General features: G+C 75.7%; 94 protein-coding genes, 5 tRNA genes and 2 pseudogenes. 38 read left to right on the plus strand and 63 right to left on the minus strand.

The window, feature by feature from the left end; all coding sequences use genetic code 11:
- Window positions 1–50: 50 nt before the first annotated feature.
- The gene (locus IPO09_11865; protein MBK9518031.1) at window positions 51–257 is read right to left on the minus strand and encodes a hypothetical protein; all 207 of its coding nucleotides are present in this window, start codon (window positions 255–257) and stop codon (window positions 51–53) included.
- Between the two features lie 142 nt (window positions 258–399).
- On the opposite strand from IPO09_11865, the gene IPO09_11870 reads away from it, so the two are divergent.
- From IPO09_11870 to IPO09_11885, 4 genes are read left to right on the plus strand one after another with little or no spacing between them, the layout of a single operon-like run.
- Window positions 400–3,186, plus strand: coding sequence for a PBP1A family penicillin-binding protein (locus IPO09_11870; GenBank protein MBK9518032.1), 2,787 nt, complete (start codon window positions 400–402; stop codon window positions 3,184–3,186).
- Window positions 3,187–3,188: 2 nt separating this feature from the next.
- Window positions 3,189–4,583 (plus strand): VCBS repeat-containing protein, encoded by a 1,395-nt coding sequence (locus IPO09_11875; GenBank protein MBK9518033.1) that lies wholly within the window; start codon window positions 3,189–3,191, stop codon window positions 4,581–4,583.
- A complete protein-coding gene (locus IPO09_11880; protein MBK9518034.1) occupies window positions 4,580–6,112 on the plus strand; it encodes an ABC transporter substrate-binding protein in 1,533 nt (510 codons plus the stop codon). The genes IPO09_11875 and IPO09_11880 overlap by 4 nt, the downstream gene beginning before the upstream one ends.
- On the plus strand, window positions 6,109–7,821 hold the full coding sequence (locus tag IPO09_11885) for a HAMP domain-containing protein (protein ID MBK9518035.1): 1,713 nt from the start codon (window positions 6,109–6,111) through the stop codon (window positions 7,819–7,821). Before IPO09_11880 ends, IPO09_11885 begins: the two co-directional genes overlap by 4 nt.
- Before the next feature lie 19 nt (window positions 7,822–7,840).
- Here the strand turns inward: IPO09_11885 and IPO09_11890 are convergent, their stop codons facing one another.
- Window positions 7,841–9,610 (minus strand): hypothetical protein, encoded by a 1,770-nt coding sequence (locus tag IPO09_11890; GenBank protein ID MBK9518036.1) that lies wholly within the window; start codon window positions 9,608–9,610, stop codon window positions 7,841–7,843.
- Window positions 9,611–9,766: 156 nt separating this feature from the next.
- Between IPO09_11890 and IPO09_11895 the strand changes: the two genes are divergently transcribed.
- On the plus strand, window positions 9,767–11,914 hold the full coding sequence (locus IPO09_11895) for a S46 family peptidase (protein ID MBK9518037.1): 2,148 nt from the start codon (window positions 9,767–9,769) through the stop codon (window positions 11,912–11,914).
- A 20-nt stretch (window positions 11,915–11,934) separates the two neighbouring features.
- Here IPO09_11895 and nadA read toward each other — a convergent pair whose 3' ends face one another.
- Window positions 11,935–12,939: a quinolinate synthase NadA gene (nadA, locus tag IPO09_11900; GenBank protein ID MBK9518038.1), complete on the minus strand. Its 1,005-nt coding sequence runs from the start codon at window positions 12,937–12,939 to the stop codon at window positions 11,935–11,937.
- Between the two features lie 147 nt (window positions 12,940–13,086).
- On the opposite strand from nadA, the gene IPO09_11905 reads away from it, so the two are divergent.
- Window positions 13,087–13,878, plus strand: a complete 792-nt coding sequence (locus tag IPO09_11905; protein ID MBK9518039.1) for a class I SAM-dependent methyltransferase — start codon at window positions 13,087–13,089, stop codon at window positions 13,876–13,878.
- Between the two features lie 15 nt (window positions 13,879–13,893).
- Here the strand turns inward: IPO09_11905 and lon are convergent, their stop codons facing one another.
- Window positions 13,894–16,485, minus strand: coding sequence for an endopeptidase La (lon, locus tag IPO09_11910; GenBank protein ID MBK9518040.1), 2,592 nt, complete (start codon window positions 16,483–16,485; stop codon window positions 13,894–13,896).
- A 1-nt stretch (window position 16,486) separates the two neighbouring features.
- Between lon and IPO09_11915 the strand changes: the two genes are divergently transcribed.
- Window positions 16,487–18,187, plus strand: a complete 1,701-nt coding sequence (locus tag IPO09_11915) for an aminotransferase class V-fold PLP-dependent enzyme (protein ID MBK9518041.1) — start codon at window positions 16,487–16,489, stop codon at window positions 18,185–18,187.
- Window positions 18,188–18,250: 63 nt separating this feature from the next.
- Here IPO09_11915 and clpX read toward each other — a convergent pair whose 3' ends face one another.
- From clpX to IPO09_11935, 4 genes are all read right to left on the minus strand, one after another.
- A complete protein-coding gene (clpX, locus tag IPO09_11920; GenBank protein ID MBK9518042.1) occupies window positions 18,251–19,489 on the minus strand; it encodes an ATP-dependent Clp protease ATP-binding subunit ClpX in 1,239 nt (412 codons plus the stop codon).
- A gap of 45 nt (window positions 19,490–19,534) precedes the next feature.
- On the minus strand, window positions 19,535–20,146 hold the full coding sequence (gene clpP, locus IPO09_11925) for an ATP-dependent Clp endopeptidase proteolytic subunit ClpP (protein ID MBK9518043.1): 612 nt from the start codon (window positions 20,144–20,146) through the stop codon (window positions 19,535–19,537).
- A 55-nt stretch (window positions 20,147–20,201) separates the two neighbouring features.
- The gene (gene tig / locus IPO09_11930) at window positions 20,202–21,491 is read right to left on the minus strand and encodes a trigger factor (protein ID MBK9518044.1); all 1,290 of its coding nucleotides are present in this window, start codon (window positions 21,489–21,491) and stop codon (window positions 20,202–20,204) included.
- Between the two features lie 66 nt (window positions 21,492–21,557).
- Window positions 21,558–21,639 (minus strand) — tRNA-Leu (locus IPO09_11935).
- Window positions 21,640–21,708: 69 nt separating this feature from the next.
- On the opposite strand from IPO09_11935, the pseudogene IPO09_11940 reads away from it, so the two are divergent.
- A pseudogene (locus IPO09_11940) lies at window positions 21,709–22,101 on the plus strand (hypothetical protein).
- 354 nt (window positions 22,102–22,455) lie between these two features.
- Here the strand turns inward: IPO09_11940 and IPO09_11945 are convergent.
- Entirely contained in the window at window positions 22,456–25,443 is a 2,988-nt protein-coding gene (locus tag IPO09_11945) for a CHASE domain-containing protein (GenBank protein ID MBK9518045.1), read from the minus strand.
- Window positions 25,444–25,736: 293 nt separating this feature from the next.
- Between IPO09_11945 and IPO09_11950 the strand changes: the two genes are divergently transcribed.
- On the plus strand, window positions 25,737–26,669 hold the full coding sequence (locus IPO09_11950; protein MBK9518046.1) for a phosphatase PAP2 family protein: 933 nt from the start codon (window positions 25,737–25,739) through the stop codon (window positions 26,667–26,669).
- 51 nt (window positions 26,670–26,720) lie between these two features.
- Here IPO09_11950 and IPO09_11955 read toward each other — a convergent pair.
- The 6 genes from IPO09_11955 to rph form a co-directional block, all read right to left on the minus strand.
- Window positions 26,721–26,793: transfer RNA gene (locus IPO09_11955), tRNA-Lys, on the minus strand.
- A gap of 111 nt (window positions 26,794–26,904) precedes the next feature.
- A tRNA-Arg gene (locus IPO09_11960) sits at window positions 26,905–26,981 on the minus strand.
- 18 nt (window positions 26,982–26,999) lie between these two features.
- Window positions 27,000–27,075 (minus strand) — tRNA-His (locus IPO09_11965).
- 74 nt (window positions 27,076–27,149) lie between these two features.
- Window positions 27,150–27,223 (minus strand) — tRNA-Pro (locus IPO09_11970).
- 171 nt (window positions 27,224–27,394) lie between these two features.
- Window positions 27,395–28,024 (minus strand): RdgB/HAM1 family non-canonical purine NTP pyrophosphatase, encoded by a 630-nt coding sequence (rdgB, locus tag IPO09_11975; GenBank protein MBK9518047.1) that lies wholly within the window; start codon window positions 28,022–28,024, stop codon window positions 27,395–27,397.
- Between the two features lie 70 nt (window positions 28,025–28,094).
- Window positions 28,095–28,808: a ribonuclease PH gene (gene rph, locus IPO09_11980; GenBank protein MBK9518048.1), complete on the minus strand. Its 714-nt coding sequence runs from the start codon at window positions 28,806–28,808 to the stop codon at window positions 28,095–28,097.
- Between the two features lie 209 nt (window positions 28,809–29,017).
- On the opposite strand from rph, the gene IPO09_11985 reads away from it, so the two are divergent.
- From IPO09_11985 to IPO09_11995, 3 genes are all read left to right on the plus strand, one after another.
- On the plus strand, window positions 29,018–29,785 hold the full coding sequence (locus tag IPO09_11985) for a phosphatase PAP2 family protein (protein MBK9518049.1): 768 nt from the start codon (window positions 29,018–29,020) through the stop codon (window positions 29,783–29,785).
- A 208-nt stretch (window positions 29,786–29,993) separates the two neighbouring features.
- A complete protein-coding gene (locus IPO09_11990; protein ID MBK9518050.1) occupies window positions 29,994–31,709 on the plus strand; it encodes a hypothetical protein in 1,716 nt (571 codons plus the stop codon).
- A 69-nt stretch (window positions 31,710–31,778) separates the two neighbouring features.
- Window positions 31,779–33,152, plus strand: coding sequence for a hypothetical protein (locus tag IPO09_11995; GenBank protein MBK9518051.1), 1,374 nt, complete (start codon window positions 31,779–31,781; stop codon window positions 33,150–33,152).
- Between the two features lie 36 nt (window positions 33,153–33,188).
- Here the strand turns inward: IPO09_11995 and IPO09_12000 are convergent, their stop codons facing one another.
- The 10 genes from IPO09_12000 to rplM all read right to left on the minus strand — a co-directional run bounded on the left by IPO09_12000 (window position 33,189) and on the right by rplM (window position 42,627).
- Window positions 33,189–33,938: an N-acetylmuramoyl-L-alanine amidase gene (locus tag IPO09_12000; protein ID MBK9518052.1), complete on the minus strand. Its 750-nt coding sequence runs from the start codon at window positions 33,936–33,938 to the stop codon at window positions 33,189–33,191.
- A gap of 11 nt (window positions 33,939–33,949) precedes the next feature.
- Window positions 33,950–34,999, minus strand: a complete 1,050-nt coding sequence (gene selD, locus IPO09_12005) for a selenide, water dikinase SelD (GenBank protein MBK9518053.1) — start codon at window positions 34,997–34,999, stop codon at window positions 33,950–33,952.
- A 6-nt stretch (window positions 35,000–35,005) separates the two neighbouring features.
- The gene (locus IPO09_12010) at window positions 35,006–35,710 is read right to left on the minus strand and encodes a tetratricopeptide repeat protein (protein MBK9518054.1); all 705 of its coding nucleotides are present in this window, start codon (window positions 35,708–35,710) and stop codon (window positions 35,006–35,008) included.
- A gap of 120 nt (window positions 35,711–35,830) precedes the next feature.
- Window positions 35,831–36,610 carry a nuclear transport factor 2 family protein gene (locus IPO09_12015; GenBank protein MBK9518055.1) on the minus strand — a complete coding sequence of 260 codons (780 nt, stop codon included), beginning with the start codon at window positions 36,608–36,610 and terminating at the stop codon, window positions 35,831–35,833.
- On the minus strand, window positions 36,591–37,370 hold the full coding sequence (gene bamD, locus IPO09_12020) for an outer membrane protein assembly factor BamD (protein MBK9518056.1): 780 nt from the start codon (window positions 37,368–37,370) through the stop codon (window positions 36,591–36,593). Before bamD ends, IPO09_12015 begins: the two co-directional genes overlap by 20 nt.
- 81 nt (window positions 37,371–37,451) lie before the next feature.
- Window positions 37,452–39,704: an IPT/TIG domain-containing protein gene (locus tag IPO09_12025; GenBank protein ID MBK9518057.1), complete on the minus strand. Its 2,253-nt coding sequence runs from the start codon at window positions 39,702–39,704 to the stop codon at window positions 37,452–37,454.
- Window positions 39,705–39,801: 97 nt separating this feature from the next.
- On the minus strand, window positions 39,802–40,353 hold the full coding sequence (locus IPO09_12030) for a RecX family transcriptional regulator (GenBank protein MBK9518058.1): 552 nt from the start codon (window positions 40,351–40,353) through the stop codon (window positions 39,802–39,804).
- Complete coding sequence (locus tag IPO09_12035; GenBank protein ID MBK9518059.1) at window positions 40,325–41,629, minus strand: type IV pilus twitching motility protein PilT; 1,305 nt, start codon at window positions 41,627–41,629, stop codon at window positions 40,325–40,327. The genes IPO09_12030 and IPO09_12035 overlap by 29 nt, the downstream gene beginning before the upstream one ends.
- A 151-nt stretch (window positions 41,630–41,780) precedes the next feature.
- The gene (gene rpsI, locus IPO09_12040) at window positions 41,781–42,173 is read right to left on the minus strand and encodes a 30S ribosomal protein S9 (GenBank protein ID MBK9518060.1); all 393 of its coding nucleotides are present in this window, start codon (window positions 42,171–42,173) and stop codon (window positions 41,781–41,783) included.
- Window positions 42,174–42,180: 7 nt separating this feature from the next.
- Window positions 42,181–42,627 (minus strand): 50S ribosomal protein L13, encoded by a 447-nt coding sequence (gene rplM / locus IPO09_12045; protein ID MBK9518061.1) that lies wholly within the window; start codon window positions 42,625–42,627, stop codon window positions 42,181–42,183.
- A 222-nt stretch (window positions 42,628–42,849) separates the two neighbouring features.
- Between rplM and IPO09_12050 the strand changes: the two genes are divergently transcribed.
- A complete protein-coding gene (locus IPO09_12050; GenBank protein MBK9518062.1) occupies window positions 42,850–43,431 on the plus strand; it encodes a 4Fe-4S binding protein in 582 nt (193 codons plus the stop codon).
- A gap of 207 nt (window positions 43,432–43,638) precedes the next feature.
- Here IPO09_12050 and IPO09_12055 read toward each other — a convergent pair whose 3' ends face one another.
- A complete protein-coding gene (locus IPO09_12055; GenBank protein ID MBK9518063.1) occupies window positions 43,639–45,657 on the minus strand; it encodes a UvrD-helicase domain-containing protein in 2,019 nt (672 codons plus the stop codon).
- Between the two features lie 296 nt (window positions 45,658–45,953).
- Here IPO09_12055 and IPO09_12060 point away from each other — a divergent pair, with 296 nt between their 5' ends.
- Together IPO09_12060 and IPO09_12065 are read left to right on the plus strand one after the other, a co-directional pair.
- On the plus strand, window positions 45,954–46,157 hold the full coding sequence (locus IPO09_12060) for a hypothetical protein (protein ID MBK9518064.1): 204 nt from the start codon (window positions 45,954–45,956) through the stop codon (window positions 46,155–46,157).
- Between the two features lie 36 nt (window positions 46,158–46,193).
- A complete protein-coding gene (locus IPO09_12065) occupies window positions 46,194–46,634 on the plus strand; it encodes a PAS domain-containing protein (GenBank protein ID MBK9518065.1) in 441 nt (146 codons plus the stop codon).
- Between the two features lie 38 nt (window positions 46,635–46,672).
- Here the strand turns inward: IPO09_12065 and IPO09_12070 are convergent, their stop codons facing one another.
- Together IPO09_12070 and IPO09_12075 are read right to left on the minus strand one after the other, a co-directional pair.
- Window positions 46,673–47,551 (minus strand): RluA family pseudouridine synthase, encoded by an 879-nt coding sequence (locus IPO09_12070; GenBank protein MBK9518066.1) that lies wholly within the window; start codon window positions 47,549–47,551, stop codon window positions 46,673–46,675.
- A gap of 49 nt (window positions 47,552–47,600) precedes the next feature.
- A complete protein-coding gene (locus IPO09_12075) occupies window positions 47,601–47,924 on the minus strand; it encodes a hypothetical protein (GenBank protein ID MBK9518067.1) in 324 nt (107 codons plus the stop codon).
- A gap of 268 nt (window positions 47,925–48,192) precedes the next feature.
- On the opposite strand from IPO09_12075, the gene IPO09_12080 reads away from it, so the two are divergent.
- Genes IPO09_12080 through IPO09_12095 form a run of 4 tightly spaced genes read left to right on the plus strand, consistent with a single transcriptional unit; the run spans window position 48,193 to window position 51,648 of the window.
- A complete protein-coding gene (locus IPO09_12080; GenBank protein ID MBK9518068.1) occupies window positions 48,193–48,990 on the plus strand; it encodes an ABC transporter permease in 798 nt (265 codons plus the stop codon).
- Complete coding sequence (locus IPO09_12085) at window positions 48,987–49,742, plus strand: ATP-binding cassette domain-containing protein (GenBank protein ID MBK9518069.1); 756 nt, start codon at window positions 48,987–48,989, stop codon at window positions 49,740–49,742. Before IPO09_12080 ends, IPO09_12085 begins: the two co-directional genes overlap by 4 nt.
- The gene (locus IPO09_12090; protein ID MBK9518070.1) at window positions 49,739–50,800 is read left to right on the plus strand and encodes a hypothetical protein; all 1,062 of its coding nucleotides are present in this window, start codon (window positions 49,739–49,741) and stop codon (window positions 50,798–50,800) included. The genes IPO09_12085 and IPO09_12090 overlap by 4 nt, the downstream gene beginning before the upstream one ends.
- The gene (locus tag IPO09_12095; GenBank protein ID MBK9518071.1) at window positions 50,797–51,648 is read left to right on the plus strand and encodes a hypothetical protein; all 852 of its coding nucleotides are present in this window, start codon (window positions 50,797–50,799) and stop codon (window positions 51,646–51,648) included. Before IPO09_12090 ends, IPO09_12095 begins: the two co-directional genes overlap by 4 nt.
- 2 nt (window positions 51,649–51,650) lie before the next feature.
- Here the strand turns inward: IPO09_12095 and IPO09_12100 are convergent, their stop codons facing one another.
- On the minus strand, window positions 51,651–54,386 hold the full coding sequence (locus IPO09_12100) for an insulinase family protein (protein ID MBK9518072.1): 2,736 nt from the start codon (window positions 54,384–54,386) through the stop codon (window positions 51,651–51,653).
- Window positions 54,387–54,558: 172 nt separating this feature from the next.
- On the opposite strand from IPO09_12100, the gene IPO09_12105 reads away from it, so the two are divergent.
- The gene (locus IPO09_12105; protein ID MBK9518073.1) at window positions 54,559–55,086 is read left to right on the plus strand and encodes a hypothetical protein; all 528 of its coding nucleotides are present in this window, start codon (window positions 54,559–54,561) and stop codon (window positions 55,084–55,086) included.
- A gap of 164 nt (window positions 55,087–55,250) precedes the next feature.
- Window positions 55,251–55,466: a hypothetical protein gene (locus tag IPO09_12110; protein MBK9518074.1), complete on the plus strand. Its 216-nt coding sequence runs from the start codon at window positions 55,251–55,253 to the stop codon at window positions 55,464–55,466.
- An 81-nt stretch (window positions 55,467–55,547) separates the two neighbouring features.
- Here the strand turns inward: IPO09_12110 and IPO09_12115 are convergent, their stop codons facing one another.
- Window positions 55,548–56,636, minus strand: coding sequence for a response regulator (locus tag IPO09_12115; GenBank protein MBK9518075.1), 1,089 nt, complete (start codon window positions 56,634–56,636; stop codon window positions 55,548–55,550).
- Between the two features lie 126 nt (window positions 56,637–56,762).
- Between IPO09_12115 and IPO09_12120 the strand changes: the two genes are divergently transcribed.
- Complete coding sequence (locus tag IPO09_12120; GenBank protein ID MBK9518076.1) at window positions 56,763–57,926, plus strand: hypothetical protein; 1,164 nt, start codon at window positions 56,763–56,765, stop codon at window positions 57,924–57,926.
- A gap of 9 nt (window positions 57,927–57,935) precedes the next feature.
- Window positions 57,936–59,702: an ATP-binding cassette domain-containing protein gene (locus IPO09_12125; GenBank protein ID MBK9518077.1), complete on the plus strand. Its 1,767-nt coding sequence runs from the start codon at window positions 57,936–57,938 to the stop codon at window positions 59,700–59,702.
- Between the two features lie 130 nt (window positions 59,703–59,832).
- Here the strand turns inward: IPO09_12125 and IPO09_12130 are convergent, their stop codons facing one another.
- From IPO09_12130 to IPO09_12145, 4 genes are all read right to left on the minus strand, one after another.
- A complete protein-coding gene (locus IPO09_12130; protein ID MBK9518078.1) occupies window positions 59,833–60,474 on the minus strand; it encodes a hypothetical protein in 642 nt (213 codons plus the stop codon).
- Between the two features lie 8 nt (window positions 60,475–60,482).
- Window positions 60,483–61,256, minus strand: a complete 774-nt coding sequence (locus IPO09_12135) for a TPM domain-containing protein (protein MBK9518079.1) — start codon at window positions 61,254–61,256, stop codon at window positions 60,483–60,485.
- Window positions 61,257–61,263: 7 nt separating this feature from the next.
- Window positions 61,264–61,845 carry a LemA family protein gene (locus IPO09_12140; GenBank protein ID MBK9518080.1) on the minus strand — a complete coding sequence of 194 codons (582 nt, stop codon included), beginning with the start codon at window positions 61,843–61,845 and terminating at the stop codon, window positions 61,264–61,266.
- Window positions 61,846–61,945: 100 nt separating this feature from the next.
- On the minus strand, window positions 61,946–62,566 hold the full coding sequence (locus IPO09_12145) for a hypothetical protein (protein MBK9518081.1): 621 nt from the start codon (window positions 62,564–62,566) through the stop codon (window positions 61,946–61,948).
- Between the two features lie 71 nt (window positions 62,567–62,637).
- Here IPO09_12145 and IPO09_12150 point away from each other — a divergent pair, with 71 nt between their 5' ends.
- Window positions 62,638–63,030, plus strand: a complete 393-nt coding sequence (locus tag IPO09_12150) for an MGMT family protein (GenBank protein ID MBK9518082.1) — start codon at window positions 62,638–62,640, stop codon at window positions 63,028–63,030.
- 63 nt (window positions 63,031–63,093) lie between these two features.
- Here IPO09_12150 and IPO09_12155 read toward each other — a convergent pair whose 3' ends face one another.
- Both IPO09_12155 and IPO09_12160 read right to left on the minus strand, forming a co-directional pair.
- The gene (locus tag IPO09_12155; protein ID MBK9518083.1) at window positions 63,094–65,616 is read right to left on the minus strand and encodes a glycogen/starch/alpha-glucan phosphorylase; all 2,523 of its coding nucleotides are present in this window, start codon (window positions 65,614–65,616) and stop codon (window positions 63,094–63,096) included.
- Between the two features lie 202 nt (window positions 65,617–65,818).
- Window positions 65,819–66,454 (minus strand): HNH endonuclease, encoded by a 636-nt coding sequence (locus IPO09_12160; GenBank protein MBK9518084.1) that lies wholly within the window; start codon window positions 66,452–66,454, stop codon window positions 65,819–65,821.
- A gap of 1,116 nt (window positions 66,455–67,570) precedes the next feature.
- Here IPO09_12160 and IPO09_12165 point away from each other — a divergent pair.
- Entirely contained in the window at window positions 67,571–67,972 is a 402-nt protein-coding gene (locus tag IPO09_12165) for a hypothetical protein (protein ID MBK9518085.1), read from the plus strand.
- A 26-nt stretch (window positions 67,973–67,998) separates the two neighbouring features.
- Here the strand turns inward: IPO09_12165 and IPO09_12170 are convergent, their stop codons facing one another.
- Window positions 67,999–68,469, minus strand: a complete 471-nt coding sequence (locus IPO09_12170; protein ID MBK9518086.1) for a cupin domain-containing protein — start codon at window positions 68,467–68,469, stop codon at window positions 67,999–68,001.
- 43 nt (window positions 68,470–68,512) lie between these two features.
- Window positions 68,513–69,913 (minus strand): M20/M25/M40 family metallo-hydrolase, encoded by a 1,401-nt coding sequence (locus IPO09_12175; protein MBK9518087.1) that lies wholly within the window; start codon window positions 69,911–69,913, stop codon window positions 68,513–68,515.
- A 22-nt stretch (window positions 69,914–69,935) separates the two neighbouring features.
- Between IPO09_12175 and IPO09_12180 the strand changes: the two genes are divergently transcribed.
- Together IPO09_12180 and IPO09_12185 are read left to right on the plus strand one after the other, a co-directional pair.
- Window positions 69,936–71,060, plus strand: coding sequence for a YcaO-like family protein (locus IPO09_12180; protein ID MBK9518088.1), 1,125 nt, complete (start codon window positions 69,936–69,938; stop codon window positions 71,058–71,060).
- Window positions 71,057–72,292: a hypothetical protein gene (locus IPO09_12185; protein MBK9518089.1), complete on the plus strand. Its 1,236-nt coding sequence runs from the start codon at window positions 71,057–71,059 to the stop codon at window positions 72,290–72,292. Before IPO09_12180 ends, IPO09_12185 begins: the two co-directional genes overlap by 4 nt.
- 51 nt (window positions 72,293–72,343) lie before the next feature.
- Here the strand turns inward: IPO09_12185 and IPO09_12190 are convergent, their stop codons facing one another.
- Window positions 72,344–73,411: an aldo/keto reductase gene (locus IPO09_12190; protein ID MBK9518090.1), complete on the minus strand. Its 1,068-nt coding sequence runs from the start codon at window positions 73,409–73,411 to the stop codon at window positions 72,344–72,346.
- Between the two features lie 50 nt (window positions 73,412–73,461).
- On the minus strand, window positions 73,462–74,106 hold the full coding sequence (locus IPO09_12195) for a TRIC cation channel family protein (protein MBK9518091.1): 645 nt from the start codon (window positions 74,104–74,106) through the stop codon (window positions 73,462–73,464).
- 161 nt (window positions 74,107–74,267) lie between these two features.
- On the opposite strand from IPO09_12195, the gene IPO09_12200 reads away from it, so the two are divergent.
- Window positions 74,268–74,579 (plus strand): FHA domain-containing protein, encoded by a 312-nt coding sequence (locus IPO09_12200; protein MBK9518092.1) that lies wholly within the window; start codon window positions 74,268–74,270, stop codon window positions 74,577–74,579.
- Between the two features lies 1 nt (window position 74,580).
- On the opposite strand, the gene sufT is transcribed toward IPO09_12200, so the two are convergent.
- From sufT to IPO09_12235, 7 genes are all read right to left on the minus strand, one after another.
- Entirely contained in the window at window positions 74,581–75,138 is a 558-nt protein-coding gene (sufT, locus tag IPO09_12205; protein MBK9518093.1) for a putative Fe-S cluster assembly protein SufT, read from the minus strand.
- Between the two features lie 10 nt (window positions 75,139–75,148).
- The gene (locus IPO09_12210; GenBank protein ID MBK9518094.1) at window positions 75,149–75,598 is read right to left on the minus strand and encodes an SUF system NifU family Fe-S cluster assembly protein; all 450 of its coding nucleotides are present in this window, start codon (window positions 75,596–75,598) and stop codon (window positions 75,149–75,151) included.
- Window positions 75,595–77,115, minus strand: coding sequence for a SufS family cysteine desulfurase (gene sufS, locus IPO09_12215; GenBank protein ID MBK9518095.1), 1,521 nt, complete (start codon window positions 77,113–77,115; stop codon window positions 75,595–75,597). Before sufS ends, IPO09_12210 begins: the two co-directional genes overlap by 4 nt.
- A gap of 1,114 nt (window positions 77,116–78,229) precedes the next feature.
- On the minus strand, window positions 78,230–79,042 hold the full coding sequence (gene sufC, locus IPO09_12220; GenBank protein MBK9518096.1) for a Fe-S cluster assembly ATPase SufC: 813 nt from the start codon (window positions 79,040–79,042) through the stop codon (window positions 78,230–78,232).
- On the minus strand, window positions 79,039–80,478 hold the full coding sequence (sufB, locus tag IPO09_12225) for a Fe-S cluster assembly protein SufB (GenBank protein MBK9518097.1): 1,440 nt from the start codon (window positions 80,476–80,478) through the stop codon (window positions 79,039–79,041). The genes sufC and sufB overlap by 4 nt, the downstream gene beginning before the upstream one ends.
- Window position 80,479: 1 nt before the next feature.
- Complete coding sequence (locus IPO09_12230) at window positions 80,480–80,947, minus strand: SUF system Fe-S cluster assembly regulator (protein MBK9518098.1); 468 nt, start codon at window positions 80,945–80,947, stop codon at window positions 80,480–80,482.
- A 192-nt stretch (window positions 80,948–81,139) separates the two neighbouring features.
- Window positions 81,140–81,691, minus strand: a complete 552-nt coding sequence (locus tag IPO09_12235; protein MBK9518099.1) for a YaeQ family protein — start codon at window positions 81,689–81,691, stop codon at window positions 81,140–81,142.
- A gap of 131 nt (window positions 81,692–81,822) precedes the next feature.
- On the opposite strand from IPO09_12235, the gene IPO09_12240 reads away from it, so the two are divergent.
- Both IPO09_12240 and IPO09_12245 read left to right on the plus strand, forming a co-directional pair.
- A complete protein-coding gene (locus IPO09_12240) occupies window positions 81,823–82,587 on the plus strand; it encodes a hypothetical protein (GenBank protein ID MBK9518100.1) in 765 nt (254 codons plus the stop codon).
- Between the two features lie 11 nt (window positions 82,588–82,598).
- Window positions 82,599–83,192, plus strand: a complete 594-nt coding sequence (locus IPO09_12245) for a hypothetical protein (GenBank protein MBK9518101.1) — start codon at window positions 82,599–82,601, stop codon at window positions 83,190–83,192.
- Between the two features lie 57 nt (window positions 83,193–83,249).
- On the opposite strand, the gene IPO09_12250 is transcribed toward IPO09_12245, so the two are convergent.
- The 9 genes from IPO09_12250 to IPO09_12290 form a co-directional block, all read right to left on the minus strand.
- On the minus strand, window positions 83,250–85,061 hold the full coding sequence (locus IPO09_12250) for an ATP-dependent DNA helicase RecQ (GenBank protein MBK9518102.1): 1,812 nt from the start codon (window positions 85,059–85,061) through the stop codon (window positions 83,250–83,252).
- A 250-nt stretch (window positions 85,062–85,311) separates the two neighbouring features.
- A complete protein-coding gene (locus IPO09_12255) occupies window positions 85,312–86,103 on the minus strand; it encodes a nucleotide-binding protein (protein ID MBK9518103.1) in 792 nt (263 codons plus the stop codon).
- A gap of 141 nt (window positions 86,104–86,244) precedes the next feature.
- On the minus strand, window positions 86,245–87,006 hold the full coding sequence (locus tag IPO09_12260; GenBank protein ID MBK9518104.1) for an ABC transporter permease: 762 nt from the start codon (window positions 87,004–87,006) through the stop codon (window positions 86,245–86,247).
- A complete protein-coding gene (locus tag IPO09_12265; GenBank protein MBK9518105.1) occupies window positions 87,003–87,746 on the minus strand; it encodes an ABC transporter ATP-binding protein in 744 nt (247 codons plus the stop codon). The genes IPO09_12260 and IPO09_12265 overlap by 4 nt, the downstream gene beginning before the upstream one ends.
- Window positions 87,747–87,790: 44 nt before the next feature.
- Complete coding sequence (locus IPO09_12270) at window positions 87,791–88,924, minus strand: ABC transporter permease (protein ID MBK9518106.1); 1,134 nt, start codon at window positions 88,922–88,924, stop codon at window positions 87,791–87,793.
- A gap of 2 nt (window positions 88,925–88,926) precedes the next feature.
- Window positions 88,927–90,018: an ABC transporter permease gene (locus tag IPO09_12275; protein MBK9518107.1), complete on the minus strand. Its 1,092-nt coding sequence runs from the start codon at window positions 90,016–90,018 to the stop codon at window positions 88,927–88,929.
- 41 nt (window positions 90,019–90,059) lie between these two features.
- Entirely contained in the window at window positions 90,060–91,046 is a 987-nt protein-coding gene (locus IPO09_12280) for an ABC transporter ATP-binding protein (GenBank protein ID MBK9518108.1), read from the minus strand.
- A complete protein-coding gene (locus tag IPO09_12285; protein MBK9518109.1) occupies window positions 91,043–91,855 on the minus strand; it encodes an ABC transporter ATP-binding protein in 813 nt (270 codons plus the stop codon). The genes IPO09_12280 and IPO09_12285 overlap by 4 nt, the downstream gene beginning before the upstream one ends.
- A gap of 1 nt (window position 91,856) precedes the next feature.
- Complete coding sequence (locus IPO09_12290; protein ID MBK9518110.1) at window positions 91,857–92,897, minus strand: HlyD family efflux transporter periplasmic adaptor subunit; 1,041 nt, start codon at window positions 92,895–92,897, stop codon at window positions 91,857–91,859.
- A gap of 255 nt (window positions 92,898–93,152) precedes the next feature.
- Here IPO09_12290 and IPO09_12295 point away from each other — a divergent pair.
- The 3 genes and pseudogenes from IPO09_12295 (at window position 93,153) to IPO09_12305 (ending at window position 97,477) form a co-directional block, all read left to right on the plus strand.
- Window positions 93,153–94,651: pseudogene (locus IPO09_12295) on the plus strand (TolC family protein).
- Window positions 94,652–94,721: 70 nt separating this feature from the next.
- Complete coding sequence (locus IPO09_12300; GenBank protein MBK9518111.1) at window positions 94,722–96,116, plus strand: HAMP domain-containing histidine kinase; 1,395 nt, start codon at window positions 94,722–94,724, stop codon at window positions 96,114–96,116.
- On the plus strand, window positions 96,113–97,477 hold the full coding sequence (locus tag IPO09_12305) for a sigma-54-dependent Fis family transcriptional regulator (GenBank protein ID MBK9518112.1): 1,365 nt from the start codon (window positions 96,113–96,115) through the stop codon (window positions 97,475–97,477). Before IPO09_12300 ends, IPO09_12305 begins: the two co-directional genes overlap by 4 nt.
- A gap of 37 nt (window positions 97,478–97,514) precedes the next feature.
- Here the strand turns inward: IPO09_12305 and IPO09_12310 are convergent, their stop codons facing one another.
- On the minus strand, window positions 97,515–97,961 hold the full coding sequence (locus IPO09_12310) for a hypothetical protein (protein ID MBK9518113.1): 447 nt from the start codon (window positions 97,959–97,961) through the stop codon (window positions 97,515–97,517).
- A 138-nt stretch (window positions 97,962–98,099) separates the two neighbouring features.
- Between IPO09_12310 and pruA the strand changes: the two genes are divergently transcribed.
- Window positions 98,100–99,725, plus strand: coding sequence for an L-glutamate gamma-semialdehyde dehydrogenase (gene pruA / locus IPO09_12315; GenBank protein MBK9518114.1), 1,626 nt, complete (start codon window positions 98,100–98,102; stop codon window positions 99,723–99,725).
- A gap of 54 nt (window positions 99,726–99,779) precedes the next feature.
- Here the strand turns inward: pruA and IPO09_12320 are convergent, their stop codons facing one another.
- The 3 genes from IPO09_12320 to IPO09_12330 all read right to left on the minus strand — a co-directional run bounded on the left by IPO09_12320 (window position 99,780) and on the right by IPO09_12330 (window position 102,519).
- Window positions 99,780–101,117: a HAMP domain-containing histidine kinase gene (locus tag IPO09_12320; GenBank protein MBK9518115.1), complete on the minus strand. Its 1,338-nt coding sequence runs from the start codon at window positions 101,115–101,117 to the stop codon at window positions 99,780–99,782.
- On the minus strand, window positions 101,114–101,827 hold the full coding sequence (locus IPO09_12325) for a response regulator transcription factor (protein MBK9518116.1): 714 nt from the start codon (window positions 101,825–101,827) through the stop codon (window positions 101,114–101,116). Before IPO09_12325 ends, IPO09_12320 begins: the two co-directional genes overlap by 4 nt.
- A gap of 242 nt (window positions 101,828–102,069) precedes the next feature.
- Entirely contained in the window at window positions 102,070–102,519 is a 450-nt protein-coding gene (locus IPO09_12330) for a Spy/CpxP family protein refolding chaperone (protein MBK9518117.1), read from the minus strand.
- Window positions 102,520–102,634: 115 nt separating this feature from the next.
- Here IPO09_12330 and IPO09_12335 point away from each other — a divergent pair, with 115 nt between their 5' ends.
- Complete coding sequence (locus IPO09_12335; protein ID MBK9518118.1) at window positions 102,635–104,635, plus strand: ABC-F family ATP-binding cassette domain-containing protein; 2,001 nt, start codon at window positions 102,635–102,637, stop codon at window positions 104,633–104,635.
- On the opposite strand, the gene IPO09_12340 is transcribed toward IPO09_12335, so the two are convergent.
- From IPO09_12340 to IPO09_12350, 3 genes are all read right to left on the minus strand, one after another.
- Complete coding sequence (locus IPO09_12340) at window positions 104,632–105,705, minus strand: HDOD domain-containing protein (protein MBK9518119.1); 1,074 nt, start codon at window positions 105,703–105,705, stop codon at window positions 104,632–104,634. The genes IPO09_12335 and IPO09_12340 overlap by 4 nt on opposite strands.
- Before the next feature lie 222 nt (window positions 105,706–105,927).
- On the minus strand, window positions 105,928–106,425 hold the full coding sequence (tpx, locus tag IPO09_12345) for a thiol peroxidase (GenBank protein MBK9518120.1): 498 nt from the start codon (window positions 106,423–106,425) through the stop codon (window positions 105,928–105,930).
- A 107-nt stretch (window positions 106,426–106,532) separates the two neighbouring features.
- Window positions 106,533–108,644, minus strand: a complete 2,112-nt coding sequence (locus IPO09_12350; GenBank protein MBK9518121.1) for an ATP-binding domain-containing protein — start codon at window positions 108,642–108,644, stop codon at window positions 106,533–106,535.
- Between the two features lie 227 nt (window positions 108,645–108,871).
- On the opposite strand from IPO09_12350, the gene IPO09_12355 reads away from it, so the two are divergent.
- From IPO09_12355 to nifA, 3 genes are all read left to right on the plus strand, one after another.
- A complete protein-coding gene (locus IPO09_12355) occupies window positions 108,872–110,287 on the plus strand; it encodes an OFA family MFS transporter (protein MBK9518122.1) in 1,416 nt (471 codons plus the stop codon).
- 48 nt (window positions 110,288–110,335) lie between these two features.
- Window positions 110,336–110,725, plus strand: coding sequence for a hypothetical protein (locus IPO09_12360; GenBank protein ID MBK9518123.1), 390 nt, complete (start codon window positions 110,336–110,338; stop codon window positions 110,723–110,725).
- Window positions 110,726–110,905: 180 nt separating this feature from the next.
- Complete coding sequence (gene nifA, locus IPO09_12365; protein MBK9518124.1) at window positions 110,906–112,540, plus strand: nif-specific transcriptional activator NifA; 1,635 nt, start codon at window positions 110,906–110,908, stop codon at window positions 112,538–112,540.
- Window positions 112,541–112,547 lie beyond the last annotated feature (7 nt).

Below are 112,547 nucleotides of genomic sequence, written 5' to 3' on the forward strand. Positions count from 1 at the left end.
CCGCTCCAGCCGCTCGACCACCGTCGAGGTCGAGGTCGTCGCGGTGCCCCTCACCCCGGCCCTCTCCCCGGAGGGGAGAGGGAGAGCGCAACTTCGAGGTCGAGGTCGAGGTCGAGGTCGAGGTCGAGGTCGAGGTCGAGGTCGAGGTCGGGGTCGGGGTCGGGGTCGAGGTCGGGGTCGGGGTCGGGGTCGAGGTCGAGGTCGTCGCGGTGCCCCTCACCCCGGCCCTCTCCCCGGAGGGGAGAGGGAGAGCGCAACCTCGAGGTCGAGGTCGAGGTCGGGGGCGGGCGTGTCCCGGCGGCCCTCCAGGCCCCGTGTCCCTGGCGACGCAGGGCGCGCCGGGTGGGCCTCCGCAGGGCCCGGACCACCTCGGCACGCGGCGTGAAGCAGCGGCAGGACATGCTCCGCTCGGCCGGTTTGCCCGACCCGGGCGCCGGGGGTATCTTTCCGCCGCCGCCCACCGATGGAACCCCACCCGACATCACGCCGTCCCGGCCGGGCGGCCTCGCCGCTGGCGTGGCCGGAGGTCCGCCCGTGAAGCGCTCCACCCGCCGCCGCCTCGTCGGCTGGGTGCTCGGCCTGGTGGCGCTGGGCGCCGCCGCCGCCGCGATCACCTTCTGGTCCTGGACCCGCGCGCTGCCGGCCTTCGACACCCTGCGCGACTACCGGCCGCTGGTCTCCACCCGGGTGCTGGGCGTCGACGGCGAGGAGGTCTTCTCCTTCGCCCGCGAGCGGCGCACCGTGGTGCCGCTGGCCGAGGTCCCCGCCGTGCTGAAGCAGGCGGTGCTGGCCGCCGAGGACGCCCGCTTCTACCAGCACGAGGGGGTCAACTACCTGGCCATCCTGCGCTGCGCCGTGAAGGGGCTGCTGCGGGGCGGCGTCTCGTGCGGCGGCTCCACCATCACCCAGCAGGTGGTGAAGACCTTCCTGCTGGCCGACGAGTGGCGCCCCAAGCGCAAGGTCCAGGAACTGGTGCTGGCGCCTCGCCTGGAGCAGAACCTGGGCAAGGACGAGATCCTCTACCTCTACCTGAACCAGATCTACCTGGGCCACCGGCGCTACGGCGTGGAGGAGGCCAGCCGCTACTACTTCGGCAAGGGCGTCCGGGCGCTCACCCTGGGCGAGGCGGCCTGCCTGGCCGGCCTGGTGCAGTCGCCGGAGCGGCTCTCGCCGGTGAAGCACCCCTCGGCCGCCAAGGCGCGGCAGGCCTACGTGCTGCGGCGCATGGTCGAGGAGCGCTTCATCACCCAGGCCCAGGCCGACGCCGAGCGCGAGCGCCCCATCGCCACCGCGCCGCCCGAGGCCACGCCGCCGGGCGCCTCCTACGCCGACGCGGTCCGGAAGCTGCTCGACGCGCGCTACGGGGCCGACCAGGTGGAGACCGGCGGGCTCACCGTGCAGGTGGCCATGGACCCCGCGCTGCAGCGCGCCGCCGAGGCGGCGCTGGAGGCCGACCTGCGGGCCGTCGATCGCCGGCAGGGCTACCGCGGGCCGCTCTCCCGCCTGTCGGCCGACCAGCTGGCCGCCGCCCTGCCCGCCTGGCGCAAGCGGCTGGTCGACGCCGACGCCGCCGCGCCCGCCGGCCCGGTGCTGGTCTGGGACCTGGCCGGCGTGGATCCCGACGAGATCGACCCGCAGGAGCCGGCCCCGGCCGACGTGCGGCGGCTCATCCGGGTGCGCCCGCTGGCCGCCGGCGAGACCTACGCCGCGCTGGTCACGGCGGTGACCGACAAGGCGGCCACGGTGGACCTGGGCGGCGCCACCGGCCTCCTGCCGCTGGCCGACGTGACCTGGGCCCGCAAGTGGAACCCGGCCTCGGCCACCGCCACGCCGCGCAGCCTCAAGGTGGTGGCGGCCACCGGCGACGTGGTGCTGGTGCGGGTGCTGCCCGGGGCCAGGTCGCCCGAGGCGCTGGCGCGCGCCGGCCAGCCGCTGGGGCTGTCGCTGGAGCAGAAGCCGCTGGTGCAGGGAGCCATGGTGGCGCTCGACCCGGCCACCCGCCAGGTGCGGGCGCTGGTGGGCGGCACCGGCTTCGTGGCCTCCACCTTCAACCGGGCCACCCAGGCGCGCCGGCAGCCCGGCAGCGCCTTCAAGCCCTTCGTGTGGGGCGCGGCCATCGAGTCGCGCCGCTTCACCCCGGCCACCCTGGTCTACGACACGCCCGATCTCTACCGGGACCCGTGGACGGGCAAGGAGTGGAAGCCGCGCAACTTCGAGAAGGACGAGTTCGACGGGCCGCTGCTGCTCAAGGCGGCGCTGGCCCACTCCAAGAACACGGTGGCGGTGAAGCTGGTCGACGCGCTGGGGGTGGACGCGGTCATCGGCTTCGCCCGCCGCATGGGGATCGAGAGCGAGCTGCCGCGCAACCTGACGGTGGCGCTCGGCACCGGCGAGGTGACGCCGCTCGAGCTCACCAACGGCTACGCCACCATCGCGGCCCGCGGGCGGCGCCTCGACCCGGTGCTCATCCTCTCGGTGGAGGACCGCGACGGGAACGTGCTGGAGGGGTGGAAGCAGGGGGACGGGGCGGCTGCGGCGTCGGTCCCGACCCCGACCCCGACCTCGACCCCGACCTCGACCCCGACCCCGACGCCGACCCCGACGCCGACCCCGACGCCGACTGCGGCCGCGGCCCCGTCCGACCCGGCCGACGCCACCTGGGGCGCCGCGCCGCCGCCGCTGCCCGACTTCCCGCTGCCCGCCTCCGGCACCCGGGCCGACGTGGCCTACGTGCTCGCCTCCATGATGCGCGACGTCGTCGAGTACGGCACCGGCGTGGGGGCCAAGGCGCTGGCCCGGCCGGTGGCGGCCAAGACCGGCACGGCGCAGGAGCACCGCGACGCCTGGTTCGTGGGGTTCACCCCGGACCTGGTGGCGGGGGTCTGGGTGGGCTTCGACGACCACGCGCCGCTGGGGGCGCGAGAGACCGGGGCGGTGGCGGCGCTGCCGGCCTGGCTGGCATTCATGCAGGCGGCCATGGGCACCCGGGCGCCCGAGGAGTTCCAGTCGCCCGAGGGCGTGGAGTTCGCGCGCATCGACCCGATCACCGGCTTCCTGGGCGGGCCGACCGCGCCCGGCCAGGCCGAGCCGCCCTTCGTCCCGTTCCTGGCGGGCACCGCGCCCACCGAGGCCTCCGGGGCCCAGCAGGGCGACGGGCCGCAGGACTTCTTCCGCGACGACCGGTGACCATGGCCTGGCTCGCCCTCCTCCTGGCGCTCGCCCCGGCCGCCCTCCCCGGCGCGCCGGGCGGCGAGGCCGGCGCCCTCTCGGCGCTGGCCGCCGAGGTGGCCGACCAGGTCGGCGCCCCGGAGGCCGGCCGGCGCGGCCTGGCCCTCTCGCTCCAGGCCCAGGGCGCCCTCGGGCCGCCGCTCGCGGCGGCGCTCACCGCGGCGCTGGGGCGGGCCGGGTGGGCGGTGAGCCCGGGCGGCGCGGCGTCAGCGGGCGCCGCGCCGGACGGGCGCGAGGGGACGGTGGACGGGCCTTCCGCCGGGGCGGTCGCGGCGCCCGAGGCCGACTGGCGGCTCACCCTCACCGCCGGCGGTGGGGAGGACGGCCAGGCGCTGGTGGCGGTGGGCCAGGCCGTGGCGCGCTGGCCCTCCTTCTTCCTGCAGGCGCGGCCGGGCGTCCCGGCCGCGCCGCCGCGGCCGGTCTCGGCCAGGGTCCTCGCCGACGACGCGACGCGCCTCCTCCTCGGCCCCCCTCGCCGCCCCGAGCTGGGCCGCGCCACGCTGCGCCGCCTGGCGCGGCTCCCCTACCCGGTGCTGGCGCTGGCGGCCGGTGAGGCCGGCGAGGCCGGCCTGTCCCTGCTGGTGGTCTCGCCCGGCGCGGTCCACCTCCTCGACGCCGCCGGGGCCGAGCTGGCGTCGCGCCCCCTCGACCCGGCCTCCCGCCGGCCGGTGCGGCTCGCGGCCGCCACCGCCGTGGTGGGTCCCCTCGGCGGCGGTCGCCTCGGCCTCGGGCTGGCCGGCGCCCCCGGCGGCGAGGTGCTGGTGCGCCGCGGCGGCAGGCTCGACGTGGCCGCCTCGCTCCCGCTGGCGCCGCTGGCGGCCGGCCAGGCCGGGCTGCTCTTCGGCGCCTTCGCCCCGGGCAAGGGCGCGCTCTCCGACCTGCTGGCCACCTGGGCCGATCCGGCGGCGCTGCCGCGCACGCCCCGCGACCTGGTGGCGGTGGCGGCCGCGCCGGGCCCCAGCCCGGTGGCCTTCGCGGCGCTCGGCCCGGACGCCCAGCTCCAGCTCCTCGACGCGGACCTGGCGGCCCTGGGCGCGGTGCCCGGCGTGGGCGCCGGGTTCGCCCTGGCCGACCTCGACGGCGACGGCGCCGCCGAGCTGGTGGCGTCGCGCGCCACCGCCGGCCCGGGCGATGCGCTGCGGGTGCTGCGCCTCGAGGCCCACCCTCCCGCCGGGCTGCCGGCGCCGGCCTTCGAGTCGGCCGAGGTGGAGGGGGCCTTCACCGCCGGGACGGCCGCCGACCTGACCGGCGATGGCCTCGACGACGCCCTGCTGGCCGCCGAGGTGCGCGGGCCGGACGGCGCCCCGGCCACCGACCTGTGGCTCCTCTCGCTCGACGCCCGGGAGTCGCCCTGACACCCGCCCGCCCCCTCACCCGGACCAGGGCCGCCCTGGCCCTGCTGGCCCTGCTGGCCCTGCTGGCCGGGGGGCACCCGTCCCCGACCGCCGCCGCGCCGCGGCCGGCCTACGGCGGCGAGCTGCACCTGGCCCTGCCCCTCCCGCCGCGCACCGGCGACCCGGCCCTGGCCGCCCAGCTCCAGGACACGGTGCTGGCCCGCGCGCTGCACGCCACGCCGCTCACGCTGGACGCGGCCGGCCGCCTCGCCCCGGGCCTGCTCCTGGAGGTGCCCGCGCCGCAGTCCGGCGGCCGCTCCTTCCGGCTCACCCTGCGCGAGGGGCTGCGCTTCGCCGACGGCACGCCGCTGGGCGCGCTCGACCTGGCCGCCAGCCTGGCCCGGCTGCTCCGGCCCGAGGTCCGGTCGCCGCACGCCTGGGTGGCGCTGCCCATCGCCGGCGCGGAGGCCGTGCTGGCCGGCCGGGCCGCGTCGCTGGCCGGCCTGGTGGTCCTGTCGGATCGCGAGCTGCTGGTCTCGCTCGACTTCCCCTTCCCGGAGTTCCCCGCCGCCCTCGCCACCCTGCCGGCCGCGGTGGTCTCCCCCGGCGGCGCCGGGGCCGGCCCGTTCCGGCCGGTGGGCCCCGACCGCGCCGTGGCCAGCGAGCACCACTGGCGTGGCCGGCCCTTCGCCGACGCGCTCACCCTCGCGGCCGCGGACCCGCGCGCCGCGGAGCGCGGCCTCACCTCCGGCGCGCTCGACCTGTCGCTGCGCCCCGAGCCCTCGCCGGGGGCCTCGCCGCTGCCGCTGCTGGGCGCCGCCTATGCGCTGGTGAACGGGCGCCGCCTCGGACCGGGCGCCGCGGCGGTGCGGCGGGTGCTCACGCAGCTGGACCGGGCCGAGCTGGCCCGGCGCTTCGTGCGAGCGCCGGCCGAGCCGCTCGAGGTGCTGCTGCCACCCGCGGCCTGGGCCGGCGCCTGGCCCGGCCCGGGCGGCCAGCCCCCCTCCGACGGCGCGCCGGGGACGGCCGGGGGCGCCCCCGGCCCTGCCCAGCGCGCCGCGGGCGCCGCGCCGGCGCCGTCCGCCGCGGGCGCGCCACCGCTCTCGCTGCTGGTGCCCGGCTGGCTGGCCGACCCGCGCAGCGCCGCCGAGCGGCTCCAGGTGAAGCTCTCCGACGCCGGCCTGCGGGTGGCGCTCGAGCCGCTCGACCAGGCCCGCTACGCCGCCCGGCTGGCGGCCGGCGACTACGACGTGGCGCTGCTGGTGGTGCCGCTCCTCACCACCCAGCCGGCGCTGGCGGCCGGACAGGTGGCGCTGGCGGTGGCCGGGCCGCGCGCCGCCCGCCGCGCCGAGCAGGCCCTGGCGGGCCTCGCGCCGCCGGCCGCGGCGCGCGCCGCGGAGGCGCTGCGCGCCGAGCTCGACCTGGTGCCGCTCTACGCCGCCGCCGCGGGGCGCGTCGCCGCCGCCCCTCGCCTGCAGGGGCTGGCCGTCCGGGCCGACGGGGGCTTCGACGCCGGCGACCTGTGGCGGGGCCCCGAGGTGGCGCGGTGACGCTGCGGGCCCGGCTGTCGCTCTGGTTCGCCCTCTTCGCGGCCCTGCCGCTGCTGGTGGTGTTCGCCCCGGTGGCGGCGGTGCTGCACCACACGCTGACGCAGGACCACGCGGCGAGGCTCGACGGCGCGGCGCGCGCCGTGGAGGGCGAGGTCCTGCGCCTGTCGGCGGCGGCGGCCGACGGCGTGCGGGACCTGGCCGGCCGCCCCGAGGCGGCGGCGCTGGCCGAGGAGCTGGCCGCCGGCCTGCTCGGGCCGCCAGACGCGGCGGCCAGGCTGGCCGCCTGGGGCGAGGCCCGCGGCCTCGACGTCCTCTCGCTCTGCGAGCCCGACGGCCGGGTGGTGGCCTCGGCCCACCTGCCGGGGCGCGCCGGCGACGTGGACCAGGCGCTGGCCCGCCTGCTGCGCGGCCCGACCCCAGGCCGGGCCCAGCCGCTGCTGGTGGAGCGGGCCGGCCCGTCGGAGCTGACCCGGGCGCTGGCGGTGGTGGCCGCGGCGCCGGTGGGCGCCGGCCCGCTGCGGGTGGTGGGCGGCATCACCCTGGGCGAGGCGGCGGCGACGCGGCTGGCCGCCATCACCGGCGGCGCGGTGATCCTGCGCGACGGCGCCGGGGCCACCGTGGCGCGCGCCGCGGCCCCGGCCCGCGCCGACGACGGCCCGTGGGCGCCACTGGGGCGCCTGGCCGGGCCGCTGGCCGGCACGGCGCGCCGCGTGGCGCTGGGGCCCGCGTCGGCGCCGGTGGCCACCGTGGAGGTGAGCGTCACCTCGGCCGGGCTGGTGCGGGCCTGGCTGGTGGTGCTGGGCGCCTTCGTCGGCCTGCTGCTGGTGGCGGTGGTGGCCGCCGCCGCGCTGGGGCGCCGGCTGGCGGGCCGCGAGACCCGCGCCCTCGAGGCCCTGCAGGTGGCGGCGGCGCGCCTGGCCGGCGGCGACCTGGCGGCGCGGGTGGGCCTGGCCGCGCCGGGCGAGGTCGGGCAGCTGGTGCGGGCCTTCGACGCCATGGCCGGGGAGCTGGAGCGGAGCCGCGCCCGCCTGGCCGCCTCGGAGCGGGTGGCGGCCTGGCGCGAGGTGGCGCGGGCGCTGGCGCACGAGCTCAAGAACCCGCTCACCCCCATCGCCATGAGCGTCGAGCTGCTGCGCGACGCGCGCGACCGGCCCGACTTCCCGGAGATCCTGGACGAGTCCACCCGCGCCATCGGCGAGGAGGTGCGGCGGCTGCGGCGCATCGTGGACGAGTTCTCCCGCTTCGCCCGCCTGCCCGCCCCGGCGCTCGAGCCGGTCCCCGCGGGCGAGCTGGCCCAGGCCCTGCTGGCCCTCTACCCGGCCGACCCGCCCGGCGTGGCGCTGGCCCGCCAGGTGGCGCCGGGGCTGCCGACCGTGCTGGCCGACCGGGACCAGGTGCTCCAGGTGCTGCACAACCTGGTCAAGAACGCCCTGGAGGCCATGCCGGATGGCGGGGTCCTGCGCTTCTCGGCGCGCCGCGAGGACCAGGAGGTCCACTTCGAGGTGGCCGACAGCGGCCCGGGCATCGACCCCGCGCTGCTGCCGCGCATCTTCGAGCCCTACGTCACCACCAAGGAGGGCGGCACCGGGCTGGGGCTGGCCATCGCCGAGCGGATCGTGCAGGAGCACGGCGGGCGGCTGGAGGTGGCCTCGCGGCCGGGCCAGGGGGCCACCTTCACCATCCGGCTGCCGGTGGCCGCGGCGGGCTGAGCGACGGCGGGCCGCGCGCCTACTTGACGGGGGTGGCCTTGAGGGCCGCCTTGCCGTCCTTCACGTAGACCTGGAAGCGGACGGTGCGGCAGCCGTACTTCTGCAGCAGCGCCTCCCGGTTCTTCTCCAGCTTGGGGCGGAAGCGATCGAACCCCAGGTTGTCGACGCTCTCGCCGCAGCGGACGCGCACCTCGATGAACTCGGCGTGCACGGCGCGCCAGTGGGTGTCCTCGTCCTCCTCGGGGCCGCCGGCCACCGCCGGCGCGGTCACGGCCGGCATACCCACCGCCGTGAGCCCGGGGGTGGTCACGGCGGGCATCCCCATGGCCGTCCCACCGGGCGCGGCGGGTGGCGCCGCCGGGCGGCCGATGGGCCGGGTGGTGAAGCTCTCGGGCGGGAAGGCGGAGTCGGGTGCCCCGCCCGGAGCGCGCGCCGCGGGGCGCGGCGGCGGCTGCGCCTTGGGGCCGTCGAGCCGCGCCGTGGTCTCCTCCAGCTCGGCCGCCAGGCCGGCGGGGGGCGCCGCGCCGAGGGAGCCCAGGGGCGCCGGCGGGGAGGCTGGCGCCGCCGGGAGGGGCCGGGAGAAGTCGAACTGGGGCTCGGGCGGCTCTACCGGCGGGGGCGCCGCGAACGGGTCGACGTGTGGCGCCGGCGCCTGGGCCACCTGGGCCGCCTCGGCCGCCTTGTTGAGGGCCCCGGCGATGGTGCCGAGGGCCCCGACGAAGGTGGGCGCCCGGGCCGCGAACTCGCCGCGCTCGATGCGGGCGGCCACCGCCACCAGCTCGGCCGGCACCTGGGGCAGCACCTCGGTCTTGACCAGCACCCCGAGCAGCAGGCCGATGAGCAGCAGGCCGGCCAGCACCTCCACCGCCACCCACTGGTAGTGGGCCAGCGCCGAGAAGGCCTTGGCGGTGGGCAGCGAGAGGACCACGTAGGCCTTGGGCAGGCCGGTCAGCTCGACGGCCTGGGCCCGCAGGGCGGGCGGCCTGGCGAAGAGGAGCGGCGCCTGGATGCGCAGCGGCGACTCGAGCTGGAGCTTGCCGAGCGTGCCCTGGCCCACCGGGCGGCCGGGCGTGGCGCGGGCCGCCACCAGCACCTGGCGCGCCTGCTCCGGCCTGGCGGTGGTGACCAGCTGGGGCGTGCCGGCGTCCAGGGTGACCTCGCAGCCGGCCTCGGCCCCCAGCGCGGCGGCCCAGGCGGCGTCCACCGGCAGGAAGAGGGCCAGCGCCGCGCCCTCGCCAGCCGGCATGGCCACGCCGTACCAGAGGGCGTCGTTGACGCGGGCGTAGCCGCGGCGGGGCGTGCCGCCGGCGGCGGCGCGCAGGAAGGCCGCCGCCTCCTTCTGCGGCCCCTCGTCGGCCGCCGGGTCGCGGGCCAGCCACTCCGGGGTGGCCACCGCCGAGAAGGCCGGCCCGGGCAGGTCCAGCGCCAGCGCCCTGGCCGCCCGCTCCACCGCGCCGCGGGCGGCCGCCTCGGCCTCCGCGGTGCGCGCCGCCACGTCCGGCGCCGGCTCCTCCTGCACGGCGTCGGCCTTGGCCTTCTTCCTGGGCGCCGGGGCCGGGCCAGCCAGCGCCTCCAGCAGCGCCGGGTCGCGCACCGCCACCCCGGCCACCGCCGCGGCCTGGCTCGCCATGAGCCGCTCGCGGGCGCGGTGGGCCGTGGCGGCGCTCTCCAGCGCGGCGTCGACCCCGGCCAGCCCCCGGGCTGCGCCCTCCAGGGTGATGAGGTAGATGTTGGCTGCCCCGGCGCCGAGGACCACGAGCATGTAGAGCCAGAGCTTGAGGCGGTTCATGGCTCCCTTTTAACCCAGGGACGGCGGACCGCGAAGCGCGCGTCCACCGGCCCGTCACGAACCGCCGCAGCAGGACTCATTCAGGGGTCGCGGCCACCAGCCGTCCGGACCCGCCGCGCCGCCAGCCAGGGCCGGAACCGAGAAGGAGCACACGCCATGAGCCGCCGCCTCGCCTCCACCGCCGCCGGGGTCACCACCCCGGTGGTCGCCCACCCTCCTGGGCGGCTCGCCGCCGCCCTGCGGTCCTGCGCCGCGGCCCTGGCCCTGCTGCTGGCGCTGGCGGCCAGCCCCGTCGGGGCCGACGAGGGGATGTGGACCTACGACGCCTTCCCGGCCGACCGCGTCGAGCAGGCCCTGGGCGTGCGCATCACCCCCGCCTGGCTCGACCACGTGCGGGGCTCCGCGCTCCGCCTGGCGGGGGGCTGCTCGGCCAGCTTCGTCTCGGCGCGCGGGCTGGTCCTGACCAACCACCACTGCGTCCGCGCCTGCGTCCAGCAGGTCTCCAGCGCCGGCAAGGACTACCTGGAGCACGGCTTCCTGGCCCGCGGCGACGTCGACGACCTGCGCTGCCCGGCCATGGAGGTGAACCAGCTCCTCTCCATCACCGACGTGAGCGCCGAGGTGGAGCGGGCCACCGCCGGGCTGGAGGGGAAGGCCTTCGCCGACGCCGAGCGGGCCGAGCTGGCGCGGCTGGAGGGCGGGTGCCAGGCCGACGCCTCGCTGCGCTGCGAGGTGGTGAGCCTGTTCCGCGGCGGCCGCCACGTCCTCCACGCCTACCGGCGCTTCCAGGACGTGCGGCTGGTCTGGGCCCCGGAGCAGCGGGCCGCCCACTTCGGCGGCGACCCGGACAACTTCGACTTCCCGCGCTGGTCGCTGGACGCCGCCTTCCTGCGCGTCTACCAGGACGGGAAGCCGGCCGCGCCGGCCGACTGGCTGCGCTGGTCGGCCGGCGGGGCGCCCGAGGGGGCCCCGGTCTTCGTGGCCGGCAACCCCGGCCGCACCTCCCGCCTGGTCACGGTGGCGCAGCTGGCCTACCTGCGCGACGTGGAGCTGCCGGAGCGGCTGGTGCAGCTGGCCGAGCTGCGCGGCCTGGCCACCGAGTACCAGCGGCGCGGGCCCGAGCAGGCCCGCCACGCCACCACCTGGCTCCGCTCGGTGGAGAACGGCTACAAGGCGCTGACCGGCCGGCGCGAGGCGCTGGTGGACCGGGCCTTCTTCCGCTCGGTGGAGGAGGCCGAGGCGCGCCTCCAGGCGGAGCTGGTCCACCACCCGGCCCTGGCGGCCCGCACCCTGGCCGCCTACCAGGCCATCGCCGCGGCGGTGGACCGGCAGCGGGCCCTGCGCTGGCGCGAGCAGTACGTGGCCGGCGCCGCCGGCTTCGGCACCACCCTCTTCGACCTGGCCCGCACCCTGGTGCGCGGCGCCGCCGAGCGGCCCCTGCCCAGCGGCGAGCGGCTGCGCGAGTTCCAGGACGCCGCCCTGCCGGCGCTGACGCAGAAGCTCTTCTCGCCGGCCCCCCTCCACCCCGAGTTCGAGGCCTTCCGCATGACCCACGCGCTGGTGAAGCTGCGCGAGCGGCTGGGCGCCGACGACCCGTTCGTGCGCGCGGTGCTGGGCCAGGCCTCGCCGGCCGAGCTGGCCGAGCGCCTGGTGGCGGGCACCCGCCTGGCGGACCTGGCGGAGCGCCGGGCGCTCTGGGAGGGCGGCGCGGCGGCGGTGGCGGCCTCGCGCGATCCGATGATCGCGCTGGCCCGGGCCGTGGACGCCGAGGCGCGCGCGGTGCGTCGGCAGGTGGAGGAGACCATCGAGCCCGACCTGAGGCGGGGCGGCGAGGCCATCGCCAAGGCCCGCTTCGCCCTGTCCGGCGCCGGCGCCCCCCCCGACGCCACCTTCTCGCCGCGGCTCAGCTTCGGGCGGGTGCGCGGCTGGGTGAAGGACGGCCGGCCGGTGGCCCCCTTCACCACCCTGGGCGGCGCCTTCGAGCGGGCCACCGGGCGCGACCCCTACGCCCTGCCGCGGCGCTGGGCGGCGGGGCGGGGCCGGCTCGACCTCGGCACCCCGCTCAACCTGGTCACCGACAACGACATCATCGGCGGCAACTCCGGCTCCCCCCTCATCGACGCCGCCGGCGAGGTGGTGGGGGTGATCTTCGACGGCAACCTGCCGTCGCTGGGCGGCGACTACGCCTACGACGGCCGGACCCACCGCGCCGTGGCCGTGCACAGCCGCGCCATCCTGGAGGTGCTGGGCAAGCTCTACTTCGGGTGGCGGCTGGTGGAGGAGCTGCGGCCGCCGGCGCGGTGAGCCGCCGCCCCGCCGGCGTCTCAGGCGTCGCGCGGCACCGCGATCATCCGCTCCAGGGCCCGGCGGGCGCCGGCGGCGACGTCGGCCGGCACGGTGATCTCGTGCTTGCCGCGCGCCAGGGCGTCGCGGATCATCATGAGGTCCACCATCTTCATGTACGGGCAGTGCATGCGGCAGCCGATGCAGCCGTCCGCGATGACGAACTCCTTGCCGGGCCAGCGCTGCTTCATCTGGTGGACGATGCCGTGCTCGGTGGCCACGATGAAGGTGGTGGCCTCGGGGTGGCGCGCCACCGCGGACAGCATGGCGGTGGTGGAGCAGACCTCGTCGGCGATGGCCAGCACGTCGGCGCGGCACTCGGGGTGGGCGATGACCACCGCCCGGGGGTTGGCGGCCTTCACCTTGGTGACGCTGGCGCTGCGCAGCACGTCGTGCACCGGGCAGCAGCCGTCGTAGACCACGATCTCCTTCTCCGGCACCTTGGCCTTCACCCAGGCCCCCAGGTTGCGGTCCGGGGTGAAGAGGATCTGCCGCTGCGGCAGCGAGCGGACCACGCTGGCGGCGTTGGCGCTGGTGCAGCAGATGTCGGAGAGCGCCTTCACCTCGGCGCTGGAGTTCACGTAGGTGACCACCGCGTGGCCGGGGTAGCGGGCCTTCCAGTCCTCCAGCGACTCGGCGGTGATGGAGTCGGCCAGCGAGCAGCCGGCCGAGAGGTTGGGCAGCAGCACCCGCTTCGAGGGCGCCAGCACCTTGGCCGACTCGGCCATGAAGTGGACGCCGCAGAAGAGGATGGTGGACTGCGGCACCTGCTGGCCGGTGATGGCCAGCTGCAGCGAGTCGCCCACGTGGTCGGCCACCTGCTGCACCTCGGGCAGCTGGTAGTTGTGGGCCAGGATGACGGCGTCCTGCTGGGTGGCCAGCCGCCGGATCTCGGCCACCAGGTCGGCCACCTCGGCGGGCGAGAGATCGCTCCCGGCGGCGGGGTTGGCCACGGGGTCGTGGATGTGGACGACGGGCAGGGTCATGGCGGGCCACCTCCGGCGGGAGGCGGAGTATCGGGCGCGCCCGGCGGTGGGTGCAAGCGCGGCGGGGCCCGGGGCCGGGCGCGGCAGGGCCGGCGCCGCCGGCCGCCACCTTGCGCCGCGGGTGCCCCTGCGGCACGGTCCCGGGCCGTGCGCCTCGCCCTCACCACCACCTCGCACCCCTCGCCGGCGGAGGTGGCCGGCGCACGCCAGGCCTCGGCGCGCCACGCCCTCCCCTACGCGCCGCGTGGCCGCGCCTCGCTGCCGGCCCTGCAGGCCGCCCTGGGCGTCGAGGCCCTGCTGGTCCTCTCCGACGACGCCGCCGTCCTCTGGTCGCCCACCGGCCAGCACCGATGGGCCGGCGGCATGGGCTTCCTGCGCATGCGGCGGGCGCTGCGGCGCGCCGCCGGCGGCCCCTGGCTGCCCTCCGAGCGCGACCCGCTGCTGGAGGCCGCCGAGATCCGGCCGGGCGACCTGGTGGTCGACGCCACGCTCGGGCTGGGCGCCGACGCCCTGGCGGTGGCCGCCGCCGCCGGCCCGACGGGGCGCGTGATCGGGCTGGAGGCCTCGCCGGCGCTGGCCGCCCTGGTGGACGAGGGGCTGCGCCGCCTCGCCGCCGAGCCGGCCCGGCGCATCGAGGTGCGGGTGGGCGACCACCTGGCGCTGCTCGAGGGCCTGCCCCCGCGCAGCCACGACGTGGTGCTCTTCGACCCCATGTTCCGCCACGCCCGCCTGGCCCCGGACGGCTTCGACCTGCTGCGCGCCCTGGCGGACCCCCGCCCGCTCACGCTGGCGGCGCTGGCGGCGGCGCGGCGGGTGGCCCGCCGCTGGGTGGTGGTGAAGGACGGCGCGCCGGGCTGGGACCTGGCGCGGCTCGGCCTGGCCCCCCTGGCGAGCGCCCGCGGGGCGCACCGCTACCACGCCCGCCTGCCGCCGGCCTGAGCGCGGCGGCGGGGGTCAGGCCAGCGGCGCGGCCCCCTCGGTGGCGCCCGGCGGGGCGGGCCGCACCGGCGCCGGCCCGCGCAGGAACTCCTCGGGGTTGGGCAGCCGCAGCGCGTGGCGCAGCACGTCGTCGGCGGTGTCCACCAGCACGATCTCCAGCTTCTCCCGCACCCGCCGCGGGATCTCCGGCAGGTCCTTCTCGTTCTCGCGCGGCACCAGGATCTTGGTGATGCCGCCGCGGCTGGCCGCCATCACCTTCTCCTTCAGGCCGCCGATGGGCAGCACCCGCCCGCGCAGCGTGATCTCGCCGGTCATGGCCACGTCGCGCCGCACCGGCAGCTTGCAGAGCGCCGACACCAGGGTGGTGGCCATGGTGATGCCGGCCGAGGGGCCGTCCTTGGGGATGGCCCCCTCGGGCACGTGCACGTGGATGTCCACGCTCTCCAGGAAGCGCCGCTCCAGCCCCAGCGCCTCGGCGCGGCTGCGCACGTAGCTCATGGCCGCCTGCGCCGACTCCTGCATGACGTCGCCCAGCTTGCCGGTGATGGTGAGCTTGCCCTTGCCCGGCATGACGGTGGCCTCCACCGTGAGCAGCTCGCCGCCCAGCTCGGTCCAGGCCAGGCCGGTGGTCAGGCCGATCTGGTCCTCCGCCTCGGCCTCGCCGTGGCGGTGGCGGGCCGGCCCGAGGAAGCGCTGCACCAGCTTCTCGGTGACCACGTACCCCTTCTCGCGCTGCTCCGGCCCCTTCTTGAGCAGGTCCTTGGCCAGCTTGCGGAAGACGCTGGCGATCTCGCGCTCCAGCGAGCGCACCCCGGACTCCTTGGTGTAGCGGTCGATGAGCAGCCGGAGGGCGCTGCGCCGGAAGTCCACCGTGACGCCGGCCAGCCCGTTCAGCTCCAGCTGCTTGGGGATGAGGTAGCGCTCGGCGATGGAGCGCTTCTCCAGGTCGGTGTAGCCGGCGATGCGGATGACCTCCATGCGATCCTGCAGCGGCAGCGGGATCCCGCCCATGGTGTTGGCGGTGCAGATGAACATCACCTTGGAGAGGTCGTAGTCGAGGTCCAGGTAGTGGTCCACGAAGCTGGCGTTCTGCTCCGGGTCGAGCACCTCCAGCAGCGCCGCCGACGGGTCGCCGCGGAAGTCGGTGGACATCTTGTCCACCTCGTCGAGCAGGAAGACCGGGTTGCCGGCGGCGGCCTTCTTGAGCGACTGCACGATCTTGCCGGGCAGCGCGCCGATGTAGGTGCGGCGGTGGCCGCGGATCTCGGCCTCGTCGCGCACCCCGCCCAGGCTGATGCGGACGAAGCGCCGGTTCATGGCGCGGGCGATGGAGCGGGCCAGCGAGGTCTTGCCCACGCCGGGCGGCCCCACGAAGCACAGGATGGGGCCGCGCACCTTGTCCACCAGCTTCTGCACCGCCAGGTACTCGAGGATGCGGTCCTTGGCCTTCTTCAGGCCGTAGTGGTCCTCGTCGAGGACCCGCTCGGCCTCCACGATCTCCAGCTTGTCCTCGGTGTACTCGCCCCAGGGCAGCGTGATGATCCAGTCGATGTAGTTGCGGACCACCGTGGCCTCGGCGCTCATGGGGCTCATCATCTTCAGCTTCTTGAGCTCCTTCTTCGCCTTGAGGGCCGCCTCCTTGGAGAGCTTCTTGGCCTTGATCTTCTCCTCGAGCTCCTGCAGCTCGTTCTTGAACTCGTCGCGCTCGCCCAGCTCCTTCTGGATCGCCTGCATCTGCTCGTTGAGGTAGTACTCCTTCTGCGTCTTCTCCATCTGCTTCTTGACGCGCGAGCGGATCTTCTTCTCCACCTGCAGGATCTCGATCTCGCCCTGCATCAGCTCGTGCAGCCGCTCCAGGCGCCTGGCCGGCGCCTCGGTCTCCAGGATGGCCTGCTTGTCGTTCAGCTTGAGCGAGAGGTGGGCCACGATGGTGTCGGCCAGCCGGCCCGGGTCGTCGATGGCCGCCACCGACTGCAGCATCTCGGGCGGGATGCGCTTGTTGAGCTTGACGTAGGCCTCGAAGGTGGACTGCACCGAGCGCATCAGCGCCTCGAGCTCCACCCGCAGCGCCTCGTCGACCACCTCCTCGATCTCCTCGGCCTCCACCAGCAGGTACGTCTCGGAGGGGAGGAAGCGCTTCACCCGGGCGCGCGCCTTGCCCTCCACCAGCACCTTGACGGTGCCGTCGGGCAGCCGCAGCAGCTGGATGATGGCGCCCACCGTGCCCACCGGGAAGATGTCCTCCTCGGCCGGGTCGTTGGTCTTGGCCTTCTTCTGGGCGCACAGGAGGATGGCCTTGTCGGCGGCCATGGCCTCCTCGAGCGCGGCGATGGACTTCTGCCGGCCCACGAAGAGCGGCACCACCATGTGCGGGAAGACGATGATGTCGCGCAGCGGCAGCAGCGGCACGGCGCGCGGCTTCTTCCCCTGCTTTCCGTCGTCACGTGAGAAGAGCGGCACGGTGCCTCCTTCGCCGCCGCGGGTGGGCGGCGAGACCGGTGATCTAACACCGAACCGGACACCGGGGGGCTCGCCGGCGGGTCCTGGCGACGCTCCCGGGGGGGTGGCGCTTGTGGGCCGCAGGCCCCCTCTGGTACGAGGCCCCATGCTGGCTTTCGAGGCGGTGGCGGCCCTGCTCCGGCGGGCCGAGGTGGGCCGGCGGGCGGTGGTGACCACCCCGTACGGCGAGCGGCTGGTGACCTACGCCGACTCCACCGCCACCGGGCGGGCCCTCTCCTTCGTCGAGGAGGCGGTGGCGGCCGTCCGCCCCCTCTACGCCAACACCCACACCTCGATATCGACCACCGGGCGGGTCATGACCCACCTGCGCGAGGAGGCCCGCCGCGCCGTGGGGCGGGCCGTCAACGCCTCGGCCGAGGACGTGGTGCTCTTCACCGGCAGCGGCGCCACCGCCGCCGTCAACAAGCTGGTCGGGCTGCTCGGGCTGCGCATCTCCGAGCCGCTGGAGCGGCGCCACCACCTGTCCGGCCACATCCCGCCGGCCGAGCGGCCGGTGGTGCTGGTGTCGCCCTACGAGCACCACTCGAACGAGCTGCCCTGGCTGGAGTCGGTGGCCGAGGTGGTCGAGGTGGCGCTGGGAGCCGACGGCCGCCTCGACCTCGACGACCTGGAGGCCAAGGCCCGCGCCTTCGCCGGGCGGCCGCTCAAGGTGGGCACCTTCTCGGCCGGGTCGAACGTGACCGGGGCCCTCACCGACGTGCCGGCGGTGGCGCGGCGGCTGCACGCCCACGGCTTCCTGGTGTGCGTGGACTACGCGGCCGCCGGCCCGTACGTGCCCATCGACATGCACCCGGCCGACCCGGCCGGGCGGCTCGACGCCATCTTCGTCTCCACCCACAAGTTCCTGGGCGGGTGCGAGGGCTCGGGCGTGCTGGTGGCCCACCGGGACCTGTTCCGCTCGGCCGTGCCGGAGCGGCCGGGCGGCGGCACGGTGGACTTCGTGGCCGGCGGCGGGCGGGCGGACGTGGACTACACCCGCCACCTGGCGGAGCGCGAGGAGGGCGGCACCCCGGACATCCTGGGCGACGTGCGGGCCGCGCTGGCCTTCCTGGTGAAGGAGGCGGCCGGGGCGGAGCGGATCCTGGCCCACGACCTGGACCTGGCGGCCCGGGCGGTGGACCGGCTGGCGCGCCACCCGCGCCTCACCCTCTACGGCCCGCCCGGCCCGCGCCTGCCCATCCTCTCCTTCAACGTCGAGGGGCTGCACCACGACCTGGTCTCGGCGCTGCTCGACCAGCTCTTCGGGATCCAGAACCGGGCCGGCTGCGCCTGCGCCGGCCCCTACGGCCACCGGCTGCTGGGCATCGGGCCCGCGCGCAGCGCCGAGCTCCGCCGGGCCATCTCGCTGGGGCTGCTGGCGCTCAAGCCGGGCTGGGTGCGGCTCTCCCTGCCCTGGCACGCCACCGCCGCCGAGGTGGAGTTCCTGCTGCAGGCGGTGGAGTTCCTGGCCGACCGCGGGGCGGCCTTCGTGCCGCTCTACCGGCTGGGCTGGCGGGACGGGCTGTGGCGCCACCTGGACGGGGAGCCGCCCGACCCGGCGCCGCTCCGGCTCGACGCCGGGGCGCTGCTGGAGGCCGCCGCCGGCCGCGCCACCTGGCCGGCGGTGGAGCGGCCTGGCCTGGGGGAGGTCGAGGCGGCCGGCTGGCGCACCCGCTCGCTCGAGGAGGCGGCCGGGCTGGCCGACGCGCTCGAGGCCCGCTGGCTGGCCGCGCCGCCCACCTGGAACCGGCCGACCGGCGACGCCCTGGTGGACCGGCTCTGCTGGTTCCGCTACGTGTCGGCCGGCTGACGCGACGGCGCCCCGCCACCCGCGAGGTGGACGGGGCGCGCGCTGCCTGCGGCGGGGTGGCCGCTAGGCGCTCTTCTCGGACTCCTGCACCACCACCAGCGGCGCCTCGCCCTTGTCGATGACCTCCTCGGAGATCACGATCTCGGCCACGTTCCGGCGGCTCGGCACGTCGTACATGATGTCGAGCATGGCCTGCTCGAGGATGGCGCGCAGGCCGCGGGCGCCGGCCCGGTTCTTCTGGGCGGCGCGGGCGATGGCCTTGAGGGCGCCGTCGGTGAACTTGAGGGCCACCCCGTCCATCTCGAGGAGCCGCTTGTACTGCTTCACCAGGGCGTTCTTGGGCTTGGTGAGGATGTCGATGAGGGAGGCCTCGTCGAGCTCCTCCAGGCTGGTGACCACCGGCAGGCGCCCCACGAACTCCGGGATCATGCCGAACTTGAGCAGGTCGTCCGGCTCGACCAGCGCCAGCAGCTCGCCGATGTTCTTCTCGGTGCGGCTGGTGACGTCGGTGCCGAAGCCCAGGCTGCGGCCGCCGACCCGCCGCTCCACGATGGACTCCAGCCCGCAGAAGGCGCCGCCGCAGATGAAGAGGATGTTGGTGGTGTCGACCTGCAGGAACTCCTGCTGGGGGTGCTTGCGGCCGCCCTTGGGCGGCACGTTGGCGACGGTGCCCTCGATGATCTTGAGGAGCGCCTGCTGCACCCCCTCGCCCGAGACGTCGCGGGTGATGGAGGGGTTCTCGCTCTTGCGGGCGATCTTGTCGATCTCGTCGATGTAGACGATGCCCTTCTGGGCCCGCTCGATGTCGTGGTCGGCGGCCTGCAGCAGGTTGACGATGATGTTCTCGACGTCCTCGCCGACGTAGCCCGCCTCGGTGAGGGTGGTGGCGTCGGCGATGGTGAAGGGGACGTTGAGGATCTTGGCCAGCGTCTGGGCCAGCAGGGTCTTGCCGGAGCCGGTCGGGCCGAGCAGCAGGATGTTGGACTTCTGCAGCTCGACGTCGTCGATGGCGACCCGGCTCTCGATGCGCTTGTAGTGGTTGTGGACGGCCACCGCCAGCGTCTTCTTGGCCCGCTCCTGCCCGATGACGTACTCGTCGAGGATGGCCTTGATCTCGGCCGGCCGGGGGACCCGCAGCTTCTGGTCCTTCTTCTCCTCGCCGGCGATCTCCTCGGCGATGATGTCGTTGCACAGCCCGATGCACTCGTCGCAGATGTAGACGGTCGGCCCGGCGATGAGCTTCTTGACCTCCTTCTGCGACTTCCCGCAGAAGCTGCAGCTCAGGCTCTCTCGCTTCTCCACGACGGTGCCTCCTGGCGGCGCCCCGGCTGCGGGCGCCTCGACATCCTACGCCGGCTTCTTCTCGGGGGGCTTCTTCGAGACGATGACCTCGTCGATCAGCCCGTATTCCTTCGACTCCGCCGCGCTCATGAAGTAGTCGCGCTCGGTGTCCTTCTCGACCCGCTCCAGCGGCTGCTTGCAGTTCTTGGCCAGGATCTCGTTGAGGCGCTTCTTCAGCCGGATGATCTCCCTGGCCTGGATCTCGATGTCGGTGGCCTGGCCGCCGGCGCCGCCCGAGGGCTGGTGGATCATGACCCGGGCGTTGGGCAGGGCGAAGCGCTTGCCCGGCGCGCCGCCGGAGAGCAGGAAGGCGCCCATGGAGGCGGCCTGCCCCAGGCAGATGGTGGAGACCTGCGGCTTGACGTACTGCATGGTGTCGTAGATGGCCATGCCGGCCGACACCACGCCGCCCGGGCTGTTGATGTAGAGGTTGATGTCCTTGTCCGGGTCCTCGGACTCCAGGAAGAGGAACTGGGCGATGATGACGTTGGCCACGTCGTCGTCCACCGGGGTGCCCAGGAAGACGATCCGGTCCTTGAGGAGCCGGCTGTAGATGTCGTAGCTGCGCTCGCCCCGGTGGGTCTGCTCCACGACGAAGGGCATCGGGATGTAGGGCATGGGTGGCTCGCCTCGGTGCTGGACGGTGGTTCGGGTGCCGCGGGCTGGCTGGCGGTCAGGCCTGGATGACGGCGGCCTGGGAGATGAGGGCCAGCGCCTTCTCCTCCCGCACCCTGTTCATTAGCGCGGCGCGGGCGTCCTTGCCGCGCATCTGCTGCTGGGCCTTCTGGAGGGGCACCCCCAGCTCCTCGGCGACCCGGGCCACCTCGGCCAGCAGGTCCTCCTCGGTGACCTCCACCTTCTCGGCCTCGGCCACCGCCTCGAGCAGCAGCGAGCCCCGCACCTGCAGCAGGGCCTGCTCGCGCAGGTCGCCGCGCAGCCGGGCCACGTCGAGGTCGAGCTGGGCCACGTCCACGCCCATGCGGGCGAAGCGCTCCACCGTGCTCTCCAGCATGTTGTCGATGGCCCGCTCCACCAGGGAGGGCGGCACCTCGAACTCGTTCCGGGCCAGGGCCGCCTTGATGAGGGCGTCCTTGACCTCGGACTCCACCTTCTTGGCCTCGCGCTTGCCGAGGTCGGCCTGGATGCGGGCCTTGAGCGCCTCCAGCGTGTCGATGCCCTCGATGCCGACCTGCCTGGCCAGCTGGTCGTCGAGCGGGGCCAGGTGCTTCACCTTGAGCCCCTTCAAGGAGACCGCCATGTGGGCCATCTTCCCGCGCAGCGCCTCGTTGCGGTGGTCGGCGGCGAACGGCTCGTCGAACTCGGCGGTCTCGCCCACCTTCTTGCCCACCAGCGCCGGCAGGAAGCCCTCCTCCACCTTGCCCTGGGCGGCGCGCACCGTGACGCCCTCGGCCTGGCCGCCCTCGAAGGGCTGCCCGTCGATGGTGCCCTGGTGGTCGATGAGCGCGTAGTCGCCCTCCTCGGCCACGTCGCGCCCCTCCACCGGCACCAGCTGGGCGTAGGACTCCTGCAGCTTCACCAGCTCGGCCTGGACCTCGGCCTCGCCCACCACGGGGGCGCGGCGGGTCACGGCCAGGCCCCGGTAGTCCTTGGGGGCCAGCGTGGGCTTCACCTCGACCGTGGCCGAGTAGCGGAAGGAGGCGCCGGGGACCAGGGCCCCGTCGAGCGAGACGCTGGGCGAGGCCACCGGCAGCACGCCCTCGGCGGTGGCGGCCTCCACGAAGGTGGCGTTGACCAGCTTCTCGGCCACCTCGCTCTCGACCTCGGCCTTGAAGTTCCGCTCCAGCACCCCGCGGGGGATGTGGCCCGGGCGGAAGCCCTTGAGCTTCACCCGGCGGCCCAGCTGGACGTAGGCCTTCTCGAGCTCGCGCTGGACGCGCTCGGGGGGGACCTCGATGGTGAGCTTCCGCTGGACGGGGGAGGTGGTCTCGACGTTGATCTTCATGAGTTCTTTCCGGGCCCGGGAGGGGCGGTAGAGGTAGGAGGTCGCGCGCGCCCGGTCAAGGGCTTTTGGGCGGGGAGGGGGTCGAACCCTCACGCCTTGCGGCACGGGATCCTAAGTCCCGCGCGTCTGCCAGTTCCGCCACCCGCCCCGTGCCGGGGTGGTGTACCACACCGACGGACCCGGTCGAGACCCCGGCCCGCCGTGGTAGAGGAGGGCCGTGACCACCCACGACCACCCCCCCGACGGCGACTGCCTGCCCTCCTGCCCGGGGTGGGCCGAGGGGGCGCTGGAGCTCTACGCGGTGCAGCGCCGCCACGACGCCAAGCTGGCCGCCTGCCGGGCCGCCGAGCGCATCGAGTTCGTCATCGTGGCGCCCGCCACCCCCGGGGCCGAGCTGCCGGAGGGGCTGCACGGCCAGGAGCTGGTGCGCCTCAACCTGGTGGTGGGGCGCGACTGCCCCGAGGTGCTGCTGGACGAGTGGGGCGTCCGGGTCACGCTGACCTTCCGCGGCCGCCGCCACGACTGCGCCCTCCCCTGGGCGGCGGTGGTGGCCGGCGTGCTGGTGGCGCCGGGGCGCAAGCGGCCCAGGTTCGGGGTGGTGACCGGCGGCGGCGAGGCCTCGCTCGAGGGCGCCACCCGGCCGACCCGGCTCGGCGCCGCGCCGACCCCCCCGCCGGACCAGCCCCGGCCCGAGCGGCCGGTGCCGGTGCCGGCGCCCGCGGCCAGGCCAGCGCCCACCTCGGCGCCCGCGCCCGAGCCGGCGCCCGCCGACGGGGCCAGCCCAGCCACCGGTCCGGCCAGCCCTCCCGCCGCGCCAGCGCGCCCGCGGGTACCGTTCGGCGTGATCCGCGGCGGCAAGGACGACGGCGACCCGCGCTGAGATGGGGCCGTGGGCTGCCGGCGACCCGCAGGCCGGCGCTGGCGTGGGGCAGGCGCCGCGGGCCGGGGCCGGTCGGTGCTGGTGCTACACCGACGGGCTGCTCGACCCATCCTGTCCGAGGGGGCCGGCGAGGTGGGCGGAGCGCCCGCGCGGCAGCTCGACGGTCACCGTGGTCCCGCTGCCGGGAGCGCTCTCGAGCGAGATCTCCCCCCCGGCGGCCTGGGCGATCCCGAGGCAGACGGAGAGCCCGAGCCCGCGCCCCTTCCCAACGTCCCTGGTGGTGAAGAAGGGCTCGAAGGCCCGCGCCCTCACGGCCTCGGTCATCCCGGTCCCCGTGTCCGTCACCCGGAGCGCCACGCGGTCCAGGCCGACCGGCGCGGCCGCCACCCGGACGTCGTTCGGGCCGTGGCCGGTGGCCTGCCCGGCGTTGATGAGCAGGTGGGCGAGCAGCTGGACCAGGTCCGGACGGAAGACCCCGAGGGCGCACCCGTCTGGCACCTGGACCGTGACGGCGCGGCAGGTCGCGAGGTCCTGGGCCGCGATGCGCCTCGCATCGCCCACGGCCTCGGCGAGGTCGTCGGACCCGGGGCCGGCCGGCAGGTCGCCGAGGGCGAAGGCGCGCAGGTCGGCGACGATGGTCTTGATCCGCGCCGCGCTCTCGGAGGCGTCCCGGACCGCCTGGAGCGTCTCGGGAAGCGCCCTGGAGAGGACCTCTGCGGCCTGCCCGGGCCGTGCCCGGGCCACCGGCTCGAGCTGCTCCTGCACGAACCCCAGGTTGCCGATGATGCTCGCCAGCGGGTTGTTCACCTCGTGCGCCATGCCGCGCGCCAGGGTGGCCGTGGCGGCGACGCGCTCGGCCTGCGAGGCCCGCGCCCCGAGCAGCTTCAGGTCGCTCACGTCCTCGATGCACCAGATGGCCCCGGCGTCCGGGTTGGTCGGTTCGAGCAGGCGCCCCTGGAGGCGGGCCCAGAAAGTCGTGCCGTCCTTGCGCCGCAGCTGGTGCTCGCCGGAGTAGGTGCGCCCGGCGTGCAGCACCGGGTCGCACTGCGCGAGGAGCTCCGCCCAGGCGTCGTCGGACGGGAAGAACATCCGGGTCTCGGCCCGCTCCATCTCCGAAGGCGAGTACCCGAGCATCCGCTCCATGTGGGCGCTGGCCCAGATCTGGCGGCGCTGGCGCACCAGCGTGATGCCGACGGTGGCGTTGGCCAGGATGACCGACTGCTCGGCGAGCGCGGCCTCGAGCCGCCGCTCGCTGGCCTGGAGGGCCGCCTCGGCCGCCTTTCGCTTCCCGATGTCGGTGACGATGGCCACCACCTGTGGGCCCATGGTCCCCGGGGGCGTGGCCCTGCTCAGGGAGACGTACGCCCACAGGACGGAGCCGTCCTTCCGCAGGTACCGCTTGTCGGTGGAGTAGCTGGCGCGCTCGCCGGCGACCACCTGCGCCGCGCCCCGCTCGTCGTCCGCCAGGTCGTCCGGGTGCGTCAGGCCCCTCCACCCGATCCGGATCACCTCGTCCCGGTCGCGGCCGAGCATGGCGCAGAAGGTGTCGTTCACCTCCAGGAACTCCCGGCCCGCGGCCGAGATCACCACGCCGGTGACGGGGGACTCGAAGTAGGCCCGCAGCCGGGCCTCCCGCTCCTGGAGCGCGAACTCCACCCGCTTGCGCTCCGTGATGTCGGTGTGCGTGCCGGCCGCCCTGATGGGCGCGCCGGCCCCGTCCCGCTCCACCACCTTGCCGCGGTCGAGGATCCAGACCCAGTGGCCGTCCTTGTGGAGGACCCGGTGCTCCATCTGGTAGTGGCGGTGCGGGTCGTCGAGCATGGCCTGGACCGCCTCCATGACGCGCCCGAGGTCCTGCGGATGGACCAGCCGCTCCCGGGTGGTGACGCTGGGCTCGAGCTCCTCGAGCGCGTAGCCGAGCATCGAGGCCCACCGGTCGCTGAACACCACCCGCCCACTCGGGATGTGCCAGTCCCAGAAGCCGTCGTTGGTGCCTGCGAGCACGTGCCCGAGGCGCGCCTCGCCCGCCACGAGCGCGGCGTTCTTGTCCAGGAGCTGCCTGTTCAGCGCGCCGGCCACCCGGACCGCCCGGTCCCGGGCGCTGGCCATGGACCAGAAGAGCAGGGCGAGGAGGACGCTGATGGACAGGCCGCCGGCGAGGATGAAGGCCGGCGCCCAGCGTGAGAGCCGGGCGTCGAAGGCGGGCCCCGACTCGGCGGCCATGGCCCAGGTCCGGTCGACCACCCCGAGGCTCCGCAGATTGTGGAAGCGGCCGGGCGCCGCGGTTCGGCCGCCCGGCGCCGAGTCGAACAGGAGCGCGCCGGGCGACGGCTCGGGCCCGTCGAAGACCCGCGTGGCGAGGTCGGACCGGCCCGCGCCGAAGATGCCCTCCATGAGATCGCCCATGCGGAAGGGAATGTAGGCCCAGCCGACCAGCCGCTCCCGCCGCTCCTCCACCGTGAGCGGCTCCGCGCCGGGCCGGTAGACCGGGTGGTACATGAGCACGCCGAACTGGACCGCCTCGGTGGTCTCCTGGACGAGCGTGACCTTGCCCGAGAGGGTGGCCTTGCCCTCGTCGCGAGCCCGCTCCATGGCGTCGCGGCGGACGGGCTCCGAGAACATGTCGTAGCCGAAGGCGCGCAGGTTCCGCCCGGCGAAGGGCTCGAGGTAGACGATGGAGGTGTAGGGATCGCGAGGCCCCGGCGGGCGGACCTGGTAGGTCGGGAACCCTTCGCCCCGCACCGCGCCGGTGTGGTGCGCCAGGCTCGCCGCCGGCACGACCAGCGAGAAGCCGAGCCCCTGGATGCCCGGGTAGTGGTCCTCGAGGTGGAGGGTAGCGACGTAGGCGCGGAACTCGCCCCGGCTGACCATCCCGCCCTGGCCGAACCGCGCCGCCGCGCCGCGGAGCACCTGCTCGTAGGCCTCCATCCGCACGCCGATCCGCGCCTCCGCGTCGCGCACGAGGAAGTCGAAGTCGCCCCGGAGCTCTTCCTCCTCGACCAGGACGGTGCGCTGCCAGGCGAGCCCCGTGAGGCCGAGCGTGGCGGCGAGGACCAGGCCCGTGGCGAGCACGGCCGGCCACCGCCCGCCCAGGGGCGGCAGCACGACGGGTCCAGCTGGGCCCTGGTCCTTCGACAGCATGGCGATCCCCGCACGGTGAACGCTGCCGGCTCGAGGGCCCGCTTGACCCAGGACAAGTAGCCGTCACTCTTGCGGATTGTACAGACTTGGGCCGGGCGCGTCCGGAAACTGTGGACCCCGGACGAGGCCAGCCCCGGTGGCGCGGGCCTGGAGGGGAGCGGGGCACGTGGGCGCGGGGGCGGGGCGCGATGGGCTAGAGTCGGCCTCCCACACCCCGGTGACCGATGCGCTGCCTCACCGCCTCCTGCTGCGCGCTGCTCCTCTCCGTCGCTGCGCCGACCAGCGCCGCCGCCGGCCAGGCCGACCCCGCCACGGCCCCGGCGGCCACCGCCCCGGACATCGCGACGCCGTCGCCCGAGGCCTCGCCCAAGGCGGTGGAGGACTCAAAGGAGACCGCCGGGGCGGCCGAGCTGACGCCCATCCTCCCGAGCCCGCGGGACCCCCTCCGACCGGCCTTCCAGCTCTACGCCGAGGTCGACCTGCCGGTCCTGGCCATCGGGCTGGTCTTCGCCAGCGGGCGGCTGGTCCGCGCCCAGCCCGCCTACTGCGCGCCGCTCTGCGACCCCTCCGGGCTGAACTCCCTCGACCGCGCCACGGCGGGCTACTGGGACACCGGCTGGCAGCGGACCTCCGACTATGGCCTGATCGCCGTCGGGGCCGGGGCCGTCTCCCTGCTGCTCCTGGACGAGGGGCTCCTCCCCGGCCTGAACGACCTGGTCGTCGTCTCCGAGTCCGCCCTCGCCGGCGTGGCCGTGACCTCCATGATGACCATGGCCGCCGGGAGGCCGCGCCCATTCCTGTACGGGGAGAAGGCGCCGCTGGAGTCCCGCACCAGCGCCGACGCCGGGCTCTCCTTCCTGAGCAGCCACTCGGTGGCCGCCTTCGCCGTCGTCACCTCCACCTTCGTGGCCATGCGGCGGCTCCACCCGGGCAAGAAGCACGCCTGGGTGGTGCTGGGTGTGGGCGGCGCGCTGGCGACCCTGGTGGCCTCGGCCAGGGTCATGGGAGGCAAGCACTTCATCACCGACGTCGGCGGCGGCGCGGTGGTGGGCGCCTCGATGGGCTTCCTGGTGCCGGCCCTGCACGGCTCTCCGGTCTCCATCGTGCCGGTGGTGGGCGCCCTGGAGCGGGGCCTGGCCCTCCACGGCAGGTTCTGAGGGGGCCGGAGAAGCAGAACGGCGGGTCCCGTGAGGGACCCGCCGTTCCTATGAGCGCGGAAGGAATCGAACCTTCAACCTATGGATTAAGAGTCCATTGCTCTGCCAGTTGAGCTACGCGCCCTGGCACTGCTGCAACGCTCGGGATGGCCGAGGGGCCGCGGATCTACCAACCGCGGCAGGGGCTGTCAACGACTGCTGGCTGCCGGGTCGCGATCGCGACCGGGCGCGTGAGTGGCGCGCCCGGAGGGACTCGAACCCCCGACCAGCGGCTTAGAAGGCCGCTGCTCTATCCAGCTGAGCTACGGGCGCGGGTGCTTCGGATGAAACTGGGGTGAGTAAAGGGGTTCGAACCCTTAACCCCCGGATCCACAGTCCAGTGCTCTACCAGTTGAGCTATACCCACCGTAAAACGAGATGCGCCGTCTGCTGCCTGCGGGCCGCGTGGAGGCCCCTTGCCATCGCCGAGTTGTCAAAGAGTCGGGGCGGCCGGATTCGAACCGACGACCTTCTGCGCCCAAGGCAGACGCGCTACCAGGCTGCGCTACGCCCCGGAACCGCCCTCGGCGGGAGCCCGACCGGGGCCCGACCGAGAGGGCGACTGATTAGCCTCTCGGGTGGCCCGCGTCAAGACCGCCCGGACGACCGGTGTGCTCCGGGGGAGCGGCGCGGGTCACCCGCCGGGCCCTGGCGCCGGCCCCGTGGGCCTCCCGGTGGGGCGCTCCTCACCGGGCGGCGCCGGCCAGCCGGGCCAGCGCCGGGAGCAGGGCCCTGAGCGCCGCCCCACGGTGGGACAGGGCGTCCTTCTCGGCCGGGTCGAGCTCGGCCATGGTGAAGGCCCGACCCTCCGGGACGAAGAGCGGATCGTAGCCGAACCCGCCCGCCCCGCGCGGCTCGCGCCCCAGGCGCCCGGCGCAGGTCCCCAGGACGGCGGCCAGCAGCGCCCCGTCCGGCGCGGCCAGCGCCAGCGCCGCCACGTAGCGCCCGGTCCGGCGCTCCTTGGTGACGCCCTCCAGGGCGCGCAGCAGCTTCGAGTTGTTGGCGAGGTCCCGCGCCTGGCCGGTGAGGCCCGGGGCCTCGGCCTCCGACCAGCGGGCCGAGACGATCCCGGGGGCGCCGTCGAGCGCGTCCACGCAGAGCCCCGAGTCGTCGGCCAGCGCGACCATCCCGGCGAAGGCGGCGAAGGCCCGCGCCTTCTTGGCCGCGTTCTCGGCGAAGGTGGCGCCGTCCTCCACCACCTCGGGCAGCGGCCGACCCAGCTCGGACGGCGTGACCACGCGGATGGGCAGCCCGGCCACCAGCCGGGCCAGCTCGCGCAGCTTGCCGGGGTTTCCGGTACCGACGAAGAGGTCCATGGGCTTCACCGCCGCGCGCCGCGCCGGGCGCCGTGGCCGTGCTGGCCCGGGCCCGCCGCGGCGCGGCTCGTCACTTCAGCGCCGCCTGCTGCAACTCGCGCAGGGTGGCGATCCCCTCCAGCGCCAGGTCGAGCATGCCGTCGAGGTCCTTGCGGGCGAAGGCCTGCCCCTCGGCGGTCCCCTGCACCTCCACCAGGTTCCCCTCCCCGGTGGCCACCACGTTCATGTCCACGTCGGCGGTGGAGTCCTCCGAGTAGTCGAGGTCGAGGAGCGCCACCCCCGCCTTCATGCCCACGCTGACGGCCGCCACCGAGCGGACCACCGGGGCGCCCTTCACCTTGCCGGCCTTCTGCAGGCCGCGCACCGCCAGCGACAGCGCCACCCAGGCGCCGGTGATGGCCGCGGTGCGGGTGCCGCCGTCGGCCGCCAGCACGTCGCAGTCGAGGGTGATGGTGCGGGAGCCGAGCGCCTTCAGGTCCACCGCGGCCCGCAGGGCCCGCCCGATGAGCCGCTGGATCTCGAGCGTGCGCCCGCCCTGCTTGCCGCGGGCGGCCTCGCGGGCCATGCGCTCGTGGGTGGAGCGCGGCAGCATGCCGTACTCGGCGGTGACCCAGCCGGCGCCGGTGCCGTAGACGTGCGGCGGGACCCGGTCCTCCAGCGAGGCGGTGCAGAGCACCTGGGTGTCGCCGAAGCGGGTCAGGCAGGAGCCCTCCGCGTGGCGGGCCCACCCGGGCTCGAGGACGATCTTCCGGAGTTCGCGGTCGGCGCGGCCGTTGGTTCGCATAGGGGCGCGGATACTAGTCGGGAGGGGGGCGCGCCGCCAGCCGGGGCGGGGCCTGTCAGGGCGGCGGGCTGGGCAGGCCCCCGCGGAGACCGAGGACCTCTGGTCCGTCCGATGCAGTCGTGGACCTCATGCGCCCCCTCCCGGCCGTCGCCGCCGCCATCGCCATCCTCCTCAGCGCAGGGCCGGCGCGGTCCGAGGCACCCCCTCCGATGACCTCCCCCGCACTGGCCACCGAGTCGCAGGCCAGGCACGACCTGCGCCCCCGCCTGACCCTCGACCTCGGGACCCAGCTCTGGTGGACCGGAAGCCTGCTGGTCCTGGCCGGCGCCACCCAGCTCCTCTCCGACCAGATCGCCCCGGCGGCCTGCCGCTGGTGCGAGCCTCCCCAGCTGGACGTCTGGGCCCGGCGGCTGTTCCTCTGGCAGGACACCCGGCGCGCCACCGACATCGGCAACGCGCTCATCGTGGCGGTCCCGGTCGGGGCCGCCCTGGCGCTCGGCCTCATGGCGCACGCCGACGGTGCCTCCTTCCGGGAGGGGGCCGAGGACCTGCTGATCGTCACCGAGGCGGTCGCCGTCACCCTGGTCCTGATGCAGGTCGCCAAGTTCACCACCGCCCGCACCCGCCCCGACGCCTGGGCCGGCAGCGGGAGCGTCACCGCCAACAGCCGCATGTCCTTCTTCGCCGGCCACAGCGCGGTGGCCTTCGCCGTGGCGGCCTCGGGCACCCAGGTCCTGAGGCTGCGCGGCCGGACGGGCTGGGGCTGGTTCGCCGCCGCGACCTTCGTCGGCTCGGCCGCCAGCGGGTGGTTCCGGGTCGCCTCGGACAACCACTGGCTCACCGACGTGGTGGCGGGCGCCGCCATCGGCACCGCGGTCGGCTTCGCGCTGCCGGGGCTGGTCCTGCACCCCGCCACGGCCCACGCACCGGCGGTGACCCTCGCCCCGGCCGCGGGCGGGGTGGCCCTGCGGTTCTGAACGCCTGACCGAACGTTCCCGAACGATCCGGCCAGGGCCGGCGGCCCCAGGCTTGCCCGGGGCGGCCCGTTCCGAGGCGCGCCCCTTCGGCACGGCGCGTGCTCCACGGGACCCCAGGCCGCTGGGGCGGGCCTCCCTGACGAGCCCCCCGCTCCCCGCCGCCCGGGCGAGGGTGCAGCGCCGCGACCCGGGCCTCCGAGGAGCCACCATGCGCCGCCGCTGGACCGCACCGTCGTGGAGGGTCTCGGCGAGCCTGCTGCTGGCGCTCCTCACCCTCCCCGCCTCGACCGCCGCCTACACCGTCTCGTCCCTGGTCACGCCGGGGTGCCACGAGCGGCTCACCTCCGCCGCCCTGCGGGCGGTCCGCCTGGGACGGCCGGAGGCCGGGCCGCTGCCCGTCACCTCCGACGAGCGGGCGCTGGTGGCCGACCTCGAGTTCACCCCGGAGCCGGACATGGCGGACCTGGGGGCCGCGACGCTCCTCCTGAGCGTCCGCGACAACGACCTGAAGGGCGAGAGCGGCGGCAGCACCACCTCGCTGGCGGCGGTCCACGGCAACCCCTTCAACCAGGAAGAGCACTGCCTCCGCAGCCGGGACCAGGACGAGCCGGGCGGCACGGTCGCGGCCATCGCCACCTGCCGCGCCTTCATCCGCGGGCGGGTGGCCGAGGCGCTGGAGGGGCTCGACGCCGCCGGCGCCCCGGACCCTGCGCTGCGGACCGCACTGCGCATCCACCTCTCGCTGCGGGGTGAGATCGAGGCCGCGCTCCCCACCTTCTACGTCCGGATCGGGCAGGCCATCCACGCCCTGGAGGACAGCTACTCCCACGCCTACCGGACCCCAGACGGCCGCCAGATCACGGTGGTCCTCAACTGGATCGACGAGGCGGACGGGAACCTGCTGGAGGCGCGGGACGGCCCGCCCCACACCACCGCGCTGGACGCCTGCGACGACGCCACCCCCCTCATCACCACCCGGCGGGAGCTGGCGACGGCCGCCGCGGCCGCGCTGCTCGACGCCGCGCTCGATCCTGCGCGGACCAAGGAAGAGAAGATGACCAGAGTCGACGAGCTCCTCGACGCCAGCCTCACCTTCGCTCCGGGCTGCACCTCCGACAACCAGTGGTGTGCCGCCCCTGAGCGGCAGCTGCCGGCCGTCCTCCCGGCCGGCTTCGGCTGCGGCACCAGCGGCGGCGCCGGCGGCCTCGTCGGCCTCGGCGGCCTGCTCGTCCTGGCCCTGCTGGCCCGCCGCCGCCGGCCCGCCGCCGCCACCGCGGCAGGGCTGCTGGCGGCCCTGCTGGCCCTGGCCCCGGGCGGCGCGCGCGCCGCGGAGCCTGCCCAGGCAGGCGTCGCCACCCCGGCCGCGGCCTCCGCTGCCGCGGCGGCCGCGCCCAACCACCCGCCGCCGCCGGTCACGGTGCCGGTGGCGCAGCCAGGCCCGACCGATCCCTCGAAGGGGGCCTGGGGCGGCTACCTGGGGATCTCCGGCTCGGTCGACAAGCCGGCCGCCGCCATCCAGCTCGGCCTGCGCCGCCGCGTCAGCACCCAGTGGACCCTCGGGGTGGACGCCGAGTGGAACCCCTGGGTCTCGGTCTACGGACCGACGGCCTGGAAGGCGGGCGTGGCCAACCTGTACGGCAGCGCCATCCTCCGCTACCCCCTGGCCTACGAGCGGTTCAACCTGCGCACCACCGTCAGCCTGGGCGCCTCCTACCTGCTGTTCGACCTCTACGGCGCGCCCCAGGGGAGCCTGGGGCTGTACGGCGCCATCAGCCCGCTGGGGCTGGAGTGGAAGATGTCGCGCCACTTCTACCTGATCATCAACCCGCTCAGCATCTCGGCGCCCGTCCCGCAGCTCAAGGGCGTGCCGATGAGCTACGTGCAGTACCGCTTCAGCCTCGGGCTCGGCTTCCTGACCGGGTAGCGGCGCGCGCTCCTGCCTCACCCCGTGCGGGGGAGCCTCCGCGCCGGCGGGAGTGGCTAGCATGTGGACATGGCGACCGGAGCGGGAGCCAGGGGCCTTGGCCTGGTCGAGCGCGGCGCGGTGGCGCTGCTCGCCCTGGCGCTGGGTGGGTGCCTCGGCCACCTGCCGGTGGCGCCCGTGCGGCTGGACCCGGAGCCGCCCCGGGCGCGCCAGCAGGGCGCCGTGGGGCTCACCGTGGCCCCGGGCGCGGCCGAGGCCGAGCTCCTGTACCGGAACCCCTGGCTGCCCCACCTCACCGCGCGACCGCGCTTCGCCGTGCCCGTCGGCCGCGAGGTGGTCATCGCCTGGGAGAAGCTCCTCGGGCTGCGCTTCGAGCGGGTGGTGCGCGTCGAGGGGACGCCGCCGCCGGGCCTGGTCGGCCTCGTCGAGCTGAGCCGCGTGGAGCCGTCCGATGGACCCGGCCCTCCGGCCGCGTCCGTCTACCGCGTTGAGGTGGGCGTCACCTCGCTGGTGCGGGACGGCGCCGGGCTTCCGGTCACGACGCTCTCGGTGCGTGGCCGGGGTGAGGCCGGCGCGGTCACGGTCCCCGGTGGGCTGGCCGAGGCCACCGGCCTGGCCGTGAAGCAGGCGGCCGACCTCTTCCAGCGAGCGCTCGACGAGCAGCCGGAGCTGGCGACCTGGGCGGGCGGCGGGACGGGGCCGGGGGCGACCGCGACCGCGACCGCGACCGCGACCCCGACCCCGACCCCGACCGCGACCCCGACCCCGACCGCGACCGCGACCCCGACCCTGCCCCCACCCACCCTCCTGGTCGCCCCCGCCCCCGCCACCCCTCCCCCTCCGCCGCCGGGCTCGTTCACCCTCACCTTCCTCGGCTGGCTGGGCGGCGGGCTCACCGACATGGTGAACCAGCGGAGCGACGGGGCGCTCGATCTCGGGGTGGCCTGCCTGGTCGGGCCCGGCCGGGTCGGCGTGGGGCTGGCCGGTTCGCTCGGCCTGCGGGCCGGGGTGCGCCACTGGTCGGGCGCCCTGGCCGGCGGCGCGGCCTTCCAGCCGGGGCCGCGGCTGCACCTCGACCTGCTGGGCGAGCTCGGTCTCCTGGCCCTCGACCGCGCGGCCGCGCAGCAGGGGCTCTTCTCGGCCGACCACGTCCGCGGGGGCGCCGCCACGCTGCCGTATGCCGGCCTGCGCCTGCTCGCCAGGTTCGGCGAGGGGCCGGCCGGGGTCGGCATCGGCCTGTGGGCCCAGGCCACCCTGGGCTCCACCACGGCGCGCTACACCATCGAGCGCTGCCCCATCCTCGGCGCCTGCACGGTCACCGAGCACGAGCTGCGCTACGGCGGCGGGGCCGCCGGGCTCCTGCTCAGCGTGGGCGGGGCCACCCAGGTGCGCGGCTCGCCGCCCGAGGTCGCGCGGGCGCCGGACGGGGACGCGGCGCCCTGAGCGCCGCCGGGCCTCGCCTGCCCCGGCCTGGGCCCTTCAGCGCCTGCGCTCCGCCGCCCGCCAGGCCGCCACGCCCTCGGCCACCGCCTGCGCGATGCGCTCCTGGTGCGCCGCCGACCGGAGCCGCGCCGCCTCGGCCTCGTTGGAGATGAAGCCCACCTCCAGCAGCACCGCCGGCATGCGCGCCCCCGCCAGCACGTAGAAGGGGGCCTGCTTGACGCCGCGGTTCTCCGCCCGCAGCGCCGCCACCAGCTTGTCGTGGAGGGCGTAGGCCAGGCGGCTCGAGCCGGACAGGGCGTCGGCCGACTGCAGGTCGTCGAGGATGGCCGCCACCGGGTCGTCGGGGTCGGGCTGCGGCTCGCCGGCCAGCCGGTCGGCGTTCTCGCGCGCCGCCGACGCCGCGGCGCCGGCGTCGGAGGCGTCGGCCGAGAGGAAGTAGGTCTCCACGCCGCTGGAGGCCCGGCGCGACGCCGCGGTGGGCATGGAGTTGAGGTGCACCGACACGAACAGGTCGGCCGAGAGCGCGTTGGCCACCGCGGCGCGGTTGGCCAGCGGCACGCGCGTGTCGCCGGTGCGGGTCAGCACCACCCGGCCGCCCAGCTGCTCCAGCCGCCGCTTGACCCGGCGCGCGATCTGCAGCGTCAGGTCCTTCTCCTTGTCGCCGCGCGGCGAGACCGCGCCGTCGAGCTCGCCGCCGTGGCCGGGGTCGAGCACCGCCGTGAAGGCCGGGCCCTTGCCGGCGGCCAGGCCGAGGGCCAGCGCGGTGGCGAGCAGCGGGGCGAGCATGGCCGGACCGGCTAGACCACCCGCAGCCGGGGCGGGCCGGCCAGCACCTCGCCCACGTCGGCGGCGGCCACCCCGGCGGCGGCCAGCGCCCGGAGCAGCCCCTCGGCGGCCTCGGGCGCCACCGCGGCCAGCAGGCCGCCGTTGGTCTGGGCGTCGGCCAGCACGATGGCCGGCAGGGCCGCGCCGGGCGCCACCTCGAGGTGCGGCGCCACCCAGGCCAGGTTGGCCTTCGAGCCGCCCGGCACCACGTCCGCCGCGGCCAGCTCCACCACGCCCTCCAGCACCGGCACCCGCGCGGCGTCCAGGCGCAGCGCCACCCCCGAGCCCTCGGCCAGCTCCCAGCCGTGGCCCAGCAGGCCGAAGCCGGTGACGTCGGTGAGGGCGTGCACCGCGCCGCTCTCGGCCAGCACCTCGCCGGCGGCCCGGTTGAGGGCCGCCATGAGCTGGGTCACCTGCTCCAGCAGCGCGCCCAGCGCCAGGCCGCGCTTGATGGCGGTGGTGAGGATGCCGGAGCCGAGCGGCTTGGTGAGCAGCAGCCGGTCGCCCGGCCGCGCCCCCACGTTGCGCAGGATCCGGTCGGGGTGCACCAGGCCGGTGACGGCCATGCCGTACTTGGGCTCCGGGTCGTCGATGGAGTGGCCGCCCAGCACCGAGGCGCCCGCCAGCGCCGCCGCCTCGGCGCCGCCGCGCAGCACCTCGCCCAGCAGCTCCATGGAGAGCGTCTTGACCGGCCAGCCCACCAGGTTGAGGGCGAAGAGCGGCCGGCCGCCCATGGCCCAGACGTCGGAGAAGGCGTTGGCGGCGGCGATGCGGCCGAACCAGTAGGCGTCGTCCACCACCGGGGTGAAGAAGTCGGCGGTCTCCACGATGGCCTGGTCTGCCGAGAGGCGGTAGACGGCCGCGTCGTCCTTGGTGTCGTGGCCCACCAGGGCGTTCGGATCGGTGCTCTTCGGGAGGCGGCGCAGGACCTGCGCCAGGTCCGCCGGGCGGATCTTGCAGGCTCAACCGGCGCCGTGCGACAGCGTGGTGAGCCGCACGGTCTTCTCCTGCTCGGTCCCCATGTGGCCCTAGGCCTTGGCCTCGGCCAGCGTGAGGTACATCTCGGCGTTGCGGTTGCCCGGGCTGATGGCCAGCACGGCCTGCCAGTGCGCCTTGGCCTCGTCGGTGCGCCCGCAGGCCAGCAGGGACAGCCCCAGGTTGAGCCGGGCCGGCACGTAGGTCGGGTTCTGCCGCACCACCTGCTCGTACTCGGCGATGGCGGCGTCGCGCTCCCCGGCGTCGCGCAGGGCGCCGGCCAGCCGGACCCGCACGTCCACGAAGGCCGGGCCCAGGGCCAGCGCCCGGCGGTACTCGGCGATGGCCTCCACGAACATGCCCGACGACAGGTAGACGTCGGCGATCTCGGCGTACATGTTGGCGAGCTTGCCGGCCACGAAGCGGTCCAGCCGCCCCTGCGACGCCCCGGAGCGCGACAGGGCGTGCCGGTAGGTCTCCTGGGCCTCCTTGTAGCGGCCGGTGTCGTTGTAGGTGACGGCCAGGTTGAGGGCGGCGTCGGTGTAGCCGGGGTTGATGCGCAGGGCCGCCTCGAAGGCCCGCTGCGCCTTCTGGTAGTGGCCCTGGTCGTGATAGATGACGCCCAGCATGTTGTAGACGTCGGCGAACGACTGGTTCGCCTCGACGACCTCGGTCAGGTACTGCTCGGCCAGCGCGTACTCCTTCTTCAGGTAGTAGCCGCGGCCGAGCGCGAGGGCCTGCTTGAGCGTTTCGTCCATGGGGGCGTTCCTCCGGCGAGGCCCGACTCTACCGCGTGCCCGGGGCGTGCGCCCGTTCCGAACGCCACCCGGCCCCTGGGCCCTGGCGCCGCCGCGGCCGGACGCCGCGGGCGCACCGGCTCACAGCCCGTCGGCGATGACCCAGCGGTCGGCCTCCCGCACCAGCGTCAGCCTGGCGCGCAGCGTCACCGGGGCCTGCCCGGGCAGGGTGAGCCGCTCGTCCTCGCCCACCACCACCTCGTCGCGATCGACCCGCACCTGCCAGCCGGTCACGGTGAGCGCGGCCGGCGGGCCGCCGGCCAGGTCGGCGCCCAGCCGGGCCAGCAGGGCCTCCCGGCCGCCCGGCCCGCGGTACCCCTCGGCCACCAGGCGGGCGTAGGCCGCGGCGTCGCGCCCGTTGAAGGCGTCGAGCCGGCGGAAGAGGAGGCGCAGGACCGGGCGCAGCTGGGCGAGGGCCTCGCCCTCGGCGCACCAGCCGGCGAAGGGGCAGGGGCGCATGGCGAAGGCCTCGCGCCCCACGTAGCCCAGGCTGGCCAGCTGGCCACGCCAGGCCACCCGGCCGCTCCCCTCCGCCATGGCCACCACCCGGGCCCGCGGCCCCTGGGGCGTCTCCTCCAGCGTCACGGTGACGTCGGCCAGCCGCAGCGACTGCAGCTCGGCCAGGCCGCCCGAGCCGTGGCCGTAGACGTCCTCCAGGCGGGCGCTGGTGAAGGCGGCCAGGGCGCCGTGCACCTGCGCCTCGGCCGGGGCGGCCGCGCCGGCCAGGGTCGGGGCGGCGTCCTTCAGCCACCAGCCGCCGGCCAGCGCCAGGAGCGAGAGGACCAGCGGCACGAGGAGCGGCGCGCCGGCCCGCCCCTCCAGGTCACGCCGGAGCTGCCGCCTACTTCCGGAGCCCGGCAAGCAGCGCCTCGGCCTCGCGGCGGCGCGGGTCCTCCGGGTAGCGGGCCACCAGCTTCTGCAGCGCCTGCTGGGCCCGGAAGGTCTCGGCCTGCTTCAGGTAGGCGCGCGCCAGCCGCAGCAGCGCCTCCGGCTCCTGCTTGGTGCCGGGGTAGGACTCCAGCAGCTTCTCGAGCCGGCCGGAGGCGCCGGCCCAGTACTCGCGCTTGTAGTAGAACTCGGCGGCGTACCACTCGTGCGCCGCCAGCCGCCCCCTGGCCTCCCCGAGCAGCCGCTCGGCCTCGGCCCGGTGCTTCGACTCCGGCCGCGCCGCCTGGAAGGCCACCAGCCGCTCCACCGCCGACTTCAGGCTGCGCTGGTCCTTCTCGTGGGACGGCGGGAACAGGATGAAGTCGCTGGGGGCGTCCTCGAAGAGGGCCCGGGCCGACTGGAACTCGGCGTAGTCGGCCTCCTCGTGGGTGGGCCGGAGCTGCGCGAAGGACTGGTAGGCCTCGGCCGCCTCGGCGTACCGCTCCTGCTTCATCTTGGCGTCGGCCAGCCTGAGCTCGGCCAGCGGCGCGTACTTCGAGAACGGGTACTTGGTGCGGACGTGCTCGAGGAAGCGCTGGGCGTCCAGCCAGTTGGAGGCGGCCAGGGCCTCGGTGCCGATCTGGTAGTCCTCCTCGGCGGACTCGCCGTAGCGCACCTCGCCGGTGAGCGAGACCCGGGAGCTCGAGCAGGCCAGGAGCGGGAGGAGGGCGAGGGCGAGGAGGCGGGCGCGCATGCGGGGGCGGAACATAGCGCAGAACCGCCCCGGGGTCAGCGGGCGGGGCGGCCCCGGCCGGCGCCCCCCCGGGGCGCGCCGCTACGGCAGCGGCAGCACGTGCAGCACGGAGCCCGCTGGGCCGGAGGGGAACCCGGCGAGCAGGAAGAGCGCGCTGCCGTCCTCGCTCACCTCCATGGCGACCGGGTACTGGTCGGCGGGCAGTGACAGCGCCAGGGGCGTGGCCTCGGCGACGTACGGGCCCGCCCCGTCCACCCGGGTGCGGCGGAACACCCACGGCCCGCCCTGGGCGGCCTGGCCCACGGTGTAGGCCCACGCGCCGTCGGGCGACAGGGCCTGGCCCGCCGTGAACTCCGGCGCCGACAGGTCGCCGAGCGCGCCGAGGTCCCGGTCGAAGAGGCTCCCCTGGACGAGCAGGCGGGCGCCGTCGCCGCTGATCGACCAGCCGGCCCCGGAGAAGGGCCAGATCGGCAGGGTGTGGCTCCGGGGGGTGGCCTCGCCGACGTCCAGGGTCAGGTAGGCGCCCGCGGCGCTGGTGGTCGAGGCCAGCACCACCCGGGACCGGTCGCGGGTGACGAGGGCCCGGGCGCCGTGGATGGAGAGGCTGGGCCCCTGGGCCAGCGAGGGGTACCAGAACGACTCGGCCCATTGGTCCGAGTCCACCAGGAGCGTCCGGCCGTCGGCGAGCCCGCAGAGGAGGTCGTGCTGGCCGTAGAAGTCGTCCAGGGTGGACTGGCTGAGCGTGGCGAGCGAGATCGGATCGAGCTCGAAGAAGGCGTCGGAGGTCGAGGTGTAGCCCGAGGTGACCAGGAGCCGGGCGCCGTCCTGCGACACCACCACGTTGGTGGCGTTCGGCACCGCGCGCGAGGTGACCGCCCAGGCGCCGCCCTCGAAGGCCAGCCGGTAGACCAGGTCGGTGGCGTAGCCGGTGAGGAGCACCGCCCGCCGCGCCGGGTCCTGCGCCATCCGGTAGAAGGTGGCCGGGAGCGCCTGGTGCAGGGTGGTGTAGCCGGGGGCGGGCAGCACGGCCAGGGAGGCGCCGCCGCGCGACATCCCCAGCCCGTTGACGGCCTTCACCTGCACCGGCCCGGGGGCCGCCTGCGCCGGCGCCGTGGCACGCACCACGGTGTCGCTGACCACCCGGCCCTCGACCTGCTGCCCGCCGAAGGCGACGGCCAGCGTGGCCCCGCCGCCGAAGCCGTGGCCGGTCAGGACGACCTCGCCGGCGCGCCCCACCCAGCTGGTGGAGGGCGACACCGCCTCCACCGCCGGGAGCGCCACGTCCAGGGTCACCGGCACGGCGAGGCCGGTCGCCAGGCCCGGGGCGAACGCCACCTCGAGGGTGGCCTCGTGCCGGCCGTCGGGCAGCGCCGCCGACAGGGCCGGGTCCAGCGTCACGGTGACCTGGGTGTCGGCGGAGAGGTCGCCGCCGGCCGGTGACACCGAGAGCCAGGGCGCGCTGGGCGTCAGCGTGAAGGCGAAGGCGCCGCCGGCCGCGCCGGGGAGGCGGGACTGGAGCGCGATCACCCGCGCCAGGGCGGCGGGGCCCGACGCGCCGTCCAGCCTGAACGAGACCGGCGCCGAGGCGGCCACCAGGGCGTCGACGTGGTACCGCAGCGGGACCTCGGCCCGGACGGACCCGGCCTCGTCCCTCACCACGAGCGTGGCCAGGTGGTCGCCGGCGGTCCGCGGCGCCACCCCCACCTGCACCTGCCCGGCCCCGGCCGAGAGGCTGCCGCCCGCGACCGGCAGCACCACCCAGTCGGCCGGCTGCCCGGCGGGACCACGGGCCGCCACGCTCCAGCGCTCCGTCGCCAGGTCGGAGCCGAGCGTGAGGGCCTGCGCGGCCGGCGCGAACCCCTCCAGCGCGGTGAAGTCGAGGGCCTCCGGGCCGACCACCAACCCCTGCCGGACCTGCAGCGTGACCGGCACGTCCTTCACGACGAACTCGCTGCCGTCCTCCTTGCCGGTCACCAGCCTGAGCGTGGTGGCGTAGCTTCCCCGGGCCAGGCCAGCGGCGCTCACCTGGACGTAGATCAGCGCCCGGCTGCTAGAGGTCAGGCTGCCCGGCGCCTGGAGCCAGGTCGGCACCTCCACCCCCGGCGGGTAGCCGACCAGCAGCCCGTCGCCCTTGAAGTCGACCGTGAGCACCTGCACGCCTTCCGGCGGGTCGCCCTCGACCACCTGGAAGGCCAGCGCCTCGGGGGTCGCCGAGAGCGAGTAGCTGGCGCCGCCGCCGCCGCCGCAGGCGGTGGCCAGGGTGGCCGCGAGGAGGGCGGCGAGGTGGGGGCCTGGGCAGGTCCGGCGGGCGGGCGCGGCGCGGCGGGTGGGCATGGTCACACCTGGAGTGAGGAGGGAGGTTCTGGTCCTAACAGACCTCGCCGCGCTCGTGGCGACGATTCTGCAAGGCGGCCACCCACCCCGGGCCCGGTCAGCCCTCGTCGAGGTCGCGATCCTCGAAGGCGCCCAGGGTGCGGGCCACCACGCCGCCGGCGAAGCCCCGCCCCAGGAGGAAGCGCGCCAGCCGGGCGCGCGCCCGGTCGTCCAGCCCGGCCAGCGGCTGGCCCCGCGCCCGGCGCCGCGCCAGCGCCAGGCAGCGCTCGGCCTCGCCCCCCGGCGCCTCGGCCAGCGCCGCCGCGACCGCGCGCCTGGCGTCGGCGGCCGTCACCCCCGCCTGCAGGAGGCGCCGCTCGGCGGCGCGCGGCCCGAGGCGGCCCGGCGCCGTGAGGGCGCGGGCGCGGGCCTGGGCGTAGCGGGCGTCGTCGAGGTAGCCCAGGTCGAGCAGCCAGGCCACCACCTGGTCGGCCTCGGCGACCAGCTCGGCCCTGGCGAGCCGCGCCCGCACCTGCGCCTCGGTGCGGGCGCTGGCCGCCAGGTAGCGGAGCGCCACGGCCCGGGCCTGCTCCCGCGGCGGGACCTGGCGGCCCGGCCGCGGGGGTGCCGCGCCGCGGGGCCTAGAACCGCTCGATCTGGAAGTCGTCATCACCCGGCGGGGAGGACGGCGACGCCGGCGCGGCGGGCCTGGCCGCCGGGGCCTTGGTGGGCGCCACCCGACCGACCGGCACGCCCTGGGCCGGCGTCGAGCCGGGCGGGCCACGGGGCGGCGGCGCGGCCGGGCGCGCCGCCTGCGGCGCGGGCGCCACCGGCTCGCCCTGCTTCTCGAAGCTGTCCCACTTGGAGTCGGAGGTGCCGCTGATGCCGGAGACCCGCAGGGCGAAGTCGTCCGGGTTGGTGGCCTGGCGCAGCGCCTCCTCGTAGCTCACCACCCCGTTGCGCAGCAGCCCCATGAGCGACTGGTCGAAGGTCTGCATGCCGTAGGTGGTGTGGCCCTGCGAGATGGCGTCCGGGATCTCCTTGGTGCGGTCCTTGTCCTCGATCATCTCGCGCACCCGCGCGGTGCACAGCAGCACCTCGATGGCCGGCACGCGCCCCTTGCCGTCGGCGCGCGGCACCAGCCGCTGCGAGATGACCCCGCGCAGCACCGAGCCGAGCTGCAGGCGGACCTGCTTCTGCTGGTAGGGCGGGAAGGCCGAGATGATGCGGTTGATGGTCTCGGTGGCGTCCAGGGTGTGCAGGGTGGACATCACCAGGTGGCCGGTCTCGGCGGCGGTGAGCGCGGTCTCGATGGTCTCGAGGTCGCGCATCTCGCCCACCAGGATCACGTCCGGGTCCTGGCGCAGGGCGCTCTTGAGCGCCTGCCCGAAGCTCATGGTGTCGACGCCCACCTCGCGCTGGTTCACGATCGACCGCTTGTCGCGGATGAGGAACTCGATGGGGTCCTCGATCGTCATGATGTGGCAGGTCTCGGTGGCGTTGATGTGATCGATCATCGCCGCCAGCGTGGTGGACTTGCCGGAGCCGGTGGTGCCGGTCACCAGGATCAGGCCGCGCTGCTCGGCGGCCATCTTCTCCAGGACCTTGGGCAGCATGAGCTGCTCGATCGACTGGATCTTGAAGGGGATGACGCGCAGCACCACCCCGATGGTGCCGCGCTGCTGGAAGACGTTGACGCGGAAGCGCCCCAGCCCGGGCACGCCGTAGGCCAGGTCCACCTCGTTGGTCTGCTTGAACTTCTCGCGCTGGTAGTCGTTCATGATCCCGAAGCCCATCCGGCTGATCTCCTCCGGGGGGAGGCGCCGGGCGTCCTTGAGCGGGACCAGCGAGCCGTCCACCCGGAACATGGGCGGGAGGCCCGCCTTGAGGTGGATGTCGCTGGCGCCAGCGCGGAGCGCGACCTGCAGGATCTCGTTCAGTTCCATCGCCGCAAAAGCGTAACACCCCGATCAGGGCCGGTCCATGCCGCGACCGCGACCGGGGGTCGGCGCACATGGGCCCACGCCCAACGCGAAACGGCCGGCCACCCGAGGGTGAGCCGGCCGTCGCGTCGCTGGCCCGTGGGGGGCCGGGCGGCTAGCGCTTGCTGAACTGGAAGCGCTTGCGGGCGCCCGGACGGCCGTACTTCTTGCGCTCGACGGCGCGGGCGTCGCGGGTCAGGAAGCCGGCCTTCTTGAGGACCGGCCGGAAGGCCACGTCCAGGTTGCAGAGGGCCCGGCTGATGCCGTGGCGGATGGCGCCGGCCTGGCCGGAGAGCCCGCCGCCGTTGGCGGTGGCGAAGACGTCCACCTTGCCGAGCTGGTCGACCAGCTTGAGCGGCTCGATCAGGATCATCTTCGAGGTCTCGCGACCGAAGTACTGATCCATGGTGCGGCCGTTGATGGTGACGTTGCCGGTGCCGGGGACGAGGCGCACCCGCGCCACGGACTCCTTACGGCGGCCGACGGTCATCTTTGCCAGGGTGGGCATCAGTTCCTCACTTCGAAGCGGCGAGCGCCTGCGGCTTCTGCGCGGCGTGCGGGTGGGTGTCGCTCGCGTACACCTTGAGCTTGGTCATCATCTGGCGGCCCAGCGCGCTGCGGGGCAGCATGCGGCGCACGGCGTTGACGATGATGTCCTCGGGGTGGCGCGCGCGGAGCTTGTCCATCGGCGTCAGCTTCTCGCCGCCCGGGTGCATGGAGTGCGTGAAGAAGGTCTTGTCCGTCTCCTTCTTCCCCGTGAACTTCACCTTGCCGGCGTTGACCACGACCACGAAGTCGCCCGTGTCGATGGACGGCGTGTAGCTGGGCTTGTGCTTGCCCTTGAGGATCGTGGCGATGCGGGTGGCGAGGCGGCCGACCGTCTTGTCGGCGCCGTCGACCACCCACCACTGGCGGCCCGCGAGGGCCTCTTGCTTGGTCGCGCTGTGGGTAGCTTTGGGCATGGAAAGACCTGATGTTTCCGGTAAATTGAAAGGCGCCTTCTAGAGGAAGGACGATTCCTTGTCAAGGGGACCAGGGGAACGCCGGCCACGGGGCCGCCCGGCCGGACCGGGACCCCGAAGGGAGGCGCACCCTAGCCGGAACGCCCGGGGATCTCCAGCGCTTTCCCGCGAGGCCGGTCGATTGGCCCCGCCGCACCCCGCCCGACTATCCTCCGGCCACCCGTGGAGCCCCGTCCCACCCCCCAGGCGCGCGCCCGCGCCGATCACCGCCCCCAGGTCGATCCGGCCTGCGCCGGCTGCCCCCAGCTCGGCCTGCTGCGGGCGCTCAGGCGCAGCGGGGTGGCGGCCGAGGGGCGGCTCTCCTGCGAGCCGGGCCACGGGCTCCACCTGGCCGAGGCGGTGCGCGGCGAGGCCCGCCTGCTGGTGCTGGCCGGCCCGGACGAGCCGGCGCTCACGGCCCGCCCCGGCTGGCCGGCCGGGCCGGCCCGGGTGGAGCGGATCCACCCCGGCGCCCTCCCCGAGGTGGAGGCGGCGCTGCGCCGCGCGCTCGAGGGGCCAGGCCTGACGGTGCTGGTGGCGGTGGCCCCTTGCGTGCTCGGGGCGGCCCGCGCCGCGCCGCTGGCCATCCACGAGGCTCGCTGCAACCGCTGCGGCGGCTGCCTGGGGCTGGGGTGCCCGGCCATCTCCGACCAGGGCGGGGAGGCGCTGGTGATCGACCCCGCGGTGTGCACCGGCTGCGGGCGGTGCGCCCCGCTGTGCCGCGGGCGCGCCATCGGGCCGGCGCTCACGCCGGTCCCCGGGTAGCCAGTGTCGGCCCCGGCGGACGGGCCGGAGGAACGCACCGGCCCCCTCACCCCAGCCCTCTCCCCCAGCAAGCTGGGGGAGAGGGGGCTCGAGCGGACGAGCCCTGCGCTTCTCCGTGGGCAAGGGGGAGAGGCCCACCCTGTCTGCCCCCTCTCCCCTCCGGGGAGAGGCCAGGGGTGAGGGGGTACCCGCGTCCACCTGCGGCCCCTACTTCGCCCCCGCCAGCCTGGCCCGCAGGGCCTCGAGCACGCTGCCGGCGTGGGCGGCCACCTCCTCCGGCGCGGCGGGCTGGGCGTCGGGGTCCACCACCTCGTGGGCGTCCTTGGGCAGGTCGGCGAGGAAGCGCGAGGGCGTGCGCGCCAGCACCTGGCCGCGCTTCACCCGCTGGGTGGCGCGGGTCAGGTAGAGCACCTCGCGCGCCCGGGTGATGCCCACGTAGGCCAGGCGCCGCTCCTCGTCGAGGTCGCGGGCCTCGCCCTGGATGCCGGCGCAGGGCAGGAGGTCCTCCTCGAGCCCCACCAGGAAGACCACCGGGAACTCGAGCCCCTTGGCGGCGTGCAGGGTCATCAGCGCCACCCCGTCGTCGGCGGCCGGATCCTCCTCGTCCCGGCTGTCGAGCATGAGCCGCTGCAGCCAGGTCGCCAGCGAGGGGCGCTTGGTGCGCTCCTGGTACCAGTCGAGCGAGCGCAGGATGCCGTCGATGCCGTCCACCTTGCGCTGCCCGGCCTCGGCCGACTGCACGCTCAGGCGGGCCCAGGCGTAGAGGTCGATCTCGGCCACCAGGGCGCGGGCCGCCTCGGCCGGCCGGCCGGTCTTGAACCGCTCGCGGGCGCGCTCCACCAGCGCCACGAACTCGGCGATCTTCTCCGGCGCGCCGCGCGGCAGGCCGGGCGCCTCGGCGGCGCGGCGCAGCGCCTCGAAGAGGTGCAGCCCCTGCTGCACCGCGAAGGCGTGCACCTTCTCGAGGGTGGCGTCGCCGATGCCGCGCGCCGGCACGTTGACGATGCGGGCCAGCGAGGTCTCGTCCTCCGGGGAGAAGCAGACCTTGAGGTAGGCCAGCAGGTCGCGCACCTCGGCCCGATCGAAGAAGGCCGAGCCGCCGTGCACCTGGTGGGGCATCTGCGCCTCGCGCAGCGCCTCCTCCACCGGGCGCGACTGCGCGTTGAGCCGGTAGAGCACCGCGAAGTGGCGCCAGGGCCGCCCCTCGCCGCGCAGCCGGGCGATCTCCGAGGCCACGAAGTGGGCCTCCTCCTCCTCGCCCAGGCAGGCCGCCACCCGCACCGGCGCGCCGGGGCCCTCGGCGGTCCAGAGCTTCTTGGCCTTGCGATCGGCGTTCTGGCCGATGACGCCGTTGGCGCAGGCCAGGATGCGGCCGGTGGAGCGGTAGTTCTGCTCCAGCCGCACCTCCTTGGCGCCCGGGAAGTGCCGCCCGTAGCGCAGGATGTTCTTCACCTCGGCGCCCCGCCAGCCGTAGATGGCCTGGTCGTCGTCGCCCACGGCGCAGACGTTCTGGCGCGTCCCGGCCACCAGCTTGAGCAGCTCGAGCTGGCACAGGTTGGTGTCCTGGTACTCGTCCACCAGCAGGTGGCTGAAGCGGGCCTGGTACTTCTGCCGCAGTGCCGGGTCCTTCTTGAGCAGCTCCACCGGGCGGGCGATCAGGTCGTCGAAGTCCACCGCCCGCTGGGCCCGCAGCGCCAGCTGGTAGCGCGGGAAGACCTCGGCGGCGATGAGGTCGTAGTCGTCCCCCTGCCCCTCCGGCCGCGGCACGATCTTCTTCTGGAGGGCGTTCTTGGCCTTGGAGATCTGCCAGAGGACGCGGCGCGGGTCGAAGGCCCGGTCGTCCACCTTCACCTCCCGCATGCAGCGCTTCACCAGGGCGGCCTGGTCGCCGGCGTCGGCGATGGCGAAGCGCCTCGGGAGCCCGGCCGCCAGGTGCTCCTCGCCGAGCAGCCAGAGCCCGAAGGAGTGGAAGGTGGAGACGAAGACGTCGGCGCCGGGCGGGCCGGCCAGGTGGGTGACCCGCTCCCGCATCTCGCGCGAGGCCTTGTTGGTGAAGGTGACGGCCAGCACCTGCTCGGGGGCGACGCCCTGGATGAGCAGCCAGGCCACCCGGTGGGCGATGACGCGGGTCTTGCCTGAGCCCGCCCCGGCCAGCACCAGGAGCGGCCCCTCGGTGGTGACCACCGCCTCGCGCTGGGGCGGGTTGAGCGTCGAGAGGTCGATCATCGCGGGGAGGCGCCTTGTCCCATGCCGCGCCGGGCAGGACAAGACTTGACAGGGCGGCGCACCGCACCCGCCCGCGGCTGTCCCGCGCCCACCCCTGTGCCGCCGCACCCCCGGTTCGCCGCCGACCCGGGGGGATGACCCGCGGATCGGCCTCGTCGACCCGGTTCCAGTGACAGGACGGGGGCTTGCGCACACCCGGCCTGCGGCAGGACGCCCCGCTTCGCCCTGGCTTTCGATTGGGCAAGGCCGTTGCAGGGGCTGGTGCTCCAGCACCGTCGATGGCACCGAGGGGGACGATGTCCTGCACACAGTCGAGCACCTGCGCGGTGGTCAAGCTCTTCACCGGGCGGCCCTCGCTGCGCATCTGGAGCGACCGCTACTGCGACGGCCGCTTCCAGTCCTGCGCTCGCTTCTCCCTGGCGGCGCGCGGCGAGGCCCCACCCCACTGGCTGCTGCCGAACGGGCGCTCGCTGGAGGCCCAGGCCTCGGGGAGCTGCTGAGTCGAGCCCGTGCGAGCGCACCACCGAGAGGGTCACGTGCCGGAAGCCGCGCTGCTGTCCCAGGTCTTCGAGGCCTTCCCCGCCCCCACCTTCCTGGTGGACGACGACGTGCGCGTCCACATGGCCAACCGGGCGGCCCGCGCGCTGCTCGGGCCGGGGGAGGACCTGGTGCGTGGGCTCCTCAAGCGCGGCGGCGAGCTGCTCCACTGCGTCCACGCCACCGACCACCCCGACGGCTGCGGCCGCGGCGCCCACTGCGGCGACTGCGTCCTGCGCGGCTCGGTGGAGGCGGCCTTCGCCACCGGCGGCGTGGTGCGGCGCCAGACGCGGGTGGAGCTGCACCGGGACGGCCGGGTGGTGCCGCTCACGGTGCTGATCTCCGCCTCGCCCATCGAGGTGACGCGGATCCGGCTCTGCGTCCTCACGGTGGAGGACATCAGCGAGCTGACGCAGCTGCGCACCGTCACCCCGGGCTGAGCGGGCTGCGGCCAGGCGCCCGGCCGGGGCCCACGGGCTCAGGCCAGGGCGGCCAGCGCGGCCTCGAGATCGGCCGGCAGCGGCGCGCGCGCCACCACCCTCCCCCCCGCCGGCGACGGGAAGGTGAGCCGCTCGGCGTGCAGCGCCTGCCGCCCGATGACCGGCGAGACCACCCCGTAGGTGGCGTCGCCCAGCACCGGGAACCCGGCCTCGGCCAGCTGCACGCGGATCTGGTGGGTCCGCCCGGTGTCGAGCGCCACCTCGAGCAGGACCGCGCCGCGCAGCCGCCGCGCCACCCAGAAGGTGAGCCGGGCCCGGCGCGGCGAGGCCACCAGGGTGGTGAAGCGGCGCGCGTCGTCGGGGCGGCGGCCATAGGGCGTGTCGAGCACCCCGTGCTCGGGGGGCGCGCCCCGCACCAGCGCCAGGTAGCGCTTCTCCACCTGGCCGGCCTCGAAGGCGCCCCGCAGCGCCTGCAGCGCCGCGTCGGTGCGGGCCAGCAGCAGGCAGCCGGTGGTGTCGCGGTCGAGCCGGTGCGCCAGCCCCGGCAGCGCCTGCCCCGCCACGTCGAAGTGGCCCAGGCGGGAGGCCGCGCCCACCACCGAGGCCGAGCGCGGGCCGGCCGGCTCCACCGCCAGGTCGGCCGGCTTGTCCACCACCAGGCAGGCCGGGTCGTCGTGCAGCACCGGCAGGGCGGGCCCGAGCGCCACGGCGGGGCGCGCCGCCGGCCGCTCCACCGCCACCTCCTCGCCGCCGTAGAGGCGCCGCAGCGGGGAGCAGGCCTTGCCCCGGATGCGGACCTGGCCGGCCTGGCAGAGCGCCCGCACGCCGTCCGCCGGCAGTCCGAGCCGGCGCACCAGCCAGCGGTCGAGCCGCTGGCCGGCGTCCTCGGGCGCCACCGTGATGGTCTGGGGAGGCATGCGGGGGCGGTCTACCACGGGCCGCCCGCCGCGACGCCCCCCCCCCCGCCTAGACCTTGCCGGCCCCGCCGGCCTCGTGGTGGGTGCCGTGGCCGCGGGTCAGGGCGCCCACCACCGCGCCGGCGGCCGCGCCCGCCACCGCGAAGAGGGCGGCCACCGAGGTCACGCCCAGCACCATCCCGAAGACGATGAGCGCCCGCACCGCGAAGGAGGCGCCCACCGGCGCGCCGAAGACCCCGCTGGCCAGCAGCACCCCGGCGTAGCCGCCGTAGAGCAGCGAGGGGAGCAGGCCCACCGCCAGGAAGGCCACCAGGCCGACGCCGGCGCCGACGAGAGGGAAGGTCTTCTTCTCGAGCTTGGTCGTGGTCGTCATGGCCGTCTCCTCTTTCGGTTCCGGGGCCGCCCAGCCGGCCTCCTGGTCCTCGGGAGTGCAGCCGGCAGGCCAGCCGACGGGCGCCGTCTTTCCAGGGGGTTGGCACGGCCGCTGTCGGGCCCTCCCGACGCGGCGCCGGGGTGCCCGACGCCCCTCACCTCCGGTGCGCGCAGGCGCACGACCCGGCCAGGGGCCTCGTGGCCGGGCCACCGCCCCCCCCTTCCCCACCGGCTTGACGGCATCCGGAGCGCAGGGTGGGATGGCCGGGATGCCGAGCCGGATGCGCGCCGTGGCCCGCGCGGTGGGCACCCCGGTGGTGGCCGCCGCCCGGTACGCCGTCCGGCTCTCCGCGCTGCTCGGCGAGGCGCTGCTGGTGCTGCTCGCCAGCGGGGGCCGGCTGCGGCCGGCGGTGCGCCAGGTCTTCCTGCGGCAGGTCTACTTCACCGGCGTCCTGGCCGTGCCCTTCGCCCTGGTGCTGGCGCTCATGGTGGCCGTGGCGGTGGCGGTGCAGGCCCACTGGTCGGCGGCGGCCGGCGGCGAGGTGCTCGGCACGCTGCTGGTGGTGGTGCTGGTGCGCGAGCTCGGGCCGCTGGTGGCCACGACCATCGTGGTGGCCCGCAGCGGCACCGCCATGGCCGCGGAGCTGGCCACCATGCGGGTGGACGGCGAGGTGGAGACCCTGGCCGGCATGGGGGTCGATCCCTTCGAGTACCTGGTGGTGCCGCGCCTGCTCGGCACCGCGGTGGCCCTGGCCGGCCTGACGGTGCTCTTCCTGGCCGGCACGCTGGCGGCCAGCGCCGCCCTCTCGCCGCTCCTGGGAGGCCCCCCGCCGTGGGCGCTGCTCGGGCAGGTGACCCGGGCGCTCGAGGCCACCGACGCCGCCGCCCTGCTCGCCAAGACGCTGGTGCCGGGCCTGGTCATCGCCGCGGTGGCCTGCCACGAGGGGCTCTCGGCCTGGCGCAGCACCACCGACGTGCCGCCGGCCGTGACCGCCACGGTGGTCCGCGCCACCACGCTGGCCTACGGCTGGAACACGCTGGTCTCGCTCTTCCTCTACCTCGGGTGAGCGAGCGCGCGGCCACCCTGGCGCCAGGCGCCGCAGCGGAGGCGGCCGCGCGGCCCTCCGGCAGGCCGGCCGTCGACCAGCCCGCCCTGGCGCCGTGCCTGGAGGCGGCCGGGCTGGCCCTCGACGGCCCGGACGGCGGCCCGCTGGTGCGCGGCCTCGACCTGGCGCTCCGGCCCGGCCAGGCGCTCCAGCTGCACGGCCCCACCGAGGCCGGCGCGGCGGTGCTGCGCGCCCTGCTCGGCCTGGCCCGCCCGCGTGCCGGCACGGTGCGGCTGCTGGGACAGGACCCGTCCGCGCTGCGGCGCCGCGAGGCGGCGGGGCTCCTGGCCCGCGTCGGCTGGCTGCCGCGCGACGGGGCGCTGCTGGCCAACCTGACGCTGCGCGAGAACCTGCGGTTGCCGCTCGAGTTCCACCTTGGTCACCGGGAGGGCGAGGAGGCCCTGGCGGCCCGGGAGGCGGCGGCCCTGGCCCGCTTCGGGCTGGCCGACGCGCCCGACGTCCGCCCCGAGCACGCGCCGCTGCCGGTGCGCCGCCGGCTGGCGCTGGCGCGCGCCGTGGTCCTCGACCCCGCGCTGCTGCTCCTCGACGACCCGCTCGACGACCTCGACGAGGCGGCCAGCGCCGCCCTGGCCGCCGACCTGGCCGCCTGGGCCGGCCACCCGGGCCACGCCCTGCTCGTCACCTCCCCCGACCCCGCGCTGGCCGCCGCCCTCGGCGCCCGGCACCTCGATCTCCAGGTGAACCCGCCATGAGCTCCGCCGCCCCGCTGCGCCACGTCCGCGAGGCCGTCGGCGTCTTCGTCCTGGTCGCCCTGGTGCTGCTGCTGGCCGCGCTGGTGCTGGTGGGCCGCGGCCGCGGGCTCTTCGACGAGCGGGCCGAGCTGACCGTCACCTTCCCGGCGGCCCAGGCGGCGGTGCTGCGCCCCGGGGTGCCGGTGCGGCTGGCGGGCGACGCGGTGGGCACGGTGGTGGCGGCCAGCCGCGGCGGCGGCCTCATCACGGCGCGCCTCTCGCTGGTGCGGGCCGCGCTGGAGGTGCTGCGGGCCGACGCCCGGGCCACCCTGCGGGTGCCGCTGGCCGGCCTGGTGGGCGAGCTCGGCATCGAGCTCGACCCGGGCGGCGAGCCGGCGCCCTGGCCGGAGGGGCAGGTGCTGGCGGGCGTGGCCGAGGGCGACCCGGCCGTCAAGGCGCGCGAGGCGGTCGAGCAGCTCCGCGAGCAGCTGCCGGCCGTGCTGGCGCGCACCCAGTCGATCCTGGACCGCAGCGACGCCATCCTGGGCGAGGTGCAGCGGGCCGGCACGGCGGGCCACGCCGACCGGCTGGTCCGGTCGCTCGACCGGCTGGCCCAGGCGGTGGAGCGCGAGCAGGCGGTCGCCAGGGCGGCCGGGGTGCTGGCCGAGGCGGAGGCCTTGCTGCGCGGGGTGCGGGAGGGGCGCGGCACCGCCGGCCGGCTGGTCACCGACGCGGCCCTCTACGACCGGACCGCCGAGGTGCTGGCCGACCTGCACGCCAGCTGGGCCAAGCTCGACGCCCTGGTGGGCGCCTCGGCCACCCTGGCCACGCAGGCCGGCGAGCTGGCCACGCGGGCGCGCGCCCGGGGCGAGGACCTGGAGGCGCTCTTCGGCCAGGTGCAGGTGCTGGTGCTGCAGGCCACCCGGTCGCTGGAGCTGGTCAACGAGCACTGGCTGCTGCGCGGCGCGGCGCCGGCGCCGGGCCTGCCGGTGCCGCCGGCGGTGCTCGACCTGCCGGTGGAGGACGACCCTCCGACCAGCGTGGCGCCGCGCGCCTCCCCGGCGGGGGTGTCGCCGTGAGGCGCACCGCCCTGCTGCTCGGCGCCGCCCTGCTGGCCGGCTGCGCCACCCCGCGCCCGCCGCCCGCCGAGCAGCTGGCCGAGCGGCAACGCGCCGCCGCCGAGACGGCGCGCCGCCACGACGACCCGCGCACCGCGGCCGCCCTCTTCGCCCGGGCCTCGCGGACCGCCGCCAGCGGCGACCGCCCGGCGCTGGCCGCCGACGCCGCCTGCCGCCACGGGCTGGCGCTGCTGGCCGCCGGCGACGCCGCCGGCGCCCTCGAGCCGCTCGAGCGCGCGGCCGGACAGGCCCGGGCGGCGGGCAACCCGGCGCTGGCGGCGCGGGCGCTGCTCGGGCTGGCGCGCGCCCGGCAAGTGGCCGGGTCCGGATCGGACGGCGTGGCGGGTGCCCTGCGCGAGGCCGGGGCGCTGGCCGCCCTGGCCGACGACCGGGTGGCCGGGGCGCTGGCCGAGGTGGGGCTGGCCGCGCTGGCGCCGCCCGACGAGGCGCGCCGGCGCCTGGCCGCGGCAGAGGCGCTGGCCGGGGCGGCGCCAGAGGTGGCCGGGCCGCTGGCCCTCAACCGGGCGCGGCTGGCGGAGCGGGAGGGCCACACCGCCGAGGCGCGCCGGTCCTACCAGGCCGCGCTGGCGCCGCTGGCGGCGGCCGACGACCGGGCCGGGCTGCTCACGGCGCTGCGGGCGGCGGCGCGCCTGGCCGGCGCCGACCCGGCCGGCGCCGCCCTGGCCGCCGACCTGCACCGGCGGGCCGCGGCGGTGGCCCTGGGCCTGGGCCGGCGCGGGGTGGCGGCGGCCGAGACCGAGGCCGCCGCCGAGGCCGCCGGGGTGGCGGCGGCCCCGGCCAGCCCGTAGCGCTACTTCACCGTGCCCGGCGGGAGCGGCCTCCCGTCGGCGTCGAGCAGCCTCGGGTCGCCGAGGCCCAGCGCCTTCAGGCCGGCCTCCACCTTGGCCCGGTCGCCCACCACCACCCAGACCGTCTCGGACGGCTGCAGCAGCCTGGCCGCCTCGGCCACGTCGGCCAGCGTGACCGCCCGGACCCGGTCGGCGTAGCCGGCGAAGTAGTCGTCCCCCAGGCGGAAGCGGACGATCTCGCCGATCGAGCCGGCCACCGCCCGGGCCGTCTCCCACTGGCCGGGCAGCGAGAGCGTCAGGTTGGACTGGGCGGCGTGGAGCTCGTCGGCGGTCACCGGCCGCTCGCCGCGGATGCCGCGCAGCTCCCGCGTGAACTCGGCCAGCGCCTCGGCCGTCTTGTCGGACTGCACCGGCGCGAAGCCGAGGTAGGGGCGGGGGCCCGAGGTGCCGAGCAGCACGGTGCGCGCGCCGTAGGACCAGTGCTTCTCCTCCCGCAGGTTCATGTTGAGGCGGGAGGTGAACTGGCCGCCCAGGATGGTGTTCATCACCTCCTGCGCCACGTCCGGTCCGGGGCGCCGCGGCGGCGCCACCGTGCCCATGAGGATGAGCGACTGGGGCGCGCCCGGCCGGTCGATGAGGTAGAGGCCGGCCGAGGGGGGCGTGCCCTGCCCGATGGGCTGCTTGGGGGAGCGGCCGGCCTTCCAGCCGGCCAGCAGCCGCTCCAGCTTCGGCCGGATCTCGGCCAGGGTGGTGTCGCCCACCACCACCAGCGTGGCGCCGCCCGGCTTGAACCAGGCCTGGTGCCAGGCGACCACGTCGGCGCGCGTGATGGAGGCCACCGAGGCGGCCGTGCCGGAGCCGGTGAGCGGGTTGCCGTAGGGGTGGGTCTTCCCGAAGATCAGCGCCGGCACCACCCGCATGGCCACCCCGTTGGGCTGCGCCAGCTCCTGCCCGATGGCGGCGGCCTGCTGCTTCTGGAGCCGGTCGAAGTCGGCCTGCGGGAAGCTGGGCTCGAGCACCACGTCGGCGAAGAGGTCGAGGGAGGCGTCCAGGTTGGCCTTGAGGGCGTCGAGCGAGACGGTGGTCTGGTCGAGGTTGGAGCCGGAGGAGAGGCCGGCCCCGAGCCGCTGCAGCGCCTCGGAGAGCTGCAGGGCGCTGCGGCGGCGCGTCCCCTCGTCGAGCATGTTGGCGGCCAGCTTGGCCGTGCCCGCCTTGCCGCCCGCGTCGGAGGCGTAGCCGGCGTCCACCACCAGGTCGAGGGTGACCACCGGGATCTCGTGGCGCTCGGCCACCACCAGCTCGAGCCCGTTCGAGAGGGTGGCGCGCTGCAGCGCCGGCAGCGCCGCCCCCGGCTGCGGGCCGGGCTCCGGCCGCCGGCTGCGATCCGCGCCGCCCGCCCCGGCCGCCAGCTCGGGGAACGGGGTCACGGTCATCACGTGCAGGCCGTCGGAGAGCCAGCGCCGCGCCGCGCCCTGGATCTCGGCCGGGGTGGCCGCCAGCGCCCGCTGCAGGCGCGCCCGGTAGGCCCCCGGATCGCCCCCGTAGACCTGGTTCTCCGCCAGCACGTCGGACTTCCCCCCGAAGCCGCCGATCCGCTCGACCCCGCGGATGAAGCCGGCCACCTGCTCGGTGCGGGCCCGCGCCACCTCGTCCTTGGTCGGCCCCTGGGCGATGAGGCGCGAGAGCTCCTGGCGCGCCGCCCGCTCCACGGCGGCGGGATCGCCGCCCGGCTTCACGGTGGCCACGATCATGAAGCTGGAGCCGAGCTCGCGGGTCCACTGGCCCGCCATGACGCTGGTGGCGATCTGCTCGTCGTAGACCAGCCGCTTGTAGAGGCGCGAGGTCTTGCCGGAGGAGAGCACCTGCCCGGCCAGGTCGAGCAGGTCGCCGTCGGGGGCGCCCCACTCCGGGGTGTTCCAGCTGAGGTAGACGCGGGCCTGCGGCACCCGGTCCTGCAGCTCCTGGCGCTGCTCCCCGGTGCGCTTGGCCACCCAGACGGCCGGCCGGTCGAGCGGGGGGCCCGGCGGGAGGTCGCCGAAGAAGCGCTCGACCCTGGCCTTGACGTCCTCGGGCTTCACGTCGCCCGCCACCACCAGGGTGGCGTTGGAGGGGCCGTACCAGGTCTTGAACCAGGTCTTCACGTCGTCGAGCGAGGCGGCGTTCAGGTCCTCCATCGAGCCGATGGTGGTCCAGGAGTACGGGTGGCCCGGGGGGTACTGGAGCGGCGCCATCAGGTCGTAGACCCGCCCGTACGGCTGGTTGTCGCGCTGGCGCTTCTCGTTCTGGACCACCCCGCGCTGCTCGTCGAGCCTGGCCTGGTCGATGGCGCCGAGCAGGTGGCCCATGCGGTCGGACTCCATCCAGAGCACCGTGTCGAGCGAGGCCACCGGCACGTTCTGGAAGTAGTTGGTCCGGTCGGTGTCGGTGGTGCCGTTCATGTCGGTGGCGCCGAGCCGCTCCAGCACCTTGAAGTAGTCGTCGTTGAAGTGCTCCGAGCCGTTGAAGACCAGGTGCTCGAAGAGGTGGGCGAAGCCGGTGCGGCCGGGGCGCTCGTTCTTGGAGCCCACGTGGTACCAGACGTTGACGGCCACGATGGGCGCCTTGTGGTCCTCGTGCACCACCAGCGTCAGCCCGTTCTGCAGGCGGAAGGTGGTGAAGGGGATGTCCGGGATCTCCTGGGCGGGCGCGGCGGCGGCGGCCAGGACCAGCGCCAGGGCGAGCGCGAGGCGGGTGGGCATCGGGGGCTCCTCTCGAGGGTGAGGGCGGATTCTAGGGGGTGTCCCCCCCGAAGGCGCGGCCCGTCCGGGGATCCCCTGACCGGTGGCCACGGTCGTGGGACACCTGGCCTGGACCCGGAGTCGTATGATGTCCGTCCTGGGCCGCCTCCCGCGGCCTCACGGAGGACCGCCCATGAACCTCACCCACTCCCTCGTCGCCCTCGCCGCCTCGCTCGCCCTCACCGCCTGCGGCGGCACGGTCGACTTCTCCATCGAGAAGGACCTCACGGTGGACTCCACCGTCAACGCAGGCAGCTCGCTGGCGAGCTACGACCTGTCGGCCGAGGCCGGCAGCGCCTGGAAGCAGCGCAACAAGATCGACTCCCTCTCCATCGAGGAGGCCACCGCGGTGGTCTCGGTGGTGGACGGGGGCAACACCGCCACCGCCGTGAGCGGCGAGGCCTGGCTGCTGCCCGAGGGCGCCAGCTCGCCGACGGCCGCCGGCAGCGTCCGCATCGGCACCTGGACGGCCGAGCCGGTGGTGGTCGGGAACACCATCGTGCTCGACCCGACCCCGGAGCTGAACGGCTTCGTGCGGGACGCCTTCAACGGGAACGGCCGGTTCTCCATCTACGTGGCCGGCAGCGGCGCGGAGGGCGCCCGGGTCGCCTGCACCCTGCACGTGACGCTCGGCGCCAAGCTGAAGTGGAAGCTCTTCTGATCGCGGTCGGACCCCCCCGTCGCTGACCCAGGGGGCTGCAGAACCTGCCGTGTAGGTGCCCGGGCTCCTCGTGATCCCGGGCACTTGCATTTCGGGGCCTCCGGCCCGGTCCTTGCTGAATGGCCTCCCGAACGCCGCGTCCGGCGTCGTCGCCAGGAGTCGCCATGAACCAGGCTGCAGCCCAGATCGAGGTCGCCCAGGCCTCCCTCGTCCAGCGCACGCAGAAGTACCAGGACGCCGCCACCCTCAGGCTCATCGAGGGCATCTCCTCGGGAGGCAGCCAGGTGGAGCTGGCCACGCCGCCCGCCTCCAACGTGCCGCCGGTCCACCCGGTCAACGCCGCGCCGCGCGAGGGCAGCAGCATCCACGTCATCGCCTGAAGCGGGTCGGCGGGGCCGCCGGCCCCGTGGTGATCCGCGCCACACCAGGAGCGCGGTCCCCGCCAGGGCGGGGGCCGCGCTTCAGCGCTTCAGGTCGGCGGGCGTCAGCAGGGGGGCCACCCAGGGCGTCCCGCCCAGGCTGAGCGCCGCCTTCATCTCCGTCGACACCACGAAGGTGGGCTCGACCTGGAGCTCCGCGGTCTCGAGCAGGGCGGCGGCCACCAGGCGGGAGATCTGGTCCGCCAGCGGCGGCGCGCGGGACAGGTCCACCTCCAGGCCGGTCGCCTCCTGCAGCCTGGTGCGGATGGCGGCCCGCAGCCGGCGGGTGGCCACCTCGAAGTAGACCGAGGCGTCCTCCTCGTGGCCGCGGAAGGCGGCCAGCACGGCCGTGTCGCCGCCCGAGATGACGAGGTTGCGCAGGCAGTTGGGGTAGAGGAACTCCTTCACCACCAGCCCGTCGGGCGGCCGCGCCACGGCGCCGTCGAAGTCGCCGGTGCGGATGCGCCGCCGGGCGTCGCTGGTCCGCTCCGGGTCGTCGAGCAGGAAGAAGGCCGCCTCGGGCTGCAGGGCGAGGAGCCGCCTGGCCAGGGCGTTGGCGCCGACGAGGCCCCAGCTGACGCCGTCCACCAGCACCAGCCGGTAGGCGCGCTGGCGCGCCAGCGCCTCGGCCGCCTCCGGGGTGGCCACCGCGTCCACCATCACGTGGGGCGGCAGGTTGGCCCGCAGGATCTCGGCCGGGCCGGGAGCGGCGTCCACCACCAGCGCCCAGGGCGTCTCGGCCACCAGCTGGTCGGGCGGCAGGCCCAGGGCCCGCGCCAGGGCCGCGTGGACCTGGCGGGGATCGAGCGGCTTGCACACGTAGTCGACCCGGCCCAGCTTGATGACCGCCGCCAGCAGCTTGGTGTCGGAGGCCCCGGTGACCAGGATCACTGGGGTCTGGTTGCCCCACTGGCGCAGGAAGCGGAGCATGGTCGGCCCGTCCAGCACCGGCATGTGCAGGTCCAGCAGCACCAGGTCGTAGCGGGTGGCGCCGCAGCGGCGCAGCCCGGTGGCGCCGTCCTCGGCCTGCTCCACCTCGAAGCCGAAGGGCTCCAGGAGCGACTCCAGGGAGGCGCGCACCGCGGCGCTGTCGTCCACCACCAGGACGCGCCGCGCCTTGCCCTCGCTCACGCCCGACCTCGTCCACCCGACATGGCCCCGATCTCTTCCACGCGCGGTGACTGGACGCAAGCCCTCGGGGCGGAGCGTCGGGGGCCCGCCTCGCCGGCGCGCCCCCCCGGTGTTACCTTGGGACCGATGCGCAGCGTCTCGGTGGAGTCCAAACTGGTGCTGGCGGTGGCCACCCTCTCGCTGGCCGCCGGCGTGGCCGGGGCCCAGCTGGTGGGCCACCACTTCGAGCGGAAGGTGGAGGAGGTGGGGGGGCACGTGCTCGGCGCCGCCGCCGAGGCCTTCGCCCTGCAGCAGCGGGCCGAGGTGGAGAAGCTCTCGGCCACCCTCGACGCCCTGCAGGCCTCGGCCGAGCTGCGGGCCGCCTTCCTGGCCGCCGACCGCCCGGCCCTGCTGCGGCTGACCGCGCCGCTCCTCGAGACCATGCGGGAGCGCAGCCGCATCACCCACTGGTACTTCTACACGGCCGAGGCGGCCCCGCGGGTCTTCCTCCGGGTCCACCGGCCCGGGCTGCACGGCGACGCGCCGCCGCGCGCCACCATCCGGCGCGCCATCGAGACCGGCGAGCAGGGGGCTGGCCTGGAGCTGGGCAAGACCGCCTTCGCCCTGCGGGTGGTCCACCCCTGGTACGTGGACGGCCGCCTGGTCGGCTACATGGAGCTGGCCGAGGAGGTGGACCACTTCCTCACCGCCATGAAGGGGCGCACCGGCGACGAGTACGCCCTGATGGTGCTCAGGAAGTACCTCGACCCGGTGGCCTGGGCGGCGATGGTGGGCCCCCGGGTCGGCCGGTGGGACTCCAGCGCCGAGGCGCTGGTGGTCAACGCCACCAGCGGCGACGACGGCATCCTGGAGTGGCGCGGCGACGTCGAGGCGCTGGAGGCCGACGGGCTGTTCCTGGGCGAGGTGGAGCACCGCGAGCGCGCCTTCATCCGCGGGGTCTTCCCGGTGCAGGACGCCGCCGGCCGCCGCGTCGGGGCGCTCTTCGTGGTGCACGACTTCACCGGCCACCACCGGGCCATGCGCGAGGGGCGCGGCTACGCCCTGGCGGTGCTGCTGGCGATGTCGCTGCTGGCCGCGACCGGGGTGATGGTGGTGGCCCACCTGCTGGTCTTCCGGCGGCTGGCCCGGCTGCGGGCCCGCCTGGAGCTTCGCGCCACCTCCATCACTCCCGCCGGCCAGGCCGGCCCCATGACCGGCCACGACGACCTGTCGCGCCTGGAGGTGCTCTTCGACCGGGCGCTGGGCGAGGCGCGCGGGCCGCCGAGCCGGCCGCCCGACCAGCCCCGCTAGGCCCCCGCGGTGCTCCTCCCCGGCCAGCCCATCGTCACCCTCGAGCGGGCCAGCGTGACGCTGGGCGGGGCGCCGGTGCTGCGCCGGGTGAGCCTGGCGCTGCGGGCCGGCGACCGGCTCGGCGTGCTGGGGGCCAACGGGTCCGGCAAGTCCACGCTGCTCCGGCTGCTGCGCGGCGACCAGTGGCTCGACCCGCTCCGGCCGGGCCGGCGCACCTTCCACGTGCCGGACGACCCGCAGCAGAGCCCCATCGGCGCCAGCGAGCGGATGGCCACCTGCGGCCCGGAGGACCAGGACGCCTACGCCCGCAAGGAGCTCGACCTGCCGGTGGAGGCGGTGATCCGCTCCGGGCTGGACGGCGCCCTCTACCCGGCGGATGGGCCGACCCCGGCCCGCGCGGCGCGCGTGCTGGCGGCGGCCCGCGCCATGGGGGTCGAGCCGCTCCTGGGGCGATCCATCCTGTCCCTGTCGCGCGGCGAGGCGCGCGCGGCGCTGGTGGCGCGCGCCCTGGCCCCGGCGCCCGACGTGCTGCTCCTCGACGAGGTGTGCGACGGGCTGGACGCCGCGGCGCGGTCCCGGCTCCTGGCGCGGCTGGCCGCCGTGGCGGCCGGGGGCACCACGGTGGTGACCGCGGTGCACCGCGCCGAGGAGCTGTTCGAGGGGGTGGACCGCGCCCTCTGGCTGGTGGCCGGGCGGGTGGCGGCCGCGGGCGGGCGCGCCGAGGTGGTGGCGCGGTGGCGGGAGGCGTTCGGGAGAGACCGGGCGCGCCGGAGCTCCGAGGCGCCCCCTCACCCCGGCCCTCTCCCCCAGCGGGCTGGGGGAGAGGGTGAGCAGACCGTGGACCGGGCCCGCAGGCGCCCCCTCACCCCGACCCGCTCCCCCAGCGAGTTGGGGGAGCGGGAGAACAACCCGGGGCTCCCAGCCTTGCCGGGGGAGAGTGTGAGCACCGCGCGGCGCCCAGCCCTGCTCGCACTTCCGCCTGGAGAGGGGCACTCCAGGTCTGCTCCCTCTCCCCTCCGGGGAGAGGGCCGAGGTGACGGGATCCGGCGTCCGCCGGGTTCGCCCCCTCTCCCCTCCGGGGAGAGGGCCGGGGTGAGGGGGAGGTGCTGGCCCGACCTCTTCCGCCTCTCGGGCGTCACCGTCCTCGTCGATGGCCGGGCGGTGCTCGACCGGGTCAGCTGGCGGGTGCGGCGCGGCGAGGCCTGGGCGGTCACGGGCCCCAACGGCGCGGGCAAGTCCACCCTGCTGCGGCTGCTGGCCGGCGAGGAGCAGCCAGCCCGCGGCACCATCCACCGGCTCGACCTCGGCCCGCGCGCCGACGCCGCCCAGCTCCGGATCCGGCTCGGGCAGGTCTCACCGGAGCTGCAGGCGCGCCACCGCTTCGACGCCAGCGGCGCCGACCTGGTCCTCTCCGGCTTCGAGGGCACCATCGGCCTGGCCGGCGCACCCAGCGCGGGCCAGCGCCGGCAGGCCGCCGCCGCGCTCGCCGGGCTGGGCCTGGCCCGGCTGGCCAGGCGGCGCATCCTCACCTGCTCCTACGGCGAGCTGCGGCTCCTGCTGCTGGCGCGGGCGCTGGCCCCGGCGCCCGACGTCCTCCTCCTCGACGAGCCGTTCGCGGGGCTGGACCCCCGGGCCCGCGCCATCCTCGGCGCCGCCGTGGAGCGGGCCGTGCGCGCCGGCGTCGGCCTGGTGCTGGTGACCCACCACGAGGACGAGGTGCCTGCGGTGGTGCGCCGTCGGGCCAGGCTGGAGGGCGGCCGGCTGGTCGAGACCTGAGCGCCCGGGGCGCCCCCGCCGGACGCCCATCGCGCCGCCGGCACCGCCCGTCGGCCACCCCGGCGCGGCCCAGCCGCCCCCGCCGGAGCCGGGGCGCGGGCCGACCGGCTTCGGCCCACCTGGCGGTGGCTCAGCTCCGGCTCACCCGGATGGCGTCGGCCAGCTCGTTCTGCGGCGCGGCCGCCGCGGCGTCGCGCGGGAAGTGCTCCGCCAGCCGGGCGCCACAGCGCGAGATGGCCTCCTCGAAGCCCTGGCCGGGCGCGCCGCGGCGCAGGCCCCCCGCCAGCGCCCGCACCGCCTCGTCCCAGCCGGCCTCGCCCATGCGGGCGTGGATGCCGTGGTCGCCGAGCACCACCGCCTCGTGCTCGAAGAGCGAGGCGAACACCAGCACGCCGGTCCCCTCGGCGGTGCGGTGCAGGCCGTGCTCGTGGAAGGCGCGCAGCGCGCGGGCCCGGGCCGCCTGGTCCATGGCGCGGCGGCCCACCAGCAGCCGCTCCAGCGGGTCCCACATGGCCAGCAGGGCCCCCAGGCCGCCCGCCGCCGCCTGCAGCAGCGGCAGCTCGGCCAGGGTGAGCGGCAGGTCGAGCAGCAGCACCACGAAGGTGGCCAGCCCGGCGCCCAGCAGCGCGCCGCGGAAGCGCGCCTCCGGGTAGGCGTCGCTCTTCTCGACCACCACCGGCACGATCTGGCCGCGCGAGCCGGCCTCGGCCTGCCGCACCGCCTGGTTGACGCGCCCGCGCGCCGCCTCGTCGAAGAGCTGGGTGACGTCCATGCCGCCTCCTACCAGGAGCCCGAGCTGCCGCCGCCGGAGAAGCCCCCGCCGCCGCCGCCCCAGCCACCACCACCGCCGCCGCCACCCCAGCCGCCGCCCCGGTCCCGGCCCAGGCCGCCCAGCAGGCCACCCAGCACCGCGCCGGTCACGAACGAGCCGCCGCCGTCGTGCAGGCCGCGGCGCCGCCGCCCGCTGAACCCGAAGAACACGGCCCGCAGGATCAGGAAGAGGATGAAGAGCCCCACGAAGCCCAGGCCGGAGCGGCGCCCGCCCTGGCTCGGCCGCGAGGCCTGCCGGCGCGCCTCCTCGGGCGCCAGCGCCCCGGTGGCGGAGAGGATGCCCAGGCCGGCGTCGTAGAGCCCGTCGCCGTAACGCCCCTGGCGGAAGGCCGGCGCCATCACCTCCCGCACCAGCCGGGAGGCCTGCGCGTCGGTCAGCAGCCCCTCCAGGCCGCCGCCCACCTCGATCCGCATCTTCCGGTCGTCGCGCGCCACCACCACCAGCACGCCGTCGTCGCCGGCGGCGCTGCCGAGCTTCCAGGCCTCGGCCACCCGGATGGAGAAGTCCTCGATGGGATCCCCGTCCAGCGAGGGGACGAGCAGGAACTGGAGCTGGACCCGCTGGCCGCCCTGGCCCTCCAGCCCGGCGCGCGACAGCGCCTCGAGCCGGCTCCGCTCGGTGCGCGAGAGCAGCCCGGCCTCGTCCACCACCGGGCCGGTCAGGCTGGGGACGGGCGCCGCGGCCGACAGGGCCAGCAGCGCCGCCAGGGCGAGGGCGCTCATCGGCCCGTCAGAACTTCACGGCGGGGGGCTTGGCGGCGTCCGGCGCGGTGGCCTGGAACTGGGCCTTGGGCTGCTTCTTGTAGAACATCGAGTTGGTCCAGCTGGTGGGCGGCACGGTGACCAGGTCGTTGAAGGCCTGCACCGTCTCGATGAAGCGGCGGCGCGCGATGGCGATGCGGTTCTCGGTCCCCTCCAGCTGGGCCTGCAGGTCGCGGAAGGCGCCGTCGGCCTTGAGCTGCGGGTAGGCCTCGGACACCGCCAGCAGCCGGCCGAGCGCGCTCTTGAGCTGGCCCTGGGCCTCCTCGAACTGCTTGAGCCGCTCCGGGGTGAGGTCGTTGACGGTCAGGGTCACCGAGGTGGCCTTGGCGCGGGCCTCCACCACCGCCTCCAGCGTCTCGCGCTCGTGGGCGGCGTAGCCCTTCACCGTGGCCACCAGGTTCGGGACCAGGTCGGAGCGGCGCTGGTACTGGTTCTCCACCTCGGCCCAGGCGCCGCTGACGGCGTTCTCGGCCTGGGGGATGGACTGGACGCCGCAGCCGGCCAGCAGCACGGCGGCGGCGAGTGGGACGGCGAGGCGGGTGGTGGTCATGGTGTGGTTCTCCCCCGGAAGCCATACTGCGACAATGAGAAAGTTATGAATCATCACCTTCACTATATGAGCACTCCGCCGGGCCTGCGAAGGACCCGGCTCAGGGTCGCCGGTCCACCGCCACCACCCGCGCGGTCCACGGGCACCACTGCCGCACCGTGCCGAGCCAGTAGGGCAGGTCGGCCTGGACCGAGCTCGGGCAGGCGTCGCACAGCTCCACGGTGACGTCGGCGAAGGCCGGGGTGGCCGGGTCGGGGTGGAAGCTCCACTGGTCGTCGCAGTCGGCGCCGGCCCTGAGATCGAAGACCGGGATCCGCGCCGGGGCCGCGCCGGTGCGCATGGCGTCGGCCTGGTCGGCGAAGGCGCCGCTGCTGGTCCAGAGCTTGACCGCCTGGGTGCAGACCTCGAGCGTGACGAAGGCGCCCCCGCTCCGGCTGGTGCAGCTGGCGCCGGGGTCGGGGACGCACTGGCCCGCCACGCAGCCCAGCCCGCCGCCGCAGGCGCGGCCGCAGCGGCCGCAGTGGTCCACGTCGGAGGCCACGTCGATGCAGATGCCGTCGCACTCCACCAGCGGGCGGGGGCACGGCTCGGGGGTGCAGCCGGCCAGCGGCGCGGCCAGCGCGGCGGCCAGGGCCGCGGCCAGCAGCCCGGGGCGCGAGCCCGGGCTCGGGTGAGCCGGACGGTGGGCGCCGGCGGCGCAGGGACTGGCGAGGGGAGCCACACGGGGAGCGTAGCCGGGAACCCGCGCCTGCGTGGTAGACCACTCGGGTCCTGACACGGGAGGGCGGCGCCATGGGACGCCTCGGACGGGGTGACGCAGGGCCGGGCGCGGCGGGCGGGCGGGGCGCCGGCGGCGTGGTGGTGAAGTTCGAGCCCTTCTACCGGGTGGTGCGGCGCATCCCGCGCGGGCGGGTGGCCACCTACGGGCAGGTGGCGGCCCTGGCCGGGCGGCCGCGCGGGGCGCGCCTGACCGGGTATGCGCTGGGGGCGCTGCGCACCACCGTGAACGACGTGCCCTGGCAGCGGGTGCTGGGGGCGCGCGGCCGCGACCGGGCCGGGGTCTCGCTCAAGGACCCGATCGGCGCCGGCGTCCAGCAGGCGCTGCTGGAGCGCGAGGGCGTGACCTTCGACGCCCGCGGCCGGGTGGACCTCGCCCGGTTCGGCTGGCGGCCCCGCCGCCGCTGAGGGGGCCACCGCCGACCGCGGCGGCGGCGGCGCCGGCCCGGCGGATCCCGGGCCGACCCTGCCCTACCCCACCGGCGTGGGCTTCACGTGCCAGATCTCCTCGGCGTACTGGTGGATGGTCCGGTCGGAGGAGAACTTGCCCGAGCGGGCCGTGTTGAGGACGGCCATGCGGGTCCACTCGTCCTGGTCGAGCCAGGCCTGCGACACGCGGTCCTGGCAGGTGCAGTAGGCGGCGAAGTCGGCCAGGCAGAGGTAGGGGTCGCCGCCGTCGAGCAGCGCGTGGACGATGGGCCGGAACAGGCCGGGCTCGCCGGGCGAGAAGGTCTCGCCGGCCAGGGCGTCGAGCACCGCCTTGATGCGCGGGTCGCGGTGGTACCAGTCCCACGGGCGGTAGCCGCGCTGGCGCAGCGCCTGCACCTCGTCCACCGTCAGCCCGAAGAGGAAGAAGTTCTCCGCCCCCACCTCCTCGCGGATCTCCACGTTGGCGCCGTCCAGCGTGCCGATGGTGAGCGCGCCGTTGAGCGTGAACTTCATGTTGCCGGTGCCGGAGGCCTCCTTGCCGGCGGTGGAGATCTGCTCCGAGAGATCGGCGGCGGGGTAGATGCGCTCCCCCAGGCTGACGCGGAAGTTGCGCAGGAAGGCCACCGCCAGCCGCCCCTGCACCGCCGGGTCGCCGTTGACCACGTCGCCCACCGAGTTGATGAGCTTGATGATCTGCTTGGCCATGGCGTAGCCGGGGGCCGACTTGCCGCCGAACAGGTAGCTGCGCGGCGGCGGCCGGTAGGTCGGATCGGCCTTCATGCGCAGGTACTCGTGCGCCACCCGCAGGATGGCCAGGAGCTGCCGCTTGTACTCGTGGATGCGCTTCACCTGGACGTCGAAGATGGAGTCCAGGTCGAGCGTCAGGCCGTTCTCCACCCTGACGATCTCGGCCAGCCGGGCCTTGTTCTCCCGCTTGATCTCCCGGAAGGTCCGGCGGAACCCGGCGTCGGCGGCCAGCGGCTCGAGCTTCCTGAGCTCGTCGCCGTCGGTGATCCAGCCCGGGCCGATGACCTCGGTGAGGGTGCGGGCCAGCTCGGGGTTGGAGGCCAGCAGCCAGCGGCGCGGGGTGACGCCGTTGGTCTTGTTGTTGAACTTCTCCGGCCAGAGCCGGTCGAAGTCGTGGAACAGGTGCGCCTTGAGCAGGTCGGTGTGCAGCGCGGCCACCCCGTTGACGGAGTGGGAGCCCACCACCGCCAGGTTGGCCATGCGCACCTGCTTGCCGTGGCCCTCCTCGATGAGCGACATGCGGGCGATGGCGGCCTCGTCGGCCCGCCCGGAGGCGCGGCACTCGGCCAGGAAGCGGCCGTTGATCTCGTAGATCAGCTCGAGGTGCCGCGGCAGCACCCGGCCGAAGAGGTCGACGCTCCAGCGCTCCAGCGCCTCGGGCAGCAGGGTGTGGTTGGTGTAGCCGAAGGTGGCCCGGCACAGCTCCCAGGCCTCGTCCCAGGGCAGGACGTGCTCGTCCACCAGCACCCGCATCAGCTCGGCGATGGCGATGGCCGGGTGGGTGTCGTTGAGCTGGATGGCCACCTTGTCCGGGAAGTTGCGGAAGCCCTCGTTGACCTTGAGGTGGCGGGCCACGATGTCGTGGATGGAGCAGGAGACGAAGAAGTACTGCTGCTGCAGGCGCAGCTCCTTGCCCATGACGGTGAGGTCGTTGGGGTAGAGCACCTTGGAGATGTTCTCCGAGAGGTCCTTCTCCTCCACCGCGCGCAGGTAGTCGCCGGCGTTGAAGTCGGCCAGGTCCAGCTCCTGCGAGGCGCGGGCCCGCCACAGCCGCAGGGTGTTGACGTTGCCCGGGCCGTAGCCCGCCACCGGCACGTCGTAGGGCATGCCCATGACCTTGCGGCCGTCCACCCAGCGCACCCGCCGGCGCCCCTGCTCGTCGATGAAGGCCTCGGTCCGGCCGTAGAGCCGGATGGGCACCTGGGCCTCGGGGCGCGGGATCTCCCAGGCGCAGCCGAAGCGCAGCCACTCCTCGGGCCGCTCCACCTGGTAGCCGTTGCGGATCTCCTGGTCGAAGATGCCGAACTCGTAGCGGATGCCGTAGCCGTAGGCCGGCAGCGCCAGGGTGGCCATGGAGTCGAGGAAGCAGGCGGCCAGGCGGCCCAGGCCGCCGTTGCCCAGGCCGGCGTCCGGCTCCTGCGCCAGCAGGTCGGTCAGGTTGAGCCCCAGGTCGGAGAGGGCCGCCTTCATGTTGGCGTGCAGCCCCAGGTTGATGAGGTTGTTCTCCATCAACCGCCCCATGAGGAACTCCAGGGACAGGTAGTAGACGCGCTTGGCGTCGCGCTTGTAGTAGGTCTGCTGGGTCTGGATCCAGCGCCGCATCATGCGGTCGCGCACCGTGTGGGCGGCGGCGAAGTAGCGGTCCAGCCTGGTGGCGGTGTGCTCGTCCTTGCCCTGGGAGTACTGCAGGTGGTCGGCGAAGGATCGCTTGAGGGCGTCGGCGTCGGACGCGGTGCGGGCGTTCGGCAGGTCGCGCGAGCGCTCCAGCGCCTTGGCCTCCTCGGTGCGCCCGCCCGTCCCCTTCTTCGTCGCTGCCATGCGCTGACTCCTTCACCGTGGGTCCGGCCCGCCGCCGGCGCCGGAAAGGCGGGAGTCTACCCCGGGTTCGGCGCGGACGCTGCGGCCAAGGGGCGGGGGGCGGGTTGGCGGTTTTTGCACCTGGCGGTCGGGCACGGAGGACGACGCCGGGCGAGGGGGTGGGTGCGCCGCCCCCTCCCGCCAGCCCGCCAGCCGCCTCACGTCATCGGCGGCGCCGCCGGGCCCGCGCGCTGGCCACCAGCCCCTCCCCGAGCGCGAGCACCGCGGCCCGCCGGTTGTGGATCCTGCAGGCACAGCGAAGGTTGAGCACCTCGGTCGGGCCTCCGATGGCCTGCGGAACGAGGTGGTCGAGCTCGACCTGCCAGCTGGAGCCGCACACGCCGCCCGTGTCGAGCGGCCACTGGCAGCGGTCCCCGTCGCGGAGCCGGACCTCGCGCTCGATGGCGGCGGGGAGGCCGGGGCGCTCGGTGGTCGGGGTCGGGGTCGAGGTCGGGGTCGGGGTCGGGGTCGAGGTCGAGGTCGGGGTCGGGGTCGGGGTCGGGGTCGGGGTCGGGGTCGGGGTCGGGGTCGGGGTCGGGGTCGGGGTCGGGGTCGGGGTCGAGGTCGGGGTCGGGGTCGGGGTCGGGGCCGGGGTCGGAGTGGCGACCGCCGTTCGGGGCCGCTTCACGAGAGTCTTTCGCCTCGACTGCTTCTCCAGGAGCAGGTCGAGCGCCGCCTCGAGCGCCTGCTCCATGGAGGCGCGGGGCATGGAGTGCGAGAGGCCGGTCCGGACGGCGGCGAGCTTGTCGAGGAAGCTGGCCGAGACGGTGAGGTGGAGGCGCCGCAGCTCCGAGGTCACCGGCTCGATGTCAGCGCGCGCAGCCCTGGTGGACAGGATTGTTCCAGCTTCGTGCGCACGAAGTGGCGCGGAGCTGGCTGGCGCCTTGGCTGGTGGCAGGTCGCCCGCTCCGACGGCGACCACCTCCACCGTCGGAGGCGCGAGGGCGAACTCGGCCGCCGCCATCGACGGTGGCTCGCGCCGGGGTGCCACCATCGTCACGACTTCTCGTCGCGGAGGGTCAGGCTGCGGACGGAGTGCGGCGGTGATCTCCCTGGCCTCCCGGGCCGAGCAGCCGAGGTACCGCGGGAGCACCATCGCCTCGTTCTCGGCGGTCAGCACCCTCGCCAGCTCGCCAACCGCCGACAGGCACAGCCGCCCGTCGCGGAGCGCCACCTCGACGGCAGCGGAGCGGGGCAGGAGCCTCGCGGCAGAGCTCCGCAGGTACGCCGCCCCGTTGGACAGCCCGAGCTCCCGAGTCAGGAACGCGAACAGGCTGGCGTGGCCGAGCCGCTCCCAGCCGCGGCGCCGATCGAAGTCGGCCAGGGCGAGGAGGAAGTCGGCGGCCGCCTCGCGCTCCCGACCGAGGAGGTGGACCAGGTCGTCCCGGTGGGTCCGGGCTTCGGCGAGGGTAGCGGGTGGGACGAGGTCGCCGAAACCCTTGGCCCCCCAGGGGCTCTCCGGCTCGCGGGCGAGCGGAGGGAAGGCGCTGCCCCGTGCGTGAACGGGGGCGAGAAAGGGGCCTGCGACTTGGCGGGCGGACCAGTGGACCGGTGCGTTCATGCACCGATGGTCTCATGCGTTCCGGAGCCCTCCTGGAACGCACGCATTCGCGCGCTGGCTGCACCGGCGACGGCACCCCTCCGCGACCCCGCCAGCGCGGGCGCGCGCGCGCCAGGCGAGCCCCAGCGCTGCGAGGGGCCTCCTCCTGCACGAGCATGTCAGCGCAAGTGCTCGATGGTCGAAATCGCGTCAAGCGTTTCCGGCGATTCAGACCGCCGGAACCCAACTGGGACAGCGAATTCCGGCTTGGTCGAGGTCTCCGTCGACTTCGCGTCGAGGTCGCGGTCGGGGTCAGCGCGCGGCCAGCCGGTTCGGGCTACGCTCCCGGCCTGCTCCTCCACCCACCGGCCCCGCATGCACCCCCTCCCGCACTCGCTTCGCTGGCCGCTCGTCGCCATCGCCCTCTTCCTGGCGCTCGGCGCCATCCCGGCCGGCGTCGCCTTCGTGCTCAGCCCGGACGGCTCGCTGGTCGGAATGCCGCTCGCCGTGCTGGGCGGCACGCCCTTCGACGACTTCCGCCTCCCAGGGCTGGTGCTGGCGACGGTGGTCGGCGGCAGCACCCTCGCCGCCGCGGGCCTGGTGGCGTCGGGCTCCCGTCGCGCGGCCGATGGGGCGCTGGTGGCCGGCGCCGTCACGCTGGGCTGGATCGCCTTCCAGGTGCTGCTCATCGGCTACGTCAGCCGGCTCCAGCCGCTGGTGGCGCTGCTCGGCCTCGCGCTGGTCTGGCTGGCCTGGCGAGCGCGGGCTCGGGCGTAGCAGCCTCGCCGCAGGCCTGGCCGCGGTCAGGGAGGGTACGGCGTCCCATCCTTGTGGACGTACCTGCTCCCCCCAGTGTACCGGCCAGCCGTGAAGGCCAGGTCGAGATCCGGGTACTCGCCCCGGTCGCGGTCGTCGCGGTTGCTCACGGCCAGGAACCGGGCCGGGGCGGACGAGCGGTTCTGCAGGCAGTGGCCGTTCCTGCTCCCGGCCGGGAAGGCGGCGCAGTCGCCGGCCCGAACCACCTGCTCGCCCTCGTCGGTCACCAGGACCAGCTCGCCCTCGAGCATCCAGAGGAACTCGTCCTCCTCGGCGTGCCAGTGGCGCTGGCTCGACCAGGCGCCCGGCGGCAGGGTGCACTCGGACACGCCGAGCCGGGTCAGGCCGCCGGCCTCGCCGAGCCGGCGGAAGGTGCGGGCCCGGCACGGGGCGTCGAAGGGGGCCGGGTACTTGCTGCCGGTGAGCACGGGGAGCTGCTCGCGATCGATGACGGGCATGCGACACACCTCGGTGGCGCGCGGCGCGCGCCGGGCTCGGGCCTCACCCCTTCTTCAGCGCCGCCGCCAGCTCGGCGTAGAGGTGGATGGCGCTGCGGATGCCGCGCTGGAAGTCGCCCAGGTGCAGGCTCTCGTTCTCGGAATGGGCGTTGGAGTAGGGGTCCTCCACCCCGATGAGGATGGCCGGTGCGCCGCCGAGCGCCTTGGCGAACGGCTCGACGAAGCCGATCGAGCCGCCGCAGCCGATGGCCAGGCCGGGCCGCCCGAACCCCTTCTCCAGCGCCCGGAAGGAGGCGGCGAAGGCCGGGTGGTCCAGGTCGGTGAGCCAGGGCGGGCCGCAGGTCTCGACGTGCACCTTGAGCTCCAGCCCCCAGGGCACCGCCGCCCGCAGCGCCGCCACCAGCCGCTCGCGCACGTCGTCCGGGTCCTGGTCGGGCACCAGCCGGATGCCCACCCGGGCCCAGGCCACGTCGTTGATGATGTTGCGGGCGTCCTTGCGGGAGGAGGCCTGGAAGGCGTTGATCGCCAGCGACGGCTGCCACCAGTTCTGCTCCAGCGGGTGGCGCCCGCCGAGCAGCTGCACCCCGGGGCGCACCTTGGCCTGCCGCCGGAAGTCGTCCTCGGTGATGGGCAGGGCGGCGATGGCGTCCGCCTGCGCCCTGCTGAGCGGCCGCACCCGGTCGTAGAGGCCGGGGATGGCGATGCGCCCGTCCGGCTCCACCAGCGTGGCCAGCATGCGGCACAGCGCCATGGCCGGATCCGGCACCGGGCCGCCCCACATGCCGGAGTGGACCGACTGCCCCAGGGCCCGCACCTCCACGTCCACCGTCACCAGGCCGCGCAGCGCCACGGTGATGGAGGGGACGCCGGTGTCCACGTTGCCGGTGTCGGTGAGGATCATGGCGTCGGCGTCGAGCCGGGCCCGGAACTTCTGCAGGAAGGCGGTGAGGTGCTCGGAGCCGGTCTCCTCCTCGCCCTCGATGACGATCTTCACGTTGAGCGGCAGCTGCTTGGCGCCGCGCACCCAGGCGTCCACCGCCGCCACGTGGGTGAGGATGCCGGCCTTGTCGTCGGCCGCGCCGCGGCCGTAGAGCCGCCCGTCGCGCTCGCTGGGCTCGAAGGGCGGGCTCTTCCAGGCCTCCAGCTCGCCGGCCGGCTGCACGTCGTGGTGGGCGTAGAGCAGGACGGTGGGCGCCGCCGGGTCCACGATGCGCTCGCCGTAGACGTAGGGGTGGGCCCCCTCCACCTCCAGGACCTCCACCTTCTCGAAGCCCCGCCGCTTGAGCAGCTCCGCCACCGCGGTGGCGCTGCGGACCACCTCGGTGGCCGGGAAGCCCTGGAAGGAGACCGAGGGAATGCGGACGAGCCGCTTCAGCTCGTCGAGGTAGATGGCGGCGTTCTTCTCGTAGTGGGCCAGGGCGAGGTCGACGGGCTGTTCGGGCATGGTCCGGGATATAAGGGAGCCGATGGCCCGATCAGGTCCCCTTCGGGAGGGTCGCCGCGCCGCGCTCCAGCAGGCGCTGGGCGTGACCCGGGTGGCGCGCCTCACCGGGCTCGACCGGGCCGGGGTGGAGGTGGCGGCGGCCATCCGGCCCGGCGGCCACGTCCTGCAGACCTGCGCCGGCAAGGGCGAGACCTGGCCCCAGGCCGTGGCCGGGGCGCTGGCCGAGACCGCCGAGCTGTGCGCCGCCGAGCAGCCCCTGGCCCTGGTGCACGGCACCGCCGCCGAGCTGCGGCAGCGGTTCGGCGCCCGCGGGGTGGTGGGTCCGGCCGACCTGGCCCCCGCCCTGGCCACCCCGGGCTGGGACCACATCCGGCTGGCCTGGCGCGCCGCCGACGACCTGGCCACCGGCCACCCCTGCCTGGTGCCGGCCCACGCCGTGCATTGCCCGCCCGAGGGAGCCGAGCCGCTCGGGCCGGCGGTGGTGCCCTGGACCTCCAACGGCATGGGGGCCCATCCGCGCCGCGAGGCCGCCCTGCTCCACGCGCTGCTGGAGGTCTGCGAGCGGGACCAGCTGGCGCGCGCGCTGCCGCGGGGCTTCACGCCGGCCGCGGTGCGCACCCGGCTCCTCGCGCCGGGGTCGCTGCCCCGGTCGGCGCCGCGCACCGCCGCCTGGGTGGCCCGGCTCGCGGCGCGCGGCTTCCAGGTCCACCTGCTCGACGCCACCGCCGCCCTCGGCCTGCCCTGCGCCGCCGCGGTGCTGGTGGATCGGGAGGGCGGTCCGGTGCCGGTGGCGGCCGGCTACGCCTGCCGGCTGGGGCGCGACGAGGCGCTGCTGGCGGCGCTGCTCGAGGCGGCCCAGTCGCGGCTCACCGAGATCCACGGCGCCCGCGAGGACGTGCTGCACGACGACCGCGCCGCCGCCCTGCCGCTGGCCGCCCGGCTGGCCCGCGCCCGCCCGGCCCGCCGCGCCGCGGCGCTGCCCGACCTCTCGGCCCCCGACCCGCGCGCCGCCCTGCGCCTGGTGCTGGAGCGGCTGCGCCGCGCCGGCCTGGCGCGGGTGGCGGCCTCGGACCTGGCCGCCCCCGCCGGCCTGTGCGTGGTGAAGGTGCTGGTGCCCGGCCTCCTGCGCTCGGAGCTCCTCGGATGAGCCGCCCGCCGCCCTCCCCCCGGCCGGTCCGCCCGGCCGCCCGCCCCCGCGCCGCCGACCTGGTGGTCTTCCTGGGCCCCTCGCTGCCGGCCGCCGAGGCGCGCCGCCTGGCGCCCTGCCGGGTGCTGCCGCCGGCCCGGGCCGGCGACCTCTTCGCCGTGCTGCCGGAGCGGCCGCTGGCCATCGCCCTGGTGGACGGGGTCTTCGAGGCGGCGCCGTCGGTGTGGCACCACGAGCTCCTGGCGGCCCAGGCGGCCGGGGTCCAGGTGTTCGGCGGCGCCTCCATGGGCGCCCTGCGGGCGGCCGAGCTGGCCCCCTACGGCGTGGTGGGGGTGGGGCGCATCTTCGGCTGGTACCGCGACGGGGTGCTGGCCGACGACGCCGACGTGGCGCTGCTGCACGCCGGGCGGGAGCAGCGGTGGCGGCCGCTCTCGGTGCCGCTGGTGGACGTGCGCGCCGCCGCGCTGGCCGCGGTGGCCGGCGGCCTGTGCACCGGCCGCGAGGGCCGGCGGCTGGTGGCGGCGGCGGCGGCCCTCTTCTACCAGGGGCGCACCTGGCCGGCGGTCCTGGCGGCGACGCGCCTGCCCGCGGCGGCGCGCCGGCGGCTGGCGGCCTGGCTGCCGCGCGCCCCCTCGCAGAAGGCCGAGGACGCGCGCGCCACGGTGGCCGCCGCCGCCGCCTTCGCGGCCGCCCGGCGCGCCGGGGCCCCGGCCCCGCCCCCGGTCGCGCTGCCGCCCCTGCCCTCCCACGCGCGGCGCCTGCGCCTCGCCACGGCCCGCTCGGTGCGCCCGGATGGGCGCGGCGTGCCGTCCGGCCGGGTGCTCCGGGCCCTGTCGCGCCGGCCCGACGCCGACCGGCTGGCGGCGCAGGGGCTGCGGCGCGGGCTGCTGGCCGCGCTGGCCCGCTCGCTCGGCGTGGCGGTGGATGCCGCCGCCCGGGCCGAGGCGGAGCGGCGCTGGCTCTCGCCGCTGGGCGTGGCCCCGGCGGAGCGGGCCGGCTTCCTGGCGGCCTGCGGCCTCGACGAGGGCGCCGCCGGCCGGCTGGTGGAGGACCTGGCGCTGGAGGCCGCGCTGCTCGAGGCCGCAGGCACCGTGCTGCCCGACGGCCCAGGCCGCCTGGAGGGGCTGGCGCTGGGGGCCCGGCTCACCGGCGCCTGGGTCGAGGCGCTGGGGGGAAGCCCGCCCGCCGCGGCCAGGCGCCGGCCGCGCGCCGGCCCGGGACGGCGCGGCTGAGCGGATCCGCCGGAAGGCCGGGCCGCCGGACCGCCGGACCGCCGTCGCCGGCTACTGCCGCCGGAACCAGAGCGCCTGGCGCGCCACCGGCTCGGCCTTGCGCTCCAGCGCGGCCAGCTGCGGGCCGGTGAGGGGCGTGAAGGCGCGGGCGATGGCCACGTCCTCCTCGAGCTGGGCGACGGAGTCGACACCCACGATGACGGTGGAGACCGGCTGCGACAGCACGTAGCGCATGGCCTCCTTCATGGTGAGCGTGCCGCCGCGGGTGGCCTTGACCGAGGCGCGCTGCTGCTCGGGCGGGGGCGGCTGCCAGCCGGCCAGCAGCCGGCCGCGGGCCGGGATCTTCATGCCGATGATCCCCAGCTCCCGCTCCACCGCCAGCGGGAGCAGGTCCTTCTGGAAGGGCAGGTGGTGCGGATCGGCGGCGTTGAACGCCATGAGGACGCAGTCGAAGGGGAAGCGCCGGATGGCCTCGGCCAGCACGTCCGGGTCGGTGTGGCCGGAGAGGCCGAGGAAGCGGGTCAGCCCCTGCGCCCGGGCCCGCTCGAAGGCCTCCAGGGCGCCGCCCTTGGCGCACACCGCCTCCACGTCGGCCATGGTGCCCATGGCGTGCAGCTGCCACAGGTCGACGTGGCTGGTCTGGAGGAGCTCGAGCGACTGGTCGAGGAGCCGCAGCGACCCGTCGCGGGTCCGGTCGTGGGTCTTGGTGGCCACGAAGACCTGGCCGCGCCGCCGCTTCAGCACCTGCCCGACGTAGCGCTCGCTCCAGCGGGCCTCGCCGCCGTAGCGGGCCGAGGTGTCGAGGTAGTTCACGCCGAGGTCGAGGGCCCGCTCCAGGATGGGCAGCGCCACCGCCTCGTTGTCCGGCTGCTCCAGCGCCGCCTGGCACCCCAGGCTGAAGAGGCCGACCCGGTGCCCGGTCCGGCCCAGGTTGCGGGTGGGCATCGAGCCGGCGGTGGCCGGGTTCCAGGGGCCGGCGGCCGGGCGCGGCGGCCGGGCCTCCGCCTCGTCGCGGGCCAGGGCCCGGCTCCCCACCGCGCCGAGCGCCGCGGCGGCGCCGAGCTTGAGGAGATCGCGGCGGCGCAGGGCGCCGGGGGGCGCGGGCTTCTTGGTGGCCATGGGGCACCTCGGTGGCGGGCCGGAATCGTGGCACGCCTGCGGCGGCTGGCTCAAGGCCCCGGCGGCTCCTCGGAGAGCGCGCCGGTGCGCCAGCCCAGCCGGATGGAGCCGACCCGGAGCGCCAGCGCGGTGAGCACGCCGGCGGTGGCGGCCAGCCGGGTGGTCTGGCCGGCCAGGCCGTCCACCAGCACGAAGACCGAGCAGCCGGCCACCGCCGCCACGGCGTAGAACTGGCCGGGCTTGAAGAGGAGCGGCTCGTCGCGCACCAGCACGTCGCGCAGCAGCCCGCCCCCCACCGCGTTGACCGTGCCCACCAGCACCGCCGAGAGCGGCGGCAGGTCGAGCAGCAGCGCCTTCTGGGCGCCGTAGACCGCGTAGAGCCCCAGGCCGACGGCGTCGGCCAGCAGGATGCCGAGGCGCAGCCGGTCGAGGTAGCGGGCGAAGAAGACGCCCACCGCGGCCCCCACCAGCACCACCGCCAGGTAGCGGCCGTCGCGCAGGGCGGCCGGGGGCCCCGCCTGCAGGAAGAGGCCGTCCCGCAGCAGCGCGCCGCCCAGCCCGACCACCAGCGCCAGCACCACCGCGCCCACCAGGTCGTAGCGCTTCTGCCGGGCCGCCATGGCGCCGGTGGCGGCGAAGAGCCCGACGGCCGCGAGGTCGACGGCCAGCGGCAGCTGGAAGGGGAGATCCTGCACGTCGGCGGGATACCACGCGCCCCTTCCGCGAACCACCCGGGGCGAGGCGCGGTCGCCCAGTGCGCGCCGCCACCGCCGTCGCCGGGCCCGGCCGCGCCGGCCGGTTGCTGGCGAGCCCTCGCGCCCCGTGTTAACGGGATGCCCGGAGGTCCAGCCGACGCATGAACGTGCTCAGCGCCCGCCTGCAGGTCATCCACTCCGCCGACGCCGGGGCCCAGGGCCGGGTCTACGCGCTGGGCGCCGACGAGGTCTCGCTGGGGCGCGAGGCCACCAGCACCATCGTCATCGCCACCGAGCAGGCCTCGCGCCAGCACGCCCGCATCGTGCTGGTGGGCGAGGCCCACCTGCTGCAGGACCTCGGCTCGACCAACGGGACCTTCGTCAACTCGAAGCCGGTCACCGAGCAGCGGCTCCAGCCGGGAGACGTGCTGCGCATCGCCTCCACGGTGATGAAGTACCTGGTCGAGCCGTAGCTCAGAGCATGCCGAGCTGCAGCCTGGCCGCCTCGCTCATGCGCGAGGGGTCCCAGGGCGGGTCGAAGACCAGCTCCACGTCGGCCTGCTTCACGCCCGGCACCGAGAGGCACTTGCGGCGCACGTCGTCCACCAGCACCGGCCCCACCCCGCAGCCCGGCGCGGTGAGCGTCATGTGGACCAGCACGCGGTGGCCGCCCTCCACCGGCTCGCTGGCCACCGAGTAGATCAGCCCCAGCTCCACCACGTTGGAGGGGATCTCCGGGTCGTAGACGTCCTCCAGCGCCTTGAGCACCTTGGCCTCGTCGAAGGGTCCCTCCAGCGAGGTGGCGCGGGCCTCGGCGGCCGCCCTGGCCTCGGCCACGTACTTGTCGCCGAGCGCGTCGGCGTCCTCGCCGGCCACGCGCAGCAGCTGGCCGCGGTCGTTCATGAGCGTGAAGCTGCCGCCCAGCGACTGCTGCAGCACCAGCCAGGCCCCCTCGGGCACCAGCGCCACCTCGCCCTGCGGGATGAGGGTGGCCTCCACGCTGCGCAGCAGGATGACGGGCTCGCGGGCCATGGCGGGGCTCCTACTCGGTGGAGGTGGCGGCGTCGCCCTTGAGGGCGGCGCGCAGGGTGTGCCAGGCCAGGCTGGCGCACTTCACCCGGGTGGGGAACTCGTGCACCCCGCCGAAGACGGCCAGCTTGCCCAGGGCCTCCAGGTCGGGCGCGGCGCCCGGCCCCTCGGTGACCAGGGCGTGGAAGACCTGGAACATGGCCTCCACCTCCTCGGGGCGCTTCCCCTTCACCAGGCCGGTCATGACCGAGGCCGAGGCCCGGCTGATGGCGCAGCCGGTGCCGGTGAAGTGGACCTCGCGGATGGCGCCGTCCGCCACCCGCGCCTGGACGTCGAGGTGGTCGCCGCACAGCGGGTTCAGCCCCTCGGCGTGGTGGGTGGCGTCCGGCAGCGGCCCGAAGTTCCGGGGCCGCTTGCCGTGGTCCAGGATCACCTCCTGGTAGAGGTCGGTGAGCTCGCTCACGAGAAGATCTTCCTGGCGGCGTGCAGCGCCCGCACCAGCGCCTCCACGTCGGCGCTGGTGTTGTAGAGGGCGAAGGAGGCCCGGCTGGTGGCCGGCACGCCGAGCCGCTTCATGAGCGGCTGGGCGCAGTGGTGGCCGGCGCGGATGGCCACCCCCTGCCGGTCCACGATGGTGGCCAGGTCGTGCGGGTGGACGTCGCCCATGAGGAAGCTGAGCGCGCCGGCCCGGCGGCGCGGCGTGCCCACCAGCCGGACGTCCGGCAGGGCGCGCAGCGCCTCCTCGGCCTGGGCCAGCAGCGAGGCCTCGTGGGCCGCCACCGCCGGCAGCCCCACCGCCGAGAGGTAGTCGAGCGCCGCCGCCAGGCCGATGGCGCCGGCGATGTGCGGCGTGCCGGCCTCGAACTTGTACGGCAGCTCGTTGAAGGTGGTCTTCTCGAAGGTCACCGAGCGGATCATGTCGCCGCCGCCCTGCCAGGGCGGCATGGCGAGCAGGTGCTCGCGGCGCCCCCACAGGACGCCGATGCCGGTGGGGCCGTACACCTTGTGGCCGCTCCAGACGTAGAAGTCGGCGCCCATGGCGCCCACGTCGGCGCCCAGGTGCGGCATCCCCTGGGCCCCGTCCACCAGCACCGGGATGCCGCGGGCGCGCGCCAGGGCGATGACCTCGGCCAGCGGGGTCACCGTGCCCAGCGCGTTGGAGACCTGGGTCACCGCCAGCAGCCGGACCCGCGGCCCCAGCAGCCCCTCCAGCGCGGCCAGGTCGAGATCGCCGGCGTCGTCGATGGGGGCCGGCACCACCCGGGCCCCCTTCTCGGCGCAGAGCAGCTGCCAGGGCACGATGTTGGAGTGGTGCTCGAGCGTGGTGACCACCACCTCGTCGCCCGGGCCGACGCGCTGCCGCCCGAAGGTCTGGGCCACCAGGTTGACCGCCTCGGTGGCGCCGCGCACGAAGATCACCTCGCGCGGATCGGCCGAGAGGAACCTGGCCACCGTCCGGCGCGCCCCCTCGAAGGCCTTGGTGGCCCGCTCGGAGAGGGCGTGCACGCCGCGGTGCACGTTGGCGTTGTCCCGCTCGTAGTAGCGGGCCACCGCGTCGATGACGGCGCGCGGCTTCTGGGTGGTGGCGGCGTTGTCCAGGTAGACCAGCAGCCGGCCGTGCACCTCCTGGTGCAGCGCCGGGAAGTCGGCGCGCAGCCGCGCCACGTCGAGGGGCGGGGGCGCGGCGCCTGCGGCGGGCCCGGGCGGCGGGGCGGCGGCCAGGGGCGGGGCCGCGGGCGGCCGGGCGCTGGTGGGGAGGCCGCTCACGCCGCCTCCAGGAGCCTGAGGCCGCCGGGCAGCCGGCCGGCCACCAGCTCGCGGGCGCGGGCCCGCAGGGGCTCGGGGCGCACCATCTCCACCAGCTCGGCCGCGAAGGCGTAGATCAGCAGCGAGCGGGCCGCCGCCTCGTCCAGGCCGCGCGAGCGCAGGTAGAACATGGAGGTCTCGTCGAGCCGGCCCACCGTGCCGCCGTGGCCGCACTTCACGTCGTCGGCCAGGATCTCCAGCTGCGGCCGGGTGTCGACGGTGGCGTCGTCGGAGAGCAGCAGGTTGGAGTTCATCTGGCGGGCCTGGGTCTTCTGGGCCCCCGGCAGCACCCGCACCAGCCCGGTGAAGACCCCGCGGGCGTGGCCGTCGAGGATGCCCTTGAAGGTCTCGGTGGTGGTGCAGCGGGGCGCGGCGTGCTCCACCACCGACAGGTGGTCGGAGAGCTGCCGGCCGCCGCACAGCGACAGGCCGGAGAGGTGGCACTCGGCCCCCTCGCCGGCCATGCGGGCGTGCACCTCGGCCCGGGCCACCAGCCCGCCCAGCGAGAGCGAGTGGGAGAGGAAGCGGCTGCCGGCCGCCTGCTCCACGTGCAGCGAGGCCAGGTGGTAGGCCAGCAGGCCGTCCTCCTGGAAGCGGTAGTGGTCCACCCGGGCGCCCTCCTCCAGCACGATCTCGGCCACCGGGGCGGTCAGGTAGGTCTCCTCGTCCGGGCCCAGGTAGTGCTCCACCACGGTGCACAGGGACCCCTGGCCGGCCAGCACCAGGGTGCGCGGGAAGGCCGCCACCGCGCCGCCGGGCGCGCCGCCCACGTGGATGATCCGGATGGGCGGGGCCACCGCGGCGCCGGCCGGCAGGTGCAGGAAGGCGCCGTCCTCGAAGAGCGCGGCGCTGGCGGCCACCAGGGCGGCCCCCTCGGGCCGGGCCAGGCGGCCCAGGTGCGGCTGGACGTGGCCGGGGGCCTCGCGCAGGGCCTCGCCCAGCGAGAGCAGCGTGGCGCCGGCCGGCAGCCCGGCGCGGCGGGTCAGGTCCGGCCGGTAGCGGCCGTTCACGAAGACCAGGCGCGGCCCCTCCAGCTTGCCGGCCCGGGCCAGCAGGGCCGGCAGGTCCGGCCCGGCCGCGTCGGGGCGGTGGCGGGCCAGGGTCAGCGCCGAGAGCGGCGCCAGGCTGGTGTAGCGCCAGGCCTCCAGGCGGGTGGTGGGCAGGCCGGCGGAGCGGAAGGCGGAGAGGCCGCGCAGCCGCGCCTCGACCAGCCAGGCGGGCTCGCCGGCGGTGGGGGTGAAGGCGGCGGCCAGGCTCTCGGAGGCCGGGGTGACGGTGGCGGCGACGGTCACGGCCGGCCCCGCGACTCGGGGCGCGGCGCGGCGGGCGAGAGCGCCAGCGGCGGCTTGTCGCCCACCCAGGCGTAGCCCGTCTTCTCCAGCTCCAGGGCCAGCTCGCGCCCGCCGCTCTTGACGATGCGACCGGCCGCCATGACGTGCACCACGTCCGGGGTGATGAGCTCCAGGAGGCGCTGGTAGTGCGTCACCAGCACGATGGCGCGATCCGGCCGGCGCAGCGCGTTGACGCCCCTGGCCACCACGCGCAGCGCGTCGATGTCGAGCCCCGAGTCGATCTCGTCGAGGATGGCCAGGCGCGGCTCGAGCACCGCCATCTGGAAGACCTCGTTGCGCTTCTTCTCGCCGCCCGAGAAGCCCTCGTTGACCGAGCGCGAGCCGAAGGCCGGGTCGAGCTCGACCAGCTTCATCTTCTCCTTGGCCATGGTGAGGAAGTCCATGGCGTCCAGCTCCTCCTCGCCGCGGGCCCGCCGGATGGCGTTGAGGGCGGTCCGGAGGAAGTAGAGGTTGCCCACCCCCGGGATCTCCACCGGGTACTGGAACCCCAGGAAGACGCCCTTGGCGGCCCGCGCCTCGGGGGCCAGCGCCAGCAGGTCCTCCCCGGCGTAGGTGGCGGCGCCGCCGGTCACCTGGTAGGCGTCGCGGCCGGCCAGCACGCTGGCCAGCGTCGACTTCCCGGAGCCGTTCGGCCCCATGATGGCGTGCACCTCGCCGGCCCGCACCGTCAGGTCCAGCCCCTTCAGGATGGGCCGGTCGCCCACGCTGGCCGTCAGGCCCTTGATCTCCAGCAGCACCGCCCCGCTCATCCGACGCTCCCTTCCAGCGACAGGCCGAGCAGCTTCTGGGCCTCCACGGCGAACTCCATGGGCAGCTCCTTCAGCACCTGCTTGGCGAATCCGTTGACGATCATCGACACCGCGTCCTCCTGGGAGAGGCCGCGCTGCCTGCAGTAGAACAGCTGGTCCTCGCTGATCTTGGAGGTGGTGGCCTCGTGCTCCACCGTGGCGGTGCGGTTCTTCACCTCGATGGAGGGGAAGGTGTGGGCCCCGCACTGGTCGCCGATCAGGAGCGAGTCGCACTGCGAGTAGTTGCGGGCGCCGGTGGCGCCCTTCTGCACCTTGACCAGCCCGCGGTAGGTGTTCTGGCCGCGCCCCGCGCTGATGCCCTTGGAGACGATGGTGGAGCGGGTGTTCTTGCCCACGTGGATCATCTTGGTGCCGGTGTCGGCCTGCTGGCGGTGGTTGGTGAGGGCCACCGAGTAGAACTCCCCCACCGAGTCGTCGCCCAGCAGCAGCACCGAGGGGTACTTCCAGGTGATGGCGCTGCCGGTCTCCACCTGGGTCCAGCTGATCTTGCTCTTGCGGTGGGCCGCGCCGCGCTTGGTGACGAAGTTGTAGATGCCGCCCTTGCCCTCGGCGTCGCCCGGGTACCAGTTCTGCACGGTGGAGTACTTGATCTCGGCGCCGTCCCTGGCCACCAGCTCGACCACCGCGGCGTGCAGCTGGTTCTCGTCGCGCATGGGGGCGGTGCAGCCCTCCAGGTAGGAGACGTAGGCCCCCTCGTCGGCCACGATCAGGGTCCGCTCGAACTGGCCGGTGTCCTTGGCGTTGATGCGGAAGTAGGTGGAGAGCTCCATGGGGCAGCGCACGCCCTTGGGCACGTACACGAAGCTGCCGTCCGAGAAGACCGCCGAGTTGAGCGCCGAGAAGAAGTTGTCGGCCGGCGGCACCACCGTGCCGAGGTGCTGCTCGACGAGCGCCGGGTGCTCCTTCACGGCGTCGGAGAAGGAGCAGAAGACGATGCCCTTCTCGGCCAGCTTGGCCTTGTAGGTGGTGGCCACCGAGACCGAGTCGAAGACCGCGTCGACCGCCACCCCGGCCAGCCGGAGCTGCTCCTCGAGCGGGATGCCGAGCTTGGCGAAGGCCCGCTTCAGCTCCGGGTCGACCTCCTCCATCGACCCGAGCTGCTTCTTCGGCCTGGGCGCCGAGTAGTAGACGATCTCCTGGTAGTCCGGCTTCTTGTAGGCGACCTTGGCCCAGGTCGGCTCGGTGAGGGTGAGCCAGTGGCGGTAGGACTTGAGCCGCCAGGCCAGCATGAACTCCGGCTCGCCCTTCTTCCTCGAGATGAGCCGGATGACGTCCTCCGAGAGCCCCTTGGGGATGGCGTCCGACTCGATGTCGGTGACGAACCCGTACCGGTACTTCTGCTCGGTGAGGGACTTGAGCTGCTCGGCGGTGGTCATGTCAGGTCACTCCGGGGACGACCGGGAGGGCGGTGGCGGGGACGCCGTCGCGGGCGGCGACGGCCAGGCGGTAGGGGCCGATGGAGGAGAGCGGCAGCTTCTGCAGGGCGCCGTGCACGGCGCGCGACACCGGGTCCCAGCTCCCCTTGGCCGGGCAGAAGGGCTCGATGCCGCACGGCGCACCCAGCGGCGTGCCGCACTCGGTCAGCGCGATGGGCCCCTCCAGCGCCTCCACCACCTCGGCCACCGAGATGGTCTCGGCGCTGCGGGCCAGGGCGTAGCCGCCGTGCCGGCCGCGGTGCGAGGACACCAGGTGGGCGCGCGACAGCTCCTTGCAGAGCTTGGAGACGGTGGGGAGCGGCACCCGGGAGCGGTCCGCCAGCGCCTGCGCCGTGAGGGTGCGCTCGCTGCGGGCCAGGTGCGCCAGGAGCACGATGGCGTAGTCGGTGAGCTTGCTCATCCTGATCATCCGGAACCTCCGCCCTCGGCCGTTGGCTGGAGAGAGCCATCGTGGACCGAAAAGGTCCAGATGCCGGTTGATCTAAAGACGGTCGTCTCGGATTTCACGACCTTGGAGCGGACGATCTAGCCCCGTTTGGGGCTGTTCGGCTCCACGCCGGGCAGCCCGACCGCTGCCAGGGCGCGCGGCGGGGCCACCGGCTCACGGCCGCCCGATCACCATGGCTCCGTCCAGCGTCTGGCGCCCGACGTCCAGGTAGAAGTGGCCGTCGGCGATGGTCAGGCCCACCTTCTGGCGCCGCTCCTCCAGCTTGGCGAGCTCGCGGACCAGCTCGTCGGGCAGCGCGGCCAGCTCGGCCTTGGCCACCCGCTCCGGCCGGCCGGTGCGGGCCTCGGCCAGGAAGGACTCCAGCCGCCGCACCGAGTCGAAGAGCACCGCCACCCGCGCCCCGCCGCCGCGGGCGCAGTCCTTCTCGATGCGCGCCACCTCGGGCCGGCCCACCCGGCACAGCAGGGTGCGGGTGCTGCCGTCCGGGCCGAGCGCCAGCAGGTCCGGCTCGTCGGGATCGCAGATGCCGGGGCCGAAGGTGATGGTCTCCTCCCACTGCCAGCAGAACGCCAGCAGCCGGAGCCAGAGCCGCTCGGCGGTCTCCGAGGGGTGGCGCGCCGCCTTGATGGCCAGGTCGCGATCGACGCCGCGGTCGACGTGCGACAGGTGGACGTCGAAGTGGTGCAGGGTGGAGGGGAGCGCCATGTGGCCGTCTATCGCCCATGTGCGCCTCTTTGGCCAGCCCGTCCCACCGCGGAGGGCTATCGGCCCACGCGGGCTTCGCCGTAGCATCGGCGGCTCGAGGCGCCGGACCGCCGCCGCCCGGGGAGGTATCGATGAGGACGCTCCTGCTCCTGCTGGCCCTCGCGCCGACGCTGGCGCTGTCGCAGGCGGTCCAGCCCACCGCGCCGCCCGGGGCCTTCGCCCGCTCGGTCGAGGCCCAGCCCGAGGGCGGCCTGCTGGCCCCCCCGGCCGAGGCCGCCCCGAGCGGTGACCGCGACCTCGTGGTCCCGGCGCCGCCCGGGCCGCCGCCCAGCGCCACCGAGGTCGCGGCCGCCACCTTGCCCGTCCCGCCGGCGCCGCCCGCCGCCGAGGCGCCCTACCCGCAGTGGGGCTTCGACGTGGGGGTGGGCGTGCCGCAAGGCGCGCAGGTGTCGGTGCTCTACCGCCCCCTGCCCTGGGTGCGGCTCGGCCTGGGCCCGTCGTGGGACTACGCCGGCTGGGGCGTGCACGGCGGCGCCACCCTGACGCCCCTGCGCTGGGCGGTCTCGCCGACCCTGGGCGTGGAGGCCGGGCGCTTCTTCCGGCTCGACGTGACCAGGTTCGCCTCCGGGGTCTCCGCCGAGACCAGTCCGCTCCTCGAGCGGATCCAGGTCCAGTACCTGGCGGCGCTGCTGGGGCTGGAGTTCGGGTCGCAGCGCGGCTTCGCCTTCGCCCTGCGCCTCGGCCTCACCTGGATCGAGGCCGACTCCGACGGCACCGGGTCCTTCACCGGGACCGGCGGCACCAACGGCTCCAACAGCGCCGAGGTGACGGTCACCGACCCCACCTTCCGCGTCGCGGCCCCCACCCTCCAGCTGGCCTTCCAGTACTTCTTCTAGGAGCGACCGCCATGAGACGACTCGCGCTCGCCGCCCTGCTGCTCGCCACCGCCTGCGGGAAGCCGCTGTTCTACGCCGAGGTGGAGATCCCGCACGCCTCGGTGAAGGTGCCGCAGCAGGAGTTCCCGTCCACCCAGAACCCCAACCCCGTCGACCTGTGCCCCGACGGCGCCTCGGTCCCCGGCAACACCTGCCTGCAGAAGCTCATCGAGTACGACCTGGGCGACGACTTCCGCGACCTCACCAAGGACGCCACCAGCCTGGACCTGCGGCTCACCGAGCTGGCCATCGAGCTCTTGACCACCTCGGCGCTGGCCGACTTCTCCTCGGTGGAGCGGGTGCGGGTGACGGTGCAGGGCTTCGACCAGTCCCAGCCGCCGGTGGAGCTGGCCGCCTACACCCGGGTGCCGGGGGCGCCGCCGGCCACCCGCATCGCCGTGTCGGCCCGCGCCAACGTGGACATCGGCGCCTACCTGGAGGGCGGCATCGTCCGCGTCAACACCCTCATCGAGTACGACCGGGACATCCCGGCCTTCACGGCCGACGTGACCGGCCTGTTCTACCTGCGGGTGGTCATCGACTGGTGGGCGGCCAGCGGCCTGTAGGCGGCGGGGGGGGCGGCGCCGCGGCGGGGTCCCCGCGGGGCCGACCGGGCGGTCGTCTCAGCCGCCCCGCACCAGCCGCAGCAGGTCGGCGCCGTAGGCCTCGAGCTTCTTCGGGCCGATGCCCTTCACCTCGGCCAGCTGGTCCTCGCTGCGCGGCTTCCGGGCCGCCACCTCGGCCAGGGTGGCGTCGGGGAAGACCACGTAGGCCGGCACCCCGCGGGCGCGGGCCTCGGCGGCGCGCCAGGCGCGCAGCGCCTCGAAGAGCTCCAGGTCGAGCGCCGCCCCGTCGGCCCCGTCGTCGGCGCCCGGGGCGGCCAGCCCCCGCCCACCGCTGCGGCCCGGGGCCGCGCCGGGCCGCTCGCCCCGCCCGGCCCCCCGGGACGACCGCCGGCCCCGCCCGGCCGCGGGCAGCCCGGCCAGCGGGTCGGCGCCGGTGCAGGCGTCGCAGGCGTCGCCGCACGGGTCGACCTGCTCGCCGAACCAGCCCACCAGCCGCTCGTGGCGGCAGCCGCCCTCGTCGGCGAAGCGGAACATGGCGCGCGCCTGCCGCTTCTGCGCCGCCGCCACCTCCTCGTCGTCGCCGGCCATGCGATCCCAGGCCACCACGTCGCCCCAGGAGTAGAAGAGCACGCAGTCGGAGTCCTCCCCGTCGCGCCCGGCCCGCCCGATCTCCTGGTAGTAGGCCTCCAGCGAGCGCGGCAGGTCCTGGTGCAGCACGAAGCGGATGTCCGGCTTGTCGATGCCCATGCCGAAGGCCACGGTGGCCACCACCACGTCGAGCGTCCCGAGCCGGAAGGCGTCCTGCACCCGGGCCCGCTCCTCCGGCTCGAGCCCGGCGTGGTAGGCCTCGGCCTTGACGCCGTGGTCGGCCAGGAACTCCGCCGTGCCCTCCACCGTCTTGCGCCCCAGCGCGTAGACGATGCCGCACTCGCCGCGGCGGGCCCGCACCAGGCGCAGGATGGCCTCCCGCGCGGTGGGGCCGTCGCCGCCCTTCTTGACGGCGTGCAGCTTCAGGTTGGTGCGCAGGAAGGAGCCCAGCACCATGAGCGGATCGGCCATGCCGAGCTGGGCGGCGATGTCCTTGGTCACCGCCGCGGTGGCGGTGGCGGTGAGCGCCAGCACCGGCGCCCCGAAGCGGTCCTTCAGCCCCTGCAGGTTGCGGTAGGCGGGGCGGAAGTCGTGGCCCCACTGGCTGATGCAGTGGGCCTCGTCCACCGCGATGAGGGAGAGCCCCACCCCGTCGAGCGCCCCGCCCACCGAGGCCTCCAGCCCCTCGGGCGCGGCGTAGAGCAGCTCCACCTCGCCGCGCCGCAGCCTGGCCACCCGGTCGCGCCGCTCCTCGGGCGAGAGGGTGGAGTTGAGGAAGGTGGCGCGCAGGCCGGCCCGCCCCATGGCGTCCACCTGGTCCTTCATGAGGGCGATGAGCGGCGAGACCACCAGGGTGGTGCCGCCCAGCAGGCGGGCCGGCAGCTGGTAGGTGAGCGACTTGCCGGCGCCGGTGGGCATGACGCCGACGCAGTCGCGGCCGGCCAGGGCGGCCTCCACGATGGCCTCCTGCCCGGGGCGGAAGCCGGGGTGGCCGAAGACCTCGGCCAGGACCCGGCGGGCGTCGGCCAGGGTGGCGCCGGTGGGCCGCGGCGGCGCCGCGCGCGGCCGGGGCGGCGGCGCCTGCAGCGCCTGCGAGAGCTGGCGCAGCCGGTCCACCGTGTCGGGGTCGAAGAGGGCGGGCTCGGCGCGGTAGCGGTCGCGCAGCCGGGCCAGCCGACCGGCCGCCTCGGCGCGCCCCTCGCCGCCGGGCGCCGAGAGGGCCCGCGCGATGGCCAGCACCTCCGCCTCGATCACCGCCGCCTCCCCTGCGCCCCGGTCCATGACGCGGCGCACTCTATACCGGCCCCCCGACCCGCCGACCCCGACCCGCGACCTCGACCCGCGACCCCGACCCCGACCGCGACCCCGACCCCGACCGCGACCCCGACCGCGACCCCGACCGCGACCCCGACCCCGACCGCGACCCCGACCGCGACCGCGACCGCGCCCCCCCGACCCCGACCGAGGCCCCGAAGACGCAGCGGGCGCCGACCCGAAGGCCAGCGCCCGCCGAGACGTCCGGTCTCCAGGCCTACTTGGAGATCTTGGCGTCCTCGACGATGACCGGGTAGGCGTAGCCGGCGCCGAAGTCCTTGTCGGTGCGGACGGCGCCCTTGACGATCACCACGTCGCCGACCTTGGCCACGTCCTGGCTGGTGATGGTCAGGTCGTTGTCCTTGTCGGCCTTGCCCGAGCCGTCGCGCAGGTGGAGCCAGTTCTTGCCCATGATGCCGGCGTTGTACTTGACCACCTTGCCGCGGATGGTGACCGGCTTGTCCTTGAGCTGGGCCTTCTGGGCGTAGACCTCGGCCACGGTGCGGGCGTCGGCGCCGCTGGCCTTGTCGACCTTGACGTCGCCCACGTCGGCCGGGCCCTTGGCCACGTTGGCGTGCTGCGCCGCCATGCCGGCGGGGGAGGTGTCGGCGCCGCCCATGGCGGGGGCGGCCGCCGTCGGGGCCGGCGCCGCGGCGCCCTCGAGGGTCCCGAAGTAGACCACGTCGAACTTGCGGTTCAGGGTCTTCGACTCGAAGCCCTGCATGGGCATGGCGCCCACCACGGAGGCCTCGGCCCCCTTGGCCAGCTTGGTCTCGGGGACCGCCGTCCACTGCTCTTCCTTGCCGGTGGCGATCTTCAGGTAGGTGTAGGGCGGGGCGTCGAGGCGCTCCAGGACCTTGCCCTTGATGCTCACGCCCTGGGGCGCGGCGGGGGCAGCCGCCTCGGCGGCGGCCGGCGGGGGGGCGACCGGCGCGGCGGCAGGGGCCTCGGACTTCTTGCAGCCGGCCACGGCGGCGGCGACGAGCAGGACGGCAGACAGACGACGCATCGGTGAGACCTCCAGATTCGCGTGGGATCGCGAGGGGTGGGGACCCTTACGGGGGACGGGGGTGCGTAGCTTAAACCAACCACACGGGGTTTTGGATCCCGGCCCGGGCTCTTTTTTTCGCGGTACCGCCGTCTACCACCTTCACCCCCGCAGGCGCCAGCCCGAGCGGAGCAGCAGGTAGGTGCCGCCCAGGGCCGCCGTGGCCAGCCCCACCACCAGCGCGGCGCCGACGCTCGGCGGGGCGTCGGAGATGCCCAGCATGGCGAAGCGGACGGCGTCCACCATGTAGAAGACCGGGTTGGCCCGCGTGAAGGGGACCAGCGCCGGCGGGAGCGCCCGCGCCGAGTAGAAGACCCCGCCCAGGAAGGTGAGCGGCAGCAGGAAGAAGGTGGGGAAGAAGTTCACCTGCTCGAACGAGCTGGCCCAGATGGCCGAGGCCACCCCCATGGCCGCGAAGACCACCGCCACCGCCACCACCATGGCCAGCGAGAGCAGCGGGTGGGCCACCTCGAAGCCGGTGAAGAGGCCGGCCACCAGGAAGGTGATGCCGCCCACCAGCAGGCCGCGCACCACCGCCGCCACCACGAAGCCGGCCAGGATCTCCCAGTAGGCCAGCGGCGAGATCAGCAGGTCCACGATGGTGCCCTGCAGCTTCATGACGAACAGCGACGAGGCGCTGTTGAGGTAGGCGTTCTGCACCACCCCCATGACCACCAGCCCGGGCACGATGAAGCGGGCGTAGGGCACGCCGTCCACCGGCGGGAGCTGGTGCCCGATGGACCAGCCGAAGACCACGAAGTAGAGGGTGGTGGTCACCAGCGGCGAGGCCAGGGTCTGCCCGGGCACGCGCAGGAAGCGGCGCACCTCCTTGGACAGCAAGGTCCACAGGCCGAGCGAGATCACGCCACCCCCTCGTGCGCCTTGCCGAGCAGCTCCACGTAGATCTCCTCCAGGGCCCGCCCGCCGTGGCGGCGCAGCAGGGCGGCCTTCTCCTCCACCAGCACCAGCCGGCCCCGGTCGATGACGCCGATGCGGTCGGCCAGCGCCTCGGCCTCCTCCAGGTAGTGGGTGGTGAGCACCACGGTGGTGCCGCGGTCGCGCAGGGTGCGGACGTAGGCCCACAGGGCGCGGCGCAGCTCCACGTCCACGCCGGCGGTGGGCTCGTCGAGGAACAGCACCCGGGGCTGGTGGACCAGCGCCTTGGCGATGAGGAGGCGGCGCTTCATGCCGCCGGAGAGGGCGCGGGCGTTGACGTGGCGCTTGGCCAGCAGGTCGAGCGCGGTGAGCAGCTCCACCACCCGCTCGTCGGACAGGCGGACGCCGAAGTAGCCGGCCTGGAAGCGCAGCGACTCCTCCACCGTGAAGAAGGGGTCGAAGTTCACCTCCTGCGGGACCAGCCCGACGGCCCGGCGGGTGAACCGGTACTCCTTGACCACGTCCCGCCCCAGCACCGTGGCGGTGCCGGAGGTGGCGCGGGCCAGCCCGGCCACGATGGAGATGAGGGTGGTCTTGCCGGCGCCGTTGGGGCCGAGCAGGCCGAAGATCTCGCCCTCCAGGATGTCGAGGTCCACGCCGCCGAGGGCGGTGAGCGCGCCGTAGCGCTTGACGAGCTGGCGGAGCTGGACGACGGGCGGGGCGGGCACGGGGCGGGACTCTAGCCGAGCCCGGCCCCGGCCGCACCGGCCCCTCAGGCCAGCTGGGTGCGGAAGCGCGAGGCCGCCACGCCCAGGATGCCCAGGCCCATGACCGCCAGGCAGGCCAGCTGGAACCAGACGTCGCCGAACCCGGCCCCGCGCAGCAGCACCATCCGCATCACCTCGGCGAAGTGGCGCACCGGGTTGAGGAAGGTGAGGAACTGCAGCCAGGCCGGCATGGCGGCGATGGGGGTCATCACCCCGGAGAGCAGGATGGCCGGCATCATGAAGAGGAACCCGCCCAGGAAGGCCTGCTGCTGCGTCTGCGACACGGTGGAGATGAAGAGGCCGATGCCCAGGGTGGAGACCAGGTAGACCAGCGTGACCGCGCCCACCACCAGCAGGCTGCCGCGGATGGGCACGCCGAACACCCAGGTGCCCACCCCCACCAGCAGGAGCACGTCGAAGCAGCCCACCACCAGGTAGGGCAGGAGCTTCCCCACCAGCAGCCAGAGCGGCCGGATGGGGGTGACCATCACCTGCTCCAGCGTCCCCATCTCGCGCTCGCGGGCCAGCCCCATGGCGGTCACCAGGGTGGTGACGATGACCAGCAGCGTGCCGGCGATGCCGGGCACGATGTAGGGGGCGGTCTTGAGCCGCGGGTTGAAGAGCACCTGCGGCCGCAGCACCAGCTGGGCCGGCGGCGGCCGCCCCAGCCCCTCCAGCCGCTGCCGCGCCAGCCGCTGCCCCAGGTCGCCGAAGTAGCGCGAGGCGGCGGCCCCGGCCACCGCGGCGCGGTTGGGATCGGTGCCGTCCAGCACCACCTGCACCTCGGCCGGGCGCCCGGCCGCCAGGTCGGCCGCCAGCCGCTCCGGCAGGACCAGCACGGCGGCGGCCCGGCCTTCGTCCAGGTCGGCCTCGGCCTCGGCCACCGCGGTGCGCTGGCCCACCCGGCGCAGGGTGCCGTCGGCCAGCAGGCGGCGGGCGTGGTCGCGGCTCACGTCGCTGCGGTCGTGGTCCACCACCACCGCCGGCACGCGGTCCACGTCGAAGTCCACCGCGAAGCCGAAGACCACCGTCTGGATGAGCGGCGCCACCACCAGCAGGAACATGACGCGCCGGTCGCGCACCGTCTGCCGCACCTCCTTGCGGAAGACGGCCCCGAGCTGCCGGCGGGCGCTGGCCAGGCTCACGCCACCCTCCGCTTGAAGCGGGCGGTGGCCAGCCCCACGATGGCGACGGCGAAGACGGCCAGCGCCAGCAGGTCCGGCCAGAGCTCGGCCAGCCCGTTGCCCTTGAGCAGGATGCCGCGCAGCGCGTGGACCAGGTAGCGGGCCGGGATGAGGCGCGACACCGTCTGCAGCGGCAGGGGCATGTTCTCGATGGGGAAGATCATCCCGGAGAGGATGATGGAGGGCAGCATGGCCGAGAGGGTGCCGGCCTGGGTGGCCACCAGCTGGTTCTTGGCCAGCACCGAGATGAGCAGCCCCTGGCCCAGCATCCCCACCAGGAAGAGCAGGCCGGTCAGGAAGAGCAGCGGCAGCGAGCCGCGCATGGGCAGGTCGAAGGCCACCGCCCCGAAGGCCACCACCAGCTGCAGCTCCAGCATGCCGAGCGCCAGGTAGGGCAGCAGCTTGCCGAGCACGATCTCCAGGCGGCCCACCGGCGAGGCGAAGAGCTGCTCCATCGAGCCGCGCTCCCACTCGCCGGCGATGGCCAGCGCCGTCAGCATCACCGCCGTGATGGCCAGCAGGAAGGCCGAGATGCCCGGCACCAGGTAGTAGGCGGAGCGGCCGGCCGGGTTGTAGCGGGTCCAGAGCTTCACCTGCACCGGCGGCTCGAGCCGGGCCGCCTCGGGGCCGGCCAGGCGCCGGCCCTCGGCGCGCACCACCGCCTCGGCCTTGGCGATGAGCTGGGTGGCCACCATGGCGTCGGCGCCGTCCACCAAGAGCTGCACCACCGCCTCCTCGCCGCGCGACAGGGCCTCGCCGAAGCCGGCCGGCACCACCAGCGCCGCCACGGCGTCGCCGCGCCGGAAGAGCGCCTCGGCCTGCTCCGGCCCCCGGCGCGTCACCAGCTCGAACTCGCCGGAGCCCTGGAAGGCGCGCACCAGCGCCCGCGACGCCGCGCCCTGGTCCTGGTCGGAGACCATCAGCCGCAGGTGGTCCACGTCGGTGGAGACGCCGTAGCCGAAGAGCACCAGCATGACCAGCGGCATGGCCAGGGCCAGCGCCAGGGTGCGCGGGTCGCGGCGGACGTGGATGGTCTCCTTGGCCGCCATGGCCCCGACGCGGATGAGCGAGCGGCGCAGCGCCTCGAGGGTCACGGCGCGCCCCCCGCCGGCGCGGCGGCCGCGCCGCCCCGGTCCACCACGGCCAGGAAGACGTCCTCCAGGGAGGGCGCGGCCTCCTCCACCTCGGGCGCCTCGGCCCCGGCGGCCGCCAGCACCCGGGTCACCGCGGCGGCGTCCAGCCGGGCCGGGTCCACCCGCACGTGCAGGGCCGCGCCGAAGGGGGCCACCGCCTGGACGCCGGGCGTGCCGCGCAGCGCCGCGGCGGCCCGCGCCAGCCCCCGGCCGCGCGCCACCAGCACCCGGTCCGGCACCCAGGTGCGCTTCAGGCCGGCCGGCGTGTCGAGCGCCACCAGCCGCCCGTCCACCATCAGCCCGATGCGGCGGCAGTACTCGGCCTCGTCGAGGTAGTGGGTGGTGACGAAGACGGTGGTGCCCTCGGCCGCCAGCTCGCGGATGAGCTTCCAGAAGGTGCGGCGGGCCACCGGATCGACGCCGGCGGTGGGCTCGTCCAGGAACACCAGGCGCGGCCGGTGGACGAGCGAGGAGGCCAGCGCCAGCCGCTGGCGCAGGCCGCCCGGCAGGTCGCCGGTGGTGGCGTCGCCCTGCCCGCGGAGGTCGACCCGCTCCAGCAGCTCGTCCGCCCGGCGGCGCAGCGCCGCGCCCTCCAGCCCGTAGGCGGCGCCGAAGAAGAGCAGGTTCTCCATGACCGGCAGGTCGAGGTAGAGCGAGAACTTCTGGCTCATGTAGCCGATGGCGGCCTTGACCCGGTCGGGAGAGGTGGCGATGTCGTGGCCCGCCACGGTGGCCCGGCCGCCGCTGGGCGCCAGCAGGCCGATGAGCATGCGGATGGTGGTGGACTTGCCGGCCCCGTTGGCGCCCAGGTACCCGAAGATCTCGCCCTGCTCCACCTCGAAGGAGACCCGGTCCACCGCCGTGAAGGCGCCGAAGCGGCGGGACAGGTCGTGCACCGAGATGGCCGGCGGCGCGGCGCCGCCCTGGGCCGGGGCGGCGCTCACGCGGCGGCCCCCTCGATCTCGGCCACGAAGAGCTCCTCGAAGGTGGGGCGGGGGTGGCCGCGCGCCTCGAAGGCGCCGAGCAGGCGGGCCGGCGGCCCCTCCAGCAGCAGCCGGCCGTGGTGCACCAGGCCCACCCGGTGGCAGCGCTCCGCCTCGTCCATGTAGGGGGTGGAGATGACCACCGCCATCCCGCCCTCGACGAACTCGTGCAGCAGCGCCCACAGCTCGCGCCGCGACACCGGGTCCACCCCGTTGGTGGGCTCGTCGAGCAGCAGCACCTCGGGCTGGTGGAGGAGGGCGCAGGCCAGCGCCAGCTTCTTGTACATGCCGCCGGAGAGCTGGTCGGCGCGGCGCCCGGTGAAGGGGGCCAGGCGGGTGATGGCCAGCAGGCGCTCGGCCCGCTGGCGGTAGGTGGCGCGCGGCAGCGCCGAGAGCCGGGCGAAGAACTGCAGGTTCTCGGCCACCGTGAGGTCGCGGTACAGGCTGTACTGCTGCGGCATGAGCCCCAGCCGCTCGCGCACCGCCGCGTCGCGCAGCGGGTCCAGCCCCAGCACCCGGGCCTGCCCGGCGTCGAGATCGATGAGGCCGGCCAGGGCGCGGATGGCGGTGGTCTTGCCGGCGCCGTCCGGGCCCACCAGCCCGTAGAGCTCGCCCCGCGCCACCTCGAAGGTGAGGCCGTCGAGCGCGGTGACCGGCCCGAAGCGGCGCGTCAGGCCGCGCGCCTCGAGCGCCGGGGCGGCCGCGGAGGGCGGCGCGGCCCCGTCCGCGGCGGCCGGGCCGGGGGCGGCGCGGTGGGCGGCACCGGCCACGCTAGCGGCCCGTCCCCTCGAGCGTCACCTGCACCGGCATGCCGGCGCGCAGCTTGCCGTCGCGGTTCACCACCACCACCTCCACCGGGTAGACCAGCCGGTCGCGGTCGGTGCGGGTGACGATGTTGCGAGGGGTGAAGGCCGCCTCCAGCGCCACGGTGCGCACCGTGCCCTCGAAGGTCTCGTCGGGCCAGGCGTCGGCCACCACGGTGGCGCGGGCCCCGGGGCGCACCGCGCCCACCTCGGCGTTGGGCAGGTAGAAGGTGGCGGTGGGCTCGGAGAGGTCCACCAGCCGCACCAGGGTGCCGCCGGCGCCGACCAGCTCGCCCGCCTGGTGGGGCAGCTCGGAGACCTCGGCGTCGCGCGGCGCGCGCAGCTCGCACTCCCCGGTGAGGATGGCGAGGCGCGCCACCTGCGCCTCGGCCGCCCGCACCTGCGCCAGCGCCGCCTCGGCCTGGGCGCCGGCGGCGCGGATGCTGGTCTCGGCGACGCGGGCCTGGGCCTGGCTGGCCTGCGCCTGGGCCCGGGCGGCGTCGGCCTGGCGGGCCAGGCCGGTGGCGCCGGCGCGGGACTGGTCCACGCTGGAGGCGGCCACGTCGGCGGCCAGGGCCTCGAGCCGCTGGGCCTGCCGCTCGGCCGCGTCGCGCTGGGCCACCAGCGCCTCGGCCTGGGCCGCCGCCGCGTCGCGGGTGGCGCCGGCCGCGGCGCGGGTCCGGGTGGCCGACTCCCGCTGCGCCCCGGCCGCGGCGGCCTGGGCCTGGGCCTGGGCCAGCCGCGCCTGCGCCTCGGCCAGCTGGGCGGCCGGGTCGGCGCAGTCGAGCGTGAGCAGGAGATCCCCCTTCTTGACCCGCTGCCCCTCGCGGACCTGGAGCGCCAGGATGCGCGCCCCGACCCGGGAGGAGAGCTCCACCACCACCCCCTCGATCTCGCCGGAGCCTCCGGCGGGCGCGGACAGCGCCCGGTGCTGGGTCCAGAGGCGGAGCGAGATGAGGGCGGCGAGGGCGACGGTGAGGGCGACGAGGACGAGGACGACGCGGCGCATGCGGGGATCTCCAGCCTGGGCGCCTGGCGCCCGGGGCACACCACAGGCGCAAGCCGCGTGCCGCGGCCGCGAGGGCCCGCCAGGCCGGTTTTCGGGCCGCGGCGGCCAGGCGGCTGTCAGGAGATCCGACAGGTGGTACGGAGGACCGAACGGCGCCTGGGCCCGGGAGGGTGCGCCAGGAGAGCGCAGGGGCGCGCCGGGCGGCGGATCCTGGCGGCCACCGGGTCGGCACCGGGCTTGCTGTGGGCTCCACCCGTGAACTCCGCCCTCCTCCTCGCCGCCGCGCTGGCCGCCGTCGCCCAGGCTGGCCCCTCACCCGCCGCACCTCCTCCGGCCGGCGCCGCCGCCGAGCTCACCCTGGCGGACGCCCTCGCCGAGCTCGACCTGCAGAGCCCGACCCTGGCCCAGGCGCGGGCCCGCGCCGACGAGGCCTCGGCGCTGGTCCGCCAGGCGGCGTCGGGGCTCCTGCCCACGCTGACCGCCTCGGGCGGCTACACCCGCCACCGCGACGACGCCGTCATGGACGTGGGGCGGCTGCTGGCCAGCCTGCCCGTGCCGCCGGCCACCCTCCCGCCGCCGATCATCATCCAGCCGCTCGAGGTCTTCTCCGGGACGCTGGCGGTGCGGGTGCCGCTGCTGGTGCCGTCGGCCTGGTTCGACCTGGCCGCGGCGCGCGCCGGGGCCCGCAGCGCCGCCGCCACGGCCGAGGCCACCCGCCGGTCGCTGCGCGCCGCGCTGGCGGTCACCGCCCACCTGGGCCTCGCGGCGGAGGAGGCCGTGGCCGCCACCGAGCGGGCCGAGGCCAACGCCGCCCGCCTGGCCGAGAGCGCCGAGCGGCGGGTGACCGCCGGCACCGCCGCCCCCCTCGAGCCCCTGCGCGCCCGCACCGAGCAGGTGAAGCGGCAGGGCGACCTGGTGCGCGCCCGGGCGACCCTGGCGCAGGCCAGGCTGGCCGCGGGCACGCTCCTGGGTCGGGGGGGGGCGGTGCGGATCCTGGTGGAGGGCGAGGAGGAGACCGCGAACCCGGACCCGACCGCGACCCCGAACCCGAACCCGAACCCGACCTCGACCCCGACCCCGGCCGCGACCTCGACCCCGACCTCGACCCCGACCTCGACCCAGACCCAGAACCCGAACCCGACCTCGACCCCGACCCCGATCTGGGCCCCGACCCCGACCCCTCCCCTCCCCGAGCACGCCCTCGTCGAGGAGGCCCTGGCGCACCGCCCCGAGCTCGCCGCCTCTGCGGCCCTGATCGACTCGGCCGAGTCCCAGGTCTCCTCGGCCTGGGCGCGGCTGGCCCCGCAGCTCTCGCTGTCCGGCGCGGCCTTCGCCGCCGACGTGGCCTACCCCACCGGCGAGCGGGACGGCTGGCGGCTGGGGTGGACCTGACCTGGCCGCTCTACGACGGCGGCCTCCGCTACGGGAAGCGCCGCGAGGCCCTGGCGCGCCTCGCCCAGGCCCGGGCCGGCGAGGCGGCGCAGCGGCTCCTGGTGGGCCAGGAGGCGCGCGACGCGGCCCGCGACGAGGCGGTGGCGGTCGAGCGGCTGCGGCTGGCGGTGGAGCAGCGGCGGCTGGCCGCCGAGGCAGGGGACACGGCGCAGCGCAGCTACCAGGCCGGCGTGCTCTCCTCGCTCGACGTGCTCGACGCCAGCGACCGGCTCTACGCCGCCGACATCGGCCTGGCCGACGCCAGGGCGCGCCTGGCCGCCGCCAGGGTGGCGCTGGCGCGGGCGCTCGGCCGCGGGCCCTGAGCGAGGCACGGTGCGCAGCGGCGTGCGGCGGCGTATCCTCTCCCGGCGGCAGGGGCCGCCCGAGGAGAGCATGCGCGCGCCGGCCGGCTTCGAGGAGATCCAGCGGCAGGAGATGTCCCGGCTGTTCGGGCTCTTCACCCGCGCCCGGCTGGTGCTCATCCCCACCCTGCTGGCCTTCCTGGCCTGGGTCTGGTGGGTGGACCCGCAGGGCTGGCGCTCCTACCTCCTCTCGGTGGCGGTGCCGGTGCTCATCGCCCTGTTCGTCTTCGAGTTCCGCCGCTGGCGGCGGCGCGGCCTGTCACCCCACGCCATCGACCGGAACCTGGGCATCGCCGTGTCCGGCATCCTGGTCATCAGCACGGTCAGCGGCGGGCTGGAGAGCCCGTTCCTCCCGGTCATGCTGGTGGTCACCGTGGCCATGGGCATGTTCGCCACGCCGGCCCTGGCCACCTGGCTCATGGGCATCCAGATCCTGGCGGTCTGGACCTTCACGGTGCTGGCGCTCACCCGCGGCGACGCCTTCCTGCGGCTCCAGGCCATCGACGGCAACCGGCCGCCGCTGCCGGCCCGCGCCCTCACGCTGGCCGTCATCCTCACGCTGCTGCTGGTGATGGGCCGGTACGTGGGGCGCTTCGTGCGCCGGGCCTTCGACGCCATGCTGCGCCGCACCGTCCGGGCCCAGGCCGAGTCGCTGCGGGCCCACGCCGAGCGGGCCCAGGAGCTGACCGCGCTGTCCGCCGAGATCGCCCACGAGCTGAAGAACCCGCTGGCCAGCGTGAAGGGGCTGGCCGGGCTGCTCGGGCCGCAGCTGCCGGAGGGCAAGGGGGCCGAGCGGCTCGGGGTGCTGCGCCGCGAGGTGGACCGGATGCAGGTCATCCTCGACGAGTTCCTCAACTTCTCCCGCCCGCTGGTGCCCCTGGCGCTCGGCACCAACGACCTGGTGGCCCTGTGCCGCGAGGTGGAGGCGCTGCACGAGGGGATGGCCCAGGAGCGCGGCGTGGCGCTGGAGGTGGAGGCCGACGGCGAGGTGGTGCTGGCGCGCTGCGATCCGCGCAAGGTGAAGCAGGTGCTCATCAACCTGGTGCAGAACGCCATCGACGCCGCCCCCGACGGCTCCGCCGTGACGCTGGCCGCCTCGACCACCGGCTCCGGCGCCGAGGTGCGGGTGCTGGACCGCGGCCCGGGCCTCGACCCGGCGGTGGCGGCGCAGGTCTTCGAGCCGGGCGTCACCACCAAGCCGGCCGGCAGCGGCCTGGGCCTGACCATCGCCCGCGCGCTGGCGCGCCAGCACGGCGGGGACCTCTCGCTGCTGGCCCGGGAGGGCGGCGGCGCCGAGGCCCGCCTCACCCTGCCGGCCGAGCCGGCCGCCGCGGTCCCGCCCCCGCCCGCTGCGCCGTGCGGCGAGGCCTTCGAGCCGCCCTGCGCCGGCGGGCCGGGCGGCGCCGGCCGCGGGGAGGCGGCGTGAGCCCGCGGGTGCTGGTGGTCGACGACGACCCCGGCCTCCGCTACACGCTGCGCGAGATCCTGGAGCAGGAGGGGCTGGAGGTGGCCGAGGCCGCGGACGGCCAGGCCGCCCTCGAGGCCTACGACGCCTGCCCGGCGCCGCTGGTCATCACCGACCTGCGCATGCCCAGGCTGGACGGGCTGGGGCTGCTGGCCGCGCTGGGCCGCCGCTCCCCGCCGCCGCGGGTGGTGCTCATCACCGCCCACGGCTCGGAGCGCGACGCGGTGGAGGCCATGAAGGCCGGCGCCACCGACTACTTCAAGAAGCCCTTCGACACCGACGAGCTGCTGGCGGTGGTGCGCCGCGCCGTCGAGGCCGTCACGCTGCGCGACGAGAACGAGCGGCTGGCCGGCGAGCTGGCGCTGGCGCGCACCATGGTCTTCACCTCGGCGTCGATGCGGGCGCTGGCGCGGCTGGTGGCGCGGGTGGGGCCCAAGGACGTGACGGTGCTGATCACCGGCGAGAGCGGCACCGGCAAGGAGCGGGTGGCCGAGGCGCTGGTGCGGGCCTCGCCGCGCGCCGAGCGGCCCTTCGTGCGCTTCAACTGCGCCGCCCTCTCGCCGGAGCTGGCCGAGGCCGAGCTCTTCGGCCACGCCCGCGGCGCCTTCACCGGCGCCATCCGGTCGCGCCCCGGCCTCTTCGGCGAGGCCGACACCGGCACCATCCTGCTCGACGAGGTGGGCGAGCTGGCGCCCAACGCCCAGGCCAAGCTGCTGCGGGTGCTGCAGGAGGGCGAGGTGAGGCCGGTCGGCGAGGAGCGGAGCCGCACCGTGGACGTGCGGGTGCTGGCCGCCACCCACCGCGACCTGGAGGCGCTGGTGAAGGCCGGCCGGTTCCGCGAGGACCTCTACTACCGCCTCAACGTGGTGCGGCTGGTCGTGCCCCCGCTGCGCGACCGGCCGGACGACGTGGCGCTGCTGGCCCGCCACTTCCTGGACCGCTTCGCGGTGCGCTTCGGCCTGGCCTCGCTGCGGGTGCCGGAGGGGCTGCTGGACCGGCTGCGGGCGCACCGCTGGCCCGGCAACGTGCGCGAGCTGGAGAACGCGCTGGAGAGCCTGGTGGCCCTCTCGCCGCCGGAGGGGCTCGACCTCTCGCTCCTGCCCTTCGGCCAGGACGCGGCGCCGGCCCCCGCGGCCGCCGAGGGCGGGCCCATGGGGCTGAAGGGACGCGTCGAGGCCTACGAGCGCGGCCTGGTGGTCGAGGCGCTGCGCGGCGCCCTGGGCAACCGCAGCGAGGCGGCCCGGCGGCTCGGCATCAGCCGGGTGACCCTGCACGACAAGCTGAAGAAGTACGGGCTCTCGGGCGGGGAGGACGAGGGGTAACCGGACCGGGTGGCGTCGCCGCGGCCGGGCGCCTGGCTCAGGGCGCCAGCAGCTCGGCGTGCCCGCGGTCCTGCTCGGCCAGCTGGTCGAAGAAGCGCCGCAGCTCCGGGTGGGCGTCGGCCGAGAGCATCTGGGCGTGGGCCGAGCAGAAGCGCCGCTCCAGCGCCGCCGCGCGGGCCACCGCGGCCCGGACGTCGCCGTCCCAGCCGCCGGCCTGCACCTCGACGAGCGACTGGCCGGCCTCGTCCAGCAGCGCGTCGATGAAGCGGCTGTCGCCCGCCAGCGCCGAGACCAGGCGCCGGTCGTGGCGCGAGCGGACCGCCAGCAGCCGCACCCGGGCGGCGTGCTGGGCCTCCTCCCCGGCCAGCCGCAGGAAGAGCCCGCTGGCGTCCCCGTCGAAGCGGGCCGCCAGCGCCTGGTAGAGCCGCTCGGCGAGGAGCTCCAGCTCCTCCGCCTTCTCCAGCAGCTGGAAGGTCGACGCCATTCGGGGGAGGACGCTAGGGCGGGCGGCGCGTTTCCTCAAGGCACCTTGTGTGCCGCCGGCCGACCCACCCCGGTCGGTCCGCCGGGGGCCGCGCGGCGGTATCCTCCCGGCGCGGTCGAACCACCCGGAGGTCGCGCCATGTCGAACGGAACCTTCTCCCTGCCCCCGCCGCGCAGCGAGCCGGTCTGGCCCCACGCCCCCGGCTCGCCCGAGCGCGCCGCGCTGGCGGCCCGGGTGGCCGCCATGTCGGCCGAGGTGCTCGAGATCCCGCTGGTCATCGGCGGGCGCGAGGTGCGCACCGGCCGGCTCGGCGAGGTGCGCGTGCCGCACCGCCGCGGCCAGGTGCTGGCGCGCTTCCACCAGGCCGGCCCGGCCGAGGTGCAGGCCGCCGCCGAGGCGGCCGTGGCCGCCCGGCGTGGCTGGGCCGAGCTGGCGCCGCACCACCGCGCCGCGGTGCTGCTCAAGGCGGCGGACCTGCTGGCCGGCCCGTGGCGCGCCACCCTGGACGCCGCCACCATCCTCGGCCAGTCGAAGAGCGTGCAGCAGGCCGAGATCGACGCGGCCTGCGAGACCGTCGACTTCTGGCGCTGGAATCCGCACTTCATGGCGCGGCTGCTGGCCGACCAGCCGGTCTCGGCGCCGGGCCAGTGGAACCGGCTGGAGTACCGGGCGCTGGAGGGCTTCGTGCTGGCGGTGACCCCGTTCAACTTCACCGCCATCGGCGCCAACCTGCCCACCGCCCCGGCCCTGATGGGCAACGCGGTGGTCTGGAAGCCGGCCTCGGCCGCGGTGCTCTCCAACTGGTACCTGCTGAAGCTGCTGGAGGCGGCCGGCCTGCCGCCCGGCGTCATCAACTTCGTGCCCGGGCCCGGGGCGGTGGTGGGCGACGCCGCGCTGCACAGCCCGCTGCTGGGCGGGCTGCACTTCACCGGCTCCACCGGCGTCTTCAACGGGATGTGGCGCACCATCGCCGCCAACCTGGAGCGCTACCGCGGCTACCCGCGCATCGTGGGCGAGACCGGCGGCAAGGACTTCGTCTTCGTGCACCCCTCGGCCGACCTGGAGGCGGCGGCCGTGGCGCTGGTTCGCGGCGCCTTCGAGTACCAGGGGCAGAAGTGCTCGGCCGCCTCGCGCGCCTACGTGCCGCGCTCCCGCTGGCCGGCGCTGTCGGAGCGGCTGGTGGCCCTGGCCGGGTCGCTCACGGTGGGCGAGGTGGACGACCTCACCACCTTCTTCGGGGCGGTCATCGACGAGGCGGCCTTCCGGCGCATCACCGGCGCCCTCGACCAGGCGCGCGCCACCCCCGGCCACCGCATCCTGTGCGGCGGCGTCGGGGACGCCAGCCGCGGCTGGTTCGTGCCGCCCACCATCGTGGAGACCGACGACCCGCGCTCGCGGCTGATGGTGGACGAGCTCTTCGGCCCGGTGCTGGCGGTCTTCGTCTACGACGACGCGCGGCTCGACGAGGCGGTGGCGCTGTGCGAGTCCACCTCGCCCTACGCGCTGACCGGGGCCGTCTTCGCCCAGGACCGCGGCGTGATCGCCGACCTGACCCGGCGGCTGGTGGACGCCGCCGGCAACTTCTACGTGAACGACAAGCCCACCGGCGCGGTGGTGGGCCAGCAGCCCTTCGGCGGCGCCCGGGCCTCCGGGACCAACGACAAGGCCGGCTCGATGGCCAACCTCATGCGCTGGACGTCGATGAGGACCGTGAAGGAGACCTTCGACCCCCCACACGAGGTGCGGTACCCGCACCAGGGCTGAGGGCCCCGCCCCGCCCACCCCGGGTGGGGCGCGGCGCTCACCCGGCGGGCAGCCTCACCGCACCGTGGTCCCGGCCCCCGGCGCGCTCTCCACCGTGATGCTCCCGCCGTGCGCCTCGGCGATGCGGCGAGCCAGGGCCAGGCCGAGCCCGACGCCGCCGGTGCCGCGGGCCCGGCTGCGGTCGGTCCGGAAGAAGGGCGTGAAGAGGCGCGGCAGGTCGGCGGGGTCGATGCCGATGCCCTGGTCGCGCACCTCCAGGGTGAGCCCACCTGGCGCCGCGCGGGCGGCCAGCGCCACCGGCGCCGGGGCGTCGGAGTACTTGGCGGCGTTGTCGAGCAGGTTCCCGAGCAGCCGGCGCAGCAGCGCCGCGTCGGCCTCCAGCGCCGGCAGGTCGCCCGCCACCTCCACCGCCAGCTTCCGCTCCGGGTGGCGGGCGCGGAAGCGGGCCGCGGCGTCCTCCACCAGCGCGGCCACCTCGAGCGGCGCCTGGTGGAGCGGCAGCTCGCCGGCCGCGCCGAGGTCGAGCCGGGTGGCGGCCAGCACCTCGTCCACCAGCCGCTCCAGCTCGCCCAGGTCCTCCCCGATCTCGCCCAGCGCCTGGCGGGCGCGCCCCATGTCACCCTCCTCGGCCAGCGCCAGCGCCACCCGGATGCGCGCCAGCGGGGTCCGGAGCTCGTGCGAGACGTTGGCCAGCAGCTCCTTCTCGCTGCGCACCAGCCGCTCCAGCCGGGCCGCCATGTCGTCGAAGGCCGCGCCCAGCTCGCCCACCTCGCCCCGGGCCGACAGGCCGGCGCGGGTGGCGAGGTCCCCGGAGCCGAGCCGGCGGGCCGCCAGGGTGAGCTGCTCGATGGGGCGGGCGATGGTGCGGGCGAAGGGCCACGAGCCGAGGGCCAGCACCAGCAGGACCACCGCCACCCCGCCGGCGATCCGGTAGAGCACCCCCTCGGGTGGGCCGCCGGACAGCACCAGGTGGCCGCCGTCGGGCAGCGGCGCTGCGAAGGTGAAGCCGTGCCCGCGCAGGTGGCGGGGCCGCTCGCGCCCGCGCGGCCGCTCCAGCTCGGGCACCGGCGGCAGCGGCGGCGCCACGTTGGAGGCCACCAGGCCCCCCTCGGCGTCGTAGACCGTGACCGCCACGTCGAAGGCCTCGCGGACGTGCTCCAGCTCCACCCGCAGCGCCTCGGGCCGGTCGCGCAGCTCGGCGACCCGCGCCACCGCGTAGGCGGTCAGCCGGTGCGGCTCGCGGGTGGGCCAGGCGCTCCGCACCGCCCAGGCGGCCGCGCCCACCGCCAGCGTCACCAGCACCAGCAGCAGGAGCCCGTGGCCGTAGACGCGCCAGAAGAGGCGCCCGTGCCGGGGCCCGGAGCGGCCGCCCCGGTGGTCGCCGCCGCTCACTCGCCCTCCCCGGCGAACAGGTAGCCGGCGCCGCGCACCGTCTTGATGAGCCGCGGGCGCTTGGGGTCGTCGCCCAGCTTCTGGCGCAGCCGGGAGACGTGCACGTCGATGGAGCGGTCGAAGGACTCCTCGGCGCTGCCCTTGGCCAGCTCCATGAGCTGCTCGCGCGAGAGGATGCGCCCGGCCCGCTCGGCCAGGGCCCGGAGCAGGTCGAACTCGTAGCCGGTGAGCGGCAGCTCCCGCCCGTCCAGCACGGCCCGGCGGGCCGCCGGGTCGATGGCCAGGCCAGCCACCTGGATGGAGGCGGTGGGCGGGCCGGCCTTGCCCTTGGCCCGCCGGGTGACGGCCCGCAGGCGGGCCAGCAGCTCGCGCGGCGAGAAGGGCTTGGCGAGGTAGTCGTCGGCGCCCAGCTCGAGCCCCATGACCTTGTCGGCCTCCTCGCCGCGGGCGGTCAGCACCAGGATGGGCACGTCGGAGCGGGTCCGGAGCTCCCGGCAGACGGTCAGGCCGTCCATCCCGGGCAGCATGAGATCGAGCAGCACCGCGTCGAACCGCCCGCGCAGCGCCTGCTCCAGCCCCAGCTTCCCGTCGGCCACATGGGTCACGGCGATGCCGTGGCCGGTCAGGTACTCGCGGGTGAGGTCGGCGAGCTTCCGATCGTCCTCGACGAGCAGCACGAGCAGGGCAGGGGCGGTGGTCACGGGGAGCATCATCGGTCGGGTCGGGGTCGGGGTCGAGGTCGGGGTCGAGGTCGGGGTCGAGGTCGAGGTCGGGGTCGAGGTCGGGGTCGAGGTCGGGGTCGGGGTTACCCGATCCCCCTCTCCCCCAGCTTGCTGGGGGAGAGGGCCGGGGTGAGGGGGCCCTGCGGTCGCGGTGAGGGGGCCAGGGGAACAACACCGCCCCTTCTCCCGGGGAGCGGGGGAAGGGGCGGCTGGCGGGAGAGGGGGGCCCGTCAGTCGTGGTGCGGCCCGAACCGCTCGGCCTTCCTGGCCAGCTTGGCGCGCTGCTCGGGGGTCAGCGTCGCGTGCACCTCGATGGCCGCGTCCACCGCCTGGTGCGCCATGGCCGTGAGCTCCGCGGCGCGGGCGTCGACCAGGGCGTGCAGCGCGGCGCGGTCGGGCTTCTCGGAGGCCCACTCGGCGCGCAGCGTCTCGTGGGTGGCCTTCCGGGTCCCCTGCAGCGTCTGCCCCTCGGCCAGCAGGCGGTCCTTCACCGCCAGGAGCTGGGTGCGCTGGGCCGGGGTGGCGTCCAGGTCGTCGAGCGCGTCCTCGACGCGGTCGGTGATCAGCGCGGCCATGCGGGCCGGATCCCGGTCGCCGCGGTGGCCGCAGCCGCCGCGGAAGCCGGTCAGGGTGACGAGGCCGACGAGGGCGACGGCGGCCAGGGCGAGGGTCTTCTTCATGGTGTGCTCCTTGGGTTGGGCCACCTCGGCGGCGGGCGGCGACAGGGTGAAGATGCGACCCCCCGGTTGCCCGGGCTTGTTCCCGGGGTGAAGAAGCGTTAACGAGTGGCCCCCGATGAGCCTCTGCGTCGCCACCGGCATCAGCCTGGCCCACGGCCCCAAGGTCCTGTTCCACGGGGCCGGCTTCACCGTGGGGCCGCAGGACCGCATCGGCCTCCTGGGCGCCAACGGCACCGGCAAGTCCACCCTGCTGCGCATCCTGGCCGGCGAGGTCTCGCCCGACGAGGGGACCCTCACCTGGCGGCGCGGCACCCGGGTCGGCTACCTGCCGCAGGACGTGGCGGCCCTGCCGGCCGGCACGGTGCTGGAGTCGGTGCTGGCGGCGGTGCCGGGGCGGTCCTCGCTGGAGGAGCGGCTGCTGGCCGCCGAGGCCGGCCTGGCCGCCGCCACCGACGAGGAGGCCCAGCTGGAGCTGTCGGCCGCGCTGGCCGACCTGCACGAGCAGCTCGACCACTTCGAGGAGCGCTTCGGCCGCCACCGCGCCGAGCGGCTGCTGGGCGGCCTGGGCTTCACCCTCGACGACCTGTCGAAGGCCTCCTCGGCCCTCTCCGGCGGCTGGAAGATGCGGGCCGCGCTGGCCGGCCTGCTGCTGCAGGACCCGGACCTGCTGCTCCTCGACGAGCCCACCAACCACCTCGACATCCCCACCCTCACCTGGTTCGACGCCTTCCTGCGCGGGCTCAAGCGGGCGGTGCTGCTGGTCTCGCACGACCGCGACTTCCTGGATCGCCAGGTCGGCAAGGTGCTGGCGCTGGAGCCGGAGGGCATCCGCGCCTACGCCGGCGGCGTCACCGCCTACCGCCAGTGGCGCGTCGAGGAGGAGGCCCGCCTGGAGGCGGCCGCCAAGAAGCAGCAGGACAAGCGCGACCAGCTGGAGGGCTTCATCGAGCGCTTCGGGGCCAAGGCCACCAAGGCGGCCCAGGCCAAGTCGAAGCAGAAGCTGCTCGACAAGATGGAGGACGTGCAGGTGCTGGAGGACCGGGCCACGGTCCGCTTCCGCTTCGCCGAGGCGCCGCGCTCCGGCAAGGAGGTGCTGCGCTTCGACGGCATCGCCAAGGCCTTCGGCCCCCGGGTGGTCTACCGGGGGCTGACCGCGGCGGTGCAGCGCGGCGAGCGGGTGGGCGTCATCGGCCCCAACGGCGCCGGCAAGTCCACCCTGCTCAAGCTGGCGGCCGGCGCGCTGGCGGCCGACGCCGGCACGGTCAAGCCGGGCCACGGGGTGGTGATGGGCTACTACGCCCAGCACCTGGTCGATCCCGAGGGGCTGGCGGCCGGCTCGCTCGACCCGGCGGCCACCATCCTCGACACGCTCTGGGACCTGGTGCCGGACCGCGGCGAGTCCTACGTCCGCTCCATCGCCGGCTCCTTCCTGTTCTCCGGCGAGGACGTGGAGAAGAAGATCGGGGTCCTCTCGGGCGGCGAGCGGGCCCGGGTGGCGCTGGCCAAGCTGCTGCTGGTGCCGGCCAACCTGCTCCTGCTCGACGAGCCCACCAACCACCTCGACCTGGACAGCTCCGAGTCGCTCATCGAGGCGCTCAAGGGCTTCCCCGGCACGCTGCTCTTCGTCAGCCACAACCGGTCCTTCGTGAACCAGCTGGCCACCGTCATCTGGGAGGTGAAGGACGGCGGGATCCTGCCGCACCCTGGCAACCTGGACGACTGGCTCTACCACCAGCGCCAGCTCGAGGAGGCGGCCGGGGGTGACATGGCCGGCCCGGGCGAGGGCGCGGGCGGGGCCGGGCGGCCCGAGGCCGGCGGCAGCGAGCGCGACCGGAAGCGGGCCCAGGCCGAGGCCCGCAACGCCCGCTACCGGCGCGAGCGGCCGCTGCGCGAGGCGCTCGCCCGGGTGGAGGGGCGCATCGCCGCCCTGGAGGCCGCGGCCCGCACCGCCGAGGCGGCGCTGGCCGACCCGGCCCTCTACACCGACTTCGCCCGGGCCCGGCCCCTCATCGAGCAGAAGGCGGCCGCCGAGGCCGAGCTGGCCGGGCTCTACCGGGACTGGGAGCGGACCGCCGGCGAGCTGGAGGCGCTGGGCGCCGACGAGCCCGGCGCCTAGCGGCGCCGCTGCGCCGCCCCGCCCTCCAGGCCGAGGGTGGTGGCCACCCGCTGCTCCGCCTGGGCCAGCTCGCTGGCCAGGGCCCGCACCGCGTTGGGGTCGAGCCGCAGCGCCGCGGCGCTCTGCACCAGCTCGCCCGCCGCCCGCCAGGCGCTGGCCGGCTCGGCCTTCAGGTCGTAGACCGCCGCCGCCAGCCGCACCACGTGCAGGTCCAGGAACTCGGGCTCCGCCGGGATGGCCTGGTCGTGGTGGCGCACCGCCAGCACCGTCAGGTACTGCGGCATCTGCCACTCCTGGTGCAGCTCCCCGCCCAGCTCCAGGTGCACCTGATCGAGCAGCCGCTCCAGCCGCGGGCTGCCCAGCTCGAGCGCCAGCGCGCCGTCCAGCGTGAGCAGCGCCACCGCGCGCAGCGCCACGGTGCGCCCCACGTCGTGCAGCATGCCGCCCAGGTAGGCGCGGTCGGAGCGGGCGCCCGGCTGGCGCATGGCCAGCGCCGCGGCGCCGGTGCCGACCGTCACGGCGCGCCGGTACAGGGCGGTGAAGCGCGGCCCGAAGGCCTGCTGCTCCAGCTTGAGCCTGGGGTTGAAGAGGGTCTTGGCGGAGAGCGCGCCGGCCACCCGGCCCACCTCGTCGAGCCCGAGCCGGGTGACGGCGTCGCGCACGGTCTGGCTCTCGTCGAGCCCCCGGTAGAAGGCCGAGTTGGCCACGTTGAGCACGCCGGCCGAGAGCGCCGGGTCGGCCGAGATGACGCGGGCCAGCTCGGAGATCTCGGCGTCGGGCGCGGCCACCAGGTTGAGGATGCGCAGGGAGAGCGAGGGCGAGGAGGCGGGCCCCAGCTTGTGGCGCCGGCAGTGATCCAGGACGCGCGCGGCCAGCTCCAGCTCCTCGAGCTCGTCGGCCTCCGCGAGCGGGGCCGGCTGCTCCGGGACCGGCACCCCGAGGGCGGCGGCGAAGGGGGCGAAGGCCGGGGCATCGACCGGCGCCACCTCGCCCGCGCCGGCGCTGGGGGACCTCTCGCCGCCGGTGTGGGGCTGGCCGCCCGGCGGGGGGGGCGCGGGCGGGGCGGACACGGGCAGCGCCCCGCCGGTCGCCGCAGGGCGCGGCTGGGCGGTGGGCCTGGAGGAGGTGTCCTGGGTCCCCCACCCCAGCAGGCGACGCAGCCGGCCGAACACCCGTGCAGAGGTAGCACGCCGCGTCGAGCGCCGCCAATCGCCGGATCCCCCGACGCAGCGGGCCGGCGAGGCGGGAGGACCCGCCCGGCCGGCCCGGGTGCGAGCGCTGCGGGTGAGGCGCTACTTCAGCGCGGCCAGGGCCGCGTCGTAGTTGGGCTCCTGCTTGATCTCGGGGACCAGCTCCACGTAGGTCACCTTGTCGTTCTCGTCCACCACCACCACGGCGCGCCCGGTGACGCCGGCCAGCGGGCCGTCCACGATGGCGATGCCCCAGTCCTTGGCGAAGGTGGAGCGGAAGGTGGAGAGCGGGGTCACGTTGGCGAGCCCCTCGGTGGTGCAGAAGCGCTTGGAGGCGAAGGGCAGGTCGGCCGAGACCACCAGCACCGCCACGTTGGGCAGCGAGCCGGCGTCCTTGTTGAACTTGCGCGTCGAGGTGGCGCAGACAGGCGTGTCGAGCGACGGCACGATGTTGAGGACCTTCTTCTTGCCCTTGAAGTCGGCCAGCGAGAGGTCCTTCAAGTCGCCGGAGGTGAGCTTGAAGTCGGGCGACTTGCCGCCGACCGCGGGCAGCTCCCCGCTGGTGTGGATGGGATTGCCGCCGAGCGTGATGTTGGCCATGTGGTGTGGTCTCCCCTCGAAGGGTGTGAGTTCAGTGCGGGCTCATATTTGCGACTGTTCGGGCCGCAGATCGACGTCCCTCAGGGGTACCCCCTTCGAGGTGTGCCTCACCCGGGCGGCAGCGAGGCCAGCAGCGGCGAGGGCGTCCCGATGGCGGCGATCCAGAGCTGGTGGGCGGCCCGGGTGATGGCCACGTGCAGCCGCCGGCGCGCCTCGGGCTCGTCCGGGTAGGCGCGGATGCCGGCGTCCGGCACCACCACGTAGTCGAACTCCAGCCCCTTCACGCTCGCCACCTCGGTGACGTCGCAGCCCGGACGGAAGGTGAACTGGCCGTCGAGCGCCAGCCGCACCTCGGGCAGGTCGGCCAGCAGGCGGTGGAAGGCGCGGGCGGTCTCGGCGCTGGCGCAGACCACCGCCACCGAGGCCTCCGGCTCGCGCTCCAGCAGGTCGCGCACCGCGCCGCACAGGTGGAGCTGGGCGTGGGCCTCGGAGGGGAAGTCGAAGCGGGCCACCGGCGCCCCAGGCCGGCCGGCGCGCGGCGGCTCGGGCGGCTGCAGCGGACCGAGCACCTGATGGGCCAGGGCCGCGATGGGCTGGGGGCAGCGGTAGCTGGTGGCCAGCCGCACCGCGGCGGCCCCGGGGACGCCCAGGGCGGCCAGCGCCTCGGGCCAGCCGGCGTAGGAGGTGAAGGTCTGCTGCGCCTCGTCGCCCGCCACGGTGACGCTGCGGGCGCCGCCCAGCAGCCGCCCCAGCACGGTGAGCTCCACCAGCGAGACGTCCTCGGCCTCGTCCACCACCAGGTGGGCCAGGCGGCGGGCGCCCGGGCCGCTGCGCAGGGCCGCCAGGAAGAGCAGGAGCGCCAGGTCCTCGGCGTCGAGCGTGCCGGCCAGCGCCTCGGGGGTGTCCTCGTCCACCGAGAGCCCGTCGAGGGTGGCCAGGCGGTCGGCGTCGATGCCGGCCAGCGCCAGCTCGGCCGGGTCCGCCAGCTGCAGGCGGGTGTGGCGCACCACCTCGTCGATGGCGGTGGTGGGCAGGTCGCCCCGGGCGGCCTCGACCACCGAGGCCACGAAGCGCGGCTCCACCAGCAGGTCGCCGAGCTCGCGCCGCAGCCGCCGCAGGGTCACCTCGCCGGTGGGCTGGGGCCGGCGGCGCAGCACCTCGTGCAGCGCCGGGTGGCGCTTCAGGCGCGACACCAGCGCCGGCGGGTCGGCGCACAGGCGGGGCGGCGGGGTGCCGAAGGCCGAGTGGAAGGCGGCGCGGGCCCACTCGTCGAGGGTGCGCACCGCCACCTTGTCGAGCCCCAGCGGCGCCAGCAGGCGGGTGGTCAGCCGCGCCAGCCCGGGCTCGGGCACCACCACCTGGATGCGCGAGGCGGGGTAGGTGCGGGCGTCCTCCGCGGCGATGCGCGCCAGGCGGTGCAGCGCCACCGTGGTCTTGCCGCTGCCGGCGCTGCCCAGGACCAGCAGCGGCTCGCTGGCGGGGGCGCCCACCGCCTCCCACTGCTCGCGGTCGAGCAGCGCGGTCACATCGGCCGACGCCACCCGCCCGGTGAGGCCGGCGCCGGTGCCCAGGGCCCCGGCCCGCGCGGCCGTGCCGGCGCCGCCGCCCAGGTGAGCGCCAGCGCCGCCCCGCCGCCACGCGTCGTCGCTGCCGCGGACCAGGCTGACCTCGCCGGCGGTGATGCGCACCAGCCGCCCCCGGTCGATGACCACCACCCGGCGCGCCTCGACCTGCCCGTGGGCGGTGCGGCCGGGGAGCTCCTGGTCGAACTCGTCGCCCTCGCGCACCCGGTAGAAGAGGCCGGCCACCGGGGCGGTGCGCCAGTCCACCACCCGCACGCCGGCGGCGCGGTCGAAGAAGGTGGCGCGTCCCAGGCAGTAGTCGCGCACCTCCCGGCCCTCGCGGAGGCGCAGGTGGGCGAAGTAGGGGGCGGCCGGATCCGGCCAGGCGCCGCCGCGCGCCCGCTCCATCACCGCGCGCACCACGCCCATCTCCTGGAAGACGGTGGGCAGGTCCTTGGGGGTGGCCTCCAGCGCCTCGTCGCGCAGCTCGCGCAGGCGGGCCGCCAGCTCCCCGCCGTCGTCGCTGGCGGCGCGCCGGCCGGTGAGCGCGCCCAGCACCGCGGCCAGCAGCGCCTCCTCCTCGGCCACCAGCGCCCGCTCCGCCGAGGAGAGCGGCGGCGGGTGCGAGGGCGATACGGCGTGTGGGTGGGCGCGCAAGATCGATGACTGTAGTCCGGGGGCGGACAGGGCGCACGCGGGGGGGGGGGGGGGGGGGGGGGTCGGGGTCGGGAAGATCCGTACTCCCTCTCCCCCAGCTCGCTGGGGGAGAGGGCCGGGGTGAGGGGGCGGCTGCGGCCCGGGCCGGAGCCGAGGCGGAGGCCGGGGCCGCGGTCGACCTCCCGACACTCGACGCCCCGCCTCCCTTCGTGCGACGACCAGCGTCCATGCGCTGGATCGTCGCCGCCGCCGGGACCGGCCTCATGACCGTCCTCGGCACCGTCTACAGCTGGAGCCTCTACGCCCAGCCGCTGGCGGCGGCCTTCGGCTGGTCGGCCTCCACCACCACCTGGGCCTTCGCGGCGGCCATCTTCTCCCTCGGGGTAGGCGCCATCCTGGGTGGCCGGCTGCAGGACCGGCTGGGGCCGCGGCCGGTGGCGGTGGCGGGCGCGGCGCTCTGGGCGCTCGGGAACCTGGGCGCCGGGCTGGGCACGCGCTGGCTCGGGTCGGCCTGGCTGTACCTGAGCTACGGCGTGGTGGGCGGGCTGGGGCTGGGGCTGGCCTACGTGACGCCGGTGGCGGCGGTCACCAAGTGGTTCCCGGCCCGGCGGGGGCTCGGCAGCGGCCTGGTGGTCATGGGCTTCGGGCTGGGCGCCTTCCTCTACAACCTGGCCCTGCGCGCCGTGCCCTCCTTCGCGGCGGCGGCCAGGGAGGCCGGCGAGGTGCTGGCGCTGCGCAAGGTCGGCGCGGCGGCTGCGCTCTCCCCGGAGGCCACCGCGGCCGTGCTGGGGTCCTTCACGGTGTCGGGCCTGGTGTTCGGCGTGGTGGGGATCGCCTGCGCGGCGGCGATCCGGAACCCGCCGATCGCGACCTCGACCGGGACCCCGACCCCGACCCCGACCTCGACCGCGACCTCGACCTCGACCCCGACCTCGACCCCGACCTCGACCCCGACCCCGACCCCGACCTCGACCGCGACCTCGACCTCGACCGCGACCCCGCCCCCTTCCCTCGCCGACTGGCCCCCTTCCCTCGCCCTGCGCACCCCGCAGTTCTGGGCGCTCTGGGCCATGCTCTTCCTCAACGTCTCCGCCGGCATCCTCTTCATCTCGAGCGCCGTCCCCATCATGCGCGAGCTGACCGGCGCCAGCGCCGAGGCGGCGGTGGGGGTCTACGGGCTCATCGCCCTGGCCAACGGGCTGGGGCGCCTCCTGTGGGGCGCCGTCTCGGATCGGCTGGGCCGGCGGCTGGCCTACGGGCTCATCTACGGCGTCCAGATCGGCGTCTTCGCCGCGGTGTCGCAGGTCCACTCGCTCCCCGCGGTGGCGGCGCTCTTCGCGGTGGTGCTCCTCTGCTACGGCGGCGGCTTCGGGACCATGCCCTCGCTGGTGGCCGACTGGTTCGGCACCCGCCACCTGGGGATCAACTACGGCTGGATCCTGTCGGCCTGGGGCGCCGCCGGGGTGGCCGGCCCGATCTTCGTGGCGGCGGTGAAGGATGCCACCGGCTCCTACACCGGCGCACTCCCGGTGATGGCGGGCGTGCTGGCCGCCGCCGTGCTGCTGCCGGTGCTGGCCCGACCCCCCGGCGCACCCACCCCGTCGAAGGTCGCTGCGTCGGCTGGCGCACGCCACCCGGGCTGATAGCATCGGGGCGAAGCGCCGCGCAGCCAGCGGCGGGGAGGCGTCGGGATGATCACCCAGCTCGGAGGCCCCGCCGCCCCGGCGGCTCGCCCGCCCGAGGCAGCGGCGCGCCCGCTGGGCCCGGGCGACCATGCGGTCCGCCCGGGCGAACCCGCGGTGCGCCCGGCCGCCGCCGAGCCGGTCTTCCGCCCGCCCGGCACGGCAGCACCCGCCGCGACGAGGACCGACCAGCCAGTCGGCTCCGCCTCCGCCGAGGCCGAGGCCGAGGCCGCGCTGGACGCCGCGACGCTGCCGCACGCGGCGCCCCGGCCCGAGCTGCGCTGGCACGAGATCTCCATCGTGCCCCCCGGGACACCGGCGCCGCGCGGCATCGCCGCCTACCTGGCCGCCTCGCACCCGCTCCCGGCGCCGGTGGCCCTGATCGACGCCGCCGTCTAGGGCGCCGGTCTCCCCTGCCCGGCTGCCCGACCGCCGAGCAGCCAGCGCACCCCCTGCCAGCACGAGACCGGCCACCCGCGGGAGCCGTCGCCTCGGCCCGGCGTTTCCCGCCTGATCCCGGGCGCCTGGCTCCGCCGCCCGAACGCCCCCGCTGGCACGCGGCCTGCTACTCCCGGTCGGATGAGCCCCCGCCGCGCCGATCTCGAGACCGAGACCCTCTACGAGGTCGGCAAGGTGCTCTCGCTCTCCACCGACCTGAACAAGGCGTTCACCTCGGCGCTCAACCTGCTCGGGCTCTACCTGGGCATGGAGAACGGCACCCTCTCGCTCTTCGACCCGGTCACCGGCGAGGTCTTCATCGAGGCGGCGCCGCAGATGAAGGACTCGGAGCGCATCCTGGGCCGGCTGCGCCCGGGCGAAGGGGTGGTGGGGCGCATCTTCGCCACCGGCCTGCCGGTGGTCATCGCCGACATCGGGCAGGAGCCGCTCTTCCTCAACCGCACCGGGACCTGGCGCGACCTCGACACCTCGCCGCGCGCCTTCATCGGCGTGCCGGTGCAGGACGGCCGCACGGTGCTCGGGGTCCTCACGGTGGACCGGCCCCACGGGACCGCCCCCACCGAGTTCGGGCGCGACGTGCGCTTCCTCACCGTGGTCTCCCACCTGGTGGCGGCGCGCGTCCGGCTCATGCAGCTGGAGAGCCCCCACCGCCGCGCCTCGCGCGACCTGCCGCCGGTGGCGCCGGAGCCGGACCGCTTCCCCGGGGTGGTGGGCCAGAGCGCCCGCATGCGCGAGGTGCTGGCGCTGGTGGCGCGGGTGGCGCAGAGCCGCGCCACCGTCTTCCTGCGCGGCGAGAGCGGCACCGGCAAGGAGGTCATCGCCCGGGCCGTGCACGACGTCAGCCCGCGCGCCGCCCGACCCTTCGTGGCCGTCAACTGCGCCGCGCTGCCCGAGGCGCTGGTGGAGTCGGTGCTCTTCGGCCACGAGAAGGGGGCCTTCACCGGCGCCAGCGCCACCCACGCCGGCAAGTTCGAGCAGGCCGACGGCGGCACCCTCTTCCTCGACGAGGTGGGCGAGCTCTCCCAGGCGGCCCAGGCCAAGCTGCTGCGGGCCCTGCAGGAGCGGCAGTTCGAGCGGGTGGGCGGCCGGCGCACCATCACGGTGGACGTGCGGGTGGTGGCCGCCACCAACCGCGACCTCGAGGAGATGGTGCGCACCGGCGCCTTCCGGCTCGACCTGTACCACCGGGTCTCGGTGGTCACCATCTCGCTGCCGCCGCTGCGCGAGCGGCCCGAGGACGTGCCGGCGCTGGCGGAGCACTTCCTCCGGCAGCTCAACGAGGAGAACGGCCGGGCCGTCCAGCTGGCCCCGGAGGCGCTGGACGTGCTCGGCGAGTGTCGCCTCACCGGCAATGCCCGCCAGCTGCGCAACTGCCTGGAGCGGGCGGTGGTCGGCACCGACCGGGATCGCCTGGGGCGAGGCGACTTCCCCTGCATCCAGGGCGGCGTCCACACCGCTTGCCTGATGGAGCTGGCGTCGGCGCCCCTGGGGCTCTCGGCGGCCCCGAGCCCGAGCCCGAGCCCGAGCCCGAGCCCGAGCCCGACCCCGACCCCGACCTCGACCTCGACCTCGGCCCCGACCTCGACCCCGACCCCGACCTCGCCCTCCACCCCGCCCGACGAGCGCGCCACCGTGCTCGCCGCCCTCGAGAAGAGCGCCTGGGTGCAGGCCAAGGCGGCCCGGCTGCTCGGCATGACGGTGCGGCAGCTCGGGTACCGGGTGAAGAAGTACGGCATCACCCTGGAGCGGTTCTAGGCCGAGG

The sequence above is a fragment of the Anaeromyxobacter sp. genome (assembly GCA_016718565.1).
GTDB lineage: Bacteria > Myxococcota > Myxococcia > Myxococcales > Anaeromyxobacteraceae > JADKCZ01.

Excerpts from the sequence above, each read along its gene's own strand:
- IPO09_11870 (MBK9518032.1), top strand. The coding sequence starts at position 400 with ATGCTCCGCTCGGCCGGTTTGCCCGACCCGGGCGCCGGGGGTATCTTT.
- IPO09_11875 (MBK9518033.1), top strand. The coding sequence starts at position 3,189 with ATGGCCTGGCTCGCCCTCCTCCTGGCGCTCGCCCCGGCCGCCCTCCCC.
- IPO09_11890 (MBK9518036.1), bottom strand. The coding sequence starts at position 9,610 with ATGAACCGCCTCAAGCTCTGGCTCTACATGCTCGTGGTCCTCGGCGCC.
- IPO09_11895 (MBK9518037.1), top strand. The coding sequence starts at position 9,767 with ATGAGCCGCCGCCTCGCCTCCACCGCCGCCGGGGTCACCACCCCGGTG.
- nadA (MBK9518038.1), bottom strand. The coding sequence starts at position 12,939 with ATGACCCTGCCCGTCGTCCACATCCACGACCCCGTGGCCAACCCCGCC.
- lon (MBK9518040.1), bottom strand. The coding sequence starts at position 16,485 with ATGGGGCCTCGTACCAGAGGGGGCCTGCGGCCCACAAGCGCCACCCCC.
- clpP (MBK9518043.1), bottom strand. The coding sequence starts at position 20,146 with ATGCCCTACATCCCGATGCCCTTCGTCGTGGAGCAGACCCACCGGGGC.
- tig (MBK9518044.1), bottom strand. The coding sequence starts at position 21,491 with ATGAAGATCAACGTCGAGACCACCTCCCCCGTCCAGCGGAAGCTCACC.
- IPO09_11950 (MBK9518046.1), top strand. The coding sequence starts at position 25,737 with ATGCGCTGCCTCACCGCCTCCTGCTGCGCGCTGCTCCTCTCCGTCGCT.
- rdgB (MBK9518047.1), bottom strand. The coding sequence starts at position 28,024 with ATGGACCTCTTCGTCGGTACCGGAAACCCCGGCAAGCTGCGCGAGCTG.
- rph (MBK9518048.1), bottom strand. The coding sequence starts at position 28,808 with ATGCGAACCAACGGCCGCGCCGACCGCGAACTCCGGAAGATCGTCCTC.
- IPO09_11985 (MBK9518049.1), top strand. The coding sequence starts at position 29,018 with ATGACCTCCCCCGCACTGGCCACCGAGTCGCAGGCCAGGCACGACCTG.
- IPO09_11990 (MBK9518050.1), top strand. The coding sequence starts at position 29,994 with ATGCGCCGCCGCTGGACCGCACCGTCGTGGAGGGTCTCGGCGAGCCTG.
- IPO09_11995 (MBK9518051.1), top strand. The coding sequence starts at position 31,779 with ATGGCGACCGGAGCGGGAGCCAGGGGCCTTGGCCTGGTCGAGCGCGGC.
- IPO09_12000 (MBK9518052.1), bottom strand. The coding sequence starts at position 33,938 with ATGCTCGCCCCGCTGCTCGCCACCGCGCTGGCCCTCGGCCTGGCCGCC.
- IPO09_12010 (MBK9518054.1), bottom strand. The coding sequence starts at position 35,710 with ATGGACGAAACGCTCAAGCAGGCCCTCGCGCTCGGCCGCGGCTACTAC.
- bamD (MBK9518056.1), bottom strand. The coding sequence starts at position 37,370 with ATGCGCGCCCGCCTCCTCGCCCTCGCCCTCCTCCCGCTCCTGGCCTGC.
- IPO09_12025 (MBK9518057.1), bottom strand. The coding sequence starts at position 39,704 with ATGCCCACCCGCCGCGCCGCGCCCGCCCGCCGGACCTGCCCAGGCCCC.
- IPO09_12030 (MBK9518058.1), bottom strand. The coding sequence starts at position 40,353 with ATGACGACTTCCAGATCGAGCGGTTCTAGGCCCCGCGGCGCGGCACCC.
- IPO09_12035 (MBK9518059.1), bottom strand. The coding sequence starts at position 41,629 with ATGGAACTGAACGAGATCCTGCAGGTCGCGCTCCGCGCTGGCGCCAGC.
- rpsI (MBK9518060.1), bottom strand. The coding sequence starts at position 42,173 with ATGCCCACCCTGGCAAAGATGACCGTCGGCCGCCGTAAGGAGTCCGTG.
- rplM (MBK9518061.1), bottom strand. The coding sequence starts at position 42,627 with ATGCCCAAAGCTACCCACAGCGCGACCAAGCAAGAGGCCCTCGCGGGC.
- IPO09_12055 (MBK9518063.1), bottom strand. The coding sequence starts at position 45,657 with ATGATCGACCTCTCGACGCTCAACCCGCCCCAGCGCGAGGCGGTGGTC.
- IPO09_12060 (MBK9518064.1), top strand. The coding sequence starts at position 45,954 with ATGTCCTGCACACAGTCGAGCACCTGCGCGGTGGTCAAGCTCTTCACC.
- IPO09_12070 (MBK9518066.1), bottom strand. The coding sequence starts at position 47,551 with ATGCCTCCCCAGACCATCACGGTGGCGCCCGAGGACGCCGGCCAGCGG.
- IPO09_12075 (MBK9518067.1), bottom strand. The coding sequence starts at position 47,924 with ATGACGACCACGACCAAGCTCGAGAAGAAGACCTTCCCTCTCGTCGGC.
- IPO09_12080 (MBK9518068.1), top strand. The coding sequence starts at position 48,193 with ATGCCGAGCCGGATGCGCGCCGTGGCCCGCGCGGTGGGCACCCCGGTG.
- IPO09_12090 (MBK9518070.1), top strand. The coding sequence starts at position 49,739 with ATGAGCTCCGCCGCCCCGCTGCGCCACGTCCGCGAGGCCGTCGGCGTC.
- IPO09_12100 (MBK9518072.1), bottom strand. The coding sequence starts at position 54,386 with ATGCCCACCCGCCTCGCGCTCGCCCTGGCGCTGGTCCTGGCCGCCGCC.
- IPO09_12105 (MBK9518073.1), top strand. The coding sequence starts at position 54,559 with ATGAACCTCACCCACTCCCTCGTCGCCCTCGCCGCCTCGCTCGCCCTC.
- IPO09_12110 (MBK9518074.1), top strand. The coding sequence starts at position 55,251 with ATGAACCAGGCTGCAGCCCAGATCGAGGTCGCCCAGGCCTCCCTCGTC.
- IPO09_12120 (MBK9518076.1), top strand. The coding sequence starts at position 56,763 with ATGCGCAGCGTCTCGGTGGAGTCCAAACTGGTGCTGGCGGTGGCCACC.
- IPO09_12130 (MBK9518078.1), bottom strand. The coding sequence starts at position 60,474 with ATGGACGTCACCCAGCTCTTCGACGAGGCGGCGCGCGGGCGCGTCAAC.
- IPO09_12135 (MBK9518079.1), bottom strand. The coding sequence starts at position 61,256 with ATGAGCGCCCTCGCCCTGGCGGCGCTGCTGGCCCTGTCGGCCGCGGCG.
- IPO09_12140 (MBK9518080.1), bottom strand. The coding sequence starts at position 61,845 with ATGACCACCACCCGCCTCGCCGTCCCACTCGCCGCCGCCGTGCTGCTG.
- IPO09_12150 (MBK9518082.1), top strand. The coding sequence starts at position 62,638 with ATGGGACGCCTCGGACGGGGTGACGCAGGGCCGGGCGCGGCGGGCGGG.
- IPO09_12155 (MBK9518083.1), bottom strand. The coding sequence starts at position 65,616 with ATGGCAGCGACGAAGAAGGGGACGGGCGGGCGCACCGAGGAGGCCAAG.
- IPO09_12165 (MBK9518085.1), top strand. The coding sequence starts at position 67,571 with ATGCACCCCCTCCCGCACTCGCTTCGCTGGCCGCTCGTCGCCATCGCC.
- IPO09_12170 (MBK9518086.1), bottom strand. The coding sequence starts at position 68,469 with ATGCCCGTCATCGATCGCGAGCAGCTCCCCGTGCTCACCGGCAGCAAG.
- IPO09_12175 (MBK9518087.1), bottom strand. The coding sequence starts at position 69,913 with ATGCCCGAACAGCCCGTCGACCTCGCCCTGGCCCACTACGAGAAGAAC.
- IPO09_12180 (MBK9518088.1), top strand. The coding sequence starts at position 69,936 with ATGGCCCGATCAGGTCCCCTTCGGGAGGGTCGCCGCGCCGCGCTCCAG.
- IPO09_12185 (MBK9518089.1), top strand. The coding sequence starts at position 71,057 with ATGAGCCGCCCGCCGCCCTCCCCCCGGCCGGTCCGCCCGGCCGCCCGC.
- IPO09_12190 (MBK9518090.1), bottom strand. The coding sequence starts at position 73,411 with ATGGCCACCAAGAAGCCCGCGCCCCCCGGCGCCCTGCGCCGCCGCGAT.
- IPO09_12200 (MBK9518092.1), top strand. The coding sequence starts at position 74,268 with ATGAACGTGCTCAGCGCCCGCCTGCAGGTCATCCACTCCGCCGACGCC.
- sufT (MBK9518093.1), bottom strand. The coding sequence starts at position 75,138 with ATGGCCCGCGAGCCCGTCATCCTGCTGCGCAGCGTGGAGGCCACCCTC.
- sufC (MBK9518096.1), bottom strand. The coding sequence starts at position 79,042 with ATGAGCGGGGCGGTGCTGCTGGAGATCAAGGGCCTGACGGCCAGCGTG.
- sufB (MBK9518097.1), bottom strand. The coding sequence starts at position 80,478 with ATGACCACCGCCGAGCAGCTCAAGTCCCTCACCGAGCAGAAGTACCGG.
- IPO09_12230 (MBK9518098.1), bottom strand. The coding sequence starts at position 80,947 with ATGATCAGGATGAGCAAGCTCACCGACTACGCCATCGTGCTCCTGGCG.
- IPO09_12235 (MBK9518099.1), bottom strand. The coding sequence starts at position 81,691 with ATGGCGCTCCCCTCCACCCTGCACCACTTCGACGTCCACCTGTCGCAC.
- IPO09_12240 (MBK9518100.1), top strand. The coding sequence starts at position 81,823 with ATGAGGACGCTCCTGCTCCTGCTGGCCCTCGCGCCGACGCTGGCGCTG.
- IPO09_12245 (MBK9518101.1), top strand. The coding sequence starts at position 82,599 with ATGAGACGACTCGCGCTCGCCGCCCTGCTGCTCGCCACCGCCTGCGGG.
- IPO09_12250 (MBK9518102.1), bottom strand. The coding sequence starts at position 85,061 with ATGGACCGGGGCGCAGGGGAGGCGGCGGTGATCGAGGCGGAGGTGCTG.
- IPO09_12255 (MBK9518103.1), bottom strand. The coding sequence starts at position 86,103 with ATGCGTCGTCTGTCTGCCGTCCTGCTCGTCGCCGCCGCCGTGGCCGGC.
- IPO09_12275 (MBK9518107.1), bottom strand. The coding sequence starts at position 90,018 with ATGGCGGCCAAGGAGACCATCCACGTCCGCCGCGACCCGCGCACCCTG.
- IPO09_12290 (MBK9518110.1), bottom strand. The coding sequence starts at position 92,897 with ATGCGCCGCGTCGTCCTCGTCCTCGTCGCCCTCACCGTCGCCCTCGCC.
- IPO09_12300 (MBK9518111.1), top strand. The coding sequence starts at position 94,722 with ATGCGCGCGCCGGCCGGCTTCGAGGAGATCCAGCGGCAGGAGATGTCC.
- IPO09_12310 (MBK9518113.1), bottom strand. The coding sequence starts at position 97,961 with ATGGCGTCGACCTTCCAGCTGCTGGAGAAGGCGGAGGAGCTGGAGCTC.
- pruA (MBK9518114.1), top strand. The coding sequence starts at position 98,100 with ATGTCGAACGGAACCTTCTCCCTGCCCCCGCCGCGCAGCGAGCCGGTC.
- IPO09_12325 (MBK9518116.1), bottom strand. The coding sequence starts at position 101,827 with ATGCTCCCCGTGACCACCGCCCCTGCCCTGCTCGTGCTGCTCGTCGAG.
- IPO09_12330 (MBK9518117.1), bottom strand. The coding sequence starts at position 102,519 with ATGAAGAAGACCCTCGCCCTGGCCGCCGTCGCCCTCGTCGGCCTCGTC.
- IPO09_12335 (MBK9518118.1), top strand. The coding sequence starts at position 102,635 with ATGAGCCTCTGCGTCGCCACCGGCATCAGCCTGGCCCACGGCCCCAAG.
- tpx (MBK9518120.1), bottom strand. The coding sequence starts at position 106,425 with ATGGCCAACATCACGCTCGGCGGCAATCCCATCCACACCAGCGGGGAG.
- IPO09_12355 (MBK9518122.1), top strand. The coding sequence starts at position 108,872 with ATGCGCTGGATCGTCGCCGCCGCCGGGACCGGCCTCATGACCGTCCTC.
- IPO09_12360 (MBK9518123.1), top strand. The coding sequence starts at position 110,336 with ATGATCACCCAGCTCGGAGGCCCCGCCGCCCCGGCGGCTCGCCCGCCC.
- nifA (MBK9518124.1), top strand. The coding sequence starts at position 110,906 with ATGAGCCCCCGCCGCGCCGATCTCGAGACCGAGACCCTCTACGAGGTC.